This window comes from Microbacterium sp. Leaf161, assembly GCF_001423645.1.
Taxonomy (GTDB): domain Bacteria; phylum Actinomycetota; class Actinomycetes; order Actinomycetales; family Microbacteriaceae; genus Microbacterium; species Microbacterium forte.
On the sequence record NZ_LMOW01000001.1, the window covers coordinates 782,603 to 897,945 of the forward strand.

General features: G+C 68.1%; 99 protein-coding genes, 4 rRNA genes and 1 pseudogene (2 of these 104 running past the window's edge). 45 read left to right on the forward strand and 59 right to left on the reverse strand.

Annotation, left to right across the window (positions count from 1 at the left end; genetic code table 11):
• Positions 1-704, reverse strand: partial view of a urocanate hydratase gene (hutU, locus tag ASF87_RS03930; RefSeq protein ID WP_056374325.1) — the beginning only. 1,012 nt of this gene lie to the left of the window's left edge; only the first 704 of its 1,716 coding nucleotides appear in the window; its start codon is at positions 702-704; its stop codon lies off the left edge, out of view.
• A complete protein-coding gene (gene hutH / locus ASF87_RS03935; protein WP_056374327.1) occupies positions 697-2,238 on the reverse strand; it encodes a histidine ammonia-lyase in 1,542 nt (513 codons plus the stop codon). Before hutH ends, hutU begins: the two co-directional genes overlap by 8 nt.
• Before the next feature lie 52 nt (positions 2,239-2,290).
• Between hutH and ASF87_RS03940 the strand changes: the two genes are divergently transcribed.
• A complete protein-coding gene (locus tag ASF87_RS03940) occupies positions 2,291-3,067 on the forward strand; it encodes an IclR family transcriptional regulator (RefSeq protein ID WP_056376325.1) in 777 nt (258 codons plus the stop codon).
• Positions 3,068-3,188: 121 nt separating this feature from the next.
• On the opposite strand, the gene rrf (ASF87_RS03945) is transcribed toward ASF87_RS03940, so the two are convergent.
• The 12 genes from rrf (ASF87_RS03945) to ASF87_RS04005 all read right to left on the reverse strand — a co-directional run bounded on the left by rrf (ASF87_RS03945) (position 3,189) and on the right by ASF87_RS04005 (position 18,757).
• Positions 3,189-3,306, reverse strand: a 5S ribosomal RNA gene (gene rrf / locus ASF87_RS03945).
• 50 nt (positions 3,307-3,356) lie between these two features.
• Positions 3,357-3,473, reverse strand: a 5S ribosomal RNA gene (rrf, locus tag ASF87_RS03950).
• Between the two features lie 106 nt (positions 3,474-3,579).
• Positions 3,580-6,683 (reverse strand): 23S ribosomal RNA (locus tag ASF87_RS03955).
• Positions 6,684-7,098: 415 nt separating this feature from the next.
• Positions 7,099-8,623: ribosomal RNA gene (locus ASF87_RS03965) — 16S ribosomal RNA — on the reverse strand.
• The 16S, 23S and 5S rRNA genes sit together here, the layout of an rRNA operon.
• Positions 8,624-9,335: 712 nt before the next feature.
• Positions 9,336-10,535, reverse strand: coding sequence for an ornithine--oxo-acid transaminase (gene rocD, locus ASF87_RS03970; protein WP_056374328.1), 1,200 nt, complete (start codon positions 10,533-10,535; stop codon positions 9,336-9,338).
• Positions 10,532-11,419, reverse strand: a complete 888-nt coding sequence (gene ddaH / locus ASF87_RS03975; RefSeq protein ID WP_056374330.1) for a dimethylargininase — start codon at positions 11,417-11,419, stop codon at positions 10,532-10,534. Before ddaH ends, rocD begins: the two co-directional genes overlap by 4 nt.
• A gap of 164 nt (positions 11,420-11,583) precedes the next feature.
• Entirely contained in the window at positions 11,584-12,630 is a 1,047-nt protein-coding gene (locus ASF87_RS03980) for an NAD(P)-dependent alcohol dehydrogenase (protein WP_056374332.1), read from the reverse strand.
• A 1-nt stretch (position 12,631) separates the two neighbouring features.
• Positions 12,632-12,862: a helix-turn-helix transcriptional regulator gene (locus tag ASF87_RS03985; RefSeq protein WP_042541438.1), complete on the reverse strand. Its 231-nt coding sequence runs from the start codon at positions 12,860-12,862 to the stop codon at positions 12,632-12,634.
• Positions 12,862-13,326, reverse strand: coding sequence for a hypothetical protein (locus ASF87_RS03990; protein ID WP_235558861.1), 465 nt, complete (start codon positions 13,324-13,326; stop codon positions 12,862-12,864). The genes ASF87_RS03985 and ASF87_RS03990 overlap by 1 nt, the downstream gene beginning before the upstream one ends.
• A gap of 198 nt (positions 13,327-13,524) precedes the next feature.
• Positions 13,525-17,235: a proline dehydrogenase family protein gene (locus ASF87_RS03995; protein WP_056374337.1), complete on the reverse strand. Its 3,711-nt coding sequence runs from the start codon at positions 17,233-17,235 to the stop codon at positions 13,525-13,527.
• 132 nt (positions 17,236-17,367) lie between these two features.
• Positions 17,368-18,192, reverse strand: a complete 825-nt coding sequence (locus ASF87_RS04000) for a hypothetical protein (RefSeq protein ID WP_194285964.1) — start codon at positions 18,190-18,192, stop codon at positions 17,368-17,370.
• A gap of 4 nt (positions 18,193-18,196) precedes the next feature.
• Positions 18,197-18,757 carry an acyl-CoA thioesterase gene (locus tag ASF87_RS04005; protein WP_042541436.1) on the reverse strand — a complete coding sequence of 187 codons (561 nt, stop codon included), beginning with the start codon at positions 18,755-18,757 and terminating at the stop codon, positions 18,197-18,199.
• A gap of 130 nt (positions 18,758-18,887) precedes the next feature.
• On the opposite strand from ASF87_RS04005, the gene ASF87_RS04010 reads away from it, so the two are divergent.
• Positions 18,888-19,394 (forward strand): GNAT family N-acetyltransferase, encoded by a 507-nt coding sequence (locus tag ASF87_RS04010; RefSeq protein WP_042541435.1) that lies wholly within the window; start codon positions 18,888-18,890, stop codon positions 19,392-19,394.
• 113 nt (positions 19,395-19,507) lie between these two features.
• Here the strand turns inward: ASF87_RS04010 and ASF87_RS04015 are convergent, their stop codons facing one another.
• Genes ASF87_RS04015 through ASF87_RS04025 form a run of 3 tightly spaced genes read right to left on the reverse strand, consistent with a single transcriptional unit; the run spans position 19,508 to position 23,011 of the window.
• A complete protein-coding gene (locus ASF87_RS04015) occupies positions 19,508-21,259 on the reverse strand; it encodes a cytochrome b/b6 domain-containing protein (protein ID WP_056374339.1) in 1,752 nt (583 codons plus the stop codon).
• A gap of 2 nt (positions 21,260-21,261) precedes the next feature.
• Positions 21,262-22,233: an electron transfer flavoprotein subunit alpha/FixB family protein gene (locus ASF87_RS04020; protein ID WP_056374340.1), complete on the reverse strand. Its 972-nt coding sequence runs from the start codon at positions 22,231-22,233 to the stop codon at positions 21,262-21,264.
• 1 nt (position 22,234) lies between these two features.
• Positions 22,235-23,011 (reverse strand): electron transfer flavoprotein subunit beta/FixA family protein, encoded by a 777-nt coding sequence (locus tag ASF87_RS04025; protein WP_056374342.1) that lies wholly within the window; start codon positions 23,009-23,011, stop codon positions 22,235-22,237.
• Positions 23,012-23,142: 131 nt separating this feature from the next.
• Between ASF87_RS04025 and ASF87_RS04030 the strand changes: the two genes are divergently transcribed.
• The 3 genes from ASF87_RS04030 to ASF87_RS04040 are packed head-to-tail and all read left to right on the forward strand — an operon-like array spanning position 23,143 to position 24,597.
• Positions 23,143-23,679 carry a MarR family winged helix-turn-helix transcriptional regulator gene (locus tag ASF87_RS04030; RefSeq protein WP_082508750.1) on the forward strand — a complete coding sequence of 179 codons (537 nt, stop codon included), beginning with the start codon at positions 23,143-23,145 and terminating at the stop codon, positions 23,677-23,679.
• 1 nt (position 23,680) lies between these two features.
• Positions 23,681-24,157 carry an SRPBCC family protein gene (locus ASF87_RS04035; protein ID WP_056374346.1) on the forward strand — a complete coding sequence of 159 codons (477 nt, stop codon included), beginning with the start codon at positions 23,681-23,683 and terminating at the stop codon, positions 24,155-24,157.
• A complete protein-coding gene (locus ASF87_RS04040; protein WP_056374347.1) occupies positions 24,154-24,597 on the forward strand; it encodes a YdeI/OmpD-associated family protein in 444 nt (147 codons plus the stop codon). Before ASF87_RS04035 ends, ASF87_RS04040 begins: the two co-directional genes overlap by 4 nt.
• Positions 24,598-24,727: 130 nt before the next feature.
• On the opposite strand, the gene ASF87_RS04045 is transcribed toward ASF87_RS04040, so the two are convergent.
• The 4 genes from ASF87_RS04045 to ASF87_RS04060 form a co-directional block, all read right to left on the reverse strand.
• Positions 24,728-25,504 (reverse strand): enoyl-CoA hydratase, encoded by a 777-nt coding sequence (locus tag ASF87_RS04045; RefSeq protein WP_056374348.1) that lies wholly within the window; start codon positions 25,502-25,504, stop codon positions 24,728-24,730.
• 46 nt (positions 25,505-25,550) lie between these two features.
• Positions 25,551-26,453, reverse strand: a complete 903-nt coding sequence (gene mmsB, locus ASF87_RS04050) for a 3-hydroxyisobutyrate dehydrogenase (RefSeq protein ID WP_056374351.1) — start codon at positions 26,451-26,453, stop codon at positions 25,551-25,553.
• A complete protein-coding gene (locus ASF87_RS04055) occupies positions 26,450-27,655 on the reverse strand; it encodes an acyl-CoA dehydrogenase family protein (RefSeq protein ID WP_056374352.1) in 1,206 nt (401 codons plus the stop codon). The genes mmsB and ASF87_RS04055 overlap by 4 nt, the downstream gene beginning before the upstream one ends.
• Positions 27,656-27,723: 68 nt before the next feature.
• Positions 27,724-29,226, reverse strand: a complete 1,503-nt coding sequence (locus ASF87_RS04060) for a CoA-acylating methylmalonate-semialdehyde dehydrogenase (protein ID WP_056374354.1) — start codon at positions 29,224-29,226, stop codon at positions 27,724-27,726.
• Positions 29,227-29,395: 169 nt separating this feature from the next.
• On the opposite strand from ASF87_RS04060, the gene ASF87_RS04065 reads away from it, so the two are divergent.
• Together ASF87_RS04065 and ASF87_RS04070 are read left to right on the forward strand one after the other, a co-directional pair.
• Positions 29,396-31,456: a beta-galactosidase gene (locus tag ASF87_RS04065; RefSeq protein WP_056374356.1), complete on the forward strand. Its 2,061-nt coding sequence runs from the start codon at positions 29,396-29,398 to the stop codon at positions 31,454-31,456.
• Positions 31,456-32,421, forward strand: a pseudogene (locus ASF87_RS04070) (aldo/keto reductase). Before ASF87_RS04065 ends, ASF87_RS04070 begins: the two are co-directional and overlap by 1 nt.
• A 55-nt stretch (positions 32,422-32,476) precedes the next feature.
• On the opposite strand, the gene pulA reads toward ASF87_RS04070, so the two are convergent.
• On the reverse strand, positions 32,477-38,509 hold the full coding sequence (gene pulA, locus ASF87_RS04075) for a pullulanase-type alpha-1,6-glucosidase (protein WP_082508752.1): 6,033 nt from the start codon (positions 38,507-38,509) through the stop codon (positions 32,477-32,479).
• Positions 38,510-39,059: 550 nt separating this feature from the next.
• Here pulA and ASF87_RS04080 point away from each other — a divergent pair.
• The gene (locus tag ASF87_RS04080) at positions 39,060-39,965 is read left to right on the forward strand and encodes a DUF559 domain-containing protein (RefSeq protein ID WP_157549996.1); all 906 of its coding nucleotides are present in this window, start codon (positions 39,060-39,062) and stop codon (positions 39,963-39,965) included.
• Between the two features lie 85 nt (positions 39,966-40,050).
• Here ASF87_RS04080 and ASF87_RS04085 read toward each other — a convergent pair whose 3' ends face one another.
• Positions 40,051-41,235: a thiolase family protein gene (locus tag ASF87_RS04085; RefSeq protein WP_056374360.1), complete on the reverse strand. Its 1,185-nt coding sequence runs from the start codon at positions 41,233-41,235 to the stop codon at positions 40,051-40,053.
• A gap of 200 nt (positions 41,236-41,435) precedes the next feature.
• Here ASF87_RS04085 and ASF87_RS04090 point away from each other — a divergent pair, with 200 nt between their 5' ends.
• Positions 41,436-42,023: an antibiotic biosynthesis monooxygenase gene (locus ASF87_RS04090; RefSeq protein ID WP_056374362.1), complete on the forward strand. Its 588-nt coding sequence runs from the start codon at positions 41,436-41,438 to the stop codon at positions 42,021-42,023.
• Positions 42,024-42,166: 143 nt separating this feature from the next.
• Here the strand turns inward: ASF87_RS04090 and ASF87_RS04095 are convergent, their stop codons facing one another.
• Positions 42,167-43,066: a LysR family transcriptional regulator gene (locus tag ASF87_RS04095; protein ID WP_056374364.1), complete on the reverse strand. Its 900-nt coding sequence runs from the start codon at positions 43,064-43,066 to the stop codon at positions 42,167-42,169.
• Between the two features lie 94 nt (positions 43,067-43,160).
• Here ASF87_RS04095 and ASF87_RS04100 point away from each other — a divergent pair, with 94 nt between their 5' ends.
• Positions 43,161-43,898 carry a type 1 glutamine amidotransferase domain-containing protein gene (locus ASF87_RS04100; protein WP_082508753.1) on the forward strand — a complete coding sequence of 246 codons (738 nt, stop codon included), beginning with the start codon at positions 43,161-43,163 and terminating at the stop codon, positions 43,896-43,898.
• 134 nt (positions 43,899-44,032) lie between these two features.
• Here ASF87_RS04100 and ASF87_RS04105 read toward each other — a convergent pair whose 3' ends face one another.
• The 5 genes from ASF87_RS04105 to ASF87_RS04125 form a co-directional block, all read right to left on the reverse strand.
• Positions 44,033-45,004: an aldose 1-epimerase family protein gene (locus tag ASF87_RS04105; RefSeq protein ID WP_082508754.1), complete on the reverse strand. Its 972-nt coding sequence runs from the start codon at positions 45,002-45,004 to the stop codon at positions 44,033-44,035.
• Positions 45,004-46,527 carry an L-arabinose isomerase gene (araA, locus tag ASF87_RS04110; RefSeq protein WP_056374366.1) on the reverse strand — a complete coding sequence of 508 codons (1,524 nt, stop codon included), beginning with the start codon at positions 46,525-46,527 and terminating at the stop codon, positions 45,004-45,006. The genes ASF87_RS04105 and araA overlap by 1 nt, the downstream gene beginning before the upstream one ends.
• A gap of 29 nt (positions 46,528-46,556) precedes the next feature.
• Complete coding sequence (locus tag ASF87_RS04115; protein ID WP_056374368.1) at positions 46,557-48,176, reverse strand: xylulokinase; 1,620 nt, start codon at positions 48,174-48,176, stop codon at positions 46,557-46,559.
• Positions 48,173-48,892 carry an L-ribulose-5-phosphate 4-epimerase gene (locus ASF87_RS04120; RefSeq protein ID WP_056374369.1) on the reverse strand — a complete coding sequence of 240 codons (720 nt, stop codon included), beginning with the start codon at positions 48,890-48,892 and terminating at the stop codon, positions 48,173-48,175. The genes ASF87_RS04115 and ASF87_RS04120 overlap by 4 nt, the downstream gene beginning before the upstream one ends.
• Positions 48,893-49,108: 216 nt before the next feature.
• Positions 49,109-50,125, reverse strand: coding sequence for a LacI family DNA-binding transcriptional regulator (locus ASF87_RS04125; protein WP_056374372.1), 1,017 nt, complete (start codon positions 50,123-50,125; stop codon positions 49,109-49,111).
• A 57-nt stretch (positions 50,126-50,182) separates the two neighbouring features.
• On the opposite strand from ASF87_RS04125, the gene ASF87_RS04130 reads away from it, so the two are divergent.
• Complete coding sequence (locus ASF87_RS04130; protein ID WP_056374374.1) at positions 50,183-51,028, forward strand: NAD-dependent epimerase/dehydratase family protein; 846 nt, start codon at positions 50,183-50,185, stop codon at positions 51,026-51,028.
• 59 nt (positions 51,029-51,087) lie between these two features.
• Here ASF87_RS04130 and ASF87_RS04135 read toward each other — a convergent pair whose 3' ends face one another.
• The 12 genes from ASF87_RS04135 to ASF87_RS04190 form a co-directional block, all read right to left on the reverse strand.
• On the reverse strand, positions 51,088-51,372 hold the full coding sequence (locus tag ASF87_RS04135; protein WP_056374376.1) for a WXG100 family type VII secretion target: 285 nt from the start codon (positions 51,370-51,372) through the stop codon (positions 51,088-51,090).
• On the reverse strand, positions 51,372-51,872 hold the full coding sequence (locus ASF87_RS04140) for a hypothetical protein (protein WP_056374379.1): 501 nt from the start codon (positions 51,870-51,872) through the stop codon (positions 51,372-51,374). Before ASF87_RS04140 ends, ASF87_RS04135 begins: the two co-directional genes overlap by 1 nt.
• A 115-nt stretch (positions 51,873-51,987) precedes the next feature.
• Positions 51,988-52,488 carry a hypothetical protein gene (locus tag ASF87_RS04145; protein ID WP_056374381.1) on the reverse strand — a complete coding sequence of 167 codons (501 nt, stop codon included), beginning with the start codon at positions 52,486-52,488 and terminating at the stop codon, positions 51,988-51,990.
• Entirely contained in the window at positions 52,485-53,795 is a 1,311-nt protein-coding gene (locus ASF87_RS04150; protein WP_157549997.1) for a putative T7SS-secreted protein, read from the reverse strand. Before ASF87_RS04150 ends, ASF87_RS04145 begins: the two co-directional genes overlap by 4 nt.
• Entirely contained in the window at positions 53,795-54,085 is a 291-nt protein-coding gene (locus tag ASF87_RS04155) for a type VII secretion target (protein WP_056374384.1), read from the reverse strand. The genes ASF87_RS04150 and ASF87_RS04155 overlap by 1 nt, the downstream gene beginning before the upstream one ends.
• Positions 54,086-54,299: 214 nt before the next feature.
• On the reverse strand, positions 54,300-55,337 hold the full coding sequence (locus tag ASF87_RS04160; RefSeq protein WP_056374386.1) for an ABC transporter permease: 1,038 nt from the start codon (positions 55,335-55,337) through the stop codon (positions 54,300-54,302).
• Positions 55,334-56,401 carry an ABC transporter permease gene (locus tag ASF87_RS04165; RefSeq protein ID WP_056374388.1) on the reverse strand — a complete coding sequence of 356 codons (1,068 nt, stop codon included), beginning with the start codon at positions 56,399-56,401 and terminating at the stop codon, positions 55,334-55,336. The genes ASF87_RS04160 and ASF87_RS04165 overlap by 4 nt, the downstream gene beginning before the upstream one ends.
• A complete protein-coding gene (locus ASF87_RS04170; protein WP_056374390.1) occupies positions 56,398-58,005 on the reverse strand; it encodes a sugar ABC transporter ATP-binding protein in 1,608 nt (535 codons plus the stop codon). Before ASF87_RS04170 ends, ASF87_RS04165 begins: the two co-directional genes overlap by 4 nt.
• 95 nt (positions 58,006-58,100) lie before the next feature.
• Complete coding sequence (locus ASF87_RS04175) at positions 58,101-59,099, reverse strand: substrate-binding domain-containing protein (protein ID WP_042541404.1); 999 nt, start codon at positions 59,097-59,099, stop codon at positions 58,101-58,103.
• A gap of 180 nt (positions 59,100-59,279) precedes the next feature.
• On the reverse strand, positions 59,280-60,827 hold the full coding sequence (locus tag ASF87_RS04180; RefSeq protein WP_056374391.1) for a sugar ABC transporter ATP-binding protein: 1,548 nt from the start codon (positions 60,825-60,827) through the stop codon (positions 59,280-59,282).
• Positions 60,824-61,843: a LacI family DNA-binding transcriptional regulator gene (locus tag ASF87_RS04185; RefSeq protein ID WP_042541402.1), complete on the reverse strand. Its 1,020-nt coding sequence runs from the start codon at positions 61,841-61,843 to the stop codon at positions 60,824-60,826. Before ASF87_RS04185 ends, ASF87_RS04180 begins: the two co-directional genes overlap by 4 nt.
• A gap of 68 nt (positions 61,844-61,911) precedes the next feature.
• A complete protein-coding gene (locus ASF87_RS04190) occupies positions 61,912-63,171 on the reverse strand; it encodes an FAD-binding protein (RefSeq protein WP_056374393.1) in 1,260 nt (419 codons plus the stop codon).
• Positions 63,172-63,249: 78 nt separating this feature from the next.
• On the opposite strand from ASF87_RS04190, the gene ASF87_RS04195 reads away from it, so the two are divergent.
• The 5 genes from ASF87_RS04195 to arfA all read left to right on the forward strand — a co-directional run bounded on the left by ASF87_RS04195 (position 63,250) and on the right by arfA (position 69,233).
• Positions 63,250-64,296 (forward strand): LacI family DNA-binding transcriptional regulator, encoded by a 1,047-nt coding sequence (locus ASF87_RS04195; RefSeq protein ID WP_056374395.1) that lies wholly within the window; start codon positions 63,250-63,252, stop codon positions 64,294-64,296.
• A gap of 132 nt (positions 64,297-64,428) precedes the next feature.
• Positions 64,429-65,766 (forward strand): extracellular solute-binding protein, encoded by a 1,338-nt coding sequence (locus ASF87_RS04200; RefSeq protein ID WP_056376328.1) that lies wholly within the window; start codon positions 64,429-64,431, stop codon positions 65,764-65,766.
• Positions 65,763-66,716, forward strand: coding sequence for a carbohydrate ABC transporter permease (locus ASF87_RS04205; protein WP_042541399.1), 954 nt, complete (start codon positions 65,763-65,765; stop codon positions 66,714-66,716). The genes ASF87_RS04200 and ASF87_RS04205 overlap by 4 nt, the downstream gene beginning before the upstream one ends.
• Positions 66,716-67,621 (forward strand): carbohydrate ABC transporter permease, encoded by a 906-nt coding sequence (locus ASF87_RS04210; protein ID WP_042541398.1) that lies wholly within the window; start codon positions 66,716-66,718, stop codon positions 67,619-67,621. Before ASF87_RS04205 ends, ASF87_RS04210 begins: the two co-directional genes overlap by 1 nt.
• An 88-nt stretch (positions 67,622-67,709) precedes the next feature.
• Positions 67,710-69,233 carry an arabinosylfuranosidase ArfA gene (gene arfA, locus ASF87_RS04215; protein WP_056374397.1) on the forward strand — a complete coding sequence of 508 codons (1,524 nt, stop codon included), beginning with the start codon at positions 67,710-67,712 and terminating at the stop codon, positions 69,231-69,233.
• A gap of 225 nt (positions 69,234-69,458) precedes the next feature.
• Here arfA and ASF87_RS04220 read toward each other — a convergent pair whose 3' ends face one another.
• Positions 69,459-71,603: a S1 family peptidase gene (locus ASF87_RS04220; protein ID WP_056374399.1), complete on the reverse strand. Its 2,145-nt coding sequence runs from the start codon at positions 71,601-71,603 to the stop codon at positions 69,459-69,461.
• A gap of 339 nt (positions 71,604-71,942) precedes the next feature.
• On the opposite strand from ASF87_RS04220, the gene ASF87_RS04225 reads away from it, so the two are divergent.
• Entirely contained in the window at positions 71,943-72,362 is a 420-nt protein-coding gene (locus ASF87_RS04225; protein ID WP_162238671.1) for an META domain-containing protein, read from the forward strand.
• A gap of 72 nt (positions 72,363-72,434) precedes the next feature.
• Here ASF87_RS04225 and ASF87_RS04230 read toward each other — a convergent pair whose 3' ends face one another.
• The 5 genes from ASF87_RS04230 to ASF87_RS04250 all read right to left on the reverse strand — a co-directional run bounded on the left by ASF87_RS04230 (position 72,435) and on the right by ASF87_RS04250 (position 77,874).
• The gene (locus ASF87_RS04230) at positions 72,435-73,568 is read right to left on the reverse strand and encodes a bifunctional 2-methylcitrate synthase/citrate synthase (protein ID WP_056374403.1); all 1,134 of its coding nucleotides are present in this window, start codon (positions 73,566-73,568) and stop codon (positions 72,435-72,437) included.
• Between the two features lie 2 nt (positions 73,569-73,570).
• Positions 73,571-74,473, reverse strand: coding sequence for a methylisocitrate lyase (gene prpB, locus ASF87_RS04235; protein ID WP_056374405.1), 903 nt, complete (start codon positions 74,471-74,473; stop codon positions 73,571-73,573).
• A complete protein-coding gene (locus ASF87_RS04240) occupies positions 74,473-75,999 on the reverse strand; it encodes an MmgE/PrpD family protein (protein WP_056374407.1) in 1,527 nt (508 codons plus the stop codon). Before ASF87_RS04240 ends, prpB begins: the two co-directional genes overlap by 1 nt.
• On the reverse strand, positions 75,996-76,664 hold the full coding sequence (locus ASF87_RS04245; protein WP_056374409.1) for a GntR family transcriptional regulator: 669 nt from the start codon (positions 76,662-76,664) through the stop codon (positions 75,996-75,998). Before ASF87_RS04245 ends, ASF87_RS04240 begins: the two co-directional genes overlap by 4 nt.
• A 229-nt stretch (positions 76,665-76,893) precedes the next feature.
• Positions 76,894-77,874 (reverse strand): EamA family transporter, encoded by a 981-nt coding sequence (locus ASF87_RS04250; RefSeq protein WP_056374411.1) that lies wholly within the window; start codon positions 77,872-77,874, stop codon positions 76,894-76,896.
• A gap of 39 nt (positions 77,875-77,913) precedes the next feature.
• Between ASF87_RS04250 and ASF87_RS04255 the strand changes: the two genes are divergently transcribed.
• From ASF87_RS04255 to ASF87_RS04290, 8 genes are all read left to right on the forward strand, one after another.
• A complete protein-coding gene (locus tag ASF87_RS04255; RefSeq protein ID WP_056374413.1) occupies positions 77,914-78,450 on the forward strand; it encodes a CGNR zinc finger domain-containing protein in 537 nt (178 codons plus the stop codon).
• A 162-nt stretch (positions 78,451-78,612) separates the two neighbouring features.
• Complete coding sequence (locus tag ASF87_RS04260) at positions 78,613-79,596, forward strand: acetylxylan esterase (RefSeq protein ID WP_056374416.1); 984 nt, start codon at positions 78,613-78,615, stop codon at positions 79,594-79,596.
• Positions 79,597-79,730: 134 nt separating this feature from the next.
• A complete protein-coding gene (locus ASF87_RS04265; protein ID WP_056374418.1) occupies positions 79,731-80,321 on the forward strand; it encodes a glucose-6-phosphate isomerase family protein in 591 nt (196 codons plus the stop codon).
• A 9-nt stretch (positions 80,322-80,330) separates the two neighbouring features.
• Positions 80,331-81,833 (forward strand): xylulokinase, encoded by a 1,503-nt coding sequence (xylB, locus tag ASF87_RS04270; protein ID WP_056374420.1) that lies wholly within the window; start codon positions 80,331-80,333, stop codon positions 81,831-81,833.
• Positions 81,833-82,789, forward strand: coding sequence for an NAD(P)-dependent oxidoreductase (locus ASF87_RS04275; protein WP_082508755.1), 957 nt, complete (start codon positions 81,833-81,835; stop codon positions 82,787-82,789). Before xylB ends, ASF87_RS04275 begins: the two co-directional genes overlap by 1 nt.
• 11 nt (positions 82,790-82,800) lie before the next feature.
• Complete coding sequence (locus ASF87_RS04280) at positions 82,801-83,745, forward strand: shikimate dehydrogenase family protein (RefSeq protein WP_056374422.1); 945 nt, start codon at positions 82,801-82,803, stop codon at positions 83,743-83,745.
• The gene (locus ASF87_RS04285) at positions 83,745-84,713 is read left to right on the forward strand and encodes a phosphotriesterase family protein (RefSeq protein ID WP_056374424.1); all 969 of its coding nucleotides are present in this window, start codon (positions 83,745-83,747) and stop codon (positions 84,711-84,713) included. The genes ASF87_RS04280 and ASF87_RS04285 overlap by 1 nt, the downstream gene beginning before the upstream one ends.
• A gap of 25 nt (positions 84,714-84,738) precedes the next feature.
• Positions 84,739-85,035, forward strand: a complete 297-nt coding sequence (locus ASF87_RS04290) for a putative quinol monooxygenase (protein WP_056374425.1) — start codon at positions 84,739-84,741, stop codon at positions 85,033-85,035.
• A gap of 63 nt (positions 85,036-85,098) precedes the next feature.
• Here the strand turns inward: ASF87_RS04290 and ASF87_RS04295 are convergent, their stop codons facing one another.
• From ASF87_RS04295 to ASF87_RS04310, 4 genes are all read right to left on the reverse strand, one after another.
• The gene (locus tag ASF87_RS04295; protein WP_042541376.1) at positions 85,099-86,100 is read right to left on the reverse strand and encodes an ABC transporter substrate-binding protein; all 1,002 of its coding nucleotides are present in this window, start codon (positions 86,098-86,100) and stop codon (positions 85,099-85,101) included.
• Positions 86,101-86,146: 46 nt separating this feature from the next.
• Positions 86,147-87,178, reverse strand: a complete 1,032-nt coding sequence (locus tag ASF87_RS04300; protein ID WP_194285966.1) for an ABC transporter permease — start codon at positions 87,176-87,178, stop codon at positions 86,147-86,149.
• The gene (locus ASF87_RS04305; RefSeq protein WP_056374427.1) at positions 87,178-88,680 is read right to left on the reverse strand and encodes a sugar ABC transporter ATP-binding protein; all 1,503 of its coding nucleotides are present in this window, start codon (positions 88,678-88,680) and stop codon (positions 87,178-87,180) included. The genes ASF87_RS04300 and ASF87_RS04305 overlap by 1 nt, the downstream gene beginning before the upstream one ends.
• Before the next feature lie 188 nt (positions 88,681-88,868).
• Complete coding sequence (locus ASF87_RS04310) at positions 88,869-89,738, reverse strand: sugar phosphate isomerase/epimerase family protein (protein WP_056374429.1); 870 nt, start codon at positions 89,736-89,738, stop codon at positions 88,869-88,871.
• A 214-nt stretch (positions 89,739-89,952) separates the two neighbouring features.
• Here ASF87_RS04310 and ASF87_RS04315 point away from each other — a divergent pair, with 214 nt between their 5' ends.
• A complete protein-coding gene (locus ASF87_RS04315; protein ID WP_056374430.1) occupies positions 89,953-90,954 on the forward strand; it encodes a LacI family DNA-binding transcriptional regulator in 1,002 nt (333 codons plus the stop codon).
• Positions 90,955-91,099: 145 nt separating this feature from the next.
• Here the strand turns inward: ASF87_RS04315 and ASF87_RS04320 are convergent, their stop codons facing one another.
• Positions 91,100-92,065 (reverse strand): aldo/keto reductase, encoded by a 966-nt coding sequence (locus tag ASF87_RS04320; protein WP_056374432.1) that lies wholly within the window; start codon positions 92,063-92,065, stop codon positions 91,100-91,102.
• Entirely contained in the window at positions 92,052-93,347 is a 1,296-nt protein-coding gene (locus ASF87_RS04325; RefSeq protein ID WP_056374434.1) for an L-fuconate dehydratase, read from the reverse strand. Before ASF87_RS04325 ends, ASF87_RS04320 begins: the two co-directional genes overlap by 14 nt.
• Positions 93,348-93,480: 133 nt before the next feature.
• Between ASF87_RS04325 and ASF87_RS04330 the strand changes: the two genes are divergently transcribed.
• Together ASF87_RS04330 and ASF87_RS04335 are read left to right on the forward strand one after the other, a co-directional pair.
• Positions 93,481-94,341, forward strand: a complete 861-nt coding sequence (locus ASF87_RS04330; protein ID WP_056374436.1) for a fumarylacetoacetate hydrolase family protein — start codon at positions 93,481-93,483, stop codon at positions 94,339-94,341.
• The gene (locus ASF87_RS04335) at positions 94,323-95,096 is read left to right on the forward strand and encodes an SDR family NAD(P)-dependent oxidoreductase (protein WP_056374437.1); all 774 of its coding nucleotides are present in this window, start codon (positions 94,323-94,325) and stop codon (positions 95,094-95,096) included. The genes ASF87_RS04330 and ASF87_RS04335 overlap by 19 nt, the downstream gene beginning before the upstream one ends.
• Before the next feature lie 8 nt (positions 95,097-95,104).
• Here ASF87_RS04335 and ASF87_RS04340 read toward each other — a convergent pair whose 3' ends face one another.
• Entirely contained in the window at positions 95,105-96,085 is a 981-nt protein-coding gene (locus ASF87_RS04340; protein ID WP_056374440.1) for an amidohydrolase family protein, read from the reverse strand.
• Positions 96,086-96,131: 46 nt separating this feature from the next.
• Between ASF87_RS04340 and ASF87_RS04345 the strand changes: the two genes are divergently transcribed.
• Positions 96,132-96,809, forward strand: coding sequence for a FadR/GntR family transcriptional regulator (locus tag ASF87_RS04345; protein WP_042541364.1), 678 nt, complete (start codon positions 96,132-96,134; stop codon positions 96,807-96,809).
• Positions 96,810-96,825: 16 nt separating this feature from the next.
• Here the strand turns inward: ASF87_RS04345 and ASF87_RS04350 are convergent, their stop codons facing one another.
• Positions 96,826-97,488, reverse strand: coding sequence for a transaldolase family protein (locus tag ASF87_RS04350; RefSeq protein ID WP_056374441.1), 663 nt, complete (start codon positions 97,486-97,488; stop codon positions 96,826-96,828).
• 107 nt (positions 97,489-97,595) lie between these two features.
• Here ASF87_RS04350 and ASF87_RS04355 point away from each other — a divergent pair, with 107 nt between their 5' ends.
• From ASF87_RS04355 to ASF87_RS04390, 8 genes are all read left to right on the forward strand, one after another.
• On the forward strand, positions 97,596-98,546 hold the full coding sequence (locus tag ASF87_RS04355) for a ribokinase (protein WP_056374443.1): 951 nt from the start codon (positions 97,596-97,598) through the stop codon (positions 98,544-98,546).
• Between the two features lie 19 nt (positions 98,547-98,565).
• Positions 98,566-98,970 (forward strand): D-ribose pyranase, encoded by a 405-nt coding sequence (rbsD, locus tag ASF87_RS04360; RefSeq protein WP_042541360.1) that lies wholly within the window; start codon positions 98,566-98,568, stop codon positions 98,968-98,970.
• Between the two features lies 1 nt (position 98,971).
• A complete protein-coding gene (locus ASF87_RS04365; protein WP_056374446.1) occupies positions 98,972-99,775 on the forward strand; it encodes a GntR family transcriptional regulator in 804 nt (267 codons plus the stop codon).
• A gap of 521 nt (positions 99,776-100,296) precedes the next feature.
• A complete protein-coding gene (locus ASF87_RS04370) occupies positions 100,297-100,812 on the forward strand; it encodes a hypothetical protein (RefSeq protein WP_052492983.1) in 516 nt (171 codons plus the stop codon).
• Positions 100,813-100,832: 20 nt separating this feature from the next.
• On the forward strand, positions 100,833-101,891 hold the full coding sequence (locus ASF87_RS04375) for a PLP-dependent cysteine synthase family protein (RefSeq protein ID WP_056374449.1): 1,059 nt from the start codon (positions 100,833-100,835) through the stop codon (positions 101,889-101,891).
• Positions 101,892-102,028: 137 nt separating this feature from the next.
• Positions 102,029-102,544, forward strand: a complete 516-nt coding sequence (locus ASF87_RS04380) for a glycine cleavage system protein R (RefSeq protein WP_056374451.1) — start codon at positions 102,029-102,031, stop codon at positions 102,542-102,544.
• Between the two features lie 24 nt (positions 102,545-102,568).
• Positions 102,569-103,216: a class I SAM-dependent methyltransferase gene (locus ASF87_RS04385; protein WP_056374453.1), complete on the forward strand. Its 648-nt coding sequence runs from the start codon at positions 102,569-102,571 to the stop codon at positions 103,214-103,216.
• A gap of 53 nt (positions 103,217-103,269) precedes the next feature.
• On the forward strand, positions 103,270-103,713 hold the full coding sequence (locus ASF87_RS04390) for a GNAT family N-acetyltransferase (RefSeq protein WP_056374456.1): 444 nt from the start codon (positions 103,270-103,272) through the stop codon (positions 103,711-103,713).
• A 30-nt stretch (positions 103,714-103,743) separates the two neighbouring features.
• Here the strand turns inward: ASF87_RS04390 and ASF87_RS04395 are convergent, their stop codons facing one another.
• Positions 103,744-104,457: a FadR/GntR family transcriptional regulator gene (locus ASF87_RS04395; protein ID WP_056374458.1), complete on the reverse strand. Its 714-nt coding sequence runs from the start codon at positions 104,455-104,457 to the stop codon at positions 103,744-103,746.
• 164 nt (positions 104,458-104,621) lie between these two features.
• Between ASF87_RS04395 and ASF87_RS04400 the strand changes: the two genes are divergently transcribed.
• From ASF87_RS04400 to ASF87_RS04415, 4 genes are all read left to right on the forward strand, one after another.
• Positions 104,622-105,857, forward strand: coding sequence for an aminotransferase class V-fold PLP-dependent enzyme (locus tag ASF87_RS04400; protein ID WP_056374460.1), 1,236 nt, complete (start codon positions 104,622-104,624; stop codon positions 105,855-105,857).
• 84 nt (positions 105,858-105,941) lie between these two features.
• Positions 105,942-107,255: an ABC transporter substrate-binding protein gene (locus ASF87_RS04405; protein ID WP_056374463.1), complete on the forward strand. Its 1,314-nt coding sequence runs from the start codon at positions 105,942-105,944 to the stop codon at positions 107,253-107,255.
• A gap of 3 nt (positions 107,256-107,258) precedes the next feature.
• Entirely contained in the window at positions 107,259-108,209 is a 951-nt protein-coding gene (locus ASF87_RS04410; protein WP_056374465.1) for a carbohydrate ABC transporter permease, read from the forward strand.
• A complete protein-coding gene (locus ASF87_RS04415) occupies positions 108,206-109,111 on the forward strand; it encodes a carbohydrate ABC transporter permease (protein ID WP_200933691.1) in 906 nt (301 codons plus the stop codon). The genes ASF87_RS04410 and ASF87_RS04415 overlap by 4 nt, the downstream gene beginning before the upstream one ends.
• Positions 109,112-109,173: 62 nt before the next feature.
• Here the strand turns inward: ASF87_RS04415 and ASF87_RS04420 are convergent, their stop codons facing one another.
• Positions 109,174-110,187, reverse strand: coding sequence for an aldo/keto reductase family protein (locus ASF87_RS04420; RefSeq protein WP_056374466.1), 1,014 nt, complete (start codon positions 110,185-110,187; stop codon positions 109,174-109,176).
• A 118-nt stretch (positions 110,188-110,305) separates the two neighbouring features.
• Here ASF87_RS04420 and ASF87_RS04425 point away from each other — a divergent pair, with 118 nt between their 5' ends.
• From ASF87_RS04425 to ASF87_RS04435, 3 genes are all read left to right on the forward strand, one after another.
• Complete coding sequence (locus ASF87_RS04425) at positions 110,306-110,632, forward strand: hypothetical protein (protein ID WP_056374468.1); 327 nt, start codon at positions 110,306-110,308, stop codon at positions 110,630-110,632.
• Positions 110,632-111,813, forward strand: coding sequence for a hypothetical protein (locus tag ASF87_RS04430; RefSeq protein ID WP_056374470.1), 1,182 nt, complete (start codon positions 110,632-110,634; stop codon positions 111,811-111,813). Before ASF87_RS04425 ends, ASF87_RS04430 begins: the two co-directional genes overlap by 1 nt.
• Positions 111,814-111,912: 99 nt before the next feature.
• Complete coding sequence (locus ASF87_RS04435) at positions 111,913-112,302, forward strand: hypothetical protein (protein ID WP_056374471.1); 390 nt, start codon at positions 111,913-111,915, stop codon at positions 112,300-112,302.
• A 40-nt stretch (positions 112,303-112,342) separates the two neighbouring features.
• Here ASF87_RS04435 and yczR read toward each other — a convergent pair whose 3' ends face one another.
• On the reverse strand, positions 112,343-113,842 hold the full coding sequence (yczR, locus tag ASF87_RS04440; protein ID WP_056374474.1) for an aminotransferase-like domain-containing protein: 1,500 nt from the start codon (positions 113,840-113,842) through the stop codon (positions 112,343-112,345).
• Positions 113,843-113,861: 19 nt separating this feature from the next.
• Here yczR and ASF87_RS17650 point away from each other — a divergent pair, with 19 nt between their 5' ends.
• Positions 113,862-114,197, forward strand: a complete 336-nt coding sequence (locus ASF87_RS17650) for a hypothetical protein (protein ID WP_157549998.1) — start codon at positions 113,862-113,864, stop codon at positions 114,195-114,197.
• Positions 114,198-114,284: 87 nt separating this feature from the next.
• On the opposite strand, the gene ASF87_RS04450 is transcribed toward ASF87_RS17650, so the two are convergent.
• Positions 114,285-115,343: the 3' portion of a DUF4407 domain-containing protein gene (locus ASF87_RS04450; RefSeq protein ID WP_056374478.1), read on the reverse strand. Its footprint extends 567 nt past the window's final position; 1,059 of the gene's 1,626 nt are visible here — the last part of the coding sequence; its start codon lies beyond the right edge, outside the window — the gene reads right to left on this strand; it ends in the stop codon at positions 114,285-114,287.

Below are 115,343 nucleotides of genomic sequence, written 5' to 3' on the forward strand. Positions count from 1 at the left end.
TCGGTCGTGTACTCATCGAGGTAGCCGTGCTCGACCCGACGGGCGAGGCGCGATTCGTCGACGTCGACGATGAGCACGGCTCCGTCGTTGAGGGTGACCGCCAGCGGCTGTGCGCCACCCATTCCGCCGGCGCCGCCGGTCAGAGTCAACGTGCCCTTCAGCGACTCCCTGCCGAGCGACCGGGCGACGGCCGAGAACGTCTCGTAGGTGCCCTGCAGAATGCCCTGGGTTCCGATGTAGATCCACGACCCTGCGGTCATCTGCCCGTACATGATCAGGCCCAGCTCTTCGAGCCTGCGGAACTCGGGCCAGTTCGCCCAGTCGCCCACGAGGTTCGAGTTCGCGATCAGCACCCGCGGCGCCCACTCGTGCGTGCGGAAGACGCCGACCGGCTTGCCCGACTGCACGAGCAGCGTCTCGTCGGGTTCGAGCTCGTCGAGGGTGCGCACGATCGCGTCGTACGCCTCCCAGCTGCGCGCCGCCTTGCCGGTGCCGCCGTAGACGACGAGGTCTTCGGGGTGCTCGGCCACCTCGGCGTCGAGGTTGTTCATCAGCATGCGCTTGGCTGCTTCGGCGCCCCAGCTCTTGGCCGTGCGCTGGTTGCCGCGGGCGGCGCGAACGACGCGCGGTCCCGTCGCGGTCGTCGTCCTCGAGTCGGGGGTCGCGGTCGTCGTCCTCGAGTCGGGGGTCGTCGTGTCAGTCATGCGCGTGCTCCTTTGCGATGCGGGCGATTGCGCCGGACTGCACGAGTGCGGTCACGGCTTCCATGTCTGGGGAGAGGAATCGGTCAGGTCCGGGCCCTGCGGCGACGGTGCGCACCAGATCGCGCACGGCACCGGTCGCAGGGCCTGCCTGCAGCGGGGCGCGCAGGTCGAGCGCGCGGGCGCCGGTGAGGATCTCGATGGCGATGACACGGCCGAGTCCGTCAATCGCCCGACGGAGCTTGCGGGCCGCGGCCCAGCCCATCGACACGTGATCCTCCTGCATCGCCGACGAAGGGATCGAATCGACGGATGCCGGCACGGCGAGGCGCTTGAGCTCCGAGACGATGCCTGCGGAAGCGTACTGAGCGATCATCAGCCCCGAGTCGACGCCGACCTCGTCGGCCAGGAACGGGGGCAGGCCGTGGTTCCTGGCCGGATCGAGCGCCCGGTCTGTGCGGCGCTCCGAGATCGAAGCGACGTCTGCCACGGAGATCGCGAGGAAGTCCAGGACGGCCGCGACGGGCGCGCCGTGGAAGTTGCCGTTCGACTCGATGCGGCCGTCGACAGTGATGACCGGGTTGTCGATCACGCTGGCGAGCTCTCGCTCGGCGATCATCGAGGCATAGCCCATCGTGTCGCGCGCGGTTCCGTGCACCTGGGGCGAGCAGCGCAGCGAATACGCGTCCTGCACGCGGCCGTCCTCTGGACCCTTGTGGCTGTGCACGATCGGCGAGTCCCGCAGGAACGACCGCAGGTTCGAGGCCGATTCCGCCTGTCCCGACTGCGGACGAAGAGCCATGAGGTCGGCCGCGAACACGGCATCCGTGCCCATCTGCGACTCGACCGACATCGCCGCGGCCATGTCGGCGGTGAGCAGCAGGGTCTCGAGGTCGTGCAGCGCCAGCACGAGCATCCCGAGCATGCCATCCGTGCCGTTGATGAGCGCGAGCCCCTCCTTCTCGACGAGCGTGAGCGGGTCGATGCCTGCGGCTGAGAGCGCCTCGGACGCCGCGACGAGTTCGCCATCCGCTGCGCGGACATCGCCCTCGCCCATCGCAGCGAGGGCGATGTGCGCGAGAGGAGCGAGGTCGCCCGAGCAGCCGAGCGAGCCGTACTCGCGAACGACCGGCGTGATGCCGGCGTTCAACAGACCCGCGTAGGTCTCGACGACGACCGGCCGAACTCCCGTTCGCCCAGAGGTCAAGGTCTGCAGTCGCAGCAGCTGCAGTCCGCGCACGACCTCGCGCTCGACCTCCGCGCCGGTACCGGCCGCGTGGGAGCGGATCAGACTGGCCTGCAGCTGCAGGCGGCGATCCGGAGCGACGAACGTCGTAGCGAGCGCACCGAACCCGGTGGAGACGCCGTAGTGCGGGTGCGGATCGGCAGCGAGTCCATCGATCACCCGGCGCGTGTCCGCCACTCGGGCGAGGGCTGCGGGGCTGATCATGACGGGTGCGCCGTGGCGGGCGACCGCGACGACATCGGCGTGGCGCAGTGGGGCATCGCCGACGAGGACAGGGGACGGTTCGGTCATGTCTCGATTCCACACCCGCAGGGTCGCGGGCGACAGCGGTTCATGGGATCCTTTGTCTGTGATTCCAGACAAGGCGGATGCCGCAGCTCAGGTCCCGGCGGCCGACAACACGCTGCGGATCCTGAGATACCTCGCTGGCCGGCCGGCACCGGTCGCCGCATCAGCCATCGCTCGCGAACTCGAGCTGCCGCGCTCGACGGTCTATCACCTGCTGGCGACTCTCGCCGAACACGGGTTCGTGCTTCACCTCCGCGAGGATCGACGGTGGGGTCTCGGCACCTCGGCGTTCGAGCTCGCCGGCGGGTATGCGCGACAGCAGCCGCTCGCACGTCTGGGGCGCCCTCTCGTCGCGGCCCTCTCCGACCGCCTCGGCGAGAGCGCGCACCTCGCGGTGATGAGCGGCGGCGACGTGCTCTACATCGTCGAGGAGCGAGCCCCACGACGCCAGGCCCTCATCACCGATGTCGGCGTGAGGCTCCCTGCCCACCTGACCGCATCGGGGCGCGCGATGCTGGCGGCACTCCCCCGCGAGCAGGTGCGAGCGCTCTACCCGAGTGCCTCAGCGTTTCCCGATCGCACCGGACTGGGGCCTCGGAAGCCGAGCGAACTGCGCGAGCTGCTGCGCACGGTGCGTGCACGCGGCTATGCGACCGAAGACAGCGAGGTGGCAGAAGGCCTTCGCAGCGTCGGCGCGGTCGTCTGCGATCACGCGGGGTGGCCCGTAGCCGCTGTCGCGGTGACCTGGGCGGGGGCGGATCTCGACGAGAGCGTCCTCGCGGCCGCTGTGCGCGAGACCGCATCCGTGCTCGAGTCGCGACTCAAGAGATAGCGGGTGCCGTAGAGCTGCCCCATCTGCGCCACCCGATCGCACGTGAAGTACTCGCGCGTCGAATTCGCACGTTAACGCAGAAAAGCCACCCAACATTGGGTGGCTTTTCTGTTTAAAAGAAGTCCGGCGGTGTCCTACTCTCCCACAGGGTCCCCCCTGCAGTACCATCGGCGCTGTGAGGCTTAGCTTCCGGGTTCGGAATGTAACCGGGCGTTTCCCTGACGGCGCTCACTGTCGTCCATAACGCAAAATGGCCACCCAACGATGGGTGGCCATTTGCTTAAAAGAAGTCCGGCGGTGTCCTACTCTCCCACAGGGTCCCCCCTGCAGTACCATCGGCGCTGTGAGGCTTAGCTTCCGGGTTCGGAATGTAACCGGGCGTTTCCCTCACGCTATGGCCGCCGAAACACTATAGATGTTTCAATCAAAACACATAACAAAGTCATTGTCATGCGGTTCTCGACCGTACATCGAGAACCACTCAGTGGACGCGTAGCACCAACAAACGGTGTGTTATCAAGTCATCGGCTTATTAGTACCAGTCAGCTGCATGCATTACTGCACTTCCACATCTGGCCTATCAACCCAGTAGTCTGGCTGGGAGCCTCTCACCCGAAGGTATGGAAATCTCATCTTGAGGCCGGCTTCCCGCTTAGATGCTTTCAGCGGTTATCCATCCCGAACGTAGCTAATCAGCGGTGCTCCTGGCGGAACAACTGACACACCAGAGGTTCGTCCAACCCGGTCCTCTCGTACTAGGGTCAGATCCTCTCAAATTTCCTACGCGCGCAGCGGATAGGGACCGAACTGTCTCACGACGTTCTAAACCCAGCTCGCGTACCGCTTTAATGGGCGAACAGCCCAACCCTTGGGACCTACTCCAGCCCCAGGATGCGACGAGCCGACATCGAGGTGCCAAACCATGCCGTCGATATGGACTCTTGGGCAAGATCAGCCTGTTATCCCCGAGGTACCTTTTATCCGTTGAGCGACAGCGCTTCCACAAGCCACTGCCGGATCACTAGTCCCGACTTTCGTCCCTGCTCGACCTGTCAGTCTCACAGTCAAGCTCCCTTGTGCACTTACACTCGACACCTGATTGCCAACCAGGTTGAGGGAACCTTTGGGCGCCTCCGTTACTTTTTGGGAGGCAACCGCCCCAGTTAAACTACCCACCATGCACTGTCCCTGAACCGGATTACGGTTCGAAGTTAGACATCCAGAGTGACCAGAGTGGTATTTCAACAATGACTCCACATGAACTGGCGTCCATGCTTCACAGTCTCCCACCTATCCTACACAAGCCACACCGAACACCAATACAAAGCTATAGTAAAGGTCACGGGGTCTTTCCGTCCTGCTGCGCGTAACGAGCATCTTTACTCGTAATGCAATTTCGCCGAGTTCGCGGTTGAGACAGTTGGGAAGTCGTTACGCCATTCGTGCAGGTCGGAACTTACCCGACAAGGAATTTCGCTACCTTAGGATGGTTATAGTTACCACCGCCGTTTACTGGGGCTTAAATTCTCAGCTTCGCCTTGCGGCTAACCGGTCCTCTTAACCTTCCAGCACCGGGCAGGCGTCAGTCCGTATACATCGTCTTGCGACTTGGCACGGACCTGTGTTTTTAGTAAACAGTCGCTACCCACTAGTCTCTGCGGCCTCCAAACGCTTTCGGAGCAAGTCCTRATACGTCGAAGGCCCCCCTTCTCCCGAAGTTACGGGGGCATTTTGCCGAGTTCCTTAACCACGATTCTCTCGATCTCCTTGGTATTCTCTACCTGACCACCTGAGTCGGTTTGGGGTACGGGCGGCTGGAACCTCGCGTCGATGCTTTTCTTGGCAGCATAGGATCATCCACTTTTTATCCGCATCGTGTCTCAGCCTATGTGAGAGACGGATTTGCCTATCTCTCGGCCTACGCACTTGCACCGGGACAACCATCGCCCGGCTGGACTACCTTCCTGCGTCACACCTGTTAATACGCTAACCGCACCAGAATGGGGTCGTGCGCTAGGCCCAACGCGTCACCCCGAAGGGATCAGTCACTGGGATTCAGACACTTAGCACTACTGGATTAGCTTGGGCGGTTCTTCGCCGGTACGGGAATATCAACCCGTTGTCCATCGACTACGCCTGTCGGCCTCGCCTTAGGTCCCGACTTACCCAGGGAAGATTAGCTTGACCCTGGAACCCTTGGTCTTTCGGAGGACGTGTTTCTCACACGTCTTTCGCTACTCATGCCTGCATTCTCACTCGTGTAGCCTCCACGGCTGGTTTACACCGCCGCTTCGCTGGCCACACGACGCTCTCCTACCCATCAACACGGCTGGACCACGAAGGCCTACCAATAATGTCAATGCCACAACTTCGGTGGCGTGCTTGAGCCCCGTTACATTGTCGGCGCGGAATCACTTGACCAGTGAGCTATTACGCACTCTTTCAAGGGTGGCTGCTTCTAAGCCAACCTCCTGGTTGTCAAGGCAACTCCACATCCTTTCCCACTTAGCACGCGCTTTGGGACCTTAGTTGGTGGTCTGGGTTGTTTCCCTCTCGACTATGAAGCTTATCCCCCACAGTCTCACTGCTGCGCTCTCACTTACCGGCATTCGGAGTTTGGCTGACGTCAGTAACCTTGTAGGGCCCATCGGCCATCCAGTAGCTCTACCTCCGGCAAGAAACACGCAACGCTGCACCTAAATGCATTTCGGAGAGAACCAGCTATCACGAAGTTTGATTGGCCTTTCACCCCTATCCACAGCTCATCCCCTCAGTTTTCAACCTAAGTGGGTTCGGTCCTCCACGACGTCTTACCGTCGCTTCAACCTGGCCATGGATAGATCACTTCGCTTCGGGTCTAGGACATGCGACTGAATCGCCCTATTCAGACTCGCTTTCGCTACGGCTACCCCTCAACGGGTTAACCTCGCCACATATCGCTAACTCGCAGGCTCATTCTTCAAAAGGCACGCTGTCACAGCTACTAAGGCTGCTCCAACGGTTTGTAAGCAAACGGTTTCAGGTACTATTTCACTCCCCTCCCGGGGTACTTTTCACCTTTCCCTCACGGTACTTGTCCGCTATCGGTCATCTGGGAGTATTTAGGCTTATCAGGTGGTCCTGACAGATTCACACGGGATTTCACGGGCCCCGTGCTACTTGGGATACTCTTCGCGCCAAGGGTGGCATTTCGACTACGGGGTTGGCACCCTCTATGACCGGCCTTTCAAGACCGTTCGTCTATACCATCTTGTAACGCCGCCATCTCGGCAGAGATGACTGAAAAGTCCCACAACCCCCAACGTGCAACGCCTGCCGGCTATCACACACGCTAGGTTTAGCCTGTTCCGGTTTCGCTCGCCACTACTAACGGAATCGCGGTTGCTTTCTCTTCCTGTGGGTACTGAGATGTTTCACTTCCCCACGTTCCCTCTACCCGCCCTATATATTCAGGCGGGAGTCACTAGGTCGGCACGCCGCCCAGCGGGGTTTCCCCATTCGGACACCCTCGGATCAAAACTTGCTTATCAGTTCCCCGAGGCTTATCGCAGATTGCTACGTCCTTCTTCGGCTCCAGATGCCAAGGCATTCACCGTTTGCTCTTAAAGACTTGATAAATCACATGAGTTTGAATCAGAATCGACACCAGACACACGGCCTGGCTTGAAATTGACTAATGATCTTTAAGATCATCTTGTGCAACCGATCAAAGATCAGTTGCAAGATGCTCGCGTCCACTGTGTAGTTCTCAAAGTACGGGCGGTACCCCTTCCCGCCTCCCCCACAGGGGAAACAACAAGAGGCCCAGAGGTACAGAAACGATCCGAAGATCGCATCCGGTCCCTCAGGACCCAACAGCGTGCAGACACCCCGCTCACAAAGCCCCCCCTTTCCAACCAACCCGAAGGTCAGCGTACTCACGAGACTCAGCTGCGCTGATGTCATGTCAAATGTTCCACCCATGAGCTCCCAGCGAGAAACGAACGTCCTCGATCTGGGTTCTGGACTCCGAAGAGTCAGATGCTCCTTAGAAAGGAGGTGATCCAGCCGCACCTTCCGGTACGGCTACCTTGTTACGACTTAGTCCTAATTACCGATCCCACCTTCGACGGCTCCCTCCACAAGGGTTAGGCCACCGGCTTCAGGTGTTACCGACTTTCATGACTTGACGGGCGGTGTGTACAAGACCCGGGAACGTATTCACCGCAGCGTTGCTGATCTGCGATTACTAGCGACTCCGACTTCATGAGGTCGAGTTGCAGACCTCAATCCGAACTGGGACCGGCTTTTTGGGATTCGCTCCACCTCGCGGTATTGCAGCCCTTTGTACCGGCCATTGTAGCATGCGTGAAGCCCAAGACATAAGGGGCATGATGATTTGACGTCATCCCCACCTTCCTCCGAGTTGACCCCGGCAGTATCCCATGAGTTCCCACCATTACGTGCTGGCAACATAGAACGAGGGTTGCGCTCGTTGCGGGACTTAACCCAACATCTCACGACACGAGCTGACGACAACCATGCACCACCTGTTTACGAGTGTCCAAAGAGTTGACCATTTCTGGCCCGTTCTCGTATATGTCAAGCCTTGGTAAGGTTCTTCGCGTTGCATCGAATTAATCCGCATGCTCCGCCGCTTGTGCGGGTCCCCGTCAATTCCTTTGAGTTTTAGCCTTGCGGCCGTACTCCCCAGGCGGGGAACTTAATGCGTTAGCTGCGTCACGGAATCCGTGGAATGGACCCCACAACTAGTTCCCAACGTTTACGGGGTGGACTACCAGGGTATCTAAGCCTGTTTGCTCCCCACCCTTTCGCTCCTCAGCGTCAGTTACGGCCCAGAGATCTGCCTTCGCCATCGGTGTTCCTCCTGATATCTGCGCATTCCACCGCTACACCAGGAATTCCAATCTCCCCTACCGCACTCTAGTCTGCCCGTACCCACTGCAGGCCGGAGGTTGAGCCTCCGGATTTCACAGCAGACGCGACAAACCGCCTACGAGCTCTTTACGCCCAATAATTCCGGATAACGCTTGCGCCCTACGTATTACCGCGGCTGCTGGCACGTAGTTAGCCGGCGCTTTTTCTGCAGGTACCGTCACTTTCGCTTCTTCCCTGCTAAAAGAGGTTTACAACCCGAAGGCCGTCATCCCTCACGCGGCGTTGCTGCATCAGGCTTGCGCCCATTGTGCAATATTCCCCACTGCTGCCTCCCGTAGGAGTCTGGGCCGTGTCTCAGTCCCAGTGTGGCCGGTCACCCTCTCAGGCCGGCTACCCGTCGACGCCTTGGTGAGCCATTACCTCACCAACAAGCTGATAGGCCGCGAGCCCATCCCCAACCAATAAATCTTTCCAGTAGCTGACCATGCGGTCGCCACTCGTATCCAGTATTAGACGCCGTTTCCAGCGCTTATCCCAGAGTCAGGGGTAGGTTGCTCACGTGTTACTCACCCGTTCGCCACTGATCCCACAGAGCAAGCTCCGTGTTCACCGTTCGACTTGCATGTGTTAAGCACGCCGCCAGCGTTCATCCTGAGCCAGGATCAAACTCTCCGTAAAAAAGAAATGCATACGACACCGGGAAAACGGTGACGCAGCGAGTTTGATGCTGACCAAAGAGACAAATTCATTGCTGACTTCATCCGAATGCCAACCCCACAAGGAGGTTGGTCTTTGATCCAAAGGAATTCTCACCCAGCCGAAGCTAGACGAGGATAATTTGGCATTTGACAAGTGCACGCTGTTGAGTTCTCAAGGATCGGATGCTCCCACGACCCAGTCATCACAACCAGGCCCGAAGGGCAACTTCTCTATCTTANAGACGAGGATAATTTGGCATTTGACAAGTGCACGCTGTTGAGTTCTCAAGGATCGGATGCTCCCACGACCCAGTCATCACAACCAGGCCCGAAGGGCAACTTCTCTATCTTATCTTCGCATTTCCGGCTGTCAAATCGACACGCCGTAATGTTCCGAACCAGATCTGCAGCTCGGGGCCCAGGGCCGCCGAGGCAACTTCACTAGCTTATCCGTTCCGGACTCGCTGTCAAATCGACCGCTTGTCCGTAGTGGAAGCTCCAGGTCAGACAGAAGTGTGTCTGCGATCTGCTCCGAGGAGCTGATCGAGTGGAGGTGGTTCTCCGCTTGAGGGGGGTGAAGCTCTCGGCCTCTCCGCTTCCCTGTGGGGCGAACAAGTAATAAGTTACGTGGGTTCCGGGGTTCCGGCAAATCCGGGTTGTCCGCCGGGCGTGTCGCCCGGCGGACCGGGGTTTCAGGCTCCGAGGACCAGCTTCAGCTGCTCGACCGCCCAGTCGAGCTCGGTCGCCCGGATGACGAGCGGCGGCGCGATGCGGATGGTCTGCCCATGCGTGTCTTTCACCAGCACCCCACGATCGAGCAGCTTCTCGGCGATCTCACGCCCGGTGCCCGTGGCGGGGTCGATGTCGACGCCCGCCCACAGGCCGGCGATGCGCACCTCGGTGACGCCATGATCCTTCAGCGGTTCGAGAGCGGCTCCGAGGTGAGCGCCGAGTGCGCGAGCGCGCTCCTGGAACTCCCCCGATTCGAGCATCTCGACGACGCGCAGCCCGACGGCCGCGGCGAGCGGGTTGCCTCCGAAGGTCGAGCCGTGCTCGCCCGGACGGATGACTCCGAGCACATCGGCATCCCCCACCACAGCGGACACGGGCAGGATGCCGCCTCCCAGCGCCTTGCCGAGAAGGTACAGGTCGGGCACGACGCCCTCGCGGTCGCACGCGAATGTCTCGCCGACGCGTCCGAGTCCTGACTGGATCTCATCTGCGATGAACAGCACGTTCTTCTCGTCGCAGATCTCGCGGATGCGGCGCAGGTATCCCTCCGGCGGGATCACCACCCCGCCCTCACCCTGGATCGGCTCGATCAGCACGGCGGCGGTGTCTTCGGTGATCGCCGCGGCGATGGCATCCGCATCCCCGTAGGGGACCACGTCGAACCCCGGCGTGTAGGGACCGAAGTCCGCTCGCGCCTGCTCGTCGTCGCTGAAGCTGACGATCGTGGTGGTGCGGCCGTGGAAGTTCCCGGCGGCGACGATGATCCGCGCCTGGCCGTCGGCGATGCCCTTGACGCGGTACCCCCAGGCTCGGGCGACCTTGATGCCCGTCTCGACCGCCTCGGCGCCGGTGTTCATCGGCAGCACCATGTCTTTGCCCGCCAGCTTCGCGAGCGCAGCCGCGAACGGCTCGAGCCGATCGCTCTGGAACGCCCGGCTGACGAGTGTGACTCGACCGAGCTGCTCGGTGAGCGCCGCGACGAGCGCAGGATGCCGGTGGCCGAAGTTCACGGCAGAGTAGGCGGCGAGCAGGTCGAGGTAGCGCTTGCCCTCGACATCCGTCACCCAGGCTCCGTCACCGCGGGCGATGTTGACCGGCAGCGGGTGATAGTTGTGGGCGACGTGCGGCTCAGCCGACACACCGGCGTCGACCGCGGTCACGCCTCACCGCGCAATTCGAGGGTGCAGCACTTGATCCCGCCGCCGCCGAGCAGCAGCTCGGAGAGGTCGACCATGATCGGGTTGTAGCCGCGCTCGCGCAGCTGCTTCTCGAAACCGAGAGCGCGCGGCGAGATGACCACGTTGTAGCCGTCGCTCGCCGAGTTGAGCCCGAACACCGATCCGTCTTCGTCGGACACGAGGATCGCATCCGGGAAGCGCTCCTCGAGGACGGCACGACTCTCGTCGTCGAAGGCGCCTGGCAGATACGCGATGTTCGCGCGCTCGGGGCCGCCGTTCTCGACGCCCTGCACGGGGTCGAGCACCGCGATCGCGGTGTCGAGGTGATAGAAGCGCGGGTCGACGAGGTTGAGAGACACGACCTCTCGGCCGAACACCTCTCCGACCTCGCGGTGGCTGTCGCCGGTCGAGCGGAACCCGGTGCCCGCGAGGATCACGTCGCCGACGAGCAGGAAGTCGCCCTCGCCCTCGTTGACCTCTTCGGGGATGACGGTGTCGTAGCCGGCACCGCGGAACCAGTCTGCGAACGCGGGGGCCTCCCCCTGACGCTCGACGAAGCGGAACTTCGGCACATAGGCGCGGCCGTCGATCAGGAACCCGCCGTTCGCGGTGTAGACCATGTCGGGGTACCCGGCGAGGGGCTCGATCAGCTCGACCTCGTGGCCGAGCTCGAGGTAGAGGTCGTGCAGCTTCTGCCACTGCTCGACGGCCCGTGCGGTGTCGGTCGGCTTCGCCGGCTCCATCCACGGGTTGATCGAGTAGTTCACCGTGAAGTGCGACGGCTTGCACATCAGGTAGTGACGGTGGTGTGCGGTGCGGACCGGGGTTGCGGTCTCGGATGCCGGCGCGGTGGTTTCGACAGACATGGGGCTCCTCGAACGGATGCGGCGGACGCTGTCCAGGGGCCCGGCGGTCCTTCGACCCGCGTCGCTCGGTGAGAGCCGACGCCAGGGGGAAGATGCGACTCGGGCACGCCAGCATCCATTCTGTCATCCGCCCCTGAACGCCGCCAGAGCGCGGCCCGTCGCGGTCAGGCTCCGTGCACGACCACCTTGCCCACCGTGTGGCCCGCTTCGAGGTGGGCCAGGGCGGCGAATGCCTCGTCGAAGCCGTACTCCCGCTCGACGACCGGCGTGATGCGTCCCTCAGCGGTGAGCTCGAGCAGCTTGGCGAGGATCTCGGGGCGCGGCGTCGCCGCCAGCGGGAGGATGCGGCGACGCGACCCGATCGACAGGAACACCGCCTTGAGCATGCGCGGTATCGGCCCGAGGACGTGCCCTCCGTCGCCTGCCACGAGCACCGCCGAGCCGCCGGGCACGACGAGGCGCTGCAGTTCGCGCAGGCCCATGCCGCCGGCGATGTCGATCACCGCGTCGAAGTGCGCAGCCGGCAGGTCGGCCAGCGGTGACGTGCGGTGGTCGAGGGTGCGCACGGCGCCGAGGTGCTCGACGAGCCGGAAGTTGCGTTCTCCGCACGTGGCCCAGACCTCGGCACCGCGCAGCGCTGCGAGCTGCACGGTGAACGTGCCGACTCCCCCGGACGCACCGATCACGAGAACGCGCGGGATGTGTCCGGCCGCACTGCCCTTGGCGGCACGGAAGCCGATCCCGGCACGGTCGAGGGCCTGCCAGGCCGTGCCCGCCGAGATCGTCAGGCACGCGGCGGTCTCGGAGGTGACATCGGGCGGGATCGGCACGAGACGCGCAGCAGGCGCAGCGACATGCGAGGCGAGTCCCCCGCCCCCGGTGAGCTCGCCGACGACACGTTCTCCGAGCTCGGCGCCGATCGCGTTCGGGCCCACCGCGACGACGGTTCCGGCGACCTCCATCCCGCGCACCGGGTACTTCGGGCGCGTCAGCCCGAAGATGGGGCGCACCAGCAGCGGATCGCCGAGCATGAGACGCACGTCGCCGGCGTGGAGCGCGGTCGCCTCGACTCGCAGCACCACCTCGCCCGACCGCGGGGCGGGAACGGGGATCTGCTCGAGGCGGAAGCCATCGGCCGAGCCGTAGGTCTCCCGACGCCACGCCGGCATCATCTCGGGCCTGTTCGTCGGGGTCTTGTCGGTCTCGGTCATGTCACACCTCCGTGCTGGTGGGCTGCGGGTACTGGAACAGGTCGTCGAGCCCCACGCCGAAAGCGCGGGCGATCTGGAACGCGAGCTCGAGCGACGGGGAGTACTTCTCCTGCTCGATCGCGATGAGCGTCTGCCTGGTCACGCCGATGCTGCGGGCGAGTTCGGCCTGGGTGAGTCCGGCCGCTTCGCGGTGAGCGCGGATGCGGTTGGAGACGAGCGTGGGCTTGACCATCAGACGAGTCCCCGACGGTAGGCGACGACTCGCGCGACGCTGCCGACCATGGCCGAGACGGCGAACCCCGCGAACATGGTGTTGGCAATCCAGAAGAGGTCGGCGCCCACCGCGCAGAGGGTGATCACGCCCAGGCCCGCGATCACGATGAAGGACTGTTCGACCCGGCTGCCCATGCGGCTGATGTCGCGGTCGCGGACATCGGACTTGCCGACCCCGTCGGGATCCTTCGCACCGGCGATCATCCCCCAGACGATGCTGAGCGCGATCGTGGCGACGATGCCGAGACCGATCGTCCACATCATGAGCGGGAACCAGTCGACGTCGGTCACCGGTCCACCGGCAGCCTGCTGCAGGACGATGACGACATACGCCCCGATCACCACCACGCCGACGATGAGACCGGCCCAGGCGTTGCGCTCTTCGTAGACCATGATGCCTCCCGTGTAAAGGATTCTTGACACGACAGTACGCCTGCGGCATCCTCTGTGTCAAGAATTCTTTACATGTCGTGCGTTGCCGAGGTCGCATCTACAGGGGTGGTCGAAAAAGCATCCGAATCGCCCGCTTCGGATGCTCTTGTGACCACGCACCGCGGCGGTGGGTGCGTGGTCGACCGCGGGTGAGAGGGGAAGCCGAACGGATGCCGAAGCGTGACCGCCTCAGATGACGGAGGCGCTCCAGTCGTCGGGGTTGCCGTAACGGTGCGCCGTGATCGCGATCGCCTGCTCGTGCACGAAGGGCAGCAGCTCGATGCGTCCGGCAGAGGTGACCTCGCCGTCGTACACCGCGAGGTCGGGGTCGCCGCCCGCAGCCGCGGCGAGCGCACGGTGCAGCGCGGACACCGAGTCGCGCTGGCCGACCAGTCGTGCCCGGCTCGGGCGCAGCTCGTCGTCGCCGAGAGACTCGAGCACCCCGCTCGAGTCGCCGTGGCGCCGCATCCGCTCGATCCATTCGTCGTCGGTCTCCATGTAGACGACCGCGCCGAGTTCGCCGAGCGCGTGGCGCACTGCCGGGGGCAGGCCGACGGGGGTCGACAGCACGAATCCGGCTCCGGCGCGCACCGCGGCGATGACGACGCGCAGCAGCTCCTGCCAGCCGGCGTCCGCAGTGGCCCTGATCGCGACCGGCACCGGGCGGTAGCGGAACAGGTTGCGCTCGACACCCAGGTGAGACACATCGCGCACCTGGCCGAACTCGCGATCCCACGCGAGGGCGTCCGACAGCGCCGAACGACGCAGCCACTCGAACGCCTCGAAGCCGAGCGAGGGCTGCGCCGCCTCGATCAGGTCGGTGATGCGCGAGTCGAGCCCTCGCAGATGCAGCGTGCTCGACACCGTGCCGGATCCGCTCGAGCGCCAGGACCCGAGCCCGATCAGGTAGTTCGGCCCGCCCGCCTTGGCCCCGGGGCCGACCGACGAGCGCTTCCACCCGCCGAACGGCTGACGCTGCACGATCGCGCCGGTGATGCCGCGGTTCACATAGAGGTTTCCGGCCTGCACCCGGTCGAGCCACAGGGCGAGCTCGGCCGGGTCCTGCGTGTGCAGCCCCGCCGTCAGGCCGTACTCGACCGCGTTCTGCAGCTCGATCGCCCGCTCGAGCGTCGGGGCGTGCATGATGCCCAGCACCGGCCCGAAGAACTCCTCGGTGTGGAAGCGCGACCCCGGCTGCACCCCGACGCGGATGCCCGGCCGCCAGAGCCGACCGGTGGGGTCATCGTCCGAGAGGGCCGGCTCGATGAGCCACTTCTCGTCGCCGTCGAGTTCGGTGAGCGCCCAGGCGAGCTTGCCCTCGGGACGCTCGATCACGGGCCCGACCTCGGCCAGCGGATCGGTCGGCCAGCCGACGTGCAGCGACCGAGTCGCATCGGCCAGCTGACGGGCGAATCTCTTCGACCGCCCGACCGGTCCGACGAGGATCGCGAGCGACGCCGCCGAGCACTTCTGCCCCGCATGCCCGAAGGCACTGCGCACCAGATCGGCGACCGCGAGATCGAGATCGGCCGACGGGGTGATGATCATCGCGTTCTTGCCGCTCGTCTCGGCGAGCAGCGGCAGGTCCGGCCGCCACGAGCGGAACAGGGCGGCGGTCTCCCACGACCCGGTGAGTATGACGCGGTCGACCGACTCGTGCGAGATCAGCTCGCGACCGAGGTCGCCCTCCTCGATGTCGACGAGCGCGAGCACATCGCGCGGAACGCCGACCTCCCACAGGGTCTCGGCGATGACGGCGGCACAGCGGCGCGATTGCGGGGCGGGCTTGAAGACGACTCCCGAGCCCGCGGCGAGCGCGGCGAGCACTCCCCCGGCCGGGATGGCGAGGGGGAAGTTCCACGGTGGGGTGACGACCGTGACGCGCGCGGGTTCGAATGCGGCGCCGGCGACGGCATCCAGCTCTCTGGCCTTGGCCGCGTAGTAGCGGGCGAAGTCGACCGCCTCGCTGACCTCGACGTCGGCCTCGGCGAAGACCTTGCCGGTTTCGGAGGCGGCGACCTCGATGAGGTCTCCTCGCCGCCCCTCGAGCGCGGCCGCCGCACGCAGCAGCACCTCGGCGCGTTCGGTGGCGGGCCGCGCGCCCCACAGGGCTGCGGCCTCCCGCACCCCGGCGATCGTGCTCTCTAGCGTGTCGGCGTCGTCGACGCGGGCCGCGTCGATCGTCGAGACACCGAGCGTCGAGTCGGCGATGCGCTCATGGATCTCGCGCGCCCAGTCACGGTTGGCCGGAAGCGACGGATCGCTGTCAGGAGTGTTCGCGAAGCCGGGAGCACCGCCGGTCGCCTCGTCGAGCTCGCGCGGGGCATAGACCGCCGTCTCGAGGAACGGCCCGCCCGTGTCATCCGCACCGCGGGAGATGCCGAGCACCGCCTGGGTCAGACCCTCTTCGGGCGCAGGCGCGACGGGCACCGGGCGCATCGACTCGTGCACCGGCGCCAGTCGGTCCTGGCCGCGCAGCGCGCCCACCCGCAGCGTCGGCGACGTCGAACGATCGAGGGCGTCGAGGAACCGGTCCCGCTCGCGCACGAAAAGCGACTCGTCGTCGCCCAGCCGGAACGCGGCGGAGAGGAAGTTGTCACTCGACGCGTTCTCTTCGAGCCGGCGGACGAGGTAGCTGATGGCGACATCGAACTCGCCCGGGTTCACGACCGGCACGTAGAGCAGCACCTCGCCGACCTCGCGCGACACGGCCTGCACCTGCCCCTGCGCCATGCCGAGCAGCATCTCGAACTCGACCGGCGGCTGGGAGTTCGCGTCCGGAGTCGCGGCAGCGGCGTCGCCGCCGCCCGCTCGAACCCCGCGCTCCCCCGCGAGCAACCAGGCATAGGCGATGCCGAACAGGTTGTGGCCCGCGATGCCCACGCGCACGGCTCCGACGTTCTCAGGCCGCAGCGCCCAGTCGAGGCAGCGCAGGTAGTTGGCGTCGGTGTCGAGCTTGGTGTCGTAGGTGGCCTGAGCCCATCCGTGCATGCGCGCCTCGACCCGCTCCATCGCGAGGTTGGCTCCCTTGACGAGCCGCACCTTGATGGGGGCTCCGCCATGGTCGACCCGCTCGCGCGCCCAGGCGTTGAGCTGCTGCAGTGCCGGCAGGGCGTCCGGCAGATACGCCTGCAGCACGATGCCCGCCTCGAGACCGTCGAGGCGGGGATCCTCGAGGATGCGGGTGAACACCGCGATCGTCAGGTCGAGGTCGCGGTACTCCTCCATGTCGAGGTTGATGAAGGTGCGATCCGAGGCGGCGGTGAGATACAGCGGAAGCAGTCGCTCGACGACCGACTCGACGACCTCGTCGAACGCCCACATCGAGATGTGGCTGACGATCGCCGACACCTTGACCGACACGTAGTCGACATCGGGGCGACGGATCAGCTCGTGGATGCCGTCGAGCCGCCGCCGCGCCTCGTCCTCACCCAGCACCGCCTCACCGAGCAGATTGAGGTTGAGCCGAGCGCCCGATTCACGGATCTTCGCGATCGCCGGTCCGAGCTTCGCGGGGCGGGCGTCGACCACCAGGTGGCCGACCATGTCACGCAGCACCCGACGCGCGATGGGCACCACGGGGGTCGGCAGCATCTGGGCGACGCCGCCGCCGAGCCGCACGGCAGACCGCAGGTACCAGGGCAGGAAGTCGGGCACGATCGGAGCGATGCGGTGCAGCTGGGATGCCGCGGCACTCAGGCTCTCGGGGCGCATGACGCCGTCGACGAATCCGAGCGTGAACGGCAGCCCGTTGGCATCCTGCAGCACACCGGCGAGCCGTTCTGCCGCCGGATCGACGTCAGCGGCCGCTGCCTCGATCACCCAACGGCGGGCGAGCTCGACGGCACGGTCCGCGAGCGAGACGGATTCGGGATCCGCGGTGGGCATCGGGTCGGCCATGAGCTCAGCCTAGGACTGCAGTGCCCGCCTGCCGTTGAGCGACGGTCGCGTCGGGTGGTTCCGGTCGCAGTTCATGCCGTCGATCGAGCGAAGGCACGCCACGGAGTGCGACCGGAACCGGGGCGGAAGCGCTCAGAGCGCGGCGATCATCTCGTCGTAGCCCGCGCGGAAGGTCGGATACTCGAGATCGCCGAGGAACTCCTGCAGCAGGCGCCCCTCCAGCACCGTCCCGCCGCCGACCTCCGGATCGAGGTGCGGGGGCGGCTCGACTCCGAGGCGAGAGGCGATGTGCGCGACGACGTCTCCGAGCAGCACGGGCTCGCGGTCGACGGCATGGATCAGCGGGGGCGCGGAGTCGGCCCGCAGCATCGCCTCGAGCAGCCGCACGAGATCGGTCTCGTGGATGCGGTTGGTGCGGCGCGTGTGGTCGACCGCTGCGCCCTCGCGCACCCGCCGGATGAGGAAGTCGCGACCGGGTCCGTAGATGCCGGCCGGGCGCACGATGCGCGCACCGAACAGCTCCATCGCCAGGTGCTCGCCCTCGACCAGATCGCCGCCCCGCTCGCTCGACACCTTCGGCGCATCGCGCTCGGTCAGCGGTGTCTCGCCGGGGCGTCCCTCGAACACGCGCGTCGACGAGACGAACACGACCCTCTCGGGCATCGTCGGCAGGGCCTTCGCGAGCCCCCGCAGCGCCGGTGGATAGATCGAGTCGCCTTCGGTGCTCGGCGGCAGAGTGATCACGACCGAGTCGAACTCCGGCAGCTCACGGTCGAGCGGATGCCGCAGATCCGCCTCGATGGTCGGGAACGGCATGTCGCCCGCGCTGCGTCGCATGGCCGTGACCTCTGAGCCCTGTGCGACGAGCCGTTCGCCGAGGCGGATGCCGAGCTTGCCGCATCCGACCAGCAGCACCGAGCCCGGCGTGCGCGTCTCGAGACCCCACGGATCGGTCACGGCGTCAGCTCCACACGCTCGGCGCCGGGGTGCGCACGGGAGGCAGAGCGGATGCTGCGGCCCAGTCGTGCACCCAGGAGTCGATCTCGGGCACACCCTCGGGCTTGCCGACGGCGGCGAACAGCTCTTCGTTGCTGACCGTGCCGCCGGTGCGACGCAGCATCCTCGATCGCACGATGACGCGGGCGTAGATCTCGCCGCCGACGACCGCCCTGTGCTCGAGGAACACCGCCTTGTCGTCATGACCGATGAAGCGCGACTGCACCTCGAACCGCTGCCACAGCTGCAGCGACTTGCGGAAGGTCACGGTCTCGCTCGAGACGACGGCATACCAGCCGCGTTCGTTCATGGCGTCGAACAGCCCTGTGCGGATCAGCAGATCCCACCGACCGAGGTCGAAGAGCGACAGGTATCGGCCGTTGTTCATGTGACGGAGGATGTCGATGTCGGTCGGCAGCGTCGTCAGCCGGATGCTGCTGACCGATGCTGCGTCGAGGGTCTTGCCTCGCCGCACGCGGCGACGGGCGGAGAGGATCACGAGGAGAGTGCGCCAGATCACGTTCACGAGGACTGATCGTAGCCATCGGCGAACGAATCACGAACATCGTTGTGCGATCCCTCCAGCCGCTCATCCGCGGTCTGGGAACGCTCCCGCTCGATTTCCGGTTCGCGGAGGCCGCGCGTAGAGTCGCGCTATGAGCGCCGAAGCCCAGCCTGAAGTCATCGTCCGTCCGGTCCGTGATGTGGATGCGGAAGCCCTTGGTCGCGTGCACGCGCAGTGCTGGCACGAGACCTACGACCACCTGATCAGCAAGGCAGCCCTCGAGAAGGTCTCGCCCCGTCGCATGGCCGAGCTGTGGACGCACTGGGCCGCTCAGGGCCCCGAGTTCACGATGCGCGCCGCCCTCGTCGACGGCGAGATCGTCGGCTTCGTCGGCTCCGGCCCTGCCCGCGACAAGGACGCGCCCGCGTTCCGCGAGCTGTACTTCATCTACCTGCTCGACGCGTACCACTCGACCGGCATCGGCCAGAAGCTCTTCGATGCGGCCGTCGAGAAGGACGAGCCCCTCTACCTGTGGGTCGCGGAGGACAACCCCCGCGCACATCGCTTCTACACGCGCAACGGCTTCGCGCTCGACGGCGCCAGCCACACCGAGCCGTTCCTCGGCGAGACGCTCACCGAGGTGCGCTTCGTGCGCTGATCTCTGCGTCTCGTGACCACCGCGTTCACGTTGCAGCACGACACGGCCCCCGCCCATCGGCGGGGGCCGTCTCTGTGTGCCCGGTTGCAGTCTGTGCGGAAGACAGGACCGTGTCAGCGGCCCGACACGGTGCCGAAGAGCTTCGCGATCGGGGCGATGACCAGCGGGCGGGCGGCGACCCAGCCGAGGGCGATCACCACCAGGGAGGCCACGAAGACCCAGAAGCCCGTCCAGCCGACGGCATCCGACGACGCGTACATGTGGTTGAGGTTGCGCAGGAAGCCGGTGAGGAACACCAGCGCGACGTGTCCGATGATGAACACCACGAAGTAGATCATGACCGGGAAGTGCAACGCACGGGCCCATTCGATCGGATACGCCCTCGACAGCCGCTCGGCCTTCTTGGGCCACATGCCCGACATGCGGAATCCGGTGGCCGCAGCAAGCGGCGCCGCGATGAACACGGTCACGAAATAGGTGAGCTGCTGCAGGCTGTTGTAGTTCACCCAGCCGTGCTCGGTCGGCCAGTCGAACGACACGTACTGCAGCGCCGCCGACAGCGCGTTGGGGATGACCTCCCAGCTGGTCGGCACGATGCGCGCCCAGTGTCCGGTGACGAACAGCAGCACGACGAAGATCACGCCGTTGACGAGCCACAGGATGTCGAGCGCCTGGTGGAACCAGATCGTCAGACTGACCTTGCCCTTGGGGTCACCTCGCGGGGTCCAGAAGGCGGTCGGCCGCTTCTCGTTGCGGATCCGCAGACCCGACCGGATGATCAGCACCATCAGGAACACGTTGAAGAAGTGCGCCCAGTTGGTCCACGGCGCGAACCCGGGCTCGACGGCGACGGCCGGCTCGTATTCGCCGGGGAAGGCCGCGAGGAAGTCCTGCATGAAGGGGAAGCTCAGCAGCGCCCGCACGAAGGCCACGGCTGCCGCGGCCACGATGCCGACCGCGGCGGCCCCGAGCAGACCGGCGATCGCCTGGGTCCAGGAGGGTCGAGGACGAGCGGATGTCGGAGCGGTCGCCGTGATGTGACGCGGCGCGCTGCCATTCCAGACCGTCTGCGGGGTGGGCAGCGGCATCGAGGGATCGCCGAGGGCGAAGGATGCGGCTGCCGGGGCCACGGCCGTGGACGGAGCGGCGACCGAAGCGTCCTCCCGGTCGTCGGGCGAGGACGGCGAAGCAGACGGAGACGAAACGCGCTCGATGACCACGGCTTCGGTGCCGGCGGGCGGCCAGGGCTCGCCTCCCGGTGTGCGCGGAAGGCCGCGACGTACGGATGACGCGGTGGCGGCCGCGCTCGCAGCGTGGCGCGTCTCGTCTCGTCGCTGCGCTCCTCGCTCGACGACCGGGGAGGGAGCGGCGCTCTCGACGACCGGGGAGGGAGCGGCGCTCTCGACGACCGGAGAGGCGACAGCCGCAGCGACGGCCGGGGGCGCACTCTCCTGCTCGTCGAGCGATGACGGCAACGCCGACCGAGACGAAACGCCCTCCGCACCGATAGGCACCACACCCGCGGGCGGCCAGGGCTCTCCGCCCGGCGTGCGCGGAAGACCGCGACGCACGGATGCGGGGGGAGCGCTCGCAGCGTGGCGCGTTTCGTCTCGTCGCTGCGCTCCTCGCTCGACCACCGGGGAAGCGGCCTCCACCGGGTCGACGACCGGCGAGGCGACCGCCGACTCGACGACCGGCGAAGCGCTCTCCCGCTCGGCGACGACCGGGGACGCGCTCTCCTGCTCGTCGAGCGAAGACGGCGACGCCGACACGTCGCCTTCGCCGACGTCGACCGCGAGCCCGGGAGGCCACGGCTCGCCGCCGGGCACGCGCGGGAGTCCGCGCCTGAGCGTTCGCGTCGCCATGGCTACTTCTTCCGCGCCTCGAGGCCCGCGATCACCTGCGGGACGATCGTGAACAGGTCGCCGACGATGCCGAAGTCGGCGACGTCGAAGATCGGCGCCTCGCCGTCTTTGTTGATCGCGACGATGTTCTTGGCCGTCTGCATGCCCGCACGGTGCTGGATCGCACCGGAGATGCCGAGAGCGACGTACAGCTGCGGCGACACCGAGACACCGGTCTGACCGACCTGATGAGACTGCGGGATGTATCCGGCATCCACGGCGGCCCGCGATGCGCCGACGGCCGCACCGAGTGCATCGGCGAGCTCTTCGACGAGCACGAACTTCTCCTTCGACGCGAGGCCGCGGCCGCCCGAGACGACCCGGGTCGCCCCGCGCAGCTCGGGCCGGGACGACGTGGCCTCGACCGCTTCGACAGCGCCGACAGTGGCGGCAGGGGAGCCGGATGCCGCGACGGTCAGGGCTTCGACGGTCGGCGACGCGACCGCCTGTGCCCGAGCGTCGACAGCGCCCTGGCGCACGGTGATCACCGGTGCCCCGAACGTGGGGGCCGAGTCGGTGAGGTAGGCACCGCCGTACACGGAGTGGTTCGCGACGATGCCCTCGTCATCTCGTGAGACGCCCACGGCATCGACCGACAGAGCCAGCTTCGCGCGCACCGCGAACCGGCCCGCGACGTCGCGCCCCGCGATCGAGTTCGAGATGAGCACGGCATCCGGTCGCACCTGCTCGAAGGCGGCATGCAGCGCATCGACGATCGGCACGGTGAGGATCGTCTCGTCGGCGTCGGCCGTCAGCACCACGGATGCTCCAGCCTCGGCGACCTTCGATGCGGCATCCGCGGATCCGCCGACGACGAGCGCGACCGGTGCGCCGACGGTCGAGGCGGCGCCGATCAGGGCCGCCGTGCTGCTGGCGGGGTTGCCTGCCGGGTCGAGGTCGACGACGACGAGGATCGGGTTCTCGGGGTAGGTCATGTCACACCAGCCTGTTCTGCACGAGGTAGTCGACGAGCTTCTCGGCGGCATCGCCCTCATCGACGATCTTCACGCCGGCCGCACGAGGCGGCTTCTCGGCGACCGAGGTCATGATCGTGCGGGGAGCCGCGCCCGGGTCGGCCGAGACGCCGAGGTCGTCGAGGGTCAGGACCTCGAGCGGCTTCTTCTTCGCCGCCATGATGCCCTTGAAATTCGGGAAGCGCGCGTCGGGCAGCGCCTCGGTGATCGAGATGACGGCGGGAAGGGATGCCGAGATCGGCTGCGCTCCGGCATCCGCCCCTCGCGTGCCCGTGATGCCCTCAGCCGTGATCTCGACGCTCGTGAGCGCGGTCGCGTGCGCCCAGCCGAGGTGCTCGGCGAGCATCGCGGCCATCACTCCGCCCGAACCGTCGGTCGACAGGTTGCCGGTGATCACCAGGTCGGGTGCGCCGCGGCGGATCGCCGCCGCCAGAGTCTCTGCGGTGAGCCCGAGGTCGGCCCCGGCGAGCTGCTCGTCGGCGATGTGCACGGCCGAGCCTGCGCCGATCGCGAGCGCCCGTCGCACCGACGCCGTCGAGCCACCGGGAGCCATCGCCACGGCGACGACCTCGGTGTCCTCGTTCTTGTCGGCGTGGCTCAGCGCGACCTCGAGCGCACGCTCGGTGATCTCATCGAGAACGACGTCGCCGGCACCGCGCTCGGCGAGTCCTGTCTCGAGATTCAGCTTGCGGTCGCCGTAGGTGTCCGGCACCTCTTTGACCAAGACGAAGATCTTCATCGATTGCTCCTCACGACTGCGTCGATTCTAGTCCCCTGATACCGAGTCCCACCCGATGAGCGACTGAGAACCAGGCGCCGTCCCGGCGGGCGCATCCCCGGAGTCCCGTCCCGATGCCCTACCGTAGAACCGTGGTCCGACCCCGCCCTCTGCCTGTCGATCCGCTCGCCGAGGCGAAGCGGCAATGGCTCGCGCACGGGTGGTCGGATGCCGCCGACGGCATGACCGTCGTCACGTCGGTGATGCGGGCCCAGCAGCTGCTGCTCGCCAGGGTGGATGCCGCGCTCAAGCCCTTCGCGCTGAGCTTCGCCCGCTACGAGATGCTGCGCCTGCTGGCGTTCAGTCGCTCGGGCCGCCTGCCGCTGTCGAGCGTGGTCGCCCGACTCCAGGTGCATGCGACGACCGTCACGAGCACGGCCGAGCGCCTGGTGCGTGACGGGCTGATCGTGCGCGAGCCGCACCCGTACGACGGCCGTGCGGCCCTGCTCGCCCTCACCGAGGCCGGTCGCGAACTCGTCGACCGTGCGACCGTCGCATTGAACGATGACGTCTTCGCCGACCCGGGCATCAGCAAGGCCGACGCCGCCGAGCTCGTTGCGATCGTGGCGCGGATGCGCAGGGCCGCCGGAGACTTCAGCGACCCGAAGCCGCAGCCGGACGCGCTCTGACGTGTCCGAGTTCGTGCTCGAGCGCGTGATCGACGCTCCGCGCGCGACGGTCTTCGCCGTGGCGCTCGACCCCGGGCTGCATCTGCGGTCGATGGCGCGGTACGGCGAGACGATGGTCGAGTCCCCGGCGGGCGGCGTGTTCAGCGAAGGGTCGACCGTCACCTGGCGGGCGCGGCACTTCGGCATCCCGTTCCGTCTGCGGTCGGTCGTGTATGACATCGACCCGCCGCGCGGGTTCCGTGACCGGCAGCTCTCGGGACCCTTCGGCGCGTTCTGGCACGAGCATGTGTTCGAGGAGCACCCGCGGGGCACGCTGATGCGCGACACGATCCGGTTCCATTCGCCGTTCGGCCCGATCGGTCGGCTGGTCGACCGGCTCGTGCTTCGCGAGTACATGCGACGCCTGATCGAGCAGCGCAACGACCAGCTGACCGCAGAGGCGGAAGCAGAGGGGCGCGGGCGTACACTGCCCGCATGAGCGAACTGCGCCTGCACACGACTCTCGAAGGCCGCGGCCCGGCCGCCGCGATCATCCTCACCGACGAGCAGGTCGCCTCGTTCGGGACCGGCAAGACCTTTCCGGTCGCCGTGACGATCGACGGACGCACAGCCCGGCTGCGACTGGCCCGCATGGGCGGGCAGAACATGATCGGGTTCAGCAGAGCCGTCCGAGCCGACCTGGGGGTCGAGATCGACCAGGAGGTCGATGCCGTCATCCGTCTCGATGCCGCCGAGCGCGAGGTCGAGATCCCGCCGGCCCTTGCCGCAGCCCTCGACACCGACCCTGCGCTGCGGTCTGCCTTCGATGCCCTGTCGTACTCCGTGCGCAAAGAGCATGCCCGCACGGTGGCCGAGGCGAAGCAGGACGCGACCCGAGACCGCCGCGTCGTGAAGATCGTCGAGGCGCTGCGCGGCTGAACCGCCCGCCGCCGCTCGTTCACAACTCAGCATCAACCGCTGACGGGCGTGCCGGATCGGCACCGGCGGGCCGATCCGGCGCCATCCATGCTGAGTTGTGAACCACGAAACCGCTCCGCTCTCGCGGAATTCAGCGGTTGCGGAAGTCGGGCGCACGCTTCTCCCGGAAGGCCGACATGCCTTCCTTCTGATCCTCGGTGTCGAAGAGGGCGGCGAACGCCTTCTTCTCATGAGCCAGACCGTCGGCGAGCGTCGTCTCCATCGCGGCGTCGAGCGCGGCCTTCGCGGCGAACACCGACGGCAGCGACTTCGACGCGATCGTCTCGGCCAGCTTCGTCGCCTCTTCGAGCAGCTCGGATGCCGGCACCACCCGTGAGACGAGCCCAGAGCGCTCCGCCTCCTCGGCGCCCATGAAGCGGCCGGACAGCACCAGCTCTGCCGCCTTGTAGTAGCCGACGGCGCGGATCAGGCGCTGCGTGCCGCCCATGCCGGGGATGACGCCGAGATTGATCTCGGGCTGGCCGAACTTGGCGGTATCGGCGGCGAGGATGATGTCGCACATCATCGCGAGCTCGCATCCTCCCCCGAGCGCGAAACCCGAGACGGCGGCGATCACCGGGGTGCGCACCGCGGCGAACTCGTGCCAGACGCCGAAGTGATCGGTCTCGAGCATCTCGGCGGCCGACATCGATTCCATCTCCTTGATGTCGGCACCCGCGGCGAACGCCTTCTCCGACCCGGTGACGACGATCGCGCCCACGCCATCGTCGCCGTCGAACGCCACCGCCGCAGCCGTGACCTCCTCGGCGAGGCGGCTGTTCAGCGCGTTGAGGGCCTCGGGACGGTTGAGGGTGATCCACCCGACCCGTCCGCGCTGCTCGACCAGGATCGTCTCGTACTCGGTCATCGTGAAACCCTCTCCGTCGTGGTCATCTCAGTATGTCGCGAGTGCGTCACACAGAGCCGTGGCGGATGTCGGTGATGATGCCCGAGAAGTCGCGGGTCGCGCCGTCTCCTGAGGCGAATGCCGCGTAGAGCTGCTGTGCGAGACGACCCATCTGCGCACGGGTCGACGTCTGCTCGATCGCCTGCAGCGCGAGGCCGAGGTCCTTCGCCATGAGGGCACCGGCGAATCCGGGCTGGTAGTCGCGGTTCGCCGGGCTCGTCGGCACCGGCCCCGGCACGGGGCAGTTGGTCGTGATCGACCAGCACTGACCGGATGCCTGCGAGACCACGTCGAACAGCGCCTGATGCTCGAGCCCCAGCCGCTCGCCGAGCACGAACGCCTCGGCGACCGCGATCTGCGACACCGCGAGGATCATGTTGTTGCAGACCTTCGCCGCCTGCCCGAGTCCGGGGCCACCACAGTGCACGATGCGCTTTCCCATGGCCTCGAGCAGCGGCAGCGCGGCCGCGAAGTCGTCGTCGGAACCGCCGACCATGAAGGCGAGTGTGCCGTTCTCGGCGCCCACGACACCGCCCGACACGGGGGCGTCGACGTTGCGATGCCCCGCGGCGAGCGCCAGCGCATGCGCCGCACGGGCCTCATCCACCGCGATCGTCGACGACTCGATGAAGAGGGTGTTCGGGCGGGCGGCGGCCAGCAGCTCGGTGCGGTAGGCGTCGATCACATGCCTTCCGGCGGGGAACATCGTGATCACCACGTCGGCGTCGCGCACGGCATCCGCTCCGCTCGCTGCGACCGGGATGCCGGCGGCCTGCGCCGCCTCGACCGCAGCCGGCACCACGTCGAACCCGTGCACCTCGTGCCCCGCCGCGACCAGATTCTTCGCCATGGGCAGGCCCATGTGGCCGAGCCCGAGGAAAGCGATCACGGTCTTCGACGACTCGGTCATGACGCGCTCCGCATCCGGTCTCCGCCGCTCCGCTGGAGCGACGCCGACCCCGCGGGTCGGAGCATCTCGCGGCCGACGATCAGGCGCATGATCTCGTTGGTGCCCTCGAGGATCTGATGCACCCGCAGGTCGCGCACGACCCTCTCGATGCCGTAGTCCTGCAGATAGCCGTAGCCGCCGTGCAGCTGCAGCGCGCGGTTGGCGACGTCGAATCCGGCATCCGTCGCGAAGCGCTTGGCCATGGCGCAGCGCATCGTCGCGTCCGGTGCCTGCTCGTCGACCGCCAGCGCGCCGTCTCGCACCATGAGGCGGGCGGCCTGCAGGTCGGTGCGCATGTCGGCGATCGCGAACATGATCGACTGCTTCTCGGCCAGCGGCTCGCCGAATGCGACGCGCTCGTGCACGTACTGCACCGCACGGTCGAGGGCCCACTGCGCACCGCCGAGCGAGCAGGCCGCGATGTTGAGACGGCCGCCGTTGAGCGCCGACATCGCGATCGCGAAACCTCGTCCCTCGTCGCCGAGCATTCCGGATGCCGGGATGCGCACGCCGTCGAGGATCACCTGGCGGGTCGGCTGCGCGTGCCAGCCCATCTTCTTCTCAGGCGCCCCGAAGCTGAGGCCCTCGGCGTCTCCGGGCACCAGGAAGGCGCTGATGCCGCGGGCACCGGGCTCGCCGGTGCGCGCCATGACCACGTAGACCGCGGCCTCGCCGGCGCCCGAGATGAACTGCTTCACGCCCGTGAGCAGGTAGTCGTCTCCGTCGCGCACCGCACTCGTGGCCACGTTCGCGGCATCCGATCCGACGCCCGGCTCGGTCAGGCAGTACCCGCCGAACTCCTGCATCGCGGTGAGCGCGGGCAGCCACCGGCCGCGCTGCGCGTCGTCGCCGTAGGTGTCGATCATCCAGACCACCATGTTGTGGATCGAGATGTAGGCGGCGACCGCGGGGTCGCCCTTGGCGAGCTCCTCGAAGATCGCGACCGTGTCGGAGCGGCTGAGGCCGGTGCCGCCGAAGTCCTCACGCACGTAGATGCCACCGAGACCGAGTTCGCCCGCCTTGCCCAGTGACTCCCGGGGGAAGATGTGCTTCTCGTCGCGCTCGGCTGCGAACGGCGCGAGCTCGGTGTCGGCGAACTCGCGGACGGCGTCGAGAATGGCCTCGCGCTCTTCGGCGGTGGTGGTGACGGTGGTCATGGTCATGTCATCTCCTGGGGTCGTGCGTTTCGTCTCGGGCGGCTTCGCCGGCCTCGCTCAACGAACAAGAATCGTCAGTGCATGGTGGGGATCACGAAGCTCGCGCCGTCGCGGATCCCCGCAGACGGCCAGCGGCTCGTGACGGTCTTGGTCTTCGTGTAGAAGCGGAAGGCGTCGGCGCCGTGCTGGTTGAGGTCGCCGAATCCGCTGCGCTTCCAGCCGCCGAACGTGTAATAGGCGATCGGCACGGGGATCGGCACGTTCACGCCCACCATGCCGACCTCGACGCGAGCGGCGAAGTCGCGGGCGGCATCGCCGTCGCGGGTGAAGATCGCGACTCCGTTGCCGTATTCGTGCTCGGATGCCATGCGCAGCGCCTCCTCGTAGTCGGCCGCCCTGGCGATCACGAGCACCGGGCCGAAGATCTCCTCGCGGTAGATCGCCATGTCGGTGGTGACGTGGTCGAACAGCGTCGGGCCGAGATAGAAGCCCTGCTCGTGCCCGGGCACGGAGAATCCGCGCCCGTCGGCGAGAAGCGTCGCGCCCTCGTCGACGCCCTGCTGGATATAGCCCTCGACCCGCTCGACGGCAGCGCGCGTGACCAGCGGTCCGTAGTCGACGTCTGCTGCGAGCGACGGTCCGATGCGCAGCTGCGCCACACGCTCGGTGAGCTTGGCGGCGAGAGCGTCTGCGGTCTCCTGCCCCACCGGCACCGCGACCGAGATCGCCATGCAGCGCTCGCCCGCCGAGCCGTAGCCCGAGCCGATTAGCGCATCGACGGCCTGGTCGAGATCGGCGTCGGGCATCACGATCATGTGGTTCTTGGCACCGCCGAAGCACTGCGCCCGCTTGCCGTGCGTGGCGGCCGTCGAGTAGATGTACTCGGCGATCGGGGTCGAGCCGACGAAGCCGACGGCCCGGATGCGGTCGTCGGTCAGCAGGGCATCGACGGCCTCCTTGTCTCCGTGCACGACGTTGAGGACGCCGGCGGGGAGTCCTGCCTCGAGGAACAGCTCGGCGATGCGCACAGGCACCGAGGGATCGCGCTCGCTGGGCTTGAGCACCACTGCATTGCCGGCGGCGAGCGCGGGGCCCGCCTTCCACAGCGGGATCATGGCGGGGAAGTTGAAGGGGGTGATCGCGGCGACGACGCCGAGGGGCTGCCGCATCGAGTACACGTCGATGCCCGCACCCGCGCCGGTCGAGTATTCGCCCTTGAGCAGGTGCGGAGCCCCCGCGGAGAACTCGATGACCTCGAGGCCCCGCTGGATGTCGCCCTTCGCGTCGTCGACGGTCTTGCCGTGCTCGCTCGCGAGCAGCTCGGCGAGCGACTGCATCTCGCGCTGCACCAGATCGAGGAATCGCAGCAGCACGCGAGCGCGCTTCTGGGGGTTCGTCGCGGCCCACTCGACCTGCGCGGCCTCGGCGTTCGCGATCACGTCGGCGACCTCGCCGGCGGAAGCCAACGGCACGCGCGCCTGGACGGACCCGGTACTGGGATCGAAGACGTCGGCGAAGCGGCCTCCCTCTGGGGTGAGGTGCTTTCCGCCTACGAAGTGGGGAATGGTACGAGTCATTGTGCGATGTCCCTTCGCGCCGTCGTTGGCACTATGACGATGGTACTTCGGCATCCGTCGATTTGCTAGGGCGTCCTTGTATCACGAGTCCCGGTGCTCGTGCTTTCAAGGAAAGCGCTTCCCGAGTAGGGTCGTCAGGACCGGTCATCGACCTCGACCCTGGAGACCCATGCACTACGGCGCCGACTACAACCCCGAGCAGTGGCCACGAGAGGTGTGGCCCGAAGATGTGCGGCTCATGCGCGAGGCGGGCGTGACGATGGTGAGCCTCGGCATCTTCTCGTGGTCGCGCATCCAGCCCGCCGAGGGCGAGTTCGACTGGGAGTGGCTCGACGAGATCATCGGGCTGCTGCACGAGGGCGGCATCCAGGTCGACCTCGCCACCGCCACCGCCTCCCCTCCTCCGTGGGCCACGACCACCTACCCCGAGATGCTGCCCCAGGATGCCGACGGCTCGACCTTCTGGCCGGGCAGCCGACAGGCCTTCGCCCCCTCGTCACCGGTGTACCGCCGCCTCGCCGCCGAGCTGGTCACGGCGCTCGCCGAGCGCTATGCGCATCATCCGGCCGTCGTGCTGTGGCACGTCAACAACGAGTACGGCTGCCATCTGCACTACGACTACTCCGACTCGGCACGCGACGCCTTCCGGCTGTGGCTGCAGCGCAAGTACTCGACGATCGACGCCCTCAACCATGCGTGGGGCACCGACTTCTGGTCGCAGCGCTACACGGCGTTCGAGCAGATCCTGCCGCCGCGCAAGGCGCCGTACAGCATCAATCCGACGAGCGTGCTCGACTTCAAGCGATTCACCTCGGACACCCTGCTCGAGCTCTACGTGATGGAACGCGACATCATCCGCGCCTCGGGTGCCACCCAGCCGATCACCACGAACTTCATGGGCGCGTTCCCGCCGGCCGACTACTGGAAGTGGGCGGCCGAGGTCGATGTGATCAGCGACGACAACTACCCCGACCCCAACGACCCCGAGTCGTTCCGCGGGGCGGCGTTCGCCCGCGAACTGATGCGCGGCCTGAAGCCCGGCGTGCCGTGGATCCTCACCGAGCAGTCGACGAACGCCCTGAACTGGCGACCGACGAACGCCCCGAAAGCACCGGGCCAGATGGCGGCGATCAGTGCCCAGGCGGTCGGCCGAGGCGCCGACGGCATCATGTTCTTCCAATGGCGGCAATCACGTCGGGGCAGCGAGAAGTTCCACTCGGCGATGGTTCCGCAGGCGGGGCTCGACACCCGCACCTGGCGCGAGGTCGTCGAACTCGGGGGTCAGCTCGCCCAGCTGCCCGACCTGCCGGACGTCTCTTCAGGCGCGAGGATCGCGCTCGTCTTCGACTGGGAGAACTGGTGGGCCATCGACGGCCGCGACCATCCGATCGCGCTCGACTACCTCACACTCGCGCACCGCTGGCATGCGGCACTGCACAGACAGAACCTCGCGGTCGACATGGTGAACACCACGAGCGACCTCAGCGCGTACTCGCTCGTGGTCGCACCGCAGCAGTACCTGCTCGGCGACGAGGGCGCAGCCAATCTGTCCGCCTACGTCGAGCAGGGCGGGAACCTCTTCGTCTCGGCGTTCAGTGACGTGGTCGACCAGGACGACGCGTTCCGCGAGGGCGGGTTCATCGTCTCGCTGCGGGATGTTCTCGGAGTCGCGCTCGAGGACTTCGGGGCGCTCGTGCCGCCCGAGTCCGTGCGCTCGGCGGATTCGGCCGGAGAGGTCGCGAGCCACGCCGTGCCCGACGGGCCCGGCCAGTCGGAGGCACCGCTCGACGGACCAGCGGGCCGGATCATCGGGCAGTACTTCGCGGAAGAGCTGATCGTGCAGGATGCCGAGGTGCTCGGCCGCTTCACCGAGGGTCGCACCGCGGGGCGCGCGGCCTTCACTCGCAAGCGGGCAGGGGCGGGGAACGGCTTCTACCTCGCGACGATCCCGGACGATGCGGGCATGGCAGCCGTGCTGGGCTGGCTCGCCGCCGAAGCCGGAGTGGCGGCCGAGATCCCCGGGCTGCCCGAGCACATCGAGGTCGCGCGCCGCGGCGGCATCCTTACCGTCATCAACCACAGCGCCGAGCCGTTCGCCGTCGACGTGCCGGGCACCGATGTGCTCACCGGTTCGACCGATGCACGCCGCGAACTCGGCGCGTTCGGGTGGACACTCGTAGACACGGGCGACTCGCCGTCATCGCAGCACTCACAGAAGGAGGACAGCTGATGCAGTACACACGTCTCGGACGAGCAGGCGCCCGCGTGAGCCGCCTGGCTCTCGGCACCATGAACTTCGGTCCCGTGATCGACGAAGAGGCCTCGCGCGCCATCCTGGACCGCGCGACCGAGGTCGGCATCGACTTCATCGACACCGCCGACGTCTACGGCGGCGGGAGGTGGGGCGACCACCCCGGACAGTCGGAGGAGATCCTCGGGCGCTGGATGAAGGACCGCGACAACCGCGACGACCTGATCGTCGCGACCAAGGTGTTCGGCGTGATGGGCCCATGATCGAACGATCGGGGGCTGTCGGCTGTGCACATCCGCGCCTCGGTCGACGACTCGCTGCGGCGGCTCGGCACCGACCGCATCGACCTGTATCAGATGCACCACATCGACCGCGACGTGCCTCTCGACGAGACACTCAGCGCCTTCGCGACGCTGCGCGAGCAGGGCAAGATCGTCTACCTCGGCAGCTCGAACTTCGCCGGCTGGCACCTTGCGCGCGTGCACGAGATCGCGGCGGCCGCTGGCTATCCGGCCCCCGTCACAGAGCAGTCGCTCTACAACCTCACCGAGCGCACCGTCGAGCTCGAGGTCGTGCCCGCCGCGGAGCAGTACGGCATGGGGCTGCTGCCCTGGTCACCGCTCGCCAGCGGACAGCTCGGAGGCGTGCTGCAGAAGACCGATCGCTCCCGGTCGAGCCTCGACGCTCTCGGCGACCGACGTCCTGCGATCGAACGCTACGAGGCGTTCTGCGCCGAGCTCGGCATCCGCCCCGGTGTCGTGGCGATCGCCTGGCTGCTGCACCAGCCGGCGGTGACGGCGCCCGTGATCGGCCCACGGACGATCGACCAGCTCGATTCAGCTGTCGAGGCGCTCGACGTGACCCTCGATGCCGACACGCTCGCCGAGATCGACCGCATCTGGCCGGGGCCCGGCGGACCCGCCCCCGAGGCCTACGCCTGGTAGCGCGCACGAAGACCGGATGCCGGGGCCATGCGTCCCGGCATCCAGTCTCGTCGTGCTAGTAGACGATCACGGGCAGACTGCGCGAACCGCGGGAGTCCTGCCACGGTTCCGTGCCGTCGAACCGCACCGTGAGCAGGTGGATCCCCCGACCGAGCTTCGGCACCGAGACGGTGGCCTTGCCCTTGTCGGCCGGCGTCAGCTCGACCGTCGCGACGACCTTGCCGCGGTCGTGCACCGTCAGCGTGCCCACCGGGGCGCTGCCGTCGTCGGCGGTGACGGCCACCTTCACGGTCGCGCTCTTGCCCGCCTTCACGAGAACATCCGACGAGGCACGCACCCGAGTGTCGATCGGCTGCACCTGGTCGTCGACGAGCACGGCGACCGAGCGGGCGGGGATCGTCACGCTGCCGGTCGCGGCGTCCCAGGTGGTGGTCTTGACCACGGCATCGGCTCCGTTCGCCTGGGCCGGCGTCAGCGTGAACGAGCGCCCGGCCAAGCCGGTCACCGTCTGCGTGACCGGCGAAGGTGAGGAGTTGAACGCGACGAGTGCTCCGTCGAGCTCAGCGTCGGCATCGGGACCTGCCAGATCGTCGATCTGCATGAGGATCACGCCCGGCGCTGCGGCCGCTCCGCCGTTCGGGAACGTGACCTTCTGCCGGATCAGCTCGGCCGAGCCGAGACGCAGCAGGTCGACCTCGTCGCGGATTCGCAGCAGATCGAGAGCGGACGCCTCGGCTGCGGCCATGTCGGCGGGAGCCGGCTTGAGCGCGGGGTCGGCGAGCAGCGGCGCCATGATCGGCCACTTCTCTTCATTGTCTGCCGCTGTCGGGAGCCCGGAGCCGAAGGTCGACTCCTGACCCGTCCAATCGATGCGGTTGAACCAGTCGCCCGAGTTGTAGCTGTTGCGATCGAGGGACTTCGACCGCAGCAACTCGGTGCCGGCGTGCCAGAACGATGGAGACTGCGAGAGCGTCACGGTCGCGAGCTCCAGCGTGTTCATGCGCACGCGGTCGGCCATCGGGGTGTCCACCGGCAGCTTGAGCACTGAGAGGTCGTAGAGCGTCTCGTTGTCGTGCGCGTCGACGTAGTTGATCGTCTCGTCCGGCTGGTCGGCATAGCCCGCCGCCGAGCCGCGGTAGTCGATGGCCTCTCCGGCCGTCACTGCGCCGTCGCTCGTCGTGAACGAGAAGTCGCGCAGATTGCCCGCGAGCCCGAGCTTGACCAGATCGGTCTCGTGCCCGAGGTCGGCGAGCGCCTGCTCGACGGTGCCGTTGATCGGATCGCCGTTCGGATCGGTTCCCAGACCCGTGCCGAACCCCTGGCGGAACGTCGACGAGGCATCGACCGGGCTGCCGCCGTGCACGGCATCGCGCAGCCGGTCGTTGAACGTCCCGATGCCCGTGCCTCCGAGCTGCCCCTGCGTGGCCTGCTCGAACAGGGCGTTGTCGGCGACCTCGCCGAAGTTCCAGCCCTCGCCGTACAGGTGGATCGCGGATCCGTCGACGCCGTCCTTCTTGAGGGTGAGCGCGTCGAGCGCGTCACGGATGGCCTGCATGTTCGTCGTCGAGTGGTGCCCCATGAGGTCGAACCGGAAGCCGTCGACCTTGTAGTCGCGCGCCCAGGTCACGATCGAGTCGACCATGAGCTTCTGCGCGGCGAGGTGCTCGGTCGCGACGTTCTGGCAGCACGTCGAGGTCTCGACGCCGCCCGCCGCGTTGAGCCGGTGGTAATAGCCCGGAACCACCTGGTCGAGCACAGACTTCTCGGCCTGACCGGATGCCGCGGTGTGGTTGAACACCTCGTCGAGCACCACCTGCAGGTCCATGTCGTGCAGCGCACCGACCATCGACCGGAACTCGCTGACCCTCGCCCCGCCGTCGGCGTCGACCGCGTACGAGCCCTCGGGCGTCGAGTAGTGGTACGGGTCGTAGCCCCAGTTGAATCCGTCGGCATCGGCGACGGCCTGGATGCACGCCTGCTGCGCCGGATCGGCGGGGCCGAACGAGGCGAGGTCGCAGTCAGGCACCGCCTGGGCCGCTCTGTCCTCCTCGATCGACGCGATGTCGAACGAGGGCAGCAGGTGCACGGTGTTGATGCCGGCATCCGCGAGCTGCGTGAGCTGGTCGGTGCCCGCGCTGTCGCGGGTGAAGGCGAGGTAGGTGCCTCGCTCCGCGGCCGGAACCGTCTCGTCGCTGATCGAGAAGTCCCTGATGTGCAGCTCGTAGATCGCGCGGTCGACCGCTCGCTCCACGATCGGCGACTTGGTCTTCTGCCACTGCTTCGGCTGCCAGGCCTTGTCGTCGAGATCGATGGCGACCGAACGCCGCGAGTTCAGCGTGAGGGCGATCGAGTACGGGTCGGTGACCTGGTTCGTCTCGATGGCCCCGATGGTCGGAGCGTAGACGACGACCTCCCAGAGGTACTCGTCGCCCTTGAGGTCCTTCTTGCCCTTCACCGACCACACACCCGAGGCGGCATCCCATGTGGCCTCGTGGCGCACCGGGTCGCCCTCGGCGCCCTCGTCCCAGGAGAGCAGCGTCGCGCTCTGGGCAGTCGGCGCCCACAGTCCGAACGTCGGGTTCTTTCCCGAGAACGTCACACCGAGATCGACATCGTCGAGGGCAGCGGCATAGACGTCGTCGAGCACACCCGCGATCTGCACGCCGCTGAACGCGGTGAGCGCTCCAGCCTCGTCACGCTGGGCGACCGCGAGCTGCGTGCGCAGCAGCGCCGCAGCATCCGCATCGGGCACCCGCAGCGCGAGGTAGCCGTCGAGCGCCGGGAAGCGGCCGAGCTGCTCGTCGGTCAGGCCGCCCTCGATCACGTCGAGCGCGATCGGATCTGCTCCCGCGACCTCGCCGTCGACCACGGCGAGTGACGCGTCTGCCGAGGAATAGAGCTGGAAGGCCGCCCTCTCGACGGACCCGAGCGTGGCCGGCCACGCGATCGTCTCGGCATCGACCCAGTGCGCGCGCTGCTCGCCGACGCCGGGGAGCTGCGGGGTGTCGCTGCCGACCTCGAGCACGTGCGTCGCCAGCGTGTAGCGGAACGACGTCACCGTGCCCTCGGTGGCGCTGAACGAGATGTTCGCGCCGCCCGGCACTCCGTCGGCGCCGTAGTTCTCGGCCCAGCTCAGACCGTGCGCGACCTTGAGCTCATAAGCGCCGGTCGGCAGATCCGCCGTCGAGAACTCGTAGACGCCGTCGCGATCGCCGTCGGCCATCAGGGTGCCGAGGCAGTCGGGCGACCAGTCGGCCGCACACCCGAGCTCGTCCTGCAGAGAGCCGGGCAGCGTCACGATGGGGCCGTCTGCCGTGGACTGCACGATGTTCGTGCGCGGGTCGAAGTAGAAGGTGATCGGCCCGCCCGCATGGGTGAGAGTGACGTTCGCGCCGTCCGGCACACCGTTCGCTCCATAGTTGATCGCCCAGCTGCCGTTCACCGCGGCCTTGTACTCGTAGTCGCCCGCCGGCAGGTCGAAGGCCCCCTCCCACACGCCGTCGGCACGAAGGGTCAGCTTGGCCTTCTCACACGCCGGATCCCAGTCGCCCGCGCAGCCCATCTCGGAGTTGAGGCTGCCTGGCACCGTCACCATGTCGATCGGCGACTCGGGCTCCTCGCCCACTTCGAGCGTCACCGCGTTGCCGACCGAGGCATAGGTCGAGGCGGCGGCGTGATTGCCGGCGGCGTCGGTCGTCACCGCCCGATACTCGAGGAGCGTGCCGTTCGCGAGATCGCGGATGTCGTGGAAGACACGCGGATCGGTGTCCTCTGCCGTGCCCAGGGCCTGCCACTCGTCAGAGCCGACGACGCGCCAGGCGAAGCTGGTCTGCGCCCACTGGTCGGCGATGTCGGCCTGCACGGCGGACTGGCCCGAGACGCCGGCACCGGCTGCCGGCGCGGACACCGAGACGGATGCCGCCTCGGTCGGCGCCGTGACGGTGGAGTCGGCCTTCCAGACCACGGCCGACAGGGCCGGCACCGTGATCGAGGCGGCGGCGCCGGCATCCGTGGTGAGGGGTGCGGCGTCACCGTAGAGCACCTCGTAGGAGGCGTCGGCGGTCAGCGTCGCGAGGTCGACCGTCTGCGCGGTCGCGGCGTTGTTCACCGCGACCAGGTGCTCGACCTTGTCGTCGGCATCCACCCGCGAGAAGGCGTAGACGCCTACGCCGGACGCCGCGTAGCGCTCGATCTGCGCGCCCTCGCCGAGAGCCGGGTTCGACTCGCGGAGCTCTGACAGCGCGGCGATGTGCTCGTAGAGCGCGGCATCCGTCGCGTAGCGGTCGACGGAGCCTGCCTGCTCGCCGGTGATGAGGTTCTGGTCCGCGTACTCGGCCACCTGGGTGGCGAACAGCGACTGCCTGGCGTTCTTGTCGCCGCCGGCGCCCGTGAAGCCCTGCTCGTCGCCGTAGTAGACGACGGGCTGGCCGCGGGTGAGGAACATGAGCTCGTGCGCCAGCTCGTCGCGCTGCAGCGGAGCATCCGTCGACTGCAGGAAGGATCCGACCCGCCCCATGTCGTGGTTGCCGAGGAACGTGGGCAGGGCGGTCGACGACGAATCGGGTGTCGTGTAGCGGTCGTCGCCCGCGAAGAGGGACTGCAGGCCCTTGGCCGAGTTGCCGGACGCATAGCTGACGGCGGAGGACTGGAAGGTGAAGTCGAGGATCGAGTTCATGTCGGTGTCGCGCACGTAGGGCGCGAGCTTCACCGGATCGGCGTCGTAGACCTCGCCGAACATGAAGAAGTCGTCGTTGCCCTGCTCGTGCGCATAGTCGAGGACGTCGGCTGTCCACTTCTCCCAGAACTCGAAGTTCACGTGCTTGACGGTGTCGATGCGGAAGCCGTCGATGCCCAGGTCGATCCACTTGTCGTACACCTCGACGAAGCCGTTGACGACGGTCGGGTGCTCGGTCATCAGGTCGTCGAGTCCGTCGAAGTCGCCGTAGGTGACCGACTCGCCCGACCAGGTCGAGTTGCCGCGGTTGTGATACAGCGAGGGGTCGTTCAGCCAGGCGGGCACCTTGACGTCGGTCTCACTGTCGACGACCACCGGCGTATAGGGGAAGCTCGTCGCCGGGTCGAGCTCGGGGAATCCGCCGGTGCCCGCGTGGTCGGCCGGGTCGAACGCCGTGCCCGCGGCATCCGTGTAGGGACTCGTCGCCTGGTCGATGTAGGAGTACTGGCCCTCGGCGTAGTCGATCACGTCGGCGGTGTGGTTGGTGATGATGTCGAAGTACACCTTGATGCCGCGGGCGTGCGCGTCGGCGATCAACGCCTGCAGCTCCTCGTTGGTGCCGAGGTGGGGATCGATGCGCGTGAAGTCGGTGATCCAGTAGCCGTGGTACCCGGCCGAGGCGTTCGCGCCCTCGCCCTGCACCGGCTTGTTGGCGAAGCTGGGCGTCAGCCAGATCGCCGAGGTGCCGAGGCCTTCGATGTAGTCGAGGTTGTCGCGGATGCCGGCGATGTCGCCGCCCTGGTAGAAGCCCTTGTCGGTGGGGTCGAACCCGGTGGTGAGCCGATCGCCCTCGAGGCCGCCGGCGTCGTTGGAGGTGTCGCCGTTCGCGAAGCGATCCGTCATCACGAAGTAGAACTGCTCGCCGGCTCCTGCCTGACGTGCCGGGCTCTCGACCAGCGCGTCGTCGTCTGCCGTGTAGCCGCCGCGCAACTCGGTCGCCTCGAGACCCACCCGCTTGAGGGTGTCGTCGAACGTGAAGCGCAGGGTCGTCGGGCCCGCGACCGTGAGGGGGATGTCGTCGGCGCCGCCGTCGAGGCCGTACGCCTCGTCCCAGCCGTCGTTCAGCGCGACCTTGTACTGCCAGGTGCCAGCCGGCACCTCGAACTCGGCGGAGTAGACCCCCTCGGCGCCCGTGGGTTCGAGCTCGGTCTCGGCGCAGTCGGGCGCCCAGTCGGCAGCGCAGCCGAGTTCGGACTGCAGCGATCCCACGAGGGCCACGGTTCGATCGGCGGCGGAAGCGGGCGGCGCGCCCACGGTGCCGGCTGCACCGAACCCCGAGACGACGAGCGCGGCGGCGGCGAGAAGGGCGAGCGGACGTGAGGCGGTCGTCTTCGACCGAGCCGGCTTGAACAAGTGATGCTCCCTGGGTGACGGGCGGACACGACGACGTGTCCGAAGGCTTGCGAGTGAAGCTAGCAGGGCGTCGCTCCGGACTGCAAGCGCTTGCAGGAGTGCTGTGGCGAAAAGTCAGGGGTGCGCGGGGCGGCGCTGGTCGAAAGTCGCAAACGCTTCCAGAGTGGGGAATCTCGGACGATGAGGATTTCTCGCCGCGTTCACCGTCCGGACACCTTCGCCGACTACAACTGCACATGCGCGGACACAGACTCAGACCGGATCGGGTAGTCACGTCATCCGCGCCTACGGTGAGCGTCTGCTCCCGAAGAGACCCCCGCCGAATCGGGTCGGCGGGGGTCTTCTCTGTCTTGCTGTCTGGCCTTCGAATCGCGTGAATGACCCCATTTCGACGGAATTTCGGGTCATTTGCGCGATTCGAAGGCCCCTGGTTGTGGACAACACGATCAGGCTGTCGGAATCATGTCACCGTGGCGCCATGGGACGAACGCAGAAGCTTCCAGATGAATGCGGCGACGGATTCCCGGTCCGAATCGCTCGCCTGAACGGGGTGAGCCGCAGTCGCCTTCGCGGTCGAGACCTGGAGGCGCCGTTCCACGGAGTGCGCATCCCCCGCGGAAGCACACCGTCTTTCCGCGACATCGAGGATCCATACGAACGGCAGCGACAGGCGAGGGTTCACCGCGCGCGCACCTATGCTCCAGGGCTGCACACGGGCCACTTCTTCAGCCACCAGACCGCAGCGTCGATCTGGGGTGCACCATTGCCGCTGGAGTTCACGGACGCAGACGAGATCGCGGGCTATACCGAGCTGCCCCTCCACGTCAGCGCCGCCGGATCGACCCCGTTCCCCCGAGCGGCCGGGATCAAGGGGCACCGGACCCTCGCGAGCCTCACTTCGATCAGCGATCAGGATGGCCTCCGGGTCACGTCCGCAGCCGCCACCTGGGTGTCACTGGGCACACTCCCCCTGCTCGATGTCGTGGCGCTCGGAGACTACCTGTGCCGGACGTGGCGGCAGGGTCGGGGCCGACCGTCGCCAGGCCGCCCGCCCCTCAGCACCGTCGAGGAGCTCCGAGCCTCGCTGGACGCCGGACGGCGCCGGGGCGCCGCGCGCCTCCGTACGGCGATCGATCTGATCCGAGAGGACTCCTGGTCGCCTCGAGAGACGAAGGTGCGATGCATCCTCATCACGGCTGGTCTCCCCGAACCCGAGCTCAATGTCGACCTCTTCGACGATCGCGGTCGCTTTCTCGGCTGCGTGGACATGGCCTATCGACACGAACGCGTCATCGTCGAATACCTCGGGATGCTGCACGGCGACAGGTGGGCGGCGGATGTGGAGCGCATCGCGGGTCTCCGCGCGGCCGGCTGGACGGTCATCGAGGTGACGTCACCCCTCCTGAAGAACCCGGAAGAGCTCGTGCGTCGTGTCGCCGCGGCTGTGCGGCACTGACCTGCTTCCGTTCGAATCGCGTGAATGACCCTATCCGGACCGCATATCGGGTCAATCGCGCGATTCGAAGGGCCGAATGCCGGGGCTAGAGCCGCTCGATGATCGTGGCGTTCGCCATGCCGCCGCCCTCGCACATGGTCTGCAGGCCGAATCGTCCGCCGACCGCGTCGAGCTGGTCGATGAGGGTTCCGAGCAGGCGGGTGCCCGACGAGCCCAGAGCGTGCCCGAGGGCGATCGCTCCTCCGCGCGGATTGAGTTTCGCGGCATCGGCCCCGAGCTCGGCGGCCCACGCGAGCGGTACGGATGCGAACGCCTCGTTGACCTCGTAGGCGTCGAGGTCGTCGATCGTGAGTCCGGTGCGCTCGAGGATGCGCCGGGTGGCGGGGATCGGCCCGGTGAGCATCATCAGCGGGTCGTCTCCGACCACCGTGAACGCATGGAACCTCGCACGCGGCGTGAGCCCCAGCGCGTCGGCGCGCTCCGCGCTCATCAGCAGAGCGGCGGATGCTCCGTCGGTGAGCGGTGAGGAGTTGCCGGGAGTGATCCTCCAATCGACCTCGGGGAACCGCGCGGCGAGCGCGTCGGTGCGGAACGCCGGGTTCAGCCCGGCGAGTCCCTCAGCCGTGGTGCCGGCACGGACGGTCTCGTCGACCACGGCATCCGGCGCCTCGGCGACCGGGATGATCGTGCGGTCGAAGAAGCCGCTCCCCCAGGCATCCGCCGCGCGGCGATGCGACTCTGCCGCATAGTCATCGAGTGCAGCACGATCGAGGCCCCAGCGCTGGGCGATGAGCTCGGCCGAGACGCCCTGGTTCACGAGGCCTTCGGGGTAGCGCTCACGCAGGCGGGGCGACATCGGGCTTCCGCCGGCTGCGGACGAGCCGAGCGGCACGCGGCTCATCGACTCGACACCTCCGACGATGACCGCGTCGTATGCCCCGGCCATGATCCCCTGTGCGGCGAAGTGCACCGCCTGCTGACTCGACCCACACTGACGGTCGATCGTCGTGGCGGGGATCGTCTCGTCGAAGCCCGCGGCGAGCACGGCCTGACGGGCGATGTTCGACGACTGATCGCCCACCTGGCTCACGCAGCCGAGCAGCACGTCGTCGATCTGCCGCGATTCCAGACCGTTGCGTTCGAGGATCGCGCCCAACGCGCCCGCCGCCAGATCGACGGGATGCACACCCGCCAGGGCGCCGCCCGGCTTGCCCCGCCCGACGGGGGTGCGGACGACATCGACCAGGACGGCTTCGCTGCGCGTGCTCATGCCTCCTATTCTCACCCTGTCCCGGAGTCGAGTCGCGGAACGGCGACATCGGATGGGTGGGATGCGGTCTTCGCGCGCCGCGAAAACGGACGGCGGCCCCCGGCATCCGAAATACAATCGTTGGTGCGCCCGCACCCTGGCGCATCCCCCACCGTCGAGGTGCCCGTGATCCGGGCGACCGCACTCTCTGAGGACCCACCATGTCCAGCGAACCCATCACCGTCTCCATCCGCCGCGAGCTCGACCCCGAGCACGTGGCCGAGGCCACTGCGTGGGTGCAGACCGGCGTGAACCTCGCGCACCGGTACCCCGGCTTCCTCGGATCCGGATGGGTGCGCGACGGTGAGGACTCGCACGTCTGGCACATGCTCTACCGCTTCTCCGACGAGAGGTCGCTCGTCGCCTGGGAGCAGTCCGGCGAGCGCGAGTGGTGGAAGTCGACCGGCGAGCAGTTCGTGCGCAGCGAGCGCGTGCGCCGCCGCAGCGGCATCGAGGGATGGTTCGACGAGCCGACCACCGACACCATCACACTCCCTCGGGCCGACGGCTCGACGACCACGGTCGCGATGGTCAGCACTCCCCCGCGCTGGAAACAGGCCGTGTCGATCTGGCTCGGGTTCTTCCCGCTCAACCTCGCCTTCACCTATGCGATGAGCCCGATCCCCGGCTGGAACGAGCTGCCGATCTGGTTGCGGGTGCTCGCGACGACGGTCGTGCTGACCCCGATCATGACCTACTGGGTGCTGCCCTGGGTCACGCGCACGCTGCGCCACTGGCTCAACCGCTGAGGCGGCCGGCTCGGCGGCGGTCCCGGCGGGCTGCGGGGTCGAAAAAGCACCGGAAACCGCCGTTTCGGATGCGCTTTCGACCACGCACGCCGTCGCCCGAGCTGAGGGCGGCAGGCTGAGGGCGGCAGGCTGAGGTCGGCAGGTCAGAGGTCGGCGACGGCGGCGCGCAGCGCCTGCTCGACGACCGCGACCCCCTCGGCCAGCGGCCCCGGTCGTCGCACAAGATGCAGGGTGTTGATCGGCGGGTCGTCGGTCGGACGCAGGTCGACGAGCCTCCCGTCGGCGAGCTCGTCGGCGATCAGGTAGGTCGGCAGCACGGTGACGCCCGCTCCGGCGACGGCGGCGGCGGCGAGCGCACGCAGATCCGGGAAGACGAGAGCGGGTTCGCGGTCGAGACGGATGCCGAAGACATGCCGCCAGTACCGGCGCAGGATCGGCACGTCGCGGTCGTAGGCCAGCAGGGGCGCGTCGGTGAGGGCGTCCCGCGTGAGGACGGGGGAATGCGCGATGCCGAGCGCCGGTGCCGCGACGAGTGCGAACTCCTCGTCGAAGAACGGCACGGACGGCAGCCCCCGCCCGCGCGGACGCACCGCCGAGATCACGAGGTCGAGGCTGCCGACCCTGAGCTGCTCGAGCAGATCGTCGGCCAGGCCGGTGGTCACCGCGAGCCGCATCCCGTCTGCGACAGCGGGGGCGAGAGCGGGTGCGGCGACGCTGGCCAGGAACTCGGCGGCGCCGCCCAGTCGCACGATCGGCGGTTCGGCGGCGGGGCGGGTGCCGAGAGCATCCGCCAGCGCGTCGAGTGGACCGGAGAGCCGGGCTGCGAGCTCGTCGGCGCGCGGCGTCGGGCGGATGCCGCGGGCATGGCGCACGAACAGCGGCTCGCCGACGCTCTCTTCCAGCGCCTGAAGCTGCGTCGTCACGGACGACTGCGCGAGGCCGAGTGTGCGCGCCGCCGCTGACACCGACCCCGACCGGTGCGCGGCGAGGAAGGTGCGCCACAGCCCGAGGTCCTGCAGCCCATCGGAATTCCGATTGCTCATATCGGCAATCTATCGGAATCGGTTCTCGATCCTCGCGGTTGTCCCGGATATCGCATCCGCACGGCATCCGTCGTCCGACCCCTTGGGAGCATTCATGTCATCCGTCCTCTTCGTCGTCACCGGCGCCCGCACCTGGACCCTGTCCGACGGCACCGAGCACCCCACCGGCTACTGGGCCGAAGAACTGCTCGCCCCGTACCGACTGCTCACCGCAGCAGGTCATGACGTCGTCTTCGCGACTCCCGGCGGTGTCGAGCCGGTGGCCGACTCGTCGAGCCTCGGCGAAGGCGATGCCGCCGCCCTCGCACAGATCCCGGGGCTCACCACTCCCCTGGTGCTCGCCGACGTCGACGCCGCCGACTACGCGGCCGTCTACTACCCGGGCGGCCACGGCCCGATGCAGGACCTCGCAGTGGATGCCGACTCGGCGGCGCTCATCTCGGCGACCGTCGCCGCCGGCCGCCCGCTGGCCGCCGTATGCCACGGTCTCGCTGCTCTGCTTCCCGCGCGCGATTCCGCTGGCGAGCCCCTGGTCGCCGGGCGCCGAATCACCGGCTTCTCCGATGAGGAGGAGCGTATCGGCGGACTCGCCGATCGCGCGCCGTTCCTTCTCGAGACCGCGCTGCGCGGTCTCGGCGCCGACGTCGAGGTCACCGATCCCTGGAGCGATCACACGATCGTCGACGGCCTGCTCATCACCGGACAGAACCCGCAGTCGTCGGCATCCGCCGCCCAGGCGCTGATCGCGGCTCTTCGCCTGACGCGTCACCGTCCGCGCGCGCGTGGGTTGTCAGAAACGCACCGGACACAGCTCGTTCGGATGCGCTTGTGACCACTCACGCCGCGGGACACGCCGGCGAACGCTGCCCCGCACGGCGGGTGGTCAGAAACGCACCTCACGCGGCTCGTTCGGATGCTCTTTTGACCACTCACGCCGCGGCAGTCGCCCGGCGGCCGACGAGCGACTCAGACCGCGGAGATCCGCCAGGATGCCGCGTGCGTCGCGCCGGGCTCGAGCACGACCAGGTCGGTTCCCGAGTTGAAAGCATCAGGCGGGCAGGTCATGGGCTCGACCGCGAGACCGATGCGGTGGATCGCATCGATGCCCGGGTTGTCGGCCGTGTGCACCTGCACCCACGGGCAGCGCTCGTCGAACGTCATCGCGACGCCGGTTCCGGCATCCGTCACGAGCCGAACCTCGGCGACTCCGCCGTCACGGGCGAGACCGGTGAAGGCGTGGTCGATGAAGACGTCGCCGATGCGGCGCGCTGCGCGGAAATCCCACGCCGGATGCTCCGACACGGCCTCGAGCGCGACCGGACTCAACCGGTCGGGCGTGACGGTGAGCACCTCGGATGCCGGCAGCGTGAGCGTCCAGTCGTCCACCCGGCCGCCGGGGCCGGCGACGAGATAGGGATGCGGTCCGGTGCCCCAGGGCGCAGCATCCGCCCCGAGGTTGCGCGCCGTGACAGTCTGACGCAGCCCGTCGATGTCGATGCGGTATTCGGTCTCGACCTCGACGCGGAACGGGTATCCCGTCTGCGGCTCGATCACGGCCGCAAGCACGACGCGGTCGTCGAGCACGAGGCGATCCTCGAACTCCGCCCACGCGAGGAGGCCGTGCAGCGCCTGGCCGCGGGCGGGTTCGGTGAGAGCCAGCTGCTGCTCGGCGCCGCCGAACGTGTAGCGGCCGTCGACGATGCGGTTGGGCCACGGCGCGAGGGTGGTGCCGCGGTATCCGGGCCGCACCTCGTCGGCATCGAACGGCACGACGAGGTCGCGCCCCTCGAACGTGAGCACACGCAGTGAGGCGCCGACGCTCGCGATCACGGCCTCATAGCCATGACCCGCGATGCGCAGCTGCCGTCCTGAGCGCGGACGCGCCGCGGTCGCGATGTCCACAGCGGAACCGACGGCGGCGGAGGAGACGTCAGTCATCACAGCCCCTGAGCCAGTCGGTAGTACGCCTGGTTCCAGCGCACCTGCTTCTGGAAGTCGGGCAGGGTGGTCGCATCGTCGATCACGAGCAGCTCGACCTCGGCCATCTCGGCGAAGTCGCGGAAGGCCTCGAGGCCGACGGCCGTCGACATGACGGTGTGGTGCGCGGCACCGGCGGTCAGCCACGCGGCGGCGCTCGTGGTGAAGTCGGGCCGCGGCTTCCAGACAGCGCGGCCGACGGGGAGCTTCGGCAGCGACTGGCGCGGCGGCACGTTCTCGACGACGTTCGCGGTGAGGCGGAACCGGTCGCGCATGTCGCTCAGCGCCACGACGATCGCGGGGCCCGGGTCGGCGGTGAAGACCAGGCGCACCGGGTCGTCCTTGCCGCCGATGCCGAGCGGGTGGATCTCGAGCGTCGGCTTGGCGGTGGTCAGCGAGGGCGAGACCTCGAGCATGTGCGCTCCGAGGATCAGCTCGTCGCCGGGGGTCATGTCGTAGGTGTAGTCCTCCATGAGGCTCGCGCCCCCGGGAAGCCCCGCACCCATCACATTCGCGACGCGCACGAGGATCGCGGTCTTCCAGTCGCCCTCGGCTCCGAAGCCGTATCCTTCGGCCATCAGGCGCTGCACCGCGAGACCGGGCAGCTGCGTCAGCGCGCCGAGGTCTTCGAACGACGTGGTGAAGGCGCCGAAGCCCCCCTCTTCGAGGAACGTCCGCAGACCGATCTCGATCGCGGCTCCGTCACGCAGGGACTGGTGGCGGTCTCCTCCGCGGCGCAGCTCCGGCACGACCTCGTACAGCTCCTCGTACTCGGCCACGAGGGCGTCGATCTCGGAGTCGGATGCCGCGGCGACCGCATCCGCCAGATCGTTCACGCCCCAGGTGTTGACCTGCACGCCGAAGCGCAGCTCGGCCTCGGTCTTGTCGCCCTCGGTGACGGCGACGAAGCGCATGTTGTCGCCGAACCGGGCGAGCTTGAGCGAGCGCGATGCCGCAAGGCCGGCGGCCGCGCGCTGCCAGGTCGCGATCTCCTGGCGCACCCGCGGGTCGCTCGCGTGACCCACGACGGTCTTGCGGGGCACGCCGAGACGCGTCTGGATGTAGCCGAATTCGCGGTCACCGTGCGCCGCCTGGTTCAGGTTCATGAAGTCGAAATCGATGTCGGCCCAGGGCAGCTCGACGTTCGCCTGCGTGTGCAGGTGCGCGAGCGGCTTCTGGAGGGCGTCGAGGCCGGCGATCCACATCTTCGCGGGGCTGAACGTGTGCATCCACGCGATCAGGCCGATGACCCTGTCGTCGGCGTTGGCCTCGAGCGCGGTGCGCTTGATGGCCGCGGCATCGGTCAGCACGGGCTTCCACACGATCTTCACCGGCACCTCGCCTGCCTCGTCGAGGATGCGGGCGATCTGCTGCGACTGCTCGGCGACCTGTGCGAGCGTCTCGGGGCCGTAGAGGTGCTGGCTGCCGGTGAGGAACCAGACCTCGTAGCCGTCGAGCGAGGTGGTGAGCGGGGTGCGTGGCATGACTGGTCCTTCGGTGTGGCGGGGAGAGTTCAGAGAGAGTCGACGGCGGCGGCCTCGATGGCGAGGCCGGCGCGATAACGATCGAGGTAGGCGGTGAAGCCGGCGACGTCGGCGGGGTCGGGTTCGGCGACCGAGAGGGATGCCGCCGCGAAGACCTGCTCGTCGAGATACTCGCCCAGGGACTGCGCATCGGCATGCGCGAGGTACGACGCGAGAACCGCGATGCCCCACGCACCTCCCTCGGAGGCGAGTTCGCCCACCGCGACGGGAGCCCCGAGCGCACCCGCGAGGAAGCGCTGCGCGATTCCGGCCGTGCGGAACATGCCCCCGTGTGCGAACATGCGGTCGAGCTCGACGCCCTCTGCGGTGAGCACCTGCATGCCGAGCGCGAGGGTTCCGAAGACGCCGTACAGCTGCGAGCGCATGAAATTCGCGAGGGTGAAGGCGCTGTCGGGTGTCCGCACGAACAGCGGACGCCCCTCGGTGAGACCGGCGATCGGCTCACCGGCGAGGTGGTTGTAGGCGAGCAGCCCACCGGCATCCGCCTCGCCGTCGAGCGCCTCGCGGAAGAGGGTGTCGAAGACGGCGTCGTCACTCAGCGGCTGACCGGCTGCCGCCGAGAAGCGGATGAACAGGCCCGCCCAGGCGGCGAGCTCGCTGGCGCCGTTGTTGCAGTGCACCATGGCGACGGCGTCGCCCGCGGGAGTCGTCACGAGGTCGAGTTCGTGATGCACCTCGGCGAGTGGTCGCTCGAGCACGACCATGGCGAAGATGCTCGTCCCCGCCGAGACGTTGCCCGTGCGCGGAGACACCGAGTTGGTCGCCACCATGCCGGTGCCGGCGTCGCCCTCGGGCGGGCACAGCGGGATGCCGGGCTTCAGCGCACCGCTGGGGTCGAGAAGCGCAGCACCCTCGGCGGTGAGTGTGCCTGCGGCCGCCCCGGCAGGGAGCACGGTCGGGAGCAGGTTGCGGGCCGCTGCGGGAAGACGGTCAGCCGCGAGGGCGTCGTACGCCTGCAGCATCCGCTCGTCGTAGTCGCCGGTCGCCGAGTCGATCGGGAACATGCCGGAGGCGTCGCCGACGCCCAGCACCCGCGCGCCCGTGAGCCGTTCGTGCACGTACCCGGCGAGGGTCGTGACGAAGTCGAGCTGCGGCACATGCGCCTCGCCGTCGAGCACGGCCTGGTGCAGGTGCGCGATCGACCAGCGCAGCGGGATGTTGACGCCGAGCAGTTCGGTCAGCTCCGCCGCCGCGGCGCCCGTGTTGGTGTTGCGCCAGGTGCGGAACGGCACGAGCAGCTCGCCCTGCGCGTCGAACGCGAGGTAGCCGTGCATCATCGCCGAGATGCCGATCGCGCCGAAGGTCTCGGGGCGCACGCCGTGGCGGTCCTCCGCGTCGGCGACGAGCGCTGCATAGGCCGCCTGGAGTCCGGCCCAGACCTCGTCGATCGCGTAGGTCCAGAGGCCGTCTTCGAGCCGGTTCTCCCATGCGAACGAGCCGGTGGCGAGCACCTCGGTGGCATCCGACCCGATCAGGCAGGCCTTGATGCGCGTGGAGCCGAGCTCGATGCCGAGGCTCGTGCGGGCGGCGAGGATGTCGTCGCGGGCGGTGGCGCTGGTCGTGTCGGGCGTGCTGGTCGTGTCGCTCATCGTCGGGCGTCCGAGTTCTGTCCGTAGACGTTCTGGTATCGGTGGAAGAGGCTGTCGATCGCCTCCTGCGGAATCGGGATGAGGGGGCCCGCCTCACGGGCGTAGTGCACGGTGCGGGCGACGTCCTCGACCATGACGGCGGCCTTCACCGCATCCTTCGCGTCGACTCCGATCGTGAAGGGGCCGTGGTTCTGCATGAGCACCGCGCGGCTGCGGTGGCCGCTGAGGGTCTGCACGATGCCGCGACCGATCGAGTCGTCGCCGATGATCGCGAAGGGGCCCACCGGAATCGGACCGCCGAACTCGTCGGCCATGGCCGTGATCACGCACGGGATCTCCTCGCCGCGCGCGGCCCAGGCCACGGCGAACGTCGAGTGGGTGTGCACGACGCCGCCGACGGTGGGCATGTGGCGGTAGACGTAGGCGTGGGCCGCGGTGTCGCTCGAGGGCGCGCGGTCGCTGCCGGCGGTTCCGGGGATCACGGCACCGTCGAGGTCGCACAGGATCATGTTCTCGGGGGCGAGGTCGTCGTAGCTCACCCCCGACGGCTTGATGACGAACAGGTCGGCGCCGGGCACCCTGCCCGAGACGTTGCCGCCGGTCCAGACGACGAGGCCGTTGCGGACCAGTTCGGCGTGCAGGCGGGCGACATCTTCGCGGACGGCCTGGATCGATGCGTCGATCTCAGGGGAGAAGACGGGGGCTTCGTTGCTCACGGGTACCTCAGGGTCGGCGGTGGTCACTGTGACCGGTCACAGAAGTGTGTCACGGGGTCGCGGGGCCGGTCAAGGGACACGGCTCGGTGGTCGGCCGTTCACAATTCAGCACGGGCGCGACGGCGTCACGTCGCCGGCGCCGGAATCACGCCGATTCGGCGACCGTGAAGGGGCGTTCATGCTGAGTTGTGAACCCGTCGCACCCGGCGGGGCAGGTCACACCCGCGGCGGGGCGACCGAATCGCGGGTCACGAGCACGGGTGCCACGGGCGGGAGATCGGATGCCGACGCTCCGGCGCTGTCCGCCAGCACCGCCGCCACCGCACGGCGCGCCAGCTCGGAGAAGTCCTGTCGCACGGTCGTCAGCTTGGGCCAGTAGTAGGCGGCATCCGGGGTGTCATCGAAACCGACCACGCTGATGTCGCCCGGCACCGAGAGCCCGGCCTCGTGCAGGCCGCCGAGCAGCCCCAGCGCCATCTGGTCGTTGGCCGCGAACACAGCCGTCACGCCCGACTTCCGCACGGCGTCGACAGCCGCGTAGCCCGAGCCTGCAGTCCAATCACCCTCGAACACGGGGCCGGCGGCGAGCCCACGCGCGGCGAGCTCGTCTGCGAATCCCTGCGTGCGGGACTCTGCTTCGAGCCAGTCGGCGGGTCCGGCCAGGTGCGCGATGCGCGTGTGCCCGGCGTCGGCGAGCGCCGCGACGGCGAGCCTGGCTCCAGCCGCCTGGTCGACCGAGAGGCCGCGGGCTCCTCGGTCGGCCGCGTGAAGCGTGACGACCGGCACGCCGATGCGCAGCTCGTCGAGGGCATCGAGGGTGTGGGCGTGCGGGGCGACGACGACGATGCCTTCGACGCCCTGCATCACGAGGTGGTCGACCGCGGCGATGACCGCGTCGGCGTCTCCGGCATCCGCGAAGGCCGCACTCAGCCAGTATCCGACCTCGCGGGCTGCGGCCTCGAGCGCGGCGATGCTGCGCGAGGGCCCGTAGTGCAGGGCGTCGGTGGCCAGCACACCGAGCGTGCGGGAGCGCCGCGTGCCCAGTGCCCTGGCGGCGTTGTTCATGCGGTAGCCGAGCTCGGTCATCGCGGCGAGCACCCGTTCGCGGGTCTCGACGGCGACCTCGGGGTGGTCGTTCAGCACCCGTGACACCGTCTGCCGAGAGACCCCGGCGAGCACGGCGACGTCACGCACGCCCACAGTGCGACGGGGCTCGCTGCTCGTGTCACTCACGCCGACGAGTGTATGCCGAGCGGCCCCGGCGCCTCTTCTTCGTGCCACTCTGGTGACATGCGCATCGCACTCACGGGATCATCGGGCAAGCTCGGCAGCGTCGTCGCGCGGGAACTCCGCGCCCACGGATACGAGGTCATCGGCATGGACGTCGCCGGGGTCCGCGGCCAGGACTTCGTGCAGGTCGACCTCACGGATTACGGCCAGGTCGTGGATGCTTTCACGGCCGTCGGCGATCGACACGAGGGCATCGATGCCGTCGTGCATCTCGGCGCGATCCCCGCCCCCGGCATCCGCAGCGACGTCGCCACGTTCCACAACAACATGCCCGCCACGTTCAACGTGTTCTGGGCGGCGGTGCGCCTCGGCATCCGGCGCGTCGTCTACGCGTCGAGCGAGACCGTGCTCGGCCTGCCGTTCGACGTGCCTCCGCCCTACGTGCCCGTCGACGAGGACTACCCCGCCCGCCCCGAATCGGTGTACTCGCTGGTCAAGACGCTCGAGGAGCAGCTGGCGAGGGAGCTCGTGCGCTGGCATCCCGACCTCTCGATCACGGCGCTGCGGTTCTCGAACGTGATGAACCCGGAGGACTACGCCGAGTTCCCCGACTTCGACTCCGACGCGCTGCGCCGCAAGTGGAACCTCTGGGGCTACATCGACGCCCGCGACGGCGCTCAGGCCGTGGAGCGCGCGCTCGAGGTCGCGGCCCCCGGGTTCGACAACTTCATCATCGCGGCCGCCGACACGGTCATGTCGCGTCCGAGTACCGAGCTGCTCGCCGAGGTCTTCCCCGACGTCCCTGTTGCGCGCGAGTTCGGCCCGAACGAGACACTGCTGTCGATCGACAAGGCCCGCCGCATCCTGGGGTTCGACCCGCAGCACTCCTGGCGCGACCACGTCTGACCTCGGGGTGCGGTCGTCGCGCTGCGAAGCGATGCAAGCCCGATCCTTCGTGCTGGCAGTCAGCTCCAGAGGCTGGCGACCCGGGCTTCGGCGTCGCGGGTGCGGGCTTGCGCGCGGGCCGCAGCGGTCGCCGCGCTGGTGAGAGCTGTCTGCATGGCGTCGGCGCAGTCGGTCCATTCGCGTTGAGCGCGGACGTAGGCCTCCTGAGCGTGGCCGGTCCACTGCTGCCTCAACCCGGAGACCTCGCCATCGAGGTCGTCGAGCAGACCGCGAATCCGCTCTGCGGTGTCGGCAAGAACCGCGATCGACTGGGCGAGCGGTTCGTGATCGACGCGGATGCGCATCAGCTGACGCCTGCGTCGGATTCAGGCTTGGGCCAGCTCAGGTGGAGATCGCGGAGCTCATAGGGCTGAGACACCATGTCGGTGAGGAAGTACGTGTAGAAGATGACGGCTGCTTCGTCGGCGGTGAAGACCTCGTGAGGGTAGACCGTGGTGCTATGCCGGCCTTCGTCCCAGTGGATCACCTCGGTCGGCGCGCCCGAGAGGTCACCGTCGGGCTTGCCGATTGTGTACTGGTGCGCGGTGCCGTCGGTATCCAGGCGGCGCACCTCGATCGTGAGGGCGTCGGCGGCGCCGGCGCACTGCATGTACTTGCCGCTGAGCGGAATGCTCTCTAGGAGGTCCGCGCCCTCCGGTGCCCGCCACAAGCTCCACGCCCAAGTGGACATCCCATTCATCTGGTTCAGCGAGAACCTGATCTGGTCCGGATACGGTCGGACGTAGTCAACCAGCGCCCCGCGGACGGAGTCGTTGATCTGCCTGATGTGTGTGGGCTGATTCATCTCACCGTCTCCACGTGCACTCTGGTGATCTCAATGCTCCTGCCGTTGTATACAGTGATTGCCAGCCGCTCAGGACTGACAGCTCGGTCGAATCCCTTCTCGACGCGGATGCGCATCAGCTGACGCCTGCGTCGGATTCAGGCTTCGGCCAGCTCAGGTGGAGATCGCGGAGCTCGTAGGGCTGAGAGACCTCGTCGGTGAGGAAGTACGTGTAGAAGACGACGGCTGCTTCGTCGGCGGTGAAGACCTCGTGCGGGTAGACCGTGGTGCTGTGGCGGCGGTCGTCGAAATGGATGACTTCGGTCGGCTCGCCCGTGCAGTCACCGCCGGGCTTGCCGATCGCGTACTGGTGGGGGGCGCCGTCGTCCTCGATGCGGCGCACCTCGAGCGCCAGTGCGTCGGCGGTGCCGGCGCACTGCATGTACTCCTCGCTGAACGGGATGCTGTCCAGCAGGTCCGCACCCTCAGGCGCACGCCACAAGCTCCACGCCCAGAATGATGTTCCATTCACCCGGTTCAGCACGAACCGAATCTCTTCCGGGTAGGGGCGAAGATCATTGACGAGCGCACCACGGGTGAAGCCGTTGATCTGACTGATATGCGTTGGCTGCGTCACTTCACTTCTCTCAGTAGGACTTTGGTGATCTGGATCTTTTCGCCGTTGTAAACGGCGGTTGCAGGACGTTCTGGACTGACCGTGCTGTCGAATCCTCGTTGAGCGGCGTCACGGCTGCCGGTGCCGCCCTTGACCTCGATGCCGGTGTAGGTCCCATCGGCATTCTCATAGAGGCCGTCGTAGTAACGGTGTTGATCTGACGTTGCGCCGGGCCGGTGGTACCCCTCGATGGTCGCACGCACCTTGTCGCGGATGATATCCACGCCACGCTCCTCGGCGACTCGATCCAGCCCGATCTTCTCCGTGTCGACCCAGGGTCGTTGGCCGTCACCGTTGTACTGGCCGAAGACGTCTCGACCACCGTGTTCGGGGTGGGGTGGCGGACGCTCCACGATGCGGGTGGCATCGTCGCCGGTCGCCTCGTTCATCCAGCGGGTACTGGCGTGCCCGGCCGCTGCGAGGCCCGCTCCGGCGACCCCCACACCGGCCCACGCGAGGCCACCACCGGGCGCAGCTCCCACTCCTGTGAGCGCGAGGGCGCCCCCGCCGCCGATCATGGTGCCGCCACCGACGACGAGCGCGACTCCGCCCAGGAGCTCGAGAAGGATGTCGGGGTGGTTGATGAGCGCATTGCCCATGGAGGCGATGAAGTTCAGCTGGTCTATCGCCGGGTTGAGCACGGCGGTCTCGAACATGACCGTGCCGATCGCCCCCGCCGCCGCCCAGTTCTTCGTGCTCTCCGCCTGCTTCGGAGTCTCCAGCGGCGCCGCGTCCGCCGCCTCGTGAATGGCGTTCGCGGCATCCACGGCGTAGCGGTCCAACACGCCCCTCGCGTTGGTCAAGACCTCGACGGCCTGCGCGCGCAGGTCCGCCCCGCCATCGACGAACGGGACGTCGAGCTCGACGTGTCGCAGGCCGAGGTCGCGCTCCAGCTCCCGCACCTTCACGCGGTGCTCGTGGTGCGAGGCGATCGTCGCCGCCTCCGCCTGCTCCCACAGGTCGATCGCCCGCGCTGCCTCCTCCTGCGCCCACCGCAGAGCATCTCCGTAGGCCGACAGGGCGGCGGCGCCGCTCATCAGGTGCTCGCCGCACCTCTGCCACGACGACCGCACGTACTCGGCCCGCTCGAGGTACTTCTCGTACGGGTACCCCGTCCACGCGGAATCGACCTCGAGGCCCCGCAGCCGATCCCGAAGCGTCGTGGCAGCCTCTGACCGAGACCGCCACGCCGACGCGACCGTGTGCACCGCGGCATACGAGCCCGGGATCAGTGCGACCGGGTCGTTCGTCATCCCCAACTCGGGCATCAGTAGTCGCTCTCCGACCAGATCATCTGGTCGAGTTCGCTGCTCGACGCCTCGTCACCCCGGTCGAAGACCTCGGCCGTCTGCCGCAGGTTCTCCGCCAACATGTCGACATCCCCGAGGCGCCGCCCCAGCGCGGTCGTCCAGGTGTCGCCGAATCGGGCCACCGCTGCATCGACCCAGTCCTCGCCCAGCCCCGAGGACTGCGCGACCACCGGCGATCCGAAGTCGCCGCGCGCAGCCGCGGCCTTCGTCGCGAAAGCGCGGAGCTCGTCGGTCTCCACATCGGCCATCGCACCCCCGCACGTCCCGAATGACGACTTTACGTCGTCATATGGGGCGTTTTTGGGGCGGAAAGTGCTAAATACCGGTGTTCAGGGATGCTGCGCGATCGAAGCCACTCAGCTGCCCGAGAACCCCCGTCGGCCGCGGTCGACACCCGCCCCAGGCACGCAAATGACCCCCTGTCCACCGGACAGGGGGTCATTCACGCGATTGGAACGGAAGCTACTCCCGTTTTCGGGTCACCGCGCGCTGCAGCAGCACGAACACGAGCAGGATGCCGCCGGTGATGATGGTCGTCATCTCGGGTGGGATGCCACCGTCGCGCGTGATCAGCACGTTCATGAGTCCGAGTACCAGGGCCCCGATGACCGATCCGAGCACGTAGCCGTAGGCGCCGGTCAGCACGGTGCCGCCGATGACCGCTGCGGCGATCGCGTCGAGCTCCCATCCGATGCCGGTGATGTTCTGCGCCGTTCCGAGTCGCGCGGTGTACAGCACCGCCGCGAGACCGGCCAGGCCGCCGCTGATCACGTAGACCAGCACCTTGGTGCGCTGCACGGGAAGCCCCATCAGCAGCGCGGAGCTCTCTGACCCGCCGATCGCGTAGACCGTGCGCCCGGTGCGGGTGCGGTGCAGCACGAAGAACGCGGCGGCCACGACGAGCACCGCGACGAGCACCGCGGGGGTGATCACGAGGTCGTTGACCTTGGGGCCGTCGATGATCTTCAGCTGCGTGCCGATCCACCGGATGGGTGACTCCTCGCCGAGCCGTTCGGGCTTGGTGCTGAGCAGCGACGCGAGGCCGCGCCCGAGGAACATCATCGCCAGAGTCGCGATGAACGGCTGCACGTTGAAATACCTGATCAGCACGCCCGAGACGATGCCGAAGAGCACGCCGATGCCGATCATCGCGATGATCACCGCGAACGCGTTCCAGCCGGCGTTCGAGAGCATCACTCCGGCGACCGAGGAGACCGCGATGATCGAGCCGACAGACAGGTCGATTCCGCCGGTGAGGATCACGAAGGTCAGCGCGACGGCCAGCACGATGAGGTGCGCGTTGTTGATCAGCAGGTTCGACAGCGTGTTGAACTGCAGGATGCGGCCGTAGGCCACCTCGCCGAAGATCACCATGCCGACGAAGATGACGACAGAGGCGATCGTCGGCAGCACCGAAGGGTTCGCCGTGATCATGCGCCGCACGCGGTCGACGATGGTCTCGGTCGCCTGCGGAGCGGGGGTGGCGGTCACGACGCTCATGCGGGCACCTCTTCCTTGGCGATGATCTGCTCGACCGGTCGGACTTTGCGGCGCGAGCGGAACCAGCTGCGCACCCGCTGCGACTGCAGCAGGCACAGGATGACGATCACGATGGCCTTGAAGGCAGGAGTCGCCGACGACGAGACGCCGAGATACAGCACGGTCTTGTCGAGGGTGGCGATGAGCAGCGCTCCGACGAACGCGCCGCTGAGCGAGAACTTGCCGCCCGCGAGCGAAGCGCCGCCGATGACGACAGCGAGGATCGCGTCGAGCTCGAGCTGGTAGCCGGTGCGCGAGATGTCGACGGTCATGACGCTGCCGACCGACATGACCCCCGCGATTCCCGCGAGGATGCCGCTCATGATGTAGGCCGTGAGCAGCAGGCCCTTCGGCTTGATCCCTGCCATGCGACTGGCGCGGGGGTTGATGCCGATCGCCTCGATCATGAGACCCAGCGCACTGCGCCTGACAACCCAGCCGACGGCGATCACGATGAGCACGGCGAGGATGAACACCACGGGGATGCCGATCACGAAGCCGTTGGCGATCCACCGGAACGCGTCGTTCGACGCCGTGGTGTTCTGCCCGCCCGTGATCACCTTGGCGATTCCTCGACCTGCGAGCATGAGCACGAGGGTGGCGATGAACGGCTGCAGCCCGACGTAGGCGACGAGCAGACCGTTGACCGCCCCGAGGATGCCGGTGATGACCAGCGCGAGTCCGACCGCGGCGAGCGCCGCACCGAAGGAGTCTCCGGCGGCGCTGAGGAACTCCATCGAGACGGCCCCGGCGACGGCCATGAGCGAGCCGACCGAGAGGTCGATGCCGCCGGTGGCGATCACGAGCGACATCCCGATCGCGATCATCATGATCGGCGCCGCCTGGCGCAGGATGTCGATCAGGTTGCCCACGAGATTGCCGTTGTTGGGGTTGATCGAGAGCGCGAGGTAGGTCGGGTCCTTGATCACGTTCAGGGCGAGCAGTGCGAGGATCGCGGTGATGCCCCAGAAGAACGGCTTGTGGATCAGATCCCGCCAGATGGTGGTGCCGGCTGACGCGGTCATCGCGCTGCCTCCTTGTCGGTCGTGGGGGCGATGCTATCGGGCACGGCGCCGTCTGTGTCGTCGAGCGTCTCGGCCGCGGCCTCCACTCCGTGAGCGGCGATCACATCGACGATCACCTGCGCGGTGACGTCGGGGCCGTTCTGGATCTCGCCGATCTTACGGTGGTCCTTCAGCACGACGATCCGTTCGGAGAGACGCACGACCTCTTCGAGTTCGGACGAGATGAACACCACGGCGACGCCGTCTTCGGCGAGCTCGGCCACCGCCTCCTGGATCTCGGCCTTGGCGCCCACGTCGATGCCGCGGGTCGGCTCATCGAGGATCAGCAGCTCGGGCTGTGTGGCGAGCCAGCGCCCGAGCAGCACCTTCTGCTGGTTGCCACCGGAGAGGTTCTTGATCATCCGGTCGGGGTCGGCCGGGCGGACGTTGAACTGCTCGATGTAGCGGTCGACGATCGCATCCTGCTCCTTGCGGCTCATCGGCCGCGCCCACCCGCGCTCGGCCTGCACCGCGAGGACGATGTTCTCGCGCACGGTCAGGTCTCCGATGATGCCCTCGTCGCGACGGTTCTCGGTCGAGAAGGCGATGCGGCGAGGCAGCGCGTCGGCCGGCGACTTGAGGTCGACCCGGTGACCGTGCAGCTCGATCGTGCCCTCGTCGGTGCGGTCGGCCCCGTAGAGCAGTCGCGCGAGCTCGGTGCGTCCGGAGCCCAGCAGACCGGCGAAGCCGATCACTTCGCCGGGGCGGATGTCGAGGTCGGTCGCCTCGACCGCGCCTCGTCGTGCGATTCCGGATGCTGCGAGCAGCGGCTTCTCGTCCGCGTCGCGCGGTGTACGGCGGCGGTTGCCCCCGAGTGACGTGAGCGCGTCGAGGTCTTTGCCGATCATCTTCGAGATGAGGGCATGGCGGTCGAGGTCTCGGGTCAGGTACTCGCCCTCGTACAGTCCGTTGCGCAGCACCGTCAGGCGGTCGCTGATCGCGTAGACCTGATCGAGGAAGTGCGAGACGAAGAGGATCGCGACGCCCTGGTCGCGCAGCGCCCTGATCACGGTGAAGAGGCCGTCGACCTCGGCGGCGTCGAGGCTGGAGGTCGGCTCATCGAGGATGAGCACCTTGGCCCTGATCGCCATCGCGCGGCTGATGGCGACGAGCTGCTGCAGCGCGATCGAGAGAGTCGAGAGCGGTCGGCGCGTGTCGAGGTGCCCCAGCCCGAGTCGGGAGAGAGCGTCGGTCGCGGCGCGGTGGGTGGCCGTCCAGTTGATGCCGAACACTCCACGCAGCTCGTGTCCGAGCATCACGTTCTCGCCGATCGAGAGGTTCGGTGCGAGATTGACCTCTTGGTAGACCGTCGAGATCCCGGCATCCTGCGCGTCGTCCGCGCCGCCGAAGCTGCGCTCCTGACCCGCGACGACGATCGACCCCGAGTCGATCTGGTAGACACCGGTCAGTGCTTTGATCAGGGTCGACTTTCCGGCGCCGTTCTCTCCCATGAGCGCGTGGACCTCGCCCGGGAACAGCCGGAAATCGACCCCGTCGAGGGCTTTCACGCCCGGGAACTCGATGGAGATCCCCCGCATCTCGACGATGGGCAGTGCTTCGTTCATCGCTGTCTCTCCGTCCGCAGAACCCGGGTGGAGCAGTGCTCCTGCCCCACCCGGGTTCGCTGCCGGATCGCTCCGGCGTCGGGTTCGGTGCTCGGTCAGTACTTGCGGTCGGCGAGCACGGCCTGGGCCGCCTCGGCGGAGTCGAACGCCTCGCTGGGGACGACGATGTACGACTCGACCTCTTCGCCGGCGAGAGCCTTCTCGACGACCTCGAGCGCGGTCTCACCGAACAGCGGGTTGTATTCGTGCACGTAGCTGAGCTGACCGTCGGCCAGCGCCTGCATGGCGTTCTTGGTGCCGTCGATCGTGGCGATCTTGACGTCCTCACCGACGACGAGGCCCGCCTCCTCGGCGGCCTGCGCGGCGCCGAGGCCCATCTCGTCGTTCTGCGCGAACACGAGCTGGATGTCGTTGTTCGAGGACTTCAGCATCGTCTCGAAGACGCTCTTGCCCTCTTCTGCCGACCAGTTCGCGGTCTGCGCGTCGAGCTTCGTGAGCGACGAGTCGCCCAGGCCCTCGTCGAAGCCCGTGTTGCGCTCGTTCACGACGCCGACACCGGCCGGGCCCTCGAGCACGACGTAGTTGCCGCCGTCGGGGAACGTGGCCGCAGCCCAGGTGCCGACCTCCTTGGCGACCTCGACGTTGTCGGGGGCGATGCGCGTGACGTAGAGGCTGTCGTCGTCTGGTTCGATGCCGCGGTCGAGCAGGATCACGGGGATCTCCGCCTCCTGCGCACGCTTGAGCGAGTCCTCCCAGCCGGAGGCCTCGGTGGCCGACAGCAGGATGACGTCGACGCCCTCGTCGACGAACGACGTGAAGGCGTCGATCTGCGACTTCTGGTCGAGGTTCGTGGCGGGGGCGTACTTGAGCTCGTATCCGGCGTCCTCCGTGAAGGTGTCCTGGATGTTCTGCTCGTTCGCCTCGCGCCATGCGCCTTCGGGGCCGACAGCCACGAAGCCGACGGTGGTGATCTCCTCTGAGCCGCCTCCGCCGTCGCCGCCCGAGTCGCCGGACGAGCAGGCCGCAAGGCCGATGGTGAGTGCGCCGACTGCTGCCAGGCCGAACGCGACGCGGATGCGCTTCTTCGCGGACATTTCTTCTCCTCTTTGAGATGCCGGCGGTCACTCCGGCGGTGGCGGACCAGTCATGGTCCTGACGTGATTGCAGGACAGCTGCTTCGCATGTCCTGCCGTGATGTTACCGGGAACAATTTCTGGAACACAAGACTTCGTTACCAAATCGCACCGATCACGGTCGGTGGATGTTGTTACCGATCACAGTTCCGCGCTGTGACTCAGCTCGGCGGCGATCATCTCGACCACCGTGTCGACGGTCACACCCGGACCGTTGCTGAGCTCGCCGATCTTCTCGCGGTCCTTCAGCACGACGATGCGATCGCTCAGCCGCACGACCTCTTCGAGCTCTGACGAGATGAACACGACGGCCACGCCGTCTCCGGCCAGCTGGCTGATGCGGCGCTGCACCTCGATCTTGGCCGCGATGTCGATCCCCCGAGTGGGCTCGTCGAGGATCAGCACGTGAGGGCGCACCGCCAGCGCTCGAGCGAGGAGCACCTTCTGCTGCGTTCCCCCCGACAGGAGACCGACCGGGCGGTCGAGGTCCGCAGGGTCGAGATGCAGCGCCTCGACGTACGTCTCCACGAGACCCCTCGACTCGGCGTGCGAGAGAGGACGAGTCCATCCGCGCAGCGCCTGCAGCGAGAGGATGATGTTCTCGCGGGCCGTGAGCTCGCCGATGATGCCCTGTGTACCCCGGTTCTCGGCCGACAGCGCGATGCGGTGCCGCAGCGCTGCCGAGGGGCTGCGCAGCTGCACACGTTCACCGTCGACCCAGAGCTCTCCGCTGTCGGTGCGCACCGATCCGCTGAGCAACGACGCGAGCTCGGTGCGCCCCGATCCCCGGAGGCCCGCGAGCCCCACGATCTCACCCCTCTGGATCTCGACGTCCATGCGCTCCAGCTCGCCGCGTCGACCCACACCGGACGCCTGCATGGCCGGCTCCCCGTCGTACGCGTAGTGATGAGCCTTGCGCTCCGAGCCGAGGGCCCTCAGGCTGTCGATGTCCTTGCCGAGCATCTTCGAGATCAGGTCGGCTCGGTCGAGGTCGCGCGTCGCGTATTCGCCCACCCGTCGCCCGCCGCGCAGCACCGTCATGCGGTCGCTGATCGCGAACGCCTGCTCGAGGAAGTGCGAGATGAACAGGATCGCGACGCCGCGTTGCCGCAGACCCCGGATGACCCGCATCAGAGTGGCGACCTCGGCGACATCGAGGCTCGAGGTGGGTTCGTCGAGGATCAGCACCCTTGGATCGTCGACGACCGCACGAGCGAGAGCGACCAGCTGCTTCTGCGCCGGTGTCAGCATCGACAGCGGCGTCTTCGGGTCGAGATCGTCGAGTCCCAGCCTGGCCAGCGCCTCGGCGGCATCCGCCCTGGTCCTGCGCCAGTCGATTCCGAATCGGCCCCGGCGCTCCCGCCCGAGCATCACGTTCTCGGCCACGCTGAGATTGGGGCTCAGCTGCGCCTCCTGGAACACCGTGGCGATGCCGGCCGCTCGACTGTCGGCGACTCCCGAGAACCGACGCGGCTCGCCGTCGACGACCACCGCGCCCTCGTCGGGAGAGAGCGTGCCGGTGATGACGGCGACGAGCGTCGACTTGCCGGCGGCGTTCTCGCCCATCACGGCATGCACCTCACCGGGGAGCAGACGGAAGTCCACGGCGTCGAGCGCGCGCACGCCCGGGAACTCGACCGTGATGCCCTCGAGCCTCACCACCGGCTCGGGACCACGGTCGGGAGTCACCGCACCTCCCTGGGCGCGGCCGACGATCCGCGGGCGACGAGCTCGGTCGGGATCCGGGTGAGCGCGGGGATGTCACGACCCTCGATGGCCGCGCGCAGCATCTCGACCACCGCGACGCCCAGTGCGCCGAAATCCTGGCGCACCGTCGTGAGCGGAGGGATGAAATGCCGAGCGAGCGGGATGTCGTCGAACCCGACCACGCTGAGGTCTCGCGGCACCTCGAAGCCCCTGTCGTGCAGCCCGTGGATCAGGCCCATCGCCATGTCGTCGTTGGCGGCGAAGATCGCCGTGTAATCCGGCAGCCGGGTGAGACCCTTCGCGAAGTCGTAGGCGAAGTCGGCCGACCAGTCTCCGACGACGATGGGCCGTTCACGGATGCCCCACGACTTGGCCCTCGTGTGAAAGGCGCGCTCTCTCGCTCTCGCATCGAGCCAGTCCAGCGGGCCGGAGAGGTGCAGTATGTCTCGGTGGCCGAGCGCGACGAGGTGATCGACCACAGACGTCGTGCCGGCGTGCTGGTCGATCGACACCGTGAGGAAGGTCGGATCGGCGTCGGCCTTGACCACGAGCATGGGTACGGTGATGGCGATGCGCCGCAGAGCGGCCACCGACGACGAACGTGGTGCGATCACGCACAGCGCATCGACCCCCTGCGTCACGAGGTGGTCGACCGCTTCCTGGGGAGACAGCGCATCGCCCTCGTGCAGCGCGATCGGTGTGACCGAGTACCCCGTGGCGCGCGCCGACAGCTCGACGGCCCGCAGGATGCTGGTCGGGCCATGCGCGACCGCGCTCTCGACGATCACGCCGATGCGCCGGGTGCGCTGGGTGGCGAGCGCCCTGGCCACGAGATTCGGGCGGTAGTCGAGCTCTTCGATCGCCTCGAGGACGCGGCGCTTCGTGTCGGGCTTGATGTTCGGGTGATCGTTGAGAACACGCGACACCGTCATGTGCGAGACGCCCGCGATGGTCGCGACCTGACGGATATTGGGCTTGTCTGAGCCGACGTTCGCCATGCACACCTCCGTCGGCCGAGCCTCGAAGAATGTTACCGAGAACAACCGGGGTGGTGCAATGGATCCCGCTACAGCCCCAGGCGCTCGAGGTACGGGTTCACGAGACGACGCTCGGGGTCGAAGCGACGCGCGAGGGCGGCGAAGTCATCCCACCGCGAGTAGCGCGAGCGCACCTCTGCGGCATCGAGAGTGAAGACCTTGCCCCAGTGCGGGCGGGCGGTCTCGGGCAGTGCCGCTTCGAGGGTGGGCAGGAACGCGCGCACGGCCGCCTCGTCGGGCTTCCAGGTGAAGTGGATGCCGACGGCATCGGTGCCCTGCGACGAGCTCAACCAGAGGTAGTCGGGGGCGACCGTGCGGATCTCGTTCACGAGCAGCAGCGGCGCGATCTGACCGGCGAGCGTGCGCACCGCCTGGATCGCGGCGACGGCGTCGGCGCGGGGCACGAGGTACTCGCTCTGGATCTCGGCGCCGGCCGACGGCGTGAACTCGAGCTTGAAGTGCGCGAGGCGCTCGAACCACGGTCCCGACTCGCCGAGCTGCTCGGTGCAGGCGACAGGATCGACGCCGATGATCGGATGCCGCTTGGCGGTCGCCGGCTCCGCCCCCAATCGGGCGAAGAGGTCGTCACGGGCGAGCTCCCGGGCCTCGGGCTGGCGCTGCTTGACCCAGATCTGGTCGGCGAAGTCGGTGTGCTCCCAGCGCGAGAAGATGCTGACGCTCGTGCCGATGCTCGTCACCTCGTCGAAGTCGGCGAGGATCGCATCCCACGACGGATGCTCGAACACGTGCTGCGCCACCTCGTAGGTGGGCTCGACATCGAGCGTGACGTCGACGACCGCACCCAGTGCACCGAGGCTGACGACCGCGCCGTCGAAGTCGTCGTCACCGCGGGCGAGGGTGCGCGTCTCCCCCGCCGGGGTGATGATCGTCAGCGCGCGCACCGCCGAGGCCAGCGAGCCGATGGCGTCGCCCGAGCCATGCGTGCCGGTCGCGACTGCGCCGGCGATCGAGATGTGGGGCAGCGAGGCGAGGTTGGCGAGCGCGAGTCCCTCGGCGTCGAGCAGCGGAGCGAGGTCGCCGTATCGCAGCCCGCCGGAGACGCGCACCGCGTCACGCGCATCGTTCACCTCGAACACGACGGGCAGCCGATCGAGGGCGATGAGCAGGCCGTCGGTGTCGGCGATGTCGTTGAAGCCGTGCCTCGATCCGAGGATGCGCACGGCTCCGCCCCGGGCGAGCAGATGCCGCAGCTCGTCGATCGAGCCCGGGTGCTCGACGGCGGATGCACGGTAGGTGAGGTTGCCTGCCCAGTTGCGTTCGATGGTCATCGGGCCATAGTAGCCAGCGAGTGCGGACATTCCGCGGCGCGGCGGGCTCGCGGGCGAGCCGGTGGATAGGCTGACCGGATGACAGCGATGCCGCCGCCGCGCGCGACGATGAAGGACGTCGCCGCACTCGCGGGCGTCTCACCCAAGACGGTCTCGAACGTCGTCACCGGCACCGTCGCCGTGCGCGAGGAGACCAAGCTCAGGGTCGAGGCCGCGATGACGCAGCTCGACTTCGTGCCGAACCTCAACGCCCGAGGACTCCGCAAGGGCCGCTCGGGCATCATCGCCGTCGCCCTGCCCGACCTCGCGACCGCATTCTCGGCCGAGCTCATGCACCGCATCGTCGACGCCGCGCATGATCGCGGCCTCGCCGTGCAGATCGAGGAGACCGCGACCGACCCCGAACGCGAGAGGGAGCTCGTCTCCCGGGCTCGCGCGCACCTGGTCGACGGACTGATCCTGAACCCCATCCGCCTCGAGGACAGCGTGCTGAAGTACGCCGACCGGCTGCCCCCTCTCGTCGTGCTCGGCGAGGTGGAGCAGAACAGGGCCGACCATGTGCGCATCGACAGCCGCCGAGCCGCGGCCGATGTGACCAGGCACGTGCTGTCTCGCGGAGCGACGCGCATCGCCGTGATCGGCGCCGACGACGACCCGTCGGTCGCGACCGCGACGGGCCGTCTACGACTCGAGGGCGTGCACGACGCACTTCGGGAGGCCGGCATCCCCCGTGACACCGCCTTGGAGATCAATCCGATGCCGTGGTCGATGACCGGCGGGGCGGATGGCGTGCAGACGCTGTTCCGACGGGGAGTGGCGTTCGACGCGATCATCGCCTTCACCGACTCGCTCGCGCTCGGCGCGCTCCACGCACTGCACGACCACGGCGTGAACGTGCCGGAAGACGTGATCGTGACGGGCTTCGACGACGTCGAGTTCTCGCGCTATACGTCTCCGTCGCTCACGACGCTCGCCTTCGACCGCCGCGCCTTCGCCGATGCGGCGCTCACCCTGCTCGAATCGCGCATGGACGACCGCTCCACCCCGCCGCGGTCGCTCACCCTGTCGCATCACCTGCTCGAGCGTGACAGCACACGGGGCCGCCCGCGCGGCCACCGCCCCTGACACGCACCCGCGGAGCGTTCTCCGCCCGTCGGCCCCGCGGCTCACGCGGGTTGCGGACTTCACTCTTGCGCGGCCGATTACATCGATGTAATGATGAGACCCGACCCCGCCCGCTGTCACGAAGGAGTGACGATGACGCCCCCGCTCGATCTGTCTCGGCGGCAGTTCCTGACTGCCGCCTCCGTCACGGCCGCCGCGGCGCTGCTCGCCGGCTGCGCCCCTGGCACCGTCCCCGGTTCGAACACCACGACGCTGCAGTTCTGGCATCTGCTCTCCGGAGGCGACGGCGTGACCATGTCGCAGCTGCTCGACGCCGCCAACGCGGCGCAGAGCGACTACCGCATCCGCCCCACGGTGCTCGCGTGGGGCACTCCGTACTACACGAAGCTCGCCATGGCGGGTGCCGGCGGCCGGGCCCCCGACGTCGCGATCATGCACGCGACGCGCACGGTCGGCTGGGCACCGGGTGGCCTGCTCGACACCTGGGACCTCGACCGACTCGCAGACCTCGGGGTCGACGCCTCGACGTTCCCGAAGCCGATCTGGGAGAAGGGCTTCGTCGGCGAGAACATGTACAGCATCGCGCTCGACGCGCATCCGTTCGTCGCGATGTTCAACACCGACATCTGCGATGCAGCCGGTGTGCTCGACAGCGACGGCCGACTGCAGGAGACCTCGTCTCCTGAGGAGTTCCTCGACCAGCTGCGAGCCATCGGCGGCAAAGCCGAGGGGCACGCGCTCTCGTACGGCTACCTCGGCGACGGCGCTCAGATGTGGCGTCTCTTCTACACGTTCTATTCGCAGCACGGCAGTGCGATGGAACTGCCGGCCGGCGGCAAGGCCGTGATCGACAAGGACGCCGCTGTCGCGTCTCTGACCCTCATGCGCACCCTTCTCGACGGAGAGATCGCCCTCGCCCAGGCCGACTACGGCAGCGCGGTGGCCGAGTTCGCCACCGGCAAGAGCGGGATGCTGTTCACCGGCGTCTGGGAGCTGCGCACCATGCAGGCGGCCGAACTGCCCCTGGATGCCACCATGATCCCCACGCTGTTCGGCACGCCCGCGGTCTATGCCGACTCGCACTCGTTCGTGCTGCCGCATCAGACCAATGCCGATCCCGCGAAGCGCGACCTGACCTACCGGTTCGTCGCCGACATGCTCAAGGGCTCGTTCGGGTGGGCCGAGGCCGGGCACATCCCCGCGTTCCTCCCGGTCACCGAATCGCCCGAGTACGCCGACCTCATTCCCCAGGCCAACTACGCCGCGGCCGCGCAGCACGTCGTCTACGACCCCACCGCGTGGTTCACCGGCTCAGGGTCGAGCTTCCAGGGCGAGTTCGGCGCCGCCGTGCAGGGGGTGCTGCTCTCGGGCGACGATCCCGCGGCGGCCATCGACCGGTTCGAGGCCCGGGTGAACACACTCCTCCGACAGCCCAACCCGGCCGACCCCGAGGGGAAGTTCGCATCATGACCACCGCGACGGACTCCACGCGCACCATCGTCACCGGCTCGAAGTCGGCCTTGCCCGCTCGACGCGCCGGCTCCTCCCGCAACCGCGAGCAGCTCATCAGCTGGGCGTTCCTCGCGCCCTTCCTCCTCGCGTTCGTGCTGTTCCTCGCGTGGCCGATCGTGCACGGCATCATCCTCAGCTTCACCGACCAGTCGCTCACCGGGGCAGGCGGTTCCTTCATCGGCTTCGCGAACTACGCCGAGGCGCTCGCCGACCCCAAGATGTGGCAGTCGATGGGCAACACGGTGTGGTTCACACTGCTGTCGACCGTGCCGCTCGTCGTGATCGCACTGCTCATGGCCGCTCTCGTCGACCGCGGCCTTCCCGGCCAGTGGCTGTGGCGGCTGTCGTTCTTCATGCCCTATCTGCTCGCCTCGACCGTGATCTCGCAGATCTGGGTCTGGATCTTCAACCCGCAGATCGGCGCGGCCAACAACATCCTCGAGTTCTTCGGCCTCGAGCCGCTCGCCTGGCTGCAGAACCCCGACACCAACATGCTGTCGATCGTCATCGCCACCATCTGGTGGACGGTCGGATTCAACTTCCTGCTCTATCTCGCCGCGATGCAGAACATCCCGCCGCAGCAGTACGAGGCCGCATCGCTCGACGGCGCGGGCCCGTGGCGGCAGTTCTGGTCGATCACGCTCCCCCAGCTGGGACCGGCGACCGTGCTGATCCTGATCCTGCAGATCCTGGCATCGCTGAAGCTGTTCGATCAGGCGTACCAGATGCTCGGCGGCGTCGCGAGCGACACCACCCGCTCGATCGTCCAGTACATCTACGAGGCCGGCTTCGTCAGCTACCGATTCGGCTACTCGGCCGCGATCTCCTACGTGTTCTTCGCTCTCATCGTCATCATCGGCGTCGCGCAGGCTCTGATCATGCGCCGCCGGAAGGAGTCGCAGCTGTGATGTCCACCGCCACACTCACCGAGACCATCACCACCGCCAAGCCGGCGCGAGCCCGCCGCTCGCACCTGCCAGGTCAGAAGCCGTTCGGTGCGCTGCGCATCAGCGCCCTCGTCGTCCTGATCATCCTCGCGATCGGCTGGCTGCTGCCGTTCCTCTGGGCGGTCGCGACCGCCTTCAAGACCGAGACGGATGCCGCCAGCGGCGACCCGTCGTGGATCGGCGCCTCGGGCCCGACCGTCGAGGCCTTCGCGGCGATCCTGTCGCAGGGCAACGTCTACACCTGGGCGTTCAACAGCCTCTGGACGTCGGTCGCGGTGACCCTGATCACCCTGACGATCTCGGCACTGGCTGCCTACGCGTTCTCACGGCTCGACTTCACGGGCCGCAAGTGGCTGTTCGTCGTCATCATCGCCTCCATCGTCGTGCCGCCGCAGGTGCTGATCATCCCGCTGTTCTACGAGATGCTCGCGTTCAACATGATCGACACCTACTGGGGTCTGATCCTGCCGCAGGTCGTCGCCCCGGCGATGGTGTTCATCCTCAAGCGCTTCTTCGACGCGATCCCGATCGAGCTCGAAGACGCGGCCCGCGTCGACGGCGCCAGCCGCCTGCGCATCTTCTGGTCGATCGTGCTGCCGCTCTCGCGGCCGATCCTGGCATCCGTCGCGATCTTCGTCTTCATCGGCGCGTGGAACAACTTCCTCTGGCCGTTCCTCGTCATCAACGACACCACTTTGATGACGCTGCCGGTCGGCCTGCAGACGGTGATCAGCGCCTACGGCGTGCAGTACGCGCAAGTCATGGCGCAGGCCGTGCTCGCCGCGCTGCCGCTGATCATCGTGTTCATCATCTTCCAGAAGCAGATCGTCAAGGGAGTCGCGACCAGCGGCTTCGGCGGTCAATAGTCCCCACCGATCCTCATCGTCGGTCGTTCAGCGAGGAGCTCAGCGACGGGACGAAACGCCTCACCCCGGCCCACTCACAAGGAGAGCAATGTCTCAGGCCCGCATCACCATCGATCGCGACTTCACCATCGCCGACGTCCCCCGAAGGCTCTTCGGGTCATTCGTCGAGCACATGGGGCGCTGCGTGTACACCGGCATCTACGAGCCGGGCCACCCGCAGGCCGACGAGCGCGGCTTCCGTCAGGACGTGCTCGCCCTGGTGAAGGAGATGGGACCGACCGTCGTCCGGTATCCCGGGGGCAACTTCGTCTCCGGCTACCGCTGGGAAGACGGGGTGGGCCCGGTCGAAGACCGCCCCGTGCGCATCGACGGCGCCTGGCACACCATCGAGACCAACGCGTTCGGGCTGCACGAGTTCATGGATTGGGCGAAGGAGGCCGACGTCGAGGTCATGGAGGCGATCAACCTCGGCACCCGCGGCGTCGAAGAGGCTCGCTCGCTCGTCGAGTACGCGAACCACCCGAGCGGCACCTACTGGTCGGACCTGCGTCGCAGGAACGGCGCCGAGAAGCCGTTCGACATCAAGCTGTGGTGCCTGGGCAACGAGCTCGACGGCCCGTGGCAGATCGGCGGCAAGACCGCGACCGAGTACGGACGCCTCGCGCAGGAGTCGGCCAAGGCCATGAAGCTGGTCGACCCGACGATCGAGCTCGTCGCGGTCGGCTCGTCTGCGCGGTCGATGCCGACGTTCGGCACATGGGAGCACACGGTGCTCACGCACGCCTACGACGAGGTCGACTTCGTCTCGATGCATGCCTACTACCAGGAGCACGACGGCGACGCCGAGTCGTTCCTCGCCGAGTCGGTCGACATGGATGCGTTCATCGACGGTGTCATCGCGACGATCGACGCCGTGAAGGCCGCGGGCAAGCACACCAAGCAGGTCGACATCTCGTTCGACGAGTGGAACGTGTGGGACCAGGTGAAGTACAACGACGTCGAGGCCGGCGAGGTCGCGAAGTCGGGCTGGCGGGAGCACCCGCGTCTGATCGAGGACACGTACAACGTGACGGATGCCGTCGTCGTGGGCACGCTGCTCAACAGCCTGCTGCGCCACGGCGACCGCGTGAAGATCGCCAACCAGGCGCAGCTCGTCAACGTGATCGCGCCGATCCGCTCGGAGGAGAACGGTCCGGCCTGGCGTCAGACGAGCTTCTGGCCGTTCGAGCGCATGGCTCGCCTCGCGAAGGGTCGCATCCTGCGCCTCGCGGTGTCGGCACCGCAGATCGAGACGAAGCGCTACGGCGGCGTCGACGCGGTCGATGCGGCAGCGACGTGGGATGAGGAGACCGGACGCGTCGTCGTCTTCGTCGCGAACCGCTCGCTCGACGAGGAGAGCGACCTGACCGTCGAGCTGCGCGGTCTCACGGGGCTCCGCGTCGTGAACGCCGAGACGCTGACGATCCCCGAGGGCGGCGACCGCCGCACCGCGAACCTCGAGACCACGCAGGATGCCGTGCACATGGTGCCGCTCGCAGCCGCAGAGGTCGTCGACGGCGCGGTGCGCGCGACGCTCCCGCCGCTGTCGTGGTCGGTGATCGAACTCGCCTGAGGCTCGCCTCGACAGAAGAAGGCCCGGCATCGGATTCCGATGCCGGGCCTCCTGCTGTGGTCACGGCATCCGCTCGTCGGTGCATGCGGCACCCCGCAGACTGCGGCGCCGTGGAGACGGCGGCGTCCCGGAGATGCGAAGAAGCCCGGCATCTTTCGATACCGGGCTTCTCGGCGAGGGGTTCGCGGCCGGGGCCGGTCACACCCTCAGGAGGTGATCAGCGTGTCAGCTCTCGATGAGCTGGCGACGACGGAAGACCAGCAGCAGTCCACCCGACAGCAGCGCGAGCGCGATGGCTGCGGCGGAGAGCGGGACGAGCAGGTCGGCACCGGTCACGGCGAGTCCACCGTCACCGGGTGCCGCTGCACCGCCACCACCGGCGACCGGGGCGGCGAGAACAGCGAACGACAGGTCGGTCGGATCCGACGAGACGCCGTCGATGGCCTGCGTGGCCGAGACCGTGTATGACCCCGACTCGAGCGCCGCGCCGAAGTCGACGCTCCATGCGCCGTCCTCGACCGTGGCCGTGAAGGTGCCGCTCGCGGCGGCGAAGGCGCCCGCGAGGGCCGCCGTGTTCGCCGACGTCGGCTCAGCGCCGTTGAGCTTCACCGTGACGGTCGCGCCATCGATGCCCGTGCCGGCGAGCCCGGAGGGACCGTCGTTGTGGGCGAACTCCGCGCCGTTCGTGACCGAGGTCACGGCCGGCGAGACGGGGACGACCGAGAACGTCGAGGTGGCCTCAGGCGAGACCTCTTCGTCGCGGGTCTGCGTCACGACGATGCTGTAGTCAAGGCCGTACTCGAAGGAGAGCCCGTCGACGGTCCAGGAACCGTCTCCGGCGACCTCGGTCGTGCCGAGCACATCATCGGTCTTCGCGTCGGTCACCGTGATGGTGGTCGTCGGCAGGCCGGTGCCGCTGACCTCGGTGACGGTCTCGTTGACCCTCGAGTCGTTAGCCGGCGAGGTGATGACCGGTGCGACGAGCGGAGCCGGCACGACGGTCACGTCGATCGTCGTGCTGTCCGAGGTGCTGAGGCCGTTGCGCGCGGTGACCGTGATGGTCTGTGCACCGAGTTCGACGGGTCCGACGAACGAGAAGGCGCCGTCCGTGACGGCGACCGTCTGGTCTGCGCCGAAGCCGCTGACCGTGACCTCGGTCGCTCCGGGAGCGGTTCCGGTGACCGTCGTTCCGGGCTGCACCTCTGCGCCATCGGTCGGGCTGGTGATGACCGGCGCGTCGATGTCGAGTGCGACCTCGTAGCCGCCGGTCTTGGGAAGTGCCGCGGTGAGCGATGCAGACCAGGTCCACTGCTCGACGCCAGGTTCGGCCTCGATACCACCGGAGATCAGTCCGACCGCGGTATTGCCCTGGATGACAGCTCCACCCGAGTCGCCGGGGCCGGCCTCGGTGTTGCTCGAGAAGCCCTGCACCCAGCGGTCCTCGATCTGCGCCCAGCCGTCGATGATGTGGTTTCCGTTGATCGCACCCACCGTGTAGCCGGTCGTGCGACCGCTCTTCGCGACAGGGCCGGGAACAGCCGCACCGACAGCCTTGACCGCGTATCCGCTTTCTGCGAGCGAGTCGTAAGCCTCGGTGGCCGTGGTCCAGTCGGTGACGAACGGCAGCGGGTTGGTACCAGGAACGACATCGATCACCGAGATGTCGGTCGCGTTCGTGTCGCCGTCCGAGCCCGGCGCATTGTCCGTGCTGCCGAACTGAGCGAACCCGAAGGTGCCGAGGACCTCGGGCGTCGCGGGCAGGTCGTCGTTGCCGCCGGCTGCGGGCTGCTCGCTCGGGACGCTCCAGAGGGTTCCCGCCATCGGGCGGTTGGTGTCATCGAACGCGCAGTGCCCTGCGCTGAGCAGCGCAGGCGTACGGTCGGGGCTCCATGCGGCGAATCCGACGGAGCAGTTGTAGAGGCGGTCGTCCTGGTCGACGATCAGGTATCCCTGTCCACCGACGATGTCACCCTCGGCGAACGCTTGCGGAGTGCCTCCGAGCGCCACGACGCTAGACGCCGGGACTTGGGCTTCTGCGGCGAAGGCCTCGATGGACGCGTCATCAGTCGCGCCGTCTTCGGAGACGAGCGTGATCTCCTGCCCTTCAGCGGTCGTGCCACTGGCCACGAACTCGACACCGTGGTCGGCAGCCGTGTCGGCGAGCTTGACGAGGTCGGCCGGCGGAGCATCCTCTACGGGTGCGTCCTCGACCGGCGCATTCGTCTCCGACGTCGCGGTCGAAGAGGGAGTCGGGGTCGGCTCTGCGCCATCCTCGGCGTAAGCCGGTCCCGCAACGAGCAGGCCCGAGAGGGCGATCGTCGTCGCGGCGGTCAACGCGAGTGCGCGCCGCCCTGTCACTCTGTGCTTCATGTGATGTATGTCCTTGCTGGTCACGGATCGTCAGTCAGTTTCATATCCGGCGGTGTGCGATGCACACAGAACCGGTCGCCTCCCGGTGGAGGCGTGAACTGCGACGCTGGCCCCCCGACAAGCAGGATCCTGTCCGTCGGAACGAACAGGATCTCTAGAACAGTACCCAGTAAATCCACAGAATGGGGAAATTGTTTACCGGAATTTCACCCCTTGACCTGGACGTCCTCTGTGCGATAGACGCGCACGCGCTCCCTCCTCCGACCCGGCGAACCCGTCGGCCCCGGCCGGATCGAGAATGCGATCGCATTCGCAGGCGGCACCGTTAGCATGGCCAGCATGAGCACCCACCGCAGAGCACGAAACCTCGTCGGCCTCGCGATTCTGGGAGCCTTCGCGCTGATGGGCGCGGCCTGCGCGACGGGGGCACCGGGTGGCGCACCCACCTCGAGCAGCGACGACGACGCCGTCATCGAGAAGCTCGTCGGGCTCTGGGGCGAGGATGCGAAGGGCCAGCCGCACCTCGAGTTCGCCGCCGACGGAACGGTGCACGGCAGCGATGGATGCAACGGCATCACGACGACCTACTCGGTGAACGGCGACCGCGTCGACCTCGCCCGGTTCGCATCGACTCTCAAGGCCTGCCCCGGGGTCGACGACTGGATGCGCGGCATCCGCGCGGTCGAGATCGACGGAGACGTCCTGGTGATCAAGGATGCGTCCGGCGCCGAGCTGGGAAACCTCGCCCGGGCGAGCTGATCACCACCGCCGCGGCGAGCGCGGCATCCGACGAGCACCCGACCCGGGTGCTGACCCGGGCCGGTGCCCTGCTCAGTCCTCGATGTGACGCTCGTCGACGCCGTCATAGAGCGACAGCGGGCGGATCAGCGCGTTCGCTCCGGCCTGCTCGATCACGTGCGCCGTCCACCCGGTCACGCGCGCCGCGACGAACAGCGGCGTGAACGTGAGGGTGTCGAAGCCGATGAGGTTGTAGGCAGGGCCCGACGGATAGTCGAGGTTCGGGTAGATGCCCTTGCGCGCGACGAACTCCGACTCGAGCGCGTCGTACAGCTCGGCCACCTCGGGGCGGTCGTAGTGCTCGACGAGAGTGTCGAGAGCGGCCTTCATGGTGGGCACACGCGAGTCGCCGCTCTTGTAGACGCGATGACCGAAGCCCATGATCTTGCGCTTCTCGGCCAGGGCGTCGTCGAGCCAGGGCACGACGTTCGATGCCTCGCCGATCTCGTCGAAGATGTGCAGCACGGCCTCGTTGGCACCGCCGTGCAGCGGGCCCTTGAGCGCGCCGATCGCTCCGACCACGGCTGAGTAGAGGTCACTGAGGGTCGAGGTGATCACGCGGGCTGTGAACGTCGAGGCGTTGAACGAGTGCTCGGCATACAGGATCATCGAGCGGTTGAACGCATCGATGACCACCGGATCGGGCTCCTCACCGAACGTCATCCAGAGGAAGTTCGCCGAGTAGTCGAGGTCGGAGCGGGGCTCGATGAGCTGTTCGCCGCGGCGGCGACGCTGACCGTAGGCGACGATCGCCGGCAGGGCCGCGAACAGACGGATGCTGCGCTCGAGGTTCTGCTCGGGGCTGCCGCCGGCATCCAGCACCGATCCACCCGCGTTCGGGTCAGAGGCGCCGATCAGGCTGACCGCCGTGCGCACCTCGTCCATCGGGTGCGCCTCGACGGGCACCAGGTCGATCGCCGCCTTGACGTTGTCGGCGAGCGCGCGGTGCTCACGCTCCGTCGCGCGGAACGCTGCCAGCTGTTCGGCATCCGGCAGCTCTCCATGCCAGAGCAGGTACGCGACCGCCTCGAAGGGCTGCGTCGCCGCCAGCTCCTGCACGGGGTAGCCGCGGTAGAGCAGGCTGTTCGTCTCGGGGTTGACCTTCGAGATCGCGGTCGTGTCGACGACGACCCCGGCGAGGCCCTTCTTGATGTCCGGCTCGGTCATGCTCACTCCTTCGTGACGGTGAAGCCTGCGACGCCCGAGTCGAACTGCTTGTAGGACTCGTAGTCGATCAGGTCGTAGAGATCGGCACGGTGCTGCATCTCACCGAGCTTCGAGGTGAGGTGCCCCTCCGCGCCCAGCGTATCGAGCGCGCGGCCCGCCGCGCCCATCGCGATGCGCAGCAGCGACACGGGCCAGATGACCATGTTGACACCGGCGTCACGCAGCTGGTCGACCGAGAACAGGTCGCTCTTGCCGAACTCGGTCATGTTGGCCAGGATCGGCACGTCCAGCGCGTTCGCCATCGCCTCGAACTCGGCGAGCGTGCGCATCGCCTCCGGGAACACGGCATCGGCCCCCGCATCCACCAGCGCCTTGGCGCGATCGATCGCTGATTCGAGCCCCTCGACCGCGCGGATGTCGGTCCGCGCCATGATGAGGAAGTTGGGGTCGCGACGGGCGTCGGCCGCCGCTCGGATGCGGCGGATCGCGGTGCTCTCGTCGACCACGCTCTTGCCGTCGAGATGGCCGCAGCGCTTCGGGTTGATCTGGTCTTCGATGTGGGTGCCGGCAAGGCCTGCATCCTCGAGCTCCTGGATCGTGCGGGCGACGTTCATCGGCTCGCCGAAGCCGGTGTCGGCGTCGACGATCGCGGGGATGTCGGTCATGCGCGCGATCTGCTTCGCGCGCCCCGCGACCTCGGTCAGCGTGGTGAGGCCGATGTCGGGAACCCCGAGGTCGGCCGACAGCACCGCGCCCGAGATGTAGACCCCGTCGAAGCCCTTCTGCTCGATCAGGCGGGCGCTCAGCGGGTTGAAGGCACCGGGGAACCGCAGCAGCTCACCGCTCGCGAGGCGTTCACGGAACAGGCGGCGCTTCTCGGCCGGGGTGACGTGCGAGTACAGCATCAGAACAGGCCCTTCGGGGCGTCGGCGCCCTCGAGCAGACCCGGGCGAGCGATGATCGACAGCTCGCCGACCTCGGCGGCCGTCAGCTCGGGCAGGCGCTGCACCAGCTCGAGGAACCGCTCGATCTCGGCCGGCTCTAGCACGGGCTCGGCCAGCAGGCGGAACTTCGCGATGTAGTTGTCGCGGGCGAACGGACGGGCGCCGAGCGGATGCGCGTCGGCGACGGCGATCTCGTCGACCACGGTCGTGCCGTCGGTCAGGCGGAACTCCACGCGACCGCCGAACGCCTTCACGTCGGGGTCTTCCGAGTGGTAGCGGCGCGTCCACTCGGCATCCTCGGCCGTGGTGATCTTGTGCCACAGCGCGACGGTGTCTTCGCGACCAGCACGCTCAGGAGCGTAGGAGTCGACGTGGTGCCATCCGCCGTCCTGCAGCGCGACAGCGAAGATGTACGGGATCGAGTGATCGAGCGTCTCTCGCGAGGCCGTCGGGTCGTACTTCTGCGGGTCGTTCGCGCCCGAGCCGATCACGTAGTGGGTGTGGTGGCTGGTGTGCAGCACGATGGACTCGATGTTGGCGGGGTCGCGCAGCGCCGGGTTCTCGGTGCCGAGCTTGCGGGCGAGGTCGATCCACGCCTGCGCCTGGTACTCGGCCGAGTGCTCCTTCGTGTACGAGTCGAGGATCGCGCGCTTCGCCTCGCCGGCGGCGGGCAGCGGCACCTCGTAGGCGGCGTCCTTGCCGTCGAGCATCCAGGCGATCACGCCGTCTTCGCCCTCGTAGATCGGGGCGGGGCTGGTCTGCCCGCGCATCGCCCGGTCGACCGCCTCGACGGCGAGCTTGCCCGCGAAAGCCGGGGCGTGCGCCTTCCACGTCGAGATCTCGCCCTTGCGGCTCTGACGCGTGGCGGTGGTGGTGTGCAGGCCCTGGCCGACGGCCTGATAGATCGTCTCGACGTCGAGGCCGAGCAGGGTGCCGATGCCGGCCGCGGCCGACGGGCCGAGGTGGGCGACGTGATCGATCTTGTGCTTATGCAGGCAGATCGCGCGCACGAGGTCCATCTGGATCTCGTAACCGGTGGCGATGCCGCGCAGCAGCGCGCGACCGTCGGCCTGCACGTGCTGGGCGACGGCGAGGATCGGCGGGATGTTGTCGCCCGGGTGCGAGTACTCGGCCGCGAGGAACGTGTCGTGGTAGTCGAGCTCACGCACGGCGACGCCGTTGGACCAGGCCGCCCACTCGGGGCTGGTGCGGTGGTCGAGCGCCGCGCCGAAGACCGTGGCGCCGATGCCGCCGGTCGAGACGGGGTGGCTGAACGCCTGGGCGCGGGCCGCGTTGATGGGGCCGCGGGTGAGCGATGCCGCGGCCACCGACGCGTTGTCGATGATGCGGTTGATGATCATGTCGGCGACGTCCTGCTCGACCTCGACCGGGTCGGCGGCGACCTCTGCGATCTTCCAGGCGAGCTGGTCTTCTCGAGCGAGGTTCTCGTCGCTGCGGTGGACACGGACGTGGTGGGTGACGGTCATTTCACACCTTCTGGGTTGGCTGACAGGGAGTCGAGGATGCCGGCGAGCGCGTTGTGCAGATGCACGTGAGTGGCGTGCGCGGCGAGGTCGCCGTCTCGCGCACCGAGCGCTGCGGCGATCGTGCGATGCTCGGCCGCGGAGGCCGCGAGGCGGTCGGGCTTGTCGCGGGCCATGCGCCGCACCCGCACGAGGTGGGTGCGCACGGTGCGCAGCGCCGAGGCGATGTAGTCGTTGTCGACGGCCTGGTCGAGAGCGGCATCGAAGCGGGCGATGAGGGCGTAGTACGCGTCGCGGCCTTCGACGGCGGCGAGGTCGACGTGGGCGAACTCGTCGGCGAGAGCGCCGAAGAGGTCGGCGTCGCCACGCTGGGCCGCCAGGCGGGCGGAGGTCTCCTCGAGCGCGCGGCGGATCTCGAAGAGGGCGCGGATGTCGTCGGCATCCAGGTCTGCGACCACGGTGACACGCGGCGACTGCTGCACGACCAGGCCGTCGGCCGCGAGGCGGCGCAGGGCCTCGCGCATCGGCGTGCGGCTGATGCCGAGGCGGGCGGCCTGCTCGACCTCGCCCAGCACGAACCCGGCGGGGAGGGCGCCCGACTGGATCTCCTCCAGCAGTGCCGCGTGGGCTCGGTCGCTCGCGGTGATGCGATCGGCAACGGAACTCATGCCCTCAGTGTATACATAGATGCGGTATCTGCGAACCGAGTTACCGAATCAGGGGTTAGACGTATACATTGAGTGTCGCGGTGGCCGGAGCCGCCCGGCCGCGGCGTGCGCGCAGCCCGATCGGCGGATGGTCGAAAGAGCATCCCACGCCCGGCGGATGGTCAAAGAAGCATCCGAAGAGCCGCCCAGAGGTGCGAATCTGACCACACACCGGCACCCCGCGTGTGACTTACCGCTGCGGCAGCGCGACGGCATCCGGAATCGGTTCGACGAACTCCGCAGGGCGCGGCTCGCCGAGCTTCACGACCACCACTCCGATGAGCACGAGCGCTCCGCCGAGAGCCTGCAGCAGGTCGGGCAGCTGTCCGAGCAGCAGCCAGCCGAACAGCAGTGCGGCGACGACTTCGGAGAGTGCGACGAAGGATGCGAGGCGCGAGCCCAGCATCCGGGTCGATGCGATGCCGAGCACGTAGGCGAGGGCAGTGGCGATGAGGCCGATCGCCAGCACCGGCACGAACCACGGCACGGTGCCGAAGCGGTAGGTGATGTCATCGGTCGTCCAGGCGATGGGCAGGATGCCGACGAGGCCGGCGATCGTGAGAGCGACGGCGCCGAGCAGCAGCCCTCCTCCGGCGAGCGCTATCGGCGGCAGGCCGGTGTCGGCCTTGGCCGAGAGCAGGAAGTACGTCGCGGCGCCGACCATCGCGGCGAGCGCCCAGAGTATGCCGGCGACGTTGACCTCGGCACCGGTGATGATGTCGAGCATCAGCACGAGACCGACGAAGGCGATGGCCGCGCCGATCACACTGCGGCGACTCGGCCGTTCACCCCGCCGGAGCCACAGCCACAGGATGACGGCGATCGGTGCGGTGTACTCGATGAGCAGCGCGAGGCCGACGTCCATCACGGCGACGGCCTGGAAGTAGCAGAGCTGCGTGGCGGTGACGGCGAGCAGTCCGTAGGCGGCGACCATGCCCGCGTTCTTCCTGAGCACTCCCCACCGACCCCGGAGCGAGATGATCGTCGGCACGAGCAGCACGAGAGCAGCGACCCAGACCCGCGCGGTCACTGCCGCACCGGGGGTCCATCCGGCGTCGATGAGCCCTCGAGCCCAGGCGCCGGACATCCCGAACGCGAAGGCCGCGCCGATCGCCAGGGGCAGACCGAATCGCACACCCGGCGCGGCGATGTCATTTGCAACCTTGCTCATGACAGGTGACGCTACTCTTGCAGGATGTAAGGTGTCAACATGAACTTCACCGATGACACGGAGGAGGCTCTGCGCTCGGCCGTCTGGCTGGTGAACTCGGCAGAGGACCCGGAGACCCTCGAGACGCTCGCCGACTACGACGCCTTCCTCTCCGACTTCCCCTACTCCGGCCGGCTTGACCGGGACGAGGCCGAGCTGGCCTCGCTGCGAGACCTGCGCCCGCGCCTGCGCGCCATGCTGCTCGCGCCCCGCGACGAGATGGCCGAGCACGTCAATGCCGCTCTCGCCGAGGCGCATCTGGCGCCGAGACTGGTGCGCCACGACGGGGTCGACTGGCATCTGCACGCCGTCGCCGACGAACGCCCGCTCGCCGAGCGCGTGCTGATCGAGACCGCCATGGCGCTGATCGACGTCATCCGCGCCGATGAGGGCTCACGCATCTCCATCTGCGCCGACGACACCTGCGAGGCACTCGCCCTCGACCTCTCGCGCAACCGTTCCAAGCGCTTCTGCTCGACGACCTGCACGAACCGCAACGCCGTGGCCGCCTATCGCGCGCGGCGCGCAAGCGCCTGAACCCTGCACCGTGGCCCGCCCGGGCCTGAGCCGACGCGCCCTCGGCGTCGTCTGCAGCCCTGCCTGAGATCAGGAGAACCGCGCCGGATCAGGAGAATCCCCGCGGGAAGCTCCTGATCTCGGCACACTCTCATGATCTCGGCCGGGTAGCCTCGGTGACCGATGAGCATCTCCCCCTCCCCCTACGACATCTGGTTCGCCGACGCCGAGTTCGACGCCAGCTACGGCCACACACTGAGCACGCTCCGCGCGATCGCTCCGGTCGCCGCACCCGACGGATTCGCCGAACGGTGGCAGGGCTGGCGACAGCAGGCGAAGACGGTGGATGCCGCACCCACCGTGCTCTCGGCCGAGACCGCGCACGGCCGGCGCGTGTCGGTCATCGAGCACGCGGGAGCCGACGGCACTCGCCTGCGGGCCTGGCTCGTCGAACCCGTCTCCGCCCCGGCTCGCGTCGGTGTCGTGCACAGCCATGGCTACGGAGGGCGCAATGCAATCGATCCGGCCAGGCTGCCCGACGATGCGGCCGCGATCTTCCCCGTCGCGCGAGGGCTGCCCACGCTGAACACGGGCGTCGGTGGCCCCGCACCCCAGGCTGAGCATGTGCTGGCCGGGATCGAGAGCCCGGACTCGTACGTGCTCGGCCTGTGCGCCCGAGACCTCTGGCTCGCTGCGGATGCTCTCACCATCCTTGTCGGCGCCCTGCCCCTCTATTACGTCGGCGAGAGCTTCGGCGGTGGCATCGGCGCCCTCGCCCTGCCGTGGGACGACCGCTACGTCGGGGCGACCCTCATCGTGCCGAGCTTCGGACAGTACGACGAGCGCCTGGCCGTGCACTGCGTCGGCAGCGGCGAGACCGTGCGCGACCACGTCGCGGCGCATCCGGAGGCCCGCGAGGTGCTGCGCCTGTTCGACGCCTCGACGACCCTCGGCTTCGCCCGCGTCCCGGTGCGCGTCGAGGCGGCGCTGTGGGACCCGTACGTGCCGCCGCCCGGACAGTTCGGCGTCGCGAACGCGGCTCGGATGCTCGAACTCGCCGTCCTCCCCGCGGGCCACGCCGAGTATCCGGGGGTCGAGGAGGTGGCGGCCGGGGCGATCCGCGACGGCAGGTCCCACCTCGCACGCGCGCTGCGCGCAGCATTCTGATCCCCGCGACCCGCGCCCACACCCGCGCTCTCACCCGCGCGCATCCGAGCACTGGACGTCACTTGTCATAACAGGTACACTCGGCTTGTCATTACAGGTTGCGCAGCGCCGCAGCACCCGTACGAGGAGCATCGATGCCCCAGTTCCACACCCCTCCGATCTCGCCGATGGCGATCTCTTTCGACGCCGAGAAGCTCACGCTCTCGCCCGAGGGGCCCACGCTCACGCGCCGGATGTCCGACCTCGAGGGCCTGTTCCTCGACGCGGATGCCTGGGCCGCCGCATCCGCCGGCGACAACCCCGTCGTCTACACGGTGACCAGTTCGCCCGTGCCCGAGGTCGACCGAGAACTGCCGCAGTCGATCACGACGATCATGCCCGGAGACACCTCGGGTGAGCTCTGGATGACCAAGGGGCACCAGCATCCGAACCACCAGGGCGAGATCTACCTCGCACTGAAGGGCCGCGGCGGTCTGCTCATGTTCGACGGCGAGCGCACCGAGTGGCTCGACATGCTCCCGGGCACCATCGGCTACATCCCGCCCGGGTGGGCGCACCGGTCGGTGAACACGGGCGACGAGCCCTATGCGTTCCTCGCGGTGTACCCAGGCGGCGCCGGCCACGACTACGGCTGGGTGCTCGAGCACGGCATGGGCTCCCGGGCGTATCGCTCGACCGAGGGTGTCGACCTGCGTCCCTATTCCGCGACCCCCTCGGCGGGATAGGGGCCCAGCATGCTGATCGCGCACGACCTCGGCACCACCGGCAACAAGGCTTCTCTGCACCACGACGACGGGCGCCTCGTGACCTCGGTCACGGTGCCCTACCCCGCACACTTCGCCGCCGGCGGCATCGCCGAGCAGGACCCTGCGGACTGGTGGGATGCCGTCGCCTCGGCGACCCGACAGCTGCTCGCGCGCGCAGGCGTCGCCCCCGAGACCGTCGTCGGCCTCGTCGTCAGCGGCCAGATGATGGGCACCGTGCTGCTCGACGCCCACGGCGAGCCGGTGCGCCCCGCGATCATCTGGGCCGATACGCGCTCGGGTGCGCAGACCCGCGCGCTGGAAGAGCGACTCGGCGCCGCGGACGCGTATCGCGTGCTCGGCCACCGCCTGAACCCGACATACTCCATCGAGAAGATCATGTGGGTGCGGGACAACGAGCCGAATGTCTGGGCTCGGGTGCGCCATTTCTGCGTCGCCAAGGACTACATCGTCTACCGGCTCACCGGACGCCTCGCGACCGAGCGCTCCGACGCCTCGGGCACGAATGCCTACGACCAGCTGCGGGGCACGTGGTCGGCCGAGGTTCTCGCCGCCGCCGGGCTCGACGCCGCGCTCTTCCCCGAGATCCTCGAATCGACGGCCGTCGCCGGAACACTCACGACCGCATCTGCGGATGCCCTCGGGCTGTCGACATCGGTCCGCGTGGTCATGGGAGGCGGCGACGGACCGCTCGCCGCTGTGGGCTCGGGCATCGTCGCCCCCGAAGACGGCGCCTACGTGTGCCTGGGCACGTCGTCGTGGATCTCGTTCGCCAGCCTCACCCCGCTGCACGATCCGCAGATGCGCACCATGACCTTCGACAACGTCGTGCCCGGTTCGTTCGTGCCCACCGCCACGATGCAGGCCGGCGGCGCCTCGGTGCAGTGGATCGCCGAAGCCCTCTCCCCCGACCCCGGCCACCCCGACACTGCGCGCCTCACCGCAGAGGCCGGCGGCGACCTCGACACGGAAGACCTCTACTTCCTGCCCTATCTCCTCGGCGAGCGCTCGCCCCTGTGGGACCCGCACGCACGCGGCGCCTTCGTCGGCATCGGGCGGCACCACACCCGCGCGCACCTCACGCGGGCCGTGCTCGAAGGTGTGGCCTACAACCTGCTCACTTGCATCCAGGCCTTCCGCGAATCCGGAGCCGCGATCGACCGCATCGACGCAGTCGGCGGCGGGGCGCAGAGCGACGCCTGGCTCGGCATCCTCGCCGACGTCTGGGGCGTGCCGATCCGCCGGCGCACCATCGTCGAAGAGGCCAACAGCCTCGGCGCCGCGGTCACCGGTGCGGTCGGCCTCGGACTCGCCGACTTCTCGGCTGCGAGGGCGCTCAGCGAGGTCACGGCGGAGTTCACGCCGGATGCCGGTCGTCACGCGATCCATGCCCGGCGGCATGCCCGCTTCGTCGACGCCTACGCGGCCCTCGAGCCGTGGTTCGCCGCCACGCCGCCGGCCGAGGAGCGCTGATGGGCGTCATCCTCGCCACGAGTCGGTCGTTCTCGGACGGCGATCTCGACCTCGTGGGGCGGGCCAAGGCCGCAGGTCACGAGGTCGTCCGCGGACCCGCGCACCACGGTCTCGCCGAGCTCGCGCCCCTGCTCGCGGCAGCCGAGGGGTGGATCGCCGGCACGGGGCCGGTGACCGACGAGCACCTCGCCGCCGCTCCGAACCTCAGGGTCGTCGCCCGCTACGGCGTCGGCACCGAGGCCGTCGATCTCGATGCGGCGCTGCGACGCGGCATCCCCGTGACCAACACGCCGGGGGCGAACGCGGATGCTGTGGCCGACCATGCCGTCGGCCTCATGCTCGCGGCACTCCGGTTCATCCCCGACGGCGATCGCCGGGTGCGCGCGGGCGACTGGAGCGTGCGACGCGGACGGGAGCTCGGCGCTGCGACGGTCGGCATCGTCGGCTTCGGTCGCATCGGCCAGGGCGTCGCCCGACGCCTGAGCGGCTTCGGCTCGAGGATGCTCGCCGCCGACCCGTTCCTGCCGGCCGGCGCGATCGCCGAGCGAGGCGCCGAACCGACCGATCTCGACGAGCTGTTCCGCTCGGCCGACCTGATCACCTTGCACGCCCCGGGCGGGCAGACGCTGGTCGACGCGGCGCGGCTCGACAGCATCCGACCGGGCCTGATCCTGGTGAACACCGCGCGCCCCGACCTCGTCGACGAGGCGGCCATCGCGGCCGCTCTGCGCGACGGTCGTCTCGGTGCATACGCCGCCGACACCCTGAACGGCGACACGGCGGCGAGTGCGAGCCCGCTGCTCGCCGACGACCTCGCCGACCGGGTGACCGTCACCCCGCACCTCGGCGCCCAGACGACGCAGGCCGTCGACAACATGGGCTCGATGTCGCTCGACGACGTGCTCGCCGTGCTCGCAGGGCGCTCCCCCGCCCACCCCGTCTCTCCCCGACTCTGAAGGACCAGACCATGACCATCACCGAGACTCCCGCCACCACGACCGGCGGCTACATGGGCTTCGTCGGCGTGAGCACCGGCTCGTCGTCGATCATGAAGGTGTTCCCGAAGTGGGCCGAGGTGCTGGGGCTCCCGACCGAGAACCTCATCGGGCACGACCTGCCGATGGATGCCACCCCTGAGCAGTACGTCGCGATGGTCGAGCAGATCCGCGACGACCCTCACCACCGCGGCGCCCTCGTCACCACCCACAAGATGAACGTCTTCGCGGCGGCATCCGACCTCTTCGACGAGCTCGACCCGTTCGCCGTCTCGTGCTCCGAGATCTCGAGCATCTCGAAGCGGGGCGATCGTCTGATCGGCCGCGCCAAGGACCCTCTCACGGTCGACCTCGCGCTGAACGACTTCCTCCCGACCGACCACTTCGCCCGCACGGGCGCCGAGGTCGTGATCCTCGGTGCCGGCGGCTCGGGCACGGCCCTGAGCTGGGCGCTGACTGAGCGAGCGGACGCTCCGGCGAAGATCACCGTCACCGCCCGCGATGACGACAAGCTCGACCACCTGCGCGAGGTGCACCGCCAGCATGGCACCCCCGAGGGACTGATCACCTACGTGCGCACCGACACGGTGCAGGATGCCGCCGCGATCGTCGCGGCCGCTCCGGCGGGGTCGCTGATCGTGAACGCCACGGGCCTCGGCAAGGACCGCCCCGGGTCGCCGCTGCCCGACGACGTCGAGTTCCCGACCGACGCGTGGGTGTGGGAATTCAACTACCGCGGGTCGCTGGAGTTCCTGCACCAGGCGCGCGCGCAGCAGGCCGAGCGCGCACTGCACGTGATCGACGGCTGGCGGTACTTCATCCACGGCTGGTCGCAGGTCGTCGCCGACGTGTTCGAGATCGACCTCACCCCCGAGATCGTCGAGCGGCTCGCCGAGGCTGCCGAATCGGTGCGCTGATGCCCGGCATCCGGACCGTGCTCGGCGACGTCGACCCGGCGCAGCTCGGGGCGACCGACTATCACGAGCATCTGTTCCAGATCTCGCCGCTGCTCGTCGGTGACGAGCTCGACGACGAAGACCTCTCGGGTCACGAGGCCGCGCTGCTGAAGGCCAGCGGATTCACGGCGATGGTCGATGCCACTCCGTTCGGCCTCGGGCGCGACCCCGAGGCGGTGGCGCGCATCAGCGCGGGCACGGGCATGCACGTCGTCGCCACCACCGGCCGCCACCGCGAAGCCCACTACGGTGCGGATCACCCGCTGCAGGTGTGGGGCGTCGAGCGCCTCGCCGAGCTCTTCGTCTCCGAGGTGACGCGCGGCATGGTCGTCGACGATGCACTGGTGTTCGAGACGCCCGACGTCCCCCGTGCGGCAGCACCCGATGGCGCCGTGGTGCGCGCCGGGATGCTCAAAGCCGGCGTCGACTACTGGAGCATCAGCCCCTTCGAGCGCACGACGCTGCTCGCGGTCGCCGACGCGCATCGAACGACCGGGGCACCGGTCATGGTGCACCTCGAGTTCTGCACCGCCGCCCACGAGGTGCTCGATCTTCTCGAGGCCGAGGGCGTGGCATGCGATCGTGTCGTGCTCGCGCATGCCGACCGAGACCCGGATGCCGGCCTGCACGCCTCGCTCGCCGAGCGCGGCGCCTATCTGGGATACGACGGCTTCGCCCGCCCGCGCACGAGGTCGGATGCCGAGCTGCTCGCCCTGACCGAGCGGGTCGTCGAGCTCGGCGCGGTCGACCGGGTGCTTCTCGGCGGCGACGTCGCCCGTCGAACCCGGTACATCTCCTACGGCGGAATGCCGGGACTCGCCTACCTCGGCGAGCGCTTCCTCCCGCGGTTGCGGTCGGCGGTGGGCGAGGATGCAGTCGAGCGGATGCTGGTCGCGAACCCCGCGCGCCTGCTCACCCTCTCTGCCTGATCCCCCATCTCCGAGGAGCACTCCCATGACCGAGCCCACCATCCTGCACGCGATCTTCACCGCGCGCCCGGAGCAGGGCGACAACGTCGCCGCGCTGCTGCGCGACTTCGCCGAGATCGTGCGCGCGGAAGAGGGCAACGTCGTGTTCGACGCGACACGACTGGTCGACGACCCCGACCGCTTCTTCGTCTATGAGGTCTACCGCGACGAGGCCGCCTTCCACGCGCACCTCGCCGCTCCCGCCGGAGTGCCGTTCAACGAGGCCCTGCAGCAGCTCATCGTCGAGCCCTCGTCGATCCTCACCTTCCTGCGCCGCATCTGACACCCGCACACGCAGAGAAGCCCCCCGCCCGAAGGCGAGGGGCTTCTCTGTGATCTCAGCGGGTCACTCGTAGAGGACCGCCGCGATGTCCTCGTCTTCGAGATTGGTGCTGTCGTACCAGTACGAACCCGTGTCGTAGAACTCGTCGACCGAGTCGCCGTTGGCCGCGTCATAGGCCGCCTGCACGACCTGCTCGCCGATGCCGATCGGGTCCTGCGTGATGGCGCCGGCCATCGTGCCGTCCTTGATCGCGTTGATCTGGGCTGCGCCCGAGTCGAAGCCGACGATCGTGATCTTGCCCTTCTCGAGACCGAGCTCGTTCACGGCGTTGACGACGCCGATGGCCGAGCCCTCGTTGGTGCCGTAGATGCCCTTGAGGTCGGGGTGCGCCGCGATCAGCGTCTTGGCGATGTCGGCCGACTTCAGGTGATCGCCGTCGCCGTACTGGATGTCGACGATCTCGATGTCGGGGTAGTCCGCCTCGATCTTCTCGACGAAGCCGTCGCGACGCTCGACACCGGTCGAGTTGATCTGCGAGTGGCCGACGATCGCGACCTCGCCCGATCCGCCGATCAGGTCGGCCATGTGCTCGGCGGCCAGCGCGCCGGCGACCTTGCTGTCGGTGGCCGAGAGGCTCAGGCCCACGTCGCCGTCGCACGGGGCGTCGAAGTAGACCACGGGGATGTCCTTCGACTTCGCCTGCTCGAGCGGGGCGACGCACGCCTCGGGGTCGAGGGCTGCGTAGGCGATGGCATCCGGGTTCTTGTCGATCGCAGCGGTCAGCATCTCGAGCTGCTGTGCGATCTCGGTCTCGGCCGCGGGGCCTTCGAACGTGATGCGGACACCGAGCTCTTCGGCCTTCTGCTCCGCGCCCTTCTTGACGGCCTGCCAGAACTGGTGCTGGAAGCCCTTCGAGACCATGGCGATGTACATCTCGCCGTCGCCGCTGCCTCCGTCGCCGCCGCTGCCTTCTTCGATGACGTCACCGCCGCCGGCACAGCCCGCGAAGACGAGGGCGGATGCGGCCACGAGTGCCGCGAATGCGGTCTTCTTGCCGAATTTCATGGAAACTCCATTGTTCTCTGTGTGGTGGTGGGGGGATAGGTCTTGATCAGGTGTGCTGGCGGTTGCGCAGCGAGTCGAGGAACACGGCCAGCAGCACGACGACGCCGACGACGATGTTCTGCCACTCCGTCTGGATCGACATGATGCGCAGACCGTTGACGAGCACGCTCATGATCAGCGCGCCGATCACGGTGCCCAGGATCGACCCGCGCCCGCCGAGCAGCGAGGTGCCGCCGATGATGACGGCCGCGATGGCCTGCAGCTCGTACCCGGTGCCGATCTGCGGCTGTGCCGAGTCGAGACGGGCGGCGATCACGATGCCCGCGATGCCGGTGAAGGCTCCCGCGAACATGTAGATGAAGATCGTCCAGCGTCGCGTGTTGACGCCCGAGAGGCGCGTGGCCTCCTCGTTCGAGCCGATCGCGAAGGTGTACCGGCCCAGGAGCGTCTTCGACAGCACCAGCCAGGCGACGATCGCGAGCGCGGCGGTGATCAGCACGGCGTTCGGGATGCCGGGGATGATCACGCCGAGCGCGATCTTCTTGAAGTCCGGTGCCGAGGTCGAGAAGTAGATCGGCGCGACGTTGGAGATGACGAGGGCGAGGCCTCCGGCGATCATCATCATCGCGAGGGTCGCGATGAACGGGGGCAGCCGCAGGAACGTGATGTTGATGCCGTTCACGAGGCCCATCAGCACACCGGTCGCGATGCCGCCGATCACGCCGAGCCAGACCGGCAGGCCGAGATTGGTGACGATGACACCGGTCATCACCGCGCACAGGGCCATGCCGGTTCCGATCGACAGGTCGATGCCGCCGGTGATGATGACGAACGTCGTGCCGAGGGCGAGGATGCCGATGACCGCGGTCGAGAGCAGCACGGTCGCGATGTTGCTGAAGGTGAAGAAGTTCGGGCTGGCGATCGAGAAGAAGATCACGAGCACGATCAGGGTGCCGAATGCGAGCGACTGCTGCACCTGACGCTTCAGGAAGCCGACCACGTCGCGCTTGTCGGTGTTCTCATCGAGAGCCGTCTGGATGATCGTCGTCGTCGACGACCCGTTCTGCGGAGCGCTCATCAGTCTTCCTCTCCGTGGGCTGCGAGTTGCATGATCTTCTCCTGGCTGGCGTCCTCGTTGCGGAGCGTGCCCGTGATGCGCCCGTTCGCGAAGACCGCGATGCGGTTCGCGACGCGGAGGATCTCCGGCAGCTCCGACGAGATGACGATGATGGACTTTCCCTGATCAGCGAGCTGCTGCATCAGGCGGTAGATCTCTTCCTTGGCGCCGACGTCGATCCCTCGCGTCGGCTCGTCGAAGATGAGGATGTCGCAGTCGCGCATCAGCCACCGGGCGATGACGACCTTCTGCTGGTTGCCTCCGGACAGCAGCTTGACGACCTGGTTGACCGAGGGCGTCTTGACGCGCAGCTGCTGGACGTAGTCCTTGGTGCGGTTCTTCGCCTTGCCGTCGCCCATCCAGCCGATCGCGTTGGCATACGACCCGAGTGAGGCGAGCACGGTGTTGAAGGTGACGTCCTGCTCGAGCATCAGCCCGAGCAGCTTGCGGTCCTCCGAGAGGTAGCCGACGCCGTGCTTGACGGCATCCGCCGGCTGAGCGATGCGCACCGGTCGTCCGCCGATCGACACGGTGCCCCCGTCGCGGTGGTCGGCACCGATGATGGCCCGGGCCGTCTCGGTGCGACCGGCGCCCATGAGGCCGGCGAAGCCGAGGATCTCGCCCCGGTGCAGTTGGAACGACACGTCCGTGAGCAGGCTCTTGGTCGAGAGCCCCTGCACATCGAGCACGATCGGATCGTTGGCGTGCTCGCGGGCCTGCGGTCTGGTTCCCTCGTCGATCACGCGGCCGACCATCATCTCGATGATCTTGGGGATGCTCACCTCGGATTTATCCAGTGATCCGATGTATGTGCCGTCGCGCAGCACGGTGACCCGGTCGGCGAGGCGCCGCAGCTCGTCCATGCGGTGCGAGATGTAGACGATGCCGGTGCCTGACGCCCGCAGCTGCTCGATCAGCACGAACAGGGTCTCGGTCTCGGAGTCGGTGAGTGCCGACGTGGGCTCGTCCATGATGAGCACCTTGGCGTTGAACGAGAGCGCCTTGGCGATCTCGACCATCTGCTGCTCGGCCACCGTGAGCTCGCCCACGAGCTGCCGCGGGTTGAGCCTGATGTCGAGGCGCTGCAGCAGTGCGGCGGTCTGCGTGTTGAGCTTGCGCTCCGACAGGAACGGTCCGGTCGTGGGCTCGCGGCCCACGTAGATGTTCTGCGCCACGGTGAGGTCGGGCATCAGGTTGAGTTCCTGATGGATGATCGTGATGCCGAGCTGCTGCGCCTGCAGGGGGCTGGTGAGTTCGACCTCCTGGCCCTCGAACGTGATCGTTCCCTCGTCCTTGGTGTAGATCCCCGAGAGGATCTTCATCAGAGTCGACTTGCCCGCGCCGTTCTCGCCCACGAGCACCAGCACTTCGCCGGCCCGCACCTCGAGGTGCACGTCCTTGAGAGCCTGCACACCGGGGAATCCCTTGCTGATCCCCTCGACTCTGAGAATGGGGTCACTCATGTGCTCACCTGCTTCCTTGAAGGTCGTTATGCGATATTCCAGTCGGGCCCGGAAACATCGGATCAATTCTGCGTCCTGCGCCCCACCCTGCGCAAGTTGTATCTAAATGTAACTAAGACTTCTTCAGATGGGAAGACCTGTAATAACAAGTTGACAACAGGTCTGGATCTGCAGCGGACTGCGCTGCGTCAGTGCAGCCTGATCGAGTTGACCGCGACGAGCTTGTCGCGGATGTAGGCGTTGGCGTGCGCACCGAGCTCGGCATTGTCGGTCCACAGGTTGCGCCAGATGCCGAGCATCCGGCTGAGGTCGGGAGCGACCACCGCCGAGGAGAACGACTCGAACACGATCGGGCCGTCATAGCCGATGCGCCCCAGCGCCTTGAAGAAGGTGTCGAAGTCGACCGTTCCGGTGCCGAGATAGCCGCGGTGGCTCTCACCGATGTGCACGTAGCGGAGGGCGGGTGCGGCATCGAGGACCGGCGCGAACATATCCGACTCCTCGATGTTCATGTGGTACGTGTCGAGGTGGATGCCGAGGTTCGGCCGATCGACCTCCGCGAGGTAGGCGAGTGCCTGCCGCGCGGTGTTCAGCACGTTGGTCTCATAGCGGTTCACGACCTCGAGCGAGACCGAGATCCCTCGCTCGGCCGCATGATCGGTGACGCGGGCGATGGTGCGACGGCTGCTCTCGAGCCCTTCGGTCGTCACCGGGTCCATGTACTTCTGCATCGCGCTGTAGATCACTCCGCAGAAGTGCCGGCCGCCCAGCTCGGCCAGCACATCGACGGCCTTCATCAGCAGCGCCTCCCCCGCGGCGACGACTGCCGGATCAGAACTGGTCACATCCGTCGCCCCCGAGAGACCGAGCGAGGCGCTGACGGCGAGGTCGTGCTCTTCGAGCGCCTCCTTCGCGGCGGCGACATCGAACGCGAACGGATCCATGAGCGGGAACTCGATCAGGTCGAAGCCTGCCGCCTTCGTCTGCTCCACCGAGAGTCGGATGCCGTCGGCATCGAAGTGTCCGGTCCAGACGAGCCCGTGGCATCCGATGTTCATGAGACCTCTCGGAGACGGGTGTGGGGCACCATCGCCTCTGGGATTTGGCACGTGCCAAGTCCGCGTTCAGGTCACGGTACGCGGGGTCGTACGGGGCTGTCAAGAACTTTCTTGGCACGTGCCAACTGCTCGGCTACTGTGGACTCGTCGGTGCCGCGCCGGTGCGCAGTGGCCCCCGCGCACGAGCGCACCGACACAGCCGACAAGGAGCTCCATGCCCGCCAGCGTCAAAGATGTCGCCGCCCTCGCCGGGGTCTCCTCCTCGACCGTCTCGAACTACCTCAACCACCCTCACGTGCTGGGCGAATCGAGCGCCGCGAAGGTCCGGGCCGCGATCGAACAGCTCGGCTACGTGCCGAACGAATCCGCACGACAGCTGCGCGCGGGGTCGAGCAAAGCGCTCGCGCTGATCCTCCTCGACGCCTGGCTGCCGTACTTCCACGAGCTCTCGCGCGGTGTCGAGGACGTAGCCCGAGAGGGCGGGTGGTCGCTGTTCTTCAGCAACAGCGCCCGAGACGCCGCCCTCGAACGACGCAACATCGACATGTTCGAGGCGCATCGGGTGCAGGGCATCGTGATCTATCCGCTCGAAGACGTGGTGCCCCGACTCGAGCAGCTCGCCGACCGCGGCATCCGCTCGGTGGTGGTCGGGCCCATCCCCGACTCCCCGACCGTCGGCTCCGTCCTCTTCGACGACCGCGGCGGCGGCCGCCTCGCGGGTGAGCACCTGCTGGCGATCGGACGTCGCCGCATCCTGTTCCTCGGGGCGCCGAGCGTCAGCCAGTCCAACGACCGGCTGCAGGGGCTGCGCGACGCCGTGGAGGGCTCGGACGCCACCGTCGACGTGCTCGACGTGCCCCACCTGACGACGGATGACGGCCTCGAGGTCGCCGAGCGCATCCTCGCGATCCCTGCAGACGAAAGGCCCGACGCGATCTTCGCGGCGAACGACATGGTGGCGATCGGCGTGATGACGCAGCTGCTGCGTCACGGCATCCGCGTGCCCGAGGAGATCGCGCTCGTCGGCTTCGACGACGTCGCGCAGGCGCATCAGAGCGTCGTGCCACTGACGAGCGTGCGGCAGCCCGGGTACGAGATCGGACGGGCTGCGGGCGCCGCACTGATCCGCCAGCTCTCCGACCCCACGGCCGAGCTCCCCGCGCCGACGCCGTTCGCCGCCGAGCTCGTGGTCCGCGAGTCGACCGTCGGTCGCTGAACTCGCCCTCTTCTGAGTCACGCCTCCCCTGGCTGGAGCGCGTCGGGTTCACAACTCAGCATGAACCTGCGCCGAGCCGCCGCCGAGGCCCGAATGTCGCCCGGAGCACGCGTTCATGCTGAGTTGTGAACGCGCGACCGCCGACTCAGGCCGGAATCAGCCCCTCGTCCGCGAGCTCAGCCCACAGCCCACCCGGAATCTGCAGCGCCGCATACTCCGCGTTCTGCTGCAGCTGCGCCGGCCGACTCCCGCCCACGACCACCGACCGCACGACGTCGGACTGCAGCGGAAACTGGATCGCCGCGGCGGGCAGCGGCACGGCGTGGTCGGCGCACACGCGGGCGATGCGCACCAGCCTCTCCCACAGCTCGTCGGGCAGCTGACCGTACTCGTAGCGACCGTCACGGCGCGGCTCGCTCGACGCCAGCAGGCCGGAGTTGAACACGGATGCCGCCACGATGCCGGTGCCGGTCTCGCGACAGGCGGGCAGCACCTCGGCAGCGGCGGGCTGCTCGAGCAGCGTGTAGCGACCGGCGACCATGACCAGGTCGAGGTCGGCCGAGCGCACCGATGCGGCGAGCGCGTCCGACACCATCGAGCCGATCCCGATCGCCGACACCTGCCCGTCAGAGCGCAGCTGCTCGAGCGCCGGAAGCGCCTCGGCGAGCGCGAGGTCGAGGTCGTGTCGCTCGGGGTCGTGCAGATAGAGCAGGTCGATCTGCTCGATGCCCAGTCGCTCGCGCGACTCGTCGAGACCGGCACGGATCCCGTCGTTCGAGAAGTCCCACACACGCTGCAGATCGTCGGGCACGTGGAAGTCGTTCGCGGTGTCGAGCCCGCCGTCGTGGTCGGGGTTCGGTCGCAGGAGCCGGCCGACCTTCGTCGACAGCACGTACTCCCCACGCGGCTTTGTCTGCAGGAATGCGCCCAGGCGTCGCTCCGAGAGTCCGAGCCCGTAGTGCGGAGCCGTGTCGAAGTAGCGGATGCCGCTGTCCCACGCCGCCTCCAGGATCGCCCACGACTCGTCATCGCTCAGCGGGCGGAACAGGTTGCCGACGTTCGCCGCCCCGTACCCGAGAGCGGGGACCGCCAGAGCCTCAGACGCCGACATGCTGTCCCTTCCACGTGTAGGCGGCGATGCTCTCGGCCTTCATCTCCATGCCGGAGCCCGGCACAGTCGGCGCCATGTACGAGCCGCCCTGGATGTCGGTCGGGATCACGAAGTGCTCGTGCAGGTGATCGACGAACTCGATCATGCGGCCTTCGCGCGTGCCCGTGACGGCGACGAAGTCGAACATCGACAGGTGCTGCACGGCCTCGCACAGGCCGACCCCGCCGGCATGCGGACAGACGGGCACCCCGAACTTCGCCGCGAGCAGCAGGTTGGCGATGTTCTCGTTCACGCCCGCGACGCGCACGGCGTCGATCTGCATGACCGCGATCGCCTCGGCCTGCAGCAGCTGCTTGAAGATGACGCGGTTCTGCGCGTGCTCACCGGTCGCGACGCGGATGGGCGCGACTCCCCTGGCGATCTCGGCGTGACCGAGCACATCGTCGGGGCTGGTCGGCTCCTCGATCCAGGCGGGGTGGAACTCGGCGAGCGCGTTGACCCATTCGATCGCCTCCGACACCTCCCAGCGCTGGTTCGCATCGATCGCGATCGGGAAGTCGGGTCCGCAGACCTCGCGCGCCTTGCGGAAGCGGCGGATGTCGTCGTCGAGGTCGGCGCCGACCTTGAGCTTGATCTGGGTGAAGCCGTCGGCCATCGCCTCGCGGGCGAGCCGCTCGAGCTTCTCGTCGGAGTAGCCGAGCCAGCCGGGGCTCGTCGTGTATCCCGGATACCCGGTGGCCAGCAGCTCTCGTTCGCGCTCGATGCGGCCCGGCTCTGCGGCACGCAGGATCTCGAGCGCGTCCTCGCGCGTGAGCGCATTGGTGAGGTAGCGGAAGTCGACGAGGTCGACCAGCTCCTCCGGCGTCATCCGTGCGAGGAGCTGCCAGAGCGGCAGCCCCGCGCGCTTCGCCTTGATGTCCCAGAGCGCGTTGATGACCGCGCCGATCGCCATGTGCATGACGCCCTTCTCGGGCCCCAGCCACCGCAGCTGCGAGTCGCCGATGATGTCGCGGAACGTCGTGCCCATGTCGTCGAGCAGCGGCTCGATCTCGCGCCCGACGAGGTGCCCGGCGAGCGCGTCGATCGCGGCGACCTGCACGTCGTTGCCTCGCCCGATGGTGAAGACGAAGGCGTGGCCGTCGATGCCGTCCTCGGCGTCGGTGCGCACGATCACGTACGCGGCCGAGTAGTCGGGATCGGGATTCATGGCATCCGATCCGTCCAGACTCAGCGACGTGGGGAAGCGGATGTCGGTCGTGTCGAGGGCGACGATGCGGCTCACGGGGTCCTCTCGTGCACGGGGTGGGGATTCGTGCAGATCTCTTGGAGTGTAAACATCCGATGTCTATACTGTCAACGAGACGGGCCTCCATGGCGCGCCCCGCAACACAGAATCCTCAGTGATCAGGAGAGACATGAAGTTCGCACGGCTAGGCACTCCCGGCGCCGAGATCCCCGTCCTCGTCGACGGTGAGCGCTACCTCGATCTGAGGTCGGTGACATCCGATGTCAATGGCGACTTCCTCGCCGGTGACTTCCGCGCGCGGATCGACGCCGCCCGCGCCGCCGACGAGCTCCCGGTGCTCGAGGACGCCGCAGCGATGCGCATCGGAGCGCCGATCGCGCGCCCGAGCGCCGTCATCTGCATCGGCCAGAACTACGCCGCGCACGCCCGCGAGTCGGGCTCCGAGCCGCCGACCGTGCCGATCATGTTCCTCAAGACGCCGAACACGGTCGTCGGTCCGAACGATGCGGTCACGATCCCCCGCGGCAGCAAGAAGACCGACTGGGAGGTCGAGCTCGGCATCGTCATCGGTGCTCGCGCCGCCTACCTGGATTCACCCGACGATGCCGACGCGCACATCGCGGGCTACGTCACGGCGAACGACGTGTCCGAGCGCGCCTTCCAGATGGAGGTCTCGGGCGGACAGTGGTCGAAGGGCAAGATCGCCCCGGGCTTCAACCCGACCGGCCCGTGGCTGGTCACCCCCGACGAGGTCGACGTCGACGACCTGCGGCTGCGCAGCTGGGTCAACGGCGACGCGCGGCAGGACTCGAACACCGACGACATGATCTTCGACGTGCGCGTGATCGTGCACCACCTGTCGCAGTACGTCACTCTCGAGCCCGGCGACCTGATCCTCACGGGCACCCCGCAAGGCGTCGCGTTCGGCGGCAAGTTCCCGTATCTGAAGGCAGGCGACGTGGTCGAGATCGAGATCGAAGGGCTCGGGCACCAGCGCCAGGAGTTCGTGGCATGGGAGGCACAGAAGTGAGCAGCACACTCGACGGACTGGTCGCGATCGTCACCGGCGGCGCATCAGGAATCGGCGCGGCGGTCGCCACCCGGCTCCACGCCGACGGCGCGCACATCGCGGTGCTCGACCGCGACACCTCCGGGGCGGATGGCGCCTTCGCCGCGTTCACGGCCGACGTCTCAGACCGCGCATCGGTGGATGCGGCCGTGGCCGCCGTCGCCGAGAGATTCGGGCGCATCGACATCGTCGTCAACAACGCCGGGGCCGGGGCACAGGGCGACATCAGCGCGAACGACGACGACGAGTGGGCCCGAGTGCTCTCGATCAACGTCACCGGCATCGCCCGCGTCACCTCGGCAGCGCTGCCCTGGCTCAAGAGGTCGCCGAGCGCGGCCGTGTGCAACACGGCATCCATCGCCTCGACCACCGGGCTGCCGCAGCGCGCTCTGTACAGCGCGTCGAAGGGCGCCGTCTCGGCCCTGACGCGCGCCATGGCAGCCGACCACCTGCGCGACGGCATCCGCGTCAACGCCGTCAACCCCGGCACCGCCGACACCCCCTGGGTCGGGCGCCTGCTCGACTCGGCCTCCGACCCGGCCGCCGAGCGTGCCGCGCTCGAGGCCCGCCAGCCGCACGGTCGTCTGGTCTCGCCCGACGAGGTCGCGGCGGCTGTGGCCTACCTCGTGAGCCCCGCCGCGGGTTCGACCACCGGCACGTTCATCCAGGTCGACGGCGGCATGGCGCAGCTGCGCCTCCGCCCCGTCGGCAGCTGAGTCGGCCGCTACGCGCGGTCGCCCCGCAGCCATCCCAGGAAACCGCGACGAGGCCGCTCCTCCCGACCGTCCTCGCGCGGGGGCCTGGCCCCGACGCGGTAGAACTCCTCGGCATTGCGCCACATGATGGCGTCGACGTCGTGCCCGCGGCGTTCGGCCCAGCCGCTCACGGCATCCGCCCACCGGCTCCGCGCCGTGGGCTGGTACATCGGGGTTCCGTCTTCGTTGGCATACGGGTCGTCCGCTTCGGCGGGGCCGATGACCGAGACCGGCCAGTCACTGCCCCACATCAGTCGCTCGGCGCCGAACGCGTCGGCTGCGGCGTCGAGGAACGGATGCATCTGCTCAGCCGACCAGTCACCCCCGGCCTCGGCCGGAAGCCCCGACAGCTTGCACCACACGTTCGGATGCCGTGCGAGGTCGTCGAGATCCCGCACCCATTCCATCGTCGGCGCGACCGGAGCATCCGCGGTGCCGACCTGCGGCTTGCCCAGGTGATCGAGCACGATCCGCAGCTCGGGCACCGCCCCCGCGAGACGGGCGACCTCGGGAAGCTGGGATGCACGGATGCAGGCGTCGAAGGCCCACCCGTGCGCTGCGACCTCGCGGGCGCCGGTCACGAAGGCGGCCGACACCGCCAGCCCGTCTGGCTCGCCCTGCAGGTTGTGACGCACGCCGACCACGAGCGGCTCGGCCGCAAGGCCTTCAAGGTGGGCGGTCGTGTCGGTGCCGCGATCGAGACGAGCGCCGGCGACGATTCCGACCACTCCGATGCGGGCGGCCAGACTCGCCACCCAGCGCACCTCATCGAGGAAGTCGTCTTCGATGGTCTCGGCCTGCACGAAGACCGCTCTTTCGGAGGTCGCGTTCCCTATTCGCGCGTGCTCGATCTCGGTCTCACCGAACAGCCAGGCGAGCGGGCCTTCGAGCCAGGTGTAGTGCAGAAGCTCGGGATCCCAGAGATGCAGGTGCGAATCGAGTACGCGCATGCCTCCATCCTGCCGCAGACATCCGATGAATGGTTAGGATGACGCCATGGCAGTGACTGACGACGCGATCGAGAAGATCAAGGCGATGATCGTCTCGGGCGAGCTCGCCCCCGGCGATCGGCTTCCTCCCGAGAAAGAGCTGTCCGAACGCCTCGGCCTGTCGCGCAACTCGATGCGCGAGGCGGTGAAGGCGCTCGAGGTGATCCGGGTGCTCGACGTGCGACGGGGCGACGGCACCTATGTCACCAGTCTCGAACCCCACCTGCTGCTCGAGGCGATCTCGTTCGTGGTCGACATGCATGACGACGACTCGATGCTCGAGATCTTCGCCGTGCGACGGATGTTGGAGTCGCAGGCGACCGGCCTCGCGGCCACCCTCGGCACCGACGAGGCGATCGCCGATCTCGAGCGCGAGGTCGAATCCATCGATTCGACGGTGAGCATCGAAGAGCTCGTCGAGCACGACATCCGCTTCCATCGCGAGATCGTCGGCATGGCGGGCAATGCCTATCTCGCCAGCCTCATCGAGCATCTGAGCAGCCAGACCGTGCGCGCCCGCGTGTGGCGGGGGCTCACCGAGGGCGGAGCCGTCGAGCGCACCCTCTCGGAGCACCGGGCGATCGCCGACGCCATCGCCCGCCGCGATTCGGGCCTCGCGACCTCGCTCGCCACCGCGCACATCGCCGGCGTCGAGCGGTGGCTGCGTCAGGCGGCAACCGCCTGAGAGCGATCGGTGCGCCTCAGGCCCCGAGCCGCACCATCGCCGCGTCGAACTCCGCCGCCGAGCTGTCGCTGACCCCGTGGAACAGCATCTGCTCGATCACGTCCGGTGCCGCGGTGAAGTACGGCACCCCCGCGAGGCGCAGGCCGGTGATGTCGTCGGGCGACCGCAGGCTCGCGGCGAGCACGTTCGAATCGCTCCCCGCGCACATCTCCTGCATGCGGGCGATCACGGCGTCGCCGTCGATGCCGGCATCCCGCATGCGTCCGAGGTAGGGAGCGATGTAGTGCGCGCCGATCGAGGCGCACACCAGCGCCTGAGCGACCGAGTACACAGCGGTGACGAGCACGGTCGCGCCGTCGCGCACCAGAGCGGATGCCGCGGCGAAACCGTCGCGCGTCGCGGGCACCTTCACGACCACCCGGTCGCCGAGCGCCCTGATGCCCTCGGCGTTGCGGAGCAAGGATGAAGTGTCGCCGCCCCACGTCTGGAAGAAGATCTCGCGTGCACCCTCGCCTGCCCAGCGGGCGTAGAGGTCGGGGATCTCGGCGGCGGTGCGACCGCCGCGCTCGAGGATCGTCGGGTTGGTGGTGACGCCGTGCACGACGCCCGCGGCGAGGAGCGACGAGACGCGGTCGACGTCCGCGCTGTCGACGTAGAGACGGGGGGCCAGCGCGGTCATCGGGTCTCCTTGTGCACAACCTGTCGTTACAGGTTCGGATTCGGCTAATGTAATGACAGCCGCGGAGGATGTCAAAGCACCCCGCATCGACGACGATCAGGAGTGCCATGACAGCCGCCACCTCGCCCGATCGCACCGGCGTCGTCATCGTCGGCAGTGTGACCGCAGATGTGACGACCTTCTCGACGCGGCTGCCGGCCCGCGGCGAGACCATCCTCGGAGACGAGTTCACCCTGATGCTCGGCGGCAAGGGCGCCAACCAGGCTGTCGCGGCCGGTCGATCCGGAGCACGCACGAGCTTCGTCGGATGCGTCGGCGACGACCTCTTCCACGACCTCGTCGTCACTGGCCTGAGCGACGCAGGCGTCGATCTCGCCCACCTGCGCACCGTGCCCGGGCCGACCGGCATCGCCCACATCCGCGTCGACGCCTCGGCGCAGAACGACATCGTGATGGTGCCGCTCGCCAACGCCGCCCTGAGCACCGAGCAGATCGATGCGGCGCTCACTGCCCTCGCGCCCACCACGTCGGTGCTGCTCACTCAGCTCGAGACCCCGTCGGCTCTCACCGCGCACATCACGTCGCGCGGACGCGAGCACGGCATGACCGTCATCCTCGACCCGGCACCCGCCGCTCCGCTCGCCGACGCGGTGTGGGCGAACATCGACATCGTGACCCCGAACGAGACCGAGGCCTCGGTGCTCAGCGGCATCGAGGTGACGGATGCCGCGTCCGCCGCGCTCGCGGGCCGCTGGTTCCTCGACCGCGGCGTCGGTGCGGCCGTGATCACGCTCGCAGGTCAGGGATCGTGCGTCGTGACGGCAGCCGGAGCATCCGTCATCCCCCCGTTCCCGGTCGAGGCCGTCGACACCACAGCCGCCGGCGACGCCTACGCCGGATATCTCGGTGCGGCACTGGCGAACGGTCTGGAGCTGACGGATGCCGTGCGCATCGCCACCGCAGCCGGCGCCCTCGCCGTCACGAAGCAGGGCGCCTCGCCGAGCCTGCCGCTGCGCGCCGAAGTCGAGGCGTTCCTGGCCGCACGAGAAGCCCACTGACATCCCCCGAGGAGACATCATGCGCAAGACAGCGACGACCATCAACCCCGCCCTCTCGCGCGTGATCAGCGAGACCGGACACACCGACCTGCTGGTGGTGACCGATGCGGGGCTGCCGATTCCCCCGGGGTCCGAGCGCATCGACCTCGCCTACCGCCCCGGGGCCCCGGCGTTCTTCGACGTGCTCGACACCGTGCTCGCCGAACTCGTCGTCGAGGGCGCGACCGTCTCTGCGGAGGTGGCCGAGAAGAGCCCCGAGGTGCTGGCGGCGCTGCGCGAGCGCTTCGCCGATCAGGATTTCGAGATCGAGCTCATTCCGCACGTCGAGTTCAAGAAGCTCACGCACTCGGCGCGCGCGTTCGTGCGCTCGGGCGAGTTCACCCCGTACGCGAATGTGATCCTGCACGCAGGGGTGGCGTACTGACATGAACGACACGATCGACCGCCACTCCGCGGCGCCCATGTACGACCAGCTGCGTCAGCTGATCATCGAGGGCATCTCGAGAGACGGCCTGCAGCCGGGCGACCCCCTGCCCGGCGAGCACCGCCTGTGCGAGCGCTATGGCATCTCCCGCACGGTCGTGCGTCAGGCGCTCGCCCAGCTCGAGCACGAGGGGCTCGTCGAGCGGGTCAAGGGAAAGGGCACTTTCGTGTCCCGCCCGCGCACCAGCGAGAGCCTCGTGCACACGCTGGTCGGTCTGTACGACGACGTCGAGCGCCGCGGCGGCCACGTGCACAGCGATGTGCTGCGGCACGAGCAGACCCTGGCCGACGACGAGATCGCGGCGGCCCTCGAGGTCGAGGTCGGCGCCCCCGTCGTGGTGCTCGACCGCCTCCGTCACGTCGACGGCGAACCGTGGTCGCTCTCCACGACCTGGATGCCGGATGCCGTCGGCGGCGTCACACTCGGCGTCGACCTGTCGGAGCGGTCCCTGTATCGCCTGCTCGCCGATCACGACATCGTGGCCACCAGCGGTGTCCGCTCCGCCGAGGCCACAGTGGCCACCCACGAGCAGGCGCAGCATCTCGGTGTGAGTGCCGGCTCGGCCCTGCTGCGGCTGCGCAGTGTGAGTCGTTCCGCCGACGGCATCCCGATCGAGTACTTCGTGGCCCACCACCGCGGTGACCGCTCGCGCTTCGAATTCCAGCTGCAGCAGGAGCAGTCGCACGCATCGTTGCTGCACGTCGACGACGACGGCGGCACCTCGCGCGCCGGCACTGTTCGCTGACCGGCACTGTTTGGTGACCGGCACTGTTCGCTGACCGGCACTGTTCACTGAGCGGCACTGTTCGGTAGCCGGCACTGTTCGGCAGCCGAGTGCGCTGAGGCGGCTAGCCTGGCAGCGGAGCATGCGTCGCACCGAGCGATGCGAGCAGGGGGGCAGACACGATGGTCGACGACGCGCATCCACCGACTTCGGAACCCGAGCCGGTCATCCCGCCGCCTCCGGCTGCGGCTCCCGGTGATCTCTCTTCGTCGGTCCCCCTGGCGCCGCCGCTGAGTGGGCCACCCGCACCTCCCGGGTCGCCGCCGCCTGCACCCGGCGGGTCCGTCGCGCCGCCGCTGCCCCCGTATGCGTCGGGCCAGCAGCCGGGGCAGTATCCCCAGCAGCAGCCGGGCCAGTATCCGCCCCAGCAGCCGGGCCAGTACCCGACAGGCCGTCAGCCTTCCGGGCCCTATGGCGCGGCGTATCCGTACCCCTCGGCACCGCCGAGTCCTCCCTCGCGCTCGGGCAGGACCCTCGGCATCGTGATCGCGGCGGTCGCGGCGTTCGTGCTGATCATCGCCGTCGGGGTCGGCGTGGCCGTGAGCCTGCTGATGAGTTCGCGCGAGCCGGTCGCCGCACCGATGCCCTCCGCGACGGCCGCGGCTCCCAGCGAGCCCTCCGACGACCCCTCGACCGAGGAGTCGCCGTCCGACGACCCGGGTGACGCCGACGCATCCGCGATCGCCGACGTCCTCCAGGCGAAGATCGACGAATACAAGCGGCTGCGCGACAGCGGAGCGCTGTGGCAGAGCATCCCCGACACCGAGTTCAACCGCACCGCCGTCTCGGCCTTCCTGTACTTCCTCACCGACATGAAGGTCGCGACGATCTGGGGCGTCGACGAAGCGCAGGCGCAGGAGTACGAGGAGCGGATGACGATGCTCGAAGAGCGCCTGCTCGCTGAACAGCCGCTCGGCGACGACATCCAGATCACGCTCGAAGACGAGGTCTTCACGTACGACGGCGAGACGGGCGAGGGCGGCTACACGGCCAGGTAGCGGGGCGTTACGCTCGAAGGATGAGCGACTGGACCAGCACCGCGATCGCCCTGCTGGAAGCCGACGCGAACCGCAGTGCCGACACGCACCTGCACCTGTTCCCGCTGCCGCCCGAGTGGGGCATCGATCTGTACCTGAAGGACGAATCGGTGCACCCCACGGGGTCGCTCAAGCACCGTCTCGCGCGCTCGCTGCTCCTGTACGGACTCGTCAACGGCCGCATCACGGAGCACTCGACACTGGTCGAGTCGTCGAGCGGATCCACCGCCGTCTCGGAGGCGTACTTCGCGAGGATGCTGGGGCTGCCGTTCGTCACGGTCGTGCCGCGGTCGACGAGCCAGGAGAAGATCGACCTCATCGAGTTCTACGGCGGACGCTGCCACTTCGTCGACCGCGCAGAGGACATGTCTCCCGAGGCCCAGCGTCTCGCGTCCGAGTGCCACGGGCACTACCTCGACCAGTTCACCTTCGCCGAGCGCGCGACCGACTGGCGCGGCAACAACAACATCGCCGAGAGCGTGTTCAGCCAGCTGTCGCAGGAACGGCATCCGATCCCCCGCTGGATCGTCGTGGGTGCGGGCACCGGCGGCACCAGCGCGACCTTCGGGCGATACGTCAAGTACCGCCGCCACGAGACGCAGATCGCCGTCGTCGACCCCGAGGGCTCGGCCTTCTACGACGGATGGGCGGGAACCGTCGATCCACCCGCCGGGCGCCCCAGCCGCATCGAGGGCATCGGTCGACCGCGCGTCGAGGCCTCGTTCGTGCCGACGGTGATCGACGAGATGATCCGCGTGCCCGATGCGGGGTCGATCGCCGCGATCCGCATGCTGCGCGAGCGCACCCTGCACCTCGCCGGAGGCTCGACCGGCACCAACCTGTACGGGGCGTTCCAGCTGATCGCGCGCATGCGCGCGGCGGGCGAGACCGGCAGCATCGTCACGCTGATCTGCGACAGCGGCATCCGCTACGCCGGCACGTACTTCAACGACGAGTGGGTCGCGCAGCAGGGCTGGGACCTCACCCCGCACCTCGACCGCCTCGACTGCTTCCTCGACACCGGCGACTGGGTCGACTGAACGGGGGCCGACTCACCGGGGTTCGACTGACCTGCCGTTCACAACCCAGCATGGACACCCCGGATCGGCCACCTGGCCACGGTCTTCGGGTGCTTTCCGAGCGATGATGCTGAATTGTGAACGGCTACGCTGGCCGCATGACTACTCTCATCCTCACTGTCGCGGGTGCTGATCGCCCGGGTCTCGTCGCTGCCGTCGCCGATGTCGTCGAGGCCCACGGCGGCAACTGGGAGAACAGCTCGCTGGCCGAGCTCGCCGGGACATTCGCCGGCGTGATCGAGGTATCGGTCGCAACCGAGCGAACGTCCGAACTGCAGGACGCCCTGCGCGGCCTGCAGGGTCAGGGCCTGCTGACCCTCGCCGTTCTCACGGGCTCCCCGGCGGACACCGATGTCGAGGATCAGATGCTCGAGATCCGGGTGCTCGGCAACGACCGCTCGGGCATCGTCCGCGAGGTGTCGAACGTGCTGCGCGCGCACGACCTGAGCATCGAAGAGCTGGCCACCGAGACCCGGGATGCCGCGATGGCCGGCGGCCGTCTGTTCGAGGCGTCTGTGATCGCGCGGGTTCCCGAGTCGGTCGACCTCGACGCCCTGCGCCGTGACCTCGAACGCATCGCCACTGAGATCCAGGTCGACATCACCCTCGCCTGAGTCACAGGGCCAGAAGCACCGCGCATGGGATTCCTGGCGGCGATCGCCCGGGTGAACGCCGCTCACCCGTGGTCGCATAACGACGCCTACGCCGGATTCGTCCTCAGGCACGCCCGCGCGGTGCGTCGTCGTGGCGGAGACATCGCCGCCGATGTGGGCTGCGGCACCGGCAATCTGCTGAGCGCCCTGTCAGAGATCCTCCCCACGGCGATCGGCATCGAACCTGATCCGGATGCCGCGGCGGCAGCCGCCCGACGATTTCCCGGAGAAGCGGTGCGGATCGAAAACCGGACCTTCGGATCCGAACCCCTCGGAGCGTACGACCTGATCACCTTCGTCGCATCCCTTCATCACATGCCTCTGCGAGCGGCACTGCAGGATGCCCGCACAGCGCTCCGCCCCGGTGGCCGCCTGGTCATCGTCGGCGTCGCCAGGGAGACCTCGAAGGACGCCCTGCGTTCCGGGGCCTCACTGCTGCTGAACCCACTCGTCGGGCTCGTCCGCCATCCGAAGCGTGCGACGCGGCCTCCCGAGCACATGCAGGCTCCGATCGCGCACCCCGACCAGAGCTTCGACGAGATCCGCACGATCGCCAGCGAGGTGCTCCCCGGCATCCGCATGCGACGCCGCCTGTTCTGGCGATACACGGCCTCTTGGCAGGCACCGCACTGACGCGGGCCCGCCACGAGGTCGACTCACTCCGGACCGTCGAATAGGCTCCGGACATGGCCGACGGAATCAGCATCTCGATCGCGGACCGCCTCACAGCGGATGACCTTCACCGGATCGAGGCACTTCTCCCTCAGCTCTCGGCGACCGCTCGATTCGACTCGGAACGGGTGCTCTCGTTGCTCCAGGCGCAGAACACCGACCTGTTCGTCGCGCGCGAGTCAGGCCACATCGTGGGAATGGCCACCCTCGTGACGGCCCCGCTCATCACCGGATGGCACGGCAGCATCGAAGACGTCGTGGTCGATCAGAGCACCCGTGGACGAGGTATCGCACGCCTGCTGCTCGAAGCGATCATCGACGAGTCGCAACAGCGGGGGCTGCCGACACTCGACCTGACGTCCCGACCGTCTCGCGAATCGGCGTTGCGCCTCTACGAGTCCGTCGGCTTCGTCCGTCGCAACACGAATGTGCTGCGCTTCGCACCGCAGGGAGACTGAATCGAGGCGAGCATCGCGACCCCGCCGAGCTCAGTCCGGCTCGACGGCCGAGCCCTGGGCGACGATGTCGGTCTCGGTGTACCGCCGCACCCAGTACTCGGTCTGCGCGACGTGCGCGGATGCCGCAGCCGAGGCCGCGACCGGATCCGCAGCCGCGAGTCCGCGGAGGATCGCCCGGTGCCCGGCGTCCGAGTGCAGCTTCAGTTCGGCCGCGTCACCCGCATCCGGAATCCGATACGCCCGCGACCGTGAGCGCAGCACGTCGATGAGGCTCGTGAGGGCGTCGTTGCCGGCGACTTCGGAGATCGTCATGTGGAAGGCGTGGTCGAGGCGCGAGTGGTCCTCGAAGTCATCACTGGCCTCGATCTCATCGAGCACGCCGCTGAGCTCCTCGAGGGTCGCGGCATCGATGCGGGCCGCGGCGAGCGCGGCGGCATGCGGTTCGAGCACGCGGCGCAGCTCTGTCAGCTCGAGCACTCCGGCCATGGGCAGCAGCCCGACGGTCAGCGACAGGCTGCCGATGAGGTCGGCGGCGCGCAGCTCGCTGACATAGCTGCCTGAGCCGTGGCGGGTCTCGAGCACTCCGAGTGCGGCCAGCATGCGGATGGCTTCGCGCAGAGATCCTCGCGAGACTCCGAGCGTCTCGCACAGCTCACCCTCGCTGGGCAGACGGTCGCCGGGGCGCAGAGCGCCGTCGGCGATCAGCGCGCGCAGCCCGTGCAGAGCCGTATCCAAAGCGCTCATCGTGATCCTCTCTGACACCGGCCACTCCCCTGCGAGTCTGTCGGACGCGCGCTCTTCATCAAATTCGTATGACAACTATGTTTCATCTTCACCTTTCCATAGCCATATCGGAGCCTCTGTGGCAAAGTTGTGCAACAACTCCCCCACTGCACCGACGAGGACCGATGCCCGCACCACTCTTCCCCGCACCGCTCACGCTGAACTCCGGCATCCGAGCCCGTGATGCGTGGCCGCTCGATCCCGACGTGATCCATCTGAACCACGGCTCTTTCGGCGCAGTCCCCACCGCCGTCGTCGAACAGCAGGATGCGCTGCGCCGCCGCGCCGACCTGAGCCCGGTCGAGTGGTTCCCCCGCATCGCCGAGCGCGTGCAGCAGGCCCGCGAGCGCACCGCACCGTTCGTGGGCGCCTACGCCGAAGACAGCGTCTTCGTCCCCAACGCCTCGGCCGCGGCCACCGTCGTCTACAACGCCCTGCACCTCGAGCGCGGTGACGAGATCCTCGTGACCGACCAGGGCTACGGCGCGATCACGATGGGGGCGCAGCGTCTGGCCCGTCGCTTCGGAGCATCCGTCCGCGCCGTCGAGCTGCCGCTGCTCGCCTCCGACGACGAGGTCGTGCAGCGCTTCGCCGACGCGCTCACCCCGAGCACTCGCCTGATCGTGGTCGACCAGATCACCTCCCCCACGGCCCGGATGCTGCCGACGCGCCGCATCGCCGAGCTCGCCGCCGAGCGCGGCATCCGCACGCTCGTCGACGGCGCCCACGCCCCCGGTCTCGTCGCGGATGCCGCGGCTGTCGCCGGCGGCGACTGGTGGTTCGGCAACCTGCACAAGTGGCCCTGCGCCCCGCGCGGTTCGGCGCTGCTCGTCACGACCGCACCCGACCGCGACGACCTCTGGCCGCTCATCGACTCGTGGGCTGCGAACGAGCCCTACCCCGAGCGCTTCGACACCCAGGGCACGATCGACGCGACGACCTACCTGGCCACCCCCGCGTCGATCGAGTTCATCGAGCGCGAGTTCGGCTGGCACAACGCCCGCCAGGCGATGGTGCAGATGGCGGATGCCGGTGCCGAGATCATCGCCGAAGGCCTGCGCCCCTACGGCGACGAAGACCCCCTCACCCCGCTGCCCTCGCCCGTGCCGTCGATGCGGCTCGTGCGTCTGCCGCTCGGACTCGGATCCACACGGGAAGAGGCCGACGCCCTGCGCATGGATCTGCTCGACGAGACCGGCGTCGAGACCGCGTTCACCAGCTTCCGCGGCGTCGGCTACTTCCGCCTGTCGGCGCACCTCTACACCGAGGCGTCGGACTTCGAGGCCTTCGTCGAGCGCTGCATCCCGCAGATCCTCCGCCGAGCCGGCATCCGCACCCCCGACTCGATCATCGTCTCCTGACCCGACCACCCGCTCCACCCACCACCCGATCCACACCCACCCGACCCACCCGACCCACCACCATCACCAACTGAGAGGCACCTCGTGAAGAAGAACAGAATCTTGACGACCGCCGCGGGAATCGGCACCGTCGCCGCACTCGCGCTCACCGGCTGTTCCGCAAGCGGCGGCGACTCCGCCGACGGCACCGTCACCCTGCAGATGGTCGAGAGCCTGACCAACCCTGCACGCACCGACCTGCTCCGCGGGCTCCTCGACGATTTCGAGAAGGCGAACCCCGACATCAAGGTCAAGCTCGTCTCGCCGCCCACCGAGCAGGCGGATGCGAAGATCCAGCAGATGCTGCAGTCCGGAAAGGGCGTCGACGTCCTCGAGGTCCGCGACATCACGGTCGGCCCGTTCGCCAACAACGGCTGGCTGCACGACATCTCGGGCGACCTCGAGAAGTGGGACGGCTGGGACGCCCTGACCGACAACGCGCAGGCCGCGTCGGTGGCCACCGACGGCAAGAGCTACTTCGTGCCCTACGGCTTCTACGGCCTGTCGCTGTTCTACCGCACCGACCTGGTGGAGGAGGCCGGCTTCGACGGTCCCCCGCACAGCTGGAAGGACCTGCTCGAGCAGGCCAGCGCCATCCAGGACCCGTCGAACAACATCTACGGCTACGCGTTCCGCGGCGGTGCGAACGCGAACAGCAACGTGGTCGCGGCGATCGAGGCCTACACGATCGACGGCCTCGACGTCGATGACGCGTTCCTCATGGAGGACGGATCGACGATCTTCGCCGCCCCCGAGGCGCAGGAGGCCGTCGATGACTACTTCGACCTGTTCAAGGAGGCCTCGCCGCCCTCGGCCGTCTCGTGGGGCTACCCCGAGATGGTCGCAGGCTTCACCAACGGCACCACGGCGTTCCTGCTGCAGGACCCCGAGGTCATCGCCACGGTGCAGGACTCGTCTCTGACCGAAGACCAGTGGGACACCGCTCCGCTGCTCGTCGGCCCGTCGGGCAAGGCCGCGCAGCCGCTGGCCGTCGCCGGCTGGGGCGTCGCCGAGAACAGCGAGCACCAGGATGCCGCAGTCAAGCTCGTCGAGTTCCTCTCGTCGGCCGAGCCCGCGACCGAGTTCGCCCAGGCCAACAGCCTCGTGCCGATCATCTCGGATGCCGCGGACGACGAGTTCTACTCGACCGGCCCGTGGACCAGCTACGTCACCATGACGGAGGATCCCGAGACGTACGTGAACGTGCGTCAGCCGCGTGGCGTCAGCTGGTGGACCGAGTGGATCCAGAAGTCCGACCAGGATGTGCAGAACGTGCTGCTCGGCAACATGTCGACGAGCGAGCTGCTCGAGTCGTGGGACACCTTCTGGACCGAGAAGTACGCTGCGGAAAAGGGCTGATCCGTGACCCGGACCGCACTCGAAGGGGGCTCCGTCGGCACCGCCGGCGGGGCCTCCCCGGCATCCCGCCGGCGCCGCCCGTTCCGTGGCCGCCACGCGCTGACGCTGCTGGCCTTCATGGCCCCGGCGATCGTGTTCGTGTGCTGGTTCACCTACTGGCCCATGCTGCAGGGCGCACGCATGGCCTTCCACGACTGGAACCTGTGGGATCTCACGTCTACCCCCTGGGTGGGCTTCGACAACTTCGTCACCGTCTTCCAGGACCCGGCGTTCCCCATCGTCGCGTGGAACTCGGTGCTCTGGGTCGTCGGCTCGCTCGTGCCGCAGCTCGTGATCGGGTTCCTGATCGCGCTCGCACTGCGCAAGCGGTTCCGCTTCCGCGGGCTCTACCAGGCTCTCGTGTTCTTCCCCTGGGCGGTGTCGGGATTCCTGATCGGGATGCTCTTCCGCTGGATGTTCAACGCGGAGTTCGGCGTCGTGAACGACCTGCTCATGAAGGTCGGTCTGATCGACGCCCCGCTCCCCTGGCTGGCCGATCCGAAGCTCGCGATGTTCGCGGTCATCGTGGCCAACATCTGGTACGGCGTGACGTTCTTCGCGATCATGATCCTCGCCGCGCTCCAGTCGGTGCCTGACGAGATGCTCGAGGCCGCGAGCCTCGACGGCGCCGGCAAGGTGCGCCAGCTCTTCTCGATCATCATCCCGTACATCTCGATGACGCTGTTGCTCACGATCCTGCTGCGCATCATCTGGATCTTCAACTTCCCCGACATCATCTACGCGATGACGAACGGCGGGCCGGCGAACCAGACGCACATCATCACGACATGGATGATCAACTACACCCAGCAGGGCAACTACGGCATCGCGAGTGCGATCGGACTCATCGTGGTCGCGTTCCTGTTCGTGTTCTGCGCGTTCTACCTGATGGCGATGCGGAAGGTGCAGCGATGACCATCACCGGCACAACAGTCACCGAGACCAGGCGTCTCACCGTTCCCGACATCGCGAAGGCACCCCGCCCGAAGCGCAAGGCGTCGGTCGGCGGCGTCGTGCGTGTGGTCGGGCTTCTGCTCTGGCTCGTCATCACGCTGTTCCCGCTGTACTGGATCGCACTGACGTCGTTCAAGTCACCGGGCACGATCAACTCGTTCCCGATCGAGTACTGGCCGTCCGAGCCCTCGTTCGACAACTACGTCAGTCTGTTCCAGCAGAGCTCGTTCGGGGTGTTCCTCGCCAACTCCGCGATCGTGGCGACGATCGCGGGCGCGGTGGCGACGCTGATCGCGCTGCTGAGCGCCTACGTGATCGCCCGCTTCGAGTTCCGCGGCAAGGGAACAGTGCTGGTCGCGTTCCTGCTGACGCAGATGATCCCGGCGTTCATCGCGCTCGGCCCGCTGTACTCAATGATGACCGACCTCGGCCTGGTCGACACCAAGCCCGGTCTGATCCTCGTGTACATCGCGGTCTGCATCCCGTTCTCCACCGTGATGCTGCGCGGGTTCTTCGAGAACGTCCCCGACGCCCTCGAAGAGGCGGCGATGATCGACGGATGCTCGCGTTTCGGCGCTCTTTTCCGGGTGCTCGTGCCGGTGATGACCCCCGGCATCATCGCCGCGTTCATCTTCAACTTCGTCAACTGCTGGAACGAGCTGTTCCTGTCGGTCGTGCTCATGAACACCGATGAGAACCGCACGGTGCCGTCGGCGCTGAACGGCTTCATCTCGACGTTCAACATCGACTGGGGTTCGATGTCGGCGGCCGCCGTGCTGACGATCCTGCCGACGATGGTGATGTTCGCTCTCGCGAGTCGCTGGATCGTGCAGGGACTGACAGCCGGAGCCGTCAAGGAGTAATCGCTCCCGCGCATGACGAAGGCCGCCGTTCATTCCGAACGGCGGCCTTCGTCATGCGGTCATCAGACCAGGCGCGCCTTCGGCGACACCGAGTACGTGGCCTCGGCGTCGCGGTTGACCGTGTCGCCCAGTGCGGCGTCGATGGCCGCGAGGGTGTCGGCATCGAGCGTCACACCCGAGGCCTTGACCGTCTCGGCGAGCTGCTCGGGGCGCGAGGCTCCGACGAGAGCGGCGGCGACGTTCGGGTTCTGCAGCACCCACGCGATCGCGAGCTGCGGCATCGACAGGCCCGCCTCTTCGGCGATCGACTTGAGCTTCTGCACCGCGGTGAGGATGTCGTCCTGCAGGAAGCTCTTGATGAACTCCGAGCCGCTGTGCGGGTCGGTCGCGCGCGAGCCCTCGGGCACCGGCTGGCCCGGAAGGTACTTGCCCGACAGCACGCCCTGGGCCATCGGCGACCAGACGATCTGCGAGATGCCGAGCTCTTCGGATGCCGGCACGACCTTGCCCTCGATCACACGGTGCAGCATCGAGTACTGCGGCTGGTTCGAGATCAGCTGCACGCCGAGCTGCTTCGCGAGCGCGTGGCCCTCCTGCAGCTGCTCTGCCGTCCACTCCGAGACGCCGATGTAGAGCGCCTTGCCCTGACGGACGACGTCCGCGAACGCCTGGAACGTCTCCTCCAGCGGCGTCTCGTAGTCGAAGCGGTGCGCCTGGTAGAGGTCGACGTAGTCGGTGCCGAGGCGCGTCAGCGAGCCGTTGATCGACTCGAGGATGTGCTTGCGGCTCAGTCCGGTGTCGTTCGGGCCCTTGGGACCGGTGGGGAAGTAGACCTTCGTGAAGATCTCGAGCCCTTCGCGGCGCTGCCCTTCGAGCGCCTTGCCGAGCACGACCTCCGCCGCGGTGTTGGCATACGTGTCTGCCGTGTCGAACGTGGTGATGCCGGCGTCGAGCGCCGCGTGCACCGTCTTGACGGCGGCGTCGTCTTCGACCTGAGAAGCGTGCGTGACCCAGTTGCCATAGGTGATCTCAGAGACCTTGAGACCGCTGTTGCCGAGATAGCGATAGTTGACCATGCAACAACGCTACCGGCCCCCGCAGACACCGGGCCCGGATCTCCGTGACCGGTCGGGTATCCTTCTGTGACCGCACGCGATCGCACACGTGCGACACGTCCGCTTCGGGGGGAGCACCATGACGATCTCGATCGACTCAGACCGGGTGGATGCCGTGCTGGCGAGTCTGCGGTCAACCGGGGCGACTCTGTCGATGCCCGCTCCCGCGGCTCGCGCCTCGACATCTTCCGTCGCTGCGGCCTTCGACCGGGCGCTCGCGTCCGTCGACCTCGCCGCACACTCAGCAATGAATGCGACCTCGAGCGCAGCCATCGCACTCTCCGACAGCGTCGCCGGCGCCGCCGAAGATCTTGCGAACCTCGACGAGGCGGCTGCCGACGTGCTCCGTCGGCTGGACGCCGAATCCCCCACGCCCCTCATCACGATGCCCCGGGGCATGATGTGATGGGCCCGTGGGAGAAGGCCCTCTCCGACCTTGCGACAAGTGCGGCGTACACCGGCCACGGCAGCTACCCCAGCGCCGCGCAGCGATGGGAGGAGGCGACTGCGGCCTTCAATTCCACCGCGGCATCCACCGGCTTCGAGGGACACGTCGCCGACGCGGCAGCCGTGGCACTTCGAAGTGCCGCCTCAAGGGCGACCACATTGGCACGAGCCGCCGACTCGGTGCCCACCCTGCTCGACGAGGCCGATGCGATCCGAGGCCGCGCTCAGAACGCCCTATCGTCGCTTCCTTCATCGGTCGTCCCTCCCCTTCTCCTCTCACCGGCCGTCTCCTTGGGGCTGGGCCCGGATATCGCCCGTGCCTTCACCGCCCGCCGCGAGTGGGTGGCGAAGGCATCGGTCACCCAGGCCACCTCGCAGTTCGCCGCGATCACCCCGGCTCTTCTGCAGATCGGCATGGTCTTCGATCCTGATGTGACGGCATTCGAGCTCGGCACAGGGACGACCACCGCCGATGGCCGCTACCGCATCGGACCACCCGATCAGCCGGAATACGCCTGGGATGAAGACTTCGTCTACGGCTCGGAGGACGCGACCTTCGAGGACTTCCTCGCATCGGAGGAATGGAAGACGAAGCTGCTCGGGGCGCGGATGTTGAGGCCGGATCTCGCCGACGCGACAGCAGCCTACGGACACTACTGGGACAACACCGGCGAGCCATGGGCCTTCGACTACGAGAAGGCCTACCGCGAGGACGAGGGCGTGCGCGCCGATATCGACGACCAGATCCTGCTCGCTCAGCGGGCGGCCGACGAACTCGCCGGATCCGGCGGCTCATCGTTCTCGTTCACGGGCGAGCCGAGCCTGACCGGACGGTATCCGACCACCGAGAACTGGCAGAAAGCGATCGGCGCACATCAGCAGTGGGCGAGCGGCGACGTCGTCGTGAAGGACGGCGTAGCGACCATGGTTGTCACTGTGCATGGCGATGACCGGTACAACTTCAATCGCGGACAATCCGACATCGCGTCCGCAGCGCCCGATGACGAGAACGGACGCTTCACCGAGATCGGGTGGGCGAAGCCGTTCGACAGCACCGGGTCCGTGACTCGCACTGTGACCTGGACGCTCGGCGACCCGGACTCGGTCTCCATTTCTGACGCTCCAGCCGAAGGCCGGTAGAACCCCATGCGCCGACTCTCCTCCCTCCTCATTCTTGCCTTGATGACCACCGCGGTCACCGCGTGCACACCTGCCACCCCCCAGCCGACGGAGACGACAGTGACCAATGGAACCGCAGAGAAGCACGGCGACGGCGTTCTGCGTACAGACCTCGCTCCCATCGCAAAGCGCTACCCGCAGCTCAGCGCGGCGGAATCCGTTGAGTGGATGGGCGGCACAACCGGGTCGAGTGACATCGGCCCCACCACATACTGGGTGGACGTCGTCGCGACGCTCCCCGAATCTGAGATAGAGGCGCTGCGCAGCGCCGGCGATCTCGAGCAGATCGACCCTCCCGTCCTGGTGCCTGGCATGGCGTCCAAGGTGCCCGCGGGACCCTTCGAAGGCTCCCCCGAGTTGGACGCCCTGTTCTCGGCCGCAGGCTACAGCGCCTCGGTCGCGATCGATGCCGCGACTCGAACGGTGGTGCTGACCGGGCTCTTCGAGTAGTCGGCGATTCACTACGATCGCAGCCATCAGGTCTCGCACCCTAGGAGCGGTCGCTGAGAGCATCCCGATACTCCCGCCACGCCACGCCGAGTCGCCGCACCCCCTCGGTGAGCACGTCGTCGGGCGCAGTGAACGGGATGCGGATGTGATCGTCGGGCAGAACGGATGCCGCGAACGCCGCGCTTCCGGCGATCGACACCCCGTGCACGGCCGCGATCCGGGAGAAGGCGCCGGCCGACCCCACCGGCAGGGCGGCCCAGAGGGAGAGCCCACCGCGAGGCTCGATCCAGCGCCAGTCGGGCAGGTGCTCGGCCAGCAGCGACCGCACGAGCGTCAGACGCTCGCCGTGGATGCGACTGGTCGCGGTCCGCAGGTCGACGGCGCTCGCGAGCAGGTCGAGTGCGAGGAGCTGACCGGGCACACTCGTCGACTGGTCGGCGAGCTGGCGCGCCGCGCGCAGTCTGCGCACCAGAACGGGGTCGGCCCGCAGCCAGCCGATCCTCAGTCCCGCCCACGCCCACTTCGACACCGACTCGACGACGATGATCGGCGCATCGGCGCGTTCCGCCGCCAGCGTCGGCGGCACGACGCCGTCGAACGAGATGCCCGCGACCACCCTGTCTTCGATGACGGGAACTCCGTACTGCGCGGCCAGTTCGGCGACGCGATGTCTCGCGGCCGCAGGGAGTCTGGTGCCCGTGGGGTTCTGGTGGTGGGGGTTGAGGGCGATCGCGACCGGGCGCAATCGGGCGATCGCGACCTCGAGCGCATCGACGTCGAGCCCGTCATGTCCCATCGGGATGCCGTGCACCACGCCTCCGCGAAGGCCGACCGAGTCGGTGACCCCGGGCCAGGTCACCTCCTCGGCGAGCACCACGTCACCGGGGCTGACCAGCGCGTTGATCACGAGGCTGATCGCCTGCTGCGCGCCGTGGGTGACCAGGATCTGCTCGCGCGTCGTCGGCGTCCCCTCCGCGCAGTACATCTCGGCGATCAGCTCGCGCAGCGCAGGCAGCCCGGCGGGGTCGGTCTCGGGGAGCAGAGCGAGTTCGAGCCGCGGTCGGTGCTCGCGGATCAGCTGGACGGCGAGATCGGAGAGCTGCGGCACGGTGCGCAGCAGATCGATCGCGTTCGGCGACGCCGAGAAGAGCGCCTCTCCGCGCCCTGGCCGCTGCGCGGATGCGATCGCCGGCGTCGCGACTCCGGCGACCCTCGTGCCGCTGCCCTGACGCCGGTCGACGAGCCCGCGTTCGGCGAGGTCGGCGTAAGCCGAGACGACCGTGCCCCGAGAGACCGCGCTCGCTGCGGCGAACCCGCGCTCCGCCGGAAGCCGGTCGCCCGCCCGCAGCTCGCCGCCCGAGATGAGAGCGGCCACGCCGTCGGACAGCCGCGCCGCCAGAGTGCCCTCGCCCTGAGTCCATCGACCGAGTCGAGCAGCCAGGACCTCCGCCGACACCTCGCCCGATCGCACGAGAGGCGCGACTCCACCGGCCGATCGCTGGGCCACTGGCCGGTCATTGGCTCTGTCGATGATGCCCATGGCATCCGATTCTGGACCAATGACCACACCAATCACCATGAAACCTCAGGATCTTGAGCCAATATCCCCCGAATGGACCATTCGCGAGCTCGTCGAATGGCTCTCAGAGGATTCTCGCCAGCATGACCCGGCGCTCCGCCGGCCGCTGATGCTCATCGAGACGGCGCTGACCGGTGCCACCTGGAAGGGAGAGCCGTCGACGGTCGCGCTGATCCGCTCGCTCGCCGCGGCTGTGCACACGCAGGGCGCTCTCCGGGTCCGTGACGTCATCTCGACTCCGGCGATGGCCGCACGCCCCGTCGAACAGGTCAGGCTCCGCGAACTCGCCACCCGGCTGCGTGTGCACGCGGCCTGAACCGGTCGGCGGCCACCGCCGCACTCGTGCCGGTCGAGCGCGTGCGGAACCGGCACGAACCGCGACCGGAACGCACGTCACACGAACTCAGGCGCGCGACTCGACCAGCTGCTCCTGCTCCTCGAGCGTCTGGGCCTGCGCACGCTTCTCCGCGAGCTCGCGCTCCTCGGCCTGCGCCCGCTCCTGCTCCGCCTGCTCGGCTTCCTTGCGCTCGGCCCGCGTCTGCGGCTCGGCGGGCGACGCATCCGCCTGGATCCCCTGCGACTGCACGGTCACGATCGCCGCCCTGTCGCGGAATCCCTCGGCCGTCACCTTGTCGAGTGCGACCTGCCTGCGGATCGCGGCGGCCTTCTCGTAGAGCGACGGGTCGCCGTACGACGTGAGCACCTTCACGAGCACCGGCAGCAGCTCGATCATGAAGAACAGCGCGGCGATCAGGATGTGCGCCCACAGGATCGTCGGCTCCTTCTCGCTCAGGCGGTTGAGGCCGCTGATCTGGCTCAGCAGACCGATCGCTCCCGCATTGCCGGATGCCACGGATTCGGCCCGCGCGTTGTACGCATCGAGCGCGGCGTCGTAGGTGTCGCGCGCGGCGGGCAGCTGCGACTGCGCCTCTTCGCGGTTCTGCGTCTCCGACGTGCTGGTGTTCTCCTTGGCGGCGGTGCCGGCGGCGGCGAGTTCCTCGTTGGCGGTGCGCAGCTGCGCGGCGAGCGCGTCGTAGGTCTGCTGCGCCTCGGCCAGCTGGGCCTCGGCGGCATCCGAGCTCGCGCCCTCGCCGTTCACGCCGGTGCAGCCGGGAACCGTGCCCGCGCCCTCACCCGTGAGCTCGCACTGGTACAGGATGCGGGCCTGATCGATCACGGCCTGCTGGGCGGTCATCTTGGCGGTGAGGTCGTCGACCGTCGCCTGAGCGGCGGATTCCGTCGCAGACGACGAGTCGGTGCCGGCGACGATGCCGGTGGCGGCCTGGTTCTCGAGCTCGGCGACGCGGTCGGATGCCGCATCCAGCGCCTTCTTCTCGGGGCCCGTCTCCAGTGCCTCCTGATCGGACTGCGCCTGCGTGATGTTCGTGGCGGCGACCTCGCGGGCGATGTCGTTGTGGAAGATCTGCAGCACGAGCGGCTCGGCGACGACGAAGCCGATGAT

Bases quoted from the DNA above. Each gene is read 5' to 3' on its own strand.
- hutH (WP_056374327.1), bottom strand. From the start codon at position 2,238: ATGACCGAACCGTCCCCTGTCCTCGTCGGCGATGCCCCACTGCGCCAC.
- ddaH (WP_056374330.1), bottom strand. From the start codon at position 11,419: ATGTCTGTCGAAACCACCGCGCCGGCATCCGAGACCGCAACCCCGGTC.
- ASF87_RS03980 (WP_056374332.1), bottom strand. From the start codon at position 12,630: ATGACCGAGACCGACAAGACCCCGACGAACAGGCCCGAGATGATGCCG.
- ASF87_RS03985 (WP_042541438.1), bottom strand. From the start codon at position 12,862: ATGGTCAAGCCCACGCTCGTCTCCAACCGCATCCGCGCTCACCGCGAA.
- ASF87_RS03995 (WP_056374337.1), bottom strand. From the start codon at position 17,235: ATGGCCGACCCGATGCCCACCGCGGATCCCGAATCCGTCTCGCTCGCG.
- ASF87_RS04010 (WP_042541435.1), top strand. From the start codon at position 18,888: ATGAGCGCCGAAGCCCAGCCTGAAGTCATCGTCCGTCCGGTCCGTGAT.
- ASF87_RS04015 (WP_056374339.1), bottom strand. From the start codon at position 21,259: ATGGCGACGCGAACGCTCAGGCGCGGACTCCCGCGCGTGCCCGGCGGC.
- ASF87_RS04020 (WP_056374340.1), bottom strand. From the start codon at position 22,233: ATGACCTACCCCGAGAACCCGATCCTCGTCGTCGTCGACCTCGACCCG.
- ASF87_RS04025 (WP_056374342.1), bottom strand. From the start codon at position 23,011: ATGAAGATCTTCGTCTTGGTCAAAGAGGTGCCGGACACCTACGGCGAC.
- ASF87_RS04040 (WP_056374347.1), top strand. From the start codon at position 24,154: ATGAGCGAACTGCGCCTGCACACGACTCTCGAAGGCCGCGGCCCGGCC.
- ASF87_RS04045 (WP_056374348.1), bottom strand. From the start codon at position 25,504: ATGACCGAGTACGAGACGATCCTGGTCGAGCAGCGCGGACGGGTCGGG.
- mmsB (WP_056374351.1), bottom strand. From the start codon at position 26,453: ATGACCGAGTCGTCGAAGACCGTGATCGCTTTCCTCGGGCTCGGCCAC.
- ASF87_RS04055 (WP_056374352.1), bottom strand. From the start codon at position 27,655: ATGACCATGACCACCGTCACCACCACCGCCGAAGAGCGCGAGGCCATT.
- ASF87_RS04060 (WP_056374354.1), bottom strand. From the start codon at position 29,226: ATGACTCGTACCATTCCCCACTTCGTAGGCGGAAAGCACCTCACCCCA.
- ASF87_RS04065 (WP_056374356.1), top strand. From the start codon at position 29,396: ATGCACTACGGCGCCGACTACAACCCCGAGCAGTGGCCACGAGAGGTG.
- ASF87_RS04085 (WP_056374360.1), bottom strand. From the start codon at position 41,235: ATGAGCACGCGCAGCGAAGCCGTCCTGGTCGATGTCGTCCGCACCCCC.
- ASF87_RS04090 (WP_056374362.1), top strand. From the start codon at position 41,436: ATGTCCAGCGAACCCATCACCGTCTCCATCCGCCGCGAGCTCGACCCC.
- ASF87_RS04095 (WP_056374364.1), bottom strand. From the start codon at position 43,066: ATGAGCAATCGGAATTCCGATGGGCTGCAGGACCTCGGGCTGTGGCGC.
- ASF87_RS04100 (WP_082508753.1), top strand. From the start codon at position 43,161: ATGTCATCCGTCCTCTTCGTCGTCACCGGCGCCCGCACCTGGACCCTG.
- ASF87_RS04105 (WP_082508754.1), bottom strand. From the start codon at position 45,004: ATGACTGACGTCTCCTCCGCCGCCGTCGGTTCCGCTGTGGACATCGCG.
- araA (WP_056374366.1), bottom strand. From the start codon at position 46,527: ATGCCACGCACCCCGCTCACCACCTCGCTCGACGGCTACGAGGTCTGG.
- ASF87_RS04115 (WP_056374368.1), bottom strand. From the start codon at position 48,176: ATGAGCGACACGACCAGCACGCCCGACACGACCAGCGCCACCGCCCGC.
- ASF87_RS04130 (WP_056374374.1), top strand. From the start codon at position 50,183: ATGCGCATCGCACTCACGGGATCATCGGGCAAGCTCGGCAGCGTCGTC.
- ASF87_RS04135 (WP_056374376.1), bottom strand. From the start codon at position 51,372: ATGCGCATCCGCGTCGATCACGAACCGCTCGCCCAGTCGATCGCGGTT.
- ASF87_RS04140 (WP_056374379.1), bottom strand. From the start codon at position 51,872: ATGAATCAGCCCACACACATCAGGCAGATCAACGACTCCGTCCGCGGG.
- ASF87_RS04150 (WP_157549997.1), bottom strand. From the start codon at position 53,795: ATGCCCGAGTTGGGGATGACGAACGACCCGGTCGCACTGATCCCGGGC.
- ASF87_RS04155 (WP_056374384.1), bottom strand. From the start codon at position 54,085: ATGGCCGATGTGGAGACCGACGAGCTCCGCGCTTTCGCGACGAAGGCC.
- ASF87_RS04160 (WP_056374386.1), bottom strand. From the start codon at position 55,337: ATGAGCGTCGTGACCGCCACCCCCGCTCCGCAGGCGACCGAGACCATC.
- ASF87_RS04165 (WP_056374388.1), bottom strand. From the start codon at position 56,401: ATGACCGCGTCAGCCGGCACCACCATCTGGCGGGATCTGATCCACAAG.
- ASF87_RS04170 (WP_056374390.1), bottom strand. From the start codon at position 58,005: ATGAACGAAGCACTGCCCATCGTCGAGATGCGGGGGATCTCCATCGAG.
- ASF87_RS04175 (WP_042541404.1), bottom strand. From the start codon at position 59,099: ATGTCCGCGAAGAAGCGCATCCGCGTCGCGTTCGGCCTGGCAGCAGTC.
- ASF87_RS04185 (WP_042541402.1), bottom strand. From the start codon at position 61,843: ATGGCGAACGTCGGCTCAGACAAGCCCAATATCCGTCAGGTCGCGACC.
- ASF87_RS04190 (WP_056374393.1), bottom strand. From the start codon at position 63,171: ATGACCATCGAACGCAACTGGGCAGGCAACCTCACCTACCGTGCATCC.
- ASF87_RS04195 (WP_056374395.1), top strand. From the start codon at position 63,250: ATGACAGCGATGCCGCCGCCGCGCGCGACGATGAAGGACGTCGCCGCA.
- ASF87_RS04200 (WP_056376328.1), top strand. From the start codon at position 64,429: ATGACGCCCCCGCTCGATCTGTCTCGGCGGCAGTTCCTGACTGCCGCC.
- ASF87_RS04205 (WP_042541399.1), top strand. From the start codon at position 65,763: ATGACCACCGCGACGGACTCCACGCGCACCATCGTCACCGGCTCGAAG.
- ASF87_RS04210 (WP_042541398.1), top strand. From the start codon at position 66,716: ATGTCCACCGCCACACTCACCGAGACCATCACCACCGCCAAGCCGGCG.
- arfA (WP_056374397.1), top strand. From the start codon at position 67,710: ATGTCTCAGGCCCGCATCACCATCGATCGCGACTTCACCATCGCCGAC.
- ASF87_RS04220 (WP_056374399.1), bottom strand. From the start codon at position 71,603: ATGAAGCACAGAGTGACAGGGCGGCGCGCACTCGCGTTGACCGCCGCG.
- ASF87_RS04225 (WP_162238671.1), top strand. From the start codon at position 71,943: ATGAGCACCCACCGCAGAGCACGAAACCTCGTCGGCCTCGCGATTCTG.
- ASF87_RS04230 (WP_056374403.1), bottom strand. From the start codon at position 73,568: ATGACCGAGCCGGACATCAAGAAGGGCCTCGCCGGGGTCGTCGTCGAC.
- prpB (WP_056374405.1), bottom strand. From the start codon at position 74,473: ATGCTGTACTCGCACGTCACCCCGGCCGAGAAGCGCCGCCTGTTCCGT.
- ASF87_RS04240 (WP_056374407.1), bottom strand. From the start codon at position 75,999: ATGACCGTCACCCACCACGTCCGTGTCCACCGCAGCGACGAGAACCTC.
- ASF87_RS04245 (WP_056374409.1), bottom strand. From the start codon at position 76,664: ATGAGTTCCGTTGCCGATCGCATCACCGCGAGCGACCGAGCCCACGCG.
- ASF87_RS04250 (WP_056374411.1), bottom strand. From the start codon at position 77,874: ATGAGCAAGGTTGCAAATGACATCGCCGCGCCGGGTGTGCGATTCGGT.
- ASF87_RS04255 (WP_056374413.1), top strand. From the start codon at position 77,914: ATGAACTTCACCGATGACACGGAGGAGGCTCTGCGCTCGGCCGTCTGG.
- ASF87_RS04260 (WP_056374416.1), top strand. From the start codon at position 78,613: ATGAGCATCTCCCCCTCCCCCTACGACATCTGGTTCGCCGACGCCGAG.
- ASF87_RS04265 (WP_056374418.1), top strand. From the start codon at position 79,731: ATGCCCCAGTTCCACACCCCTCCGATCTCGCCGATGGCGATCTCTTTC.
- xylB (WP_056374420.1), top strand. From the start codon at position 80,331: ATGCTGATCGCGCACGACCTCGGCACCACCGGCAACAAGGCTTCTCTG.
- ASF87_RS04275 (WP_082508755.1), top strand. From the start codon at position 81,833: ATGGGCGTCATCCTCGCCACGAGTCGGTCGTTCTCGGACGGCGATCTC.
- ASF87_RS04280 (WP_056374422.1), top strand. From the start codon at position 82,801: ATGACCATCACCGAGACTCCCGCCACCACGACCGGCGGCTACATGGGC.
- ASF87_RS04285 (WP_056374424.1), top strand. From the start codon at position 83,745: ATGCCCGGCATCCGGACCGTGCTCGGCGACGTCGACCCGGCGCAGCTC.
- ASF87_RS04290 (WP_056374425.1), top strand. From the start codon at position 84,739: ATGACCGAGCCCACCATCCTGCACGCGATCTTCACCGCGCGCCCGGAG.
- ASF87_RS04295 (WP_042541376.1), bottom strand. From the start codon at position 86,100: ATGAAATTCGGCAAGAAGACCGCATTCGCGGCACTCGTGGCCGCATCC.
- ASF87_RS04300 (WP_194285966.1), bottom strand. From the start codon at position 87,178: ATGAGCGCTCCGCAGAACGGGTCGTCGACGACGACGATCATCCAGACG.
- ASF87_RS04305 (WP_056374427.1), bottom strand. From the start codon at position 88,680: ATGAGTGACCCCATTCTCAGAGTCGAGGGGATCAGCAAGGGATTCCCC.
- ASF87_RS04310 (WP_056374429.1), bottom strand. From the start codon at position 89,738: ATGAACATCGGATGCCACGGGCTCGTCTGGACCGGACACTTCGATGCC.
- ASF87_RS04315 (WP_056374430.1), top strand. From the start codon at position 89,953: ATGCCCGCCAGCGTCAAAGATGTCGCCGCCCTCGCCGGGGTCTCCTCC.
- ASF87_RS04320 (WP_056374432.1), bottom strand. From the start codon at position 92,065: ATGTCGGCGTCTGAGGCTCTGGCGGTCCCCGCTCTCGGGTACGGGGCG.
- ASF87_RS04330 (WP_056374436.1), top strand. From the start codon at position 93,481: ATGAAGTTCGCACGGCTAGGCACTCCCGGCGCCGAGATCCCCGTCCTC.
- ASF87_RS04335 (WP_056374437.1), top strand. From the start codon at position 94,323: ATGGGAGGCACAGAAGTGAGCAGCACACTCGACGGACTGGTCGCGATC.
- ASF87_RS04340 (WP_056374440.1), bottom strand. From the start codon at position 96,085: ATGCGCGTACTCGATTCGCACCTGCATCTCTGGGATCCCGAGCTTCTG.
- ASF87_RS04345 (WP_042541364.1), top strand. From the start codon at position 96,132: ATGGCAGTGACTGACGACGCGATCGAGAAGATCAAGGCGATGATCGTC.
- ASF87_RS04350 (WP_056374441.1), bottom strand. From the start codon at position 97,488: ATGACCGCGCTGGCCCCCCGTCTCTACGTCGACAGCGCGGACGTCGAC.
- ASF87_RS04355 (WP_056374443.1), top strand. From the start codon at position 97,596: ATGACAGCCGCCACCTCGCCCGATCGCACCGGCGTCGTCATCGTCGGC.
- rbsD (WP_042541360.1), top strand. From the start codon at position 98,566: ATGCGCAAGACAGCGACGACCATCAACCCCGCCCTCTCGCGCGTGATC.
- ASF87_RS04365 (WP_056374446.1), top strand. From the start codon at position 98,972: ATGAACGACACGATCGACCGCCACTCCGCGGCGCCCATGTACGACCAG.
- ASF87_RS04375 (WP_056374449.1), top strand. From the start codon at position 100,833: ATGAGCGACTGGACCAGCACCGCGATCGCCCTGCTGGAAGCCGACGCG.
- ASF87_RS04380 (WP_056374451.1), top strand. From the start codon at position 102,029: ATGACTACTCTCATCCTCACTGTCGCGGGTGCTGATCGCCCGGGTCTC.
- ASF87_RS04385 (WP_056374453.1), top strand. From the start codon at position 102,569: ATGGGATTCCTGGCGGCGATCGCCCGGGTGAACGCCGCTCACCCGTGG.
- ASF87_RS04390 (WP_056374456.1), top strand. From the start codon at position 103,270: ATGGCCGACGGAATCAGCATCTCGATCGCGGACCGCCTCACAGCGGAT.
- ASF87_RS04395 (WP_056374458.1), bottom strand. From the start codon at position 104,457: ATGAGCGCTTTGGATACGGCTCTGCACGGGCTGCGCGCGCTGATCGCC.
- ASF87_RS04400 (WP_056374460.1), top strand. From the start codon at position 104,622: ATGCCCGCACCACTCTTCCCCGCACCGCTCACGCTGAACTCCGGCATC.
- ASF87_RS04415 (WP_200933691.1), top strand. From the start codon at position 108,206: ATGACCATCACCGGCACAACAGTCACCGAGACCAGGCGTCTCACCGTT.
- ASF87_RS04420 (WP_056374466.1), bottom strand. From the start codon at position 110,187: ATGGTCAACTATCGCTATCTCGGCAACAGCGGTCTCAAGGTCTCTGAG.
- ASF87_RS04425 (WP_056374468.1), top strand. From the start codon at position 110,306: ATGACGATCTCGATCGACTCAGACCGGGTGGATGCCGTGCTGGCGAGT.
- ASF87_RS04430 (WP_056374470.1), top strand. From the start codon at position 110,632: ATGGGCCCGTGGGAGAAGGCCCTCTCCGACCTTGCGACAAGTGCGGCG.
- yczR (WP_056374474.1), bottom strand. From the start codon at position 113,842: ATGGGCATCATCGACAGAGCCAATGACCGGCCAGTGGCCCAGCGATCG.
- ASF87_RS17650 (WP_157549998.1), top strand. From the start codon at position 113,862: ATGACCACACCAATCACCATGAAACCTCAGGATCTTGAGCCAATATCC.